We start from the raw sequence: 115,343 nt of genomic DNA, 5'->3' as shown, positions 1-115,343 counted from the left end.
GAACACCGACCAGCCGGTTCTGGTGGCCAGCATCTCAAGTGCCAACGACCCCAGCAGCGAATTGCCGTTATGGTTGAGCCCCGGCGACCACACGGCAACTGAAGCCTTGCCCGGCGCCACCGCCATGATCCCGCCGCCAACGCCGCTCTTGCCGGGCAGGCCGACACGGTAGGCGAAATCGCCCGATCCATCGTAATGGCCACAGGTGAGCATCAGCGCATTGATGCGCCGCGCCCGCTGTTTCGAAACGACCGTGTGACCGGTTAGCGGATTGCGTCCGGATGCGGCGAGAAAAAGTCCGGACTTGGCGAGCTGGGTGCAGGTCATCGCCAGCGCGCAGTGATGGAAATAGACCCCAAGCACATGCTCGACCGGATGAGTGAGCTTGTTGAAAGACCGCATGAAATTGGCGAGCGCGAAATTGCGGAAACCCGTCGCCTGTTCCGATTTCGCCACGTCCGGATCGATCGCGATGGTTTCGTCATCGGCCAGATAACGCACGAAGCGGACGATCTCGCCGATCGCCTCGCGCGGCGTATGGCCGGCCAGGACCAGATCGCTGATGGCAATCGCCCCGGCGTTGATGAAAGGATTGCGCGGCTTGCCTTCCTCGTGCTCCAGCTGGACGATCGAGTTGAAGGCCGAGCCCGACGGCTCGCGGCCGACCCGGTTCCAGGTGGTTTCGCCGTGTTTGCCGAGCGCCAGCGTCAGGGTGAAGACTTTCGAGACGCTCTGGATGGAAAAGGGCACGTCCGCGTCGCCGGCCTTGCAGACCTGGCCGTCGACGCCGATCACGGCGATGCCGAATTTCTTCGGGTCCACATGGGCGAGCTGCGGGATATAGTCGGCGACCTTGCCCTCGCCGAGCCGCGGCGTCAGCTTTTCGTAGATCTCGTCGACGATCGCCTGCAGGTCTGCCATCTTTCAACCTCGAACCTTTGCCCTGACCGGGTCTTACTATTCGAAGGCGCTGCCGGAAAGATGGTTGCTGGCGGAAGCCTTCACCGCGCCGATCTCAGACCACAGGGACGCGATCATCGCCGGATCGACATCCGCCATGATATCGCGCAGCCAGCCTTCATGGGCCGCCGCCATGCGTTCGAAGAGCGCGATGCCCTCCGGCGTCAGGACCGCGACGGTGACGCGGCGATCGCCTTCCGGTGTGATGCGCTGCACATGGCCGTCCGCCTCCAGCCGTTCGACGAGGCCGGTGACATTGCCATTGGTGACCATGGTGCGCTTGGAAAGCTCGCCGAGCCGCAGGCCTTCCTTCTCGCGATAGAGCTGCGCCATAAGGTCGAATTGTGGCAGCGTCGCACGGAACTCGTTGCGCAGGCGCCGGCGGATTTCCGTGGTGATGAGTTTGGTGGTGGACAACATGCGCAGCCAAAGCCGCGTCTCCGGCTTGTTCTTGCCGTGCGGGCCATGAACGATCAGTTCCAGATCAGCGCTCGCCGCTTCCATACCTTACACCCCGAGATATCGATCCTGCAGTTCGGTCGTCAGATCGGCAGGTTTGCCGCTCCAGGCGCTTTTTCCGTTTTCCAGAATGACACAGCGGTCCGCAACCGGCAAAAGCTCCGAAAGCGTCTTGTCCACCACTAGAATCGAAAGTCCTTCGGCCTTCAACTGCCGGATCGCCTTCCAGATGTCCTGGCGGATGACAGGGGCTAGGCCTTCTGTCGCCTCGTCGAGGATGAGAAGACGTGGATTGGTCATCAGCGCCCGGCCGATCGCCAGCATCTGCTGTTCGCCGCCCGAGAGCGAGCGCGCCATCTGGGCGTGCCGTTCCTGGAGGCGCGGGAAAAGAGCGTTGACGCGCTCCAATGTCCACTGACCGGGCCGGGCGGCGGCTACGAGATTTTCTTGCACCGTGAGGTTCGGGAAGCAGCGGCGGCCCTCCGGCACGAGGCCGATGCCGAGTTTTGCGACGTGATGCGGCCGTTTGCCTCTGGTATCGACGCCGCCGATCCTGACCGCGCCGGCGCGCGGCGGGTTCAAGTTGCAGATGGCGCGGATGGTCGTGGTCTTGCCCATGCCGTTGCGGCCCATGAGCGCCACGGCCTCGCCTTCGGCGACTTCGAGATCGACGCCGAAGAGGGCCTGGCTTGCGCCGTAAAATGCCAGAATTCCGGAGACGTCGAGCAGCATCAGGCATGGTCTCCGAGATAGGCGGTGCGCACAGCCGGATCGCGACGGATTTCCTCCACCGGTCCCGTCGCAATGATACGGCCGTAGACGAGCACGGAAATGCGATCGGCGAGCGCGAAGACGGCATCCATATCGTGTTCGACCAACAAGATCGGAGCCTCCCTGCGGAGCCCGTCAAGGAAGCGGGTGAGCGACTTCGAACCCTCCGGCCCCATGCCGGCCATCGGCTCATCGAGCAGGAATGTCCTGGATCGCAGGGCGAGCGCCATGGCGATTTCCAGCTGGCGGCGTTCGCCGTGGGAGAGTTCGGCGGCGGGGACGCGGGCGCGAGCGGTCAGGCCGACGCGCTCCAGCATGGCCATGGCCGTATCGATCAGGCTCTTGTCGCGCATGACCGGCTTGAAGAACCGGAAGCTCGACCCTTCCTTCGCCTGCACGGCCAGCATGACGTTGCGGAGCGCGGAAAATTCCGGCGCGATCGAAGAGACCTGGAAGGTGCGGCCGAGGCCGAGCCTTGCGCGCTCTGCCACCGTCAGGGCGCCGACATCCTGGCCGGCGAACCGTATCGAACCGGAATCCTGTCTGAGCGTGCCGCAGATCTGGTGGATGAGCGTCGACTTGCCGGCGCCGTTCGGGCCGATCAGCGCGTGGATTTCGCCGGGGCGGAGATCGAGCGTAACGCCGTCGGTTGCCCGCAGAGCGCCGAAATTCTTGACGAGATTGGAGATCTGGAGAACCGGCTCAACCATGACTTTATCCATGTCGCGCCTTTCCGGCGAGAACACCCAGCAGGCCGCCGCGGGCAAAAAGAACAACCAGCAACAGGATGAGACCGAGGAAGAACTGCCAGCGTTCTGTCACTCCGCCCAGCGCATATTCGAAGGCGACGTAAAGCGCTGCGCCCGCCAGCGGGCCGAACAGCCGGCCGGTGCCGCCGAGGATGATCAGCACGATCAGTTCGCCGGACATGTGCCAGGAGAGCATGGAGGGACTGACGAAGCGATTGAGATCGGCAAACAGCGCGCCGGCGAGACCTGTGATCATTGCCGAGAGCACGAAGCCGGTCAGGCGGATGCGATAGGGCTGGATGCCGACGGTCGCGACTCGCACCTCGTTCTGTCGCGCCGCCTGAAGCGCGGCACCGAAACGCGAGGCCCGGAGTATCGCAAAGAGGGCGATGCCGAGCAGCAGGATGATGTAGCAGATAAGAAAATAGTTCAGCGGCACCATGGTCATCACGCCGGGGAACTGGTTGCGGACGAGGATGGAGAGCCCGTCCTCACCGCCATAAGCAGGCCAGGAAACCGCGAAGTAATAAACCATCTGCGCGAACGCGAGCGTGATCATGATGAAATAGACGCCCGAGGTGCGCAGGCTGATCACGCCGATGGCGAGGCCGACAAGGCCGGCAAGTGCCACGGCGACGATCCAGATGATCCACATCTGGTTGGTGCCGGAAAAGCCGAACAGCAGCGGATCGCCGGAGAAGTTATGGGCAGCCACAATGCCTGCCACATATCCGCCGATGCCGAAGAAGGCGGCGTGGCCGAAGGAAACGAGGCCACCGACGCCGAGCGCAAGATTGAGGCCGGTCGCGGCGAGCGCGAGGATCGCCACGCGGGTGGCGAGCGTGATGTAGAACGGCTGACCGAGCGCATTGGCGGCGAGCGGCACCGCCAGCAGGCCCAGGGCCAGAATGAGATTGACGAGGTTTTCGCGGGTCAACATGATGACCTCACGCATGCGCCGGCGGGAAGAGGCCGCGCGGCTTGACCGCGAGAATGACCGCCATGACGATATAGATCAGCATCGAAGCGATCGCGCCGCCGATCATGCCGGCTTGAGCAGGCGGCACAAAGAGGAGCATAAGCTTCGGCAACAGGAACCGTCCCATCGTATCGGTGACGCCGACCAGCAGCGCACCGAGAAGCGCGCCCTTGATCGAGCCGATGCCGCCGATGACGATGACCACGAAGGCGAGGATGAGCACCGGCTCGCCCATGCCGACCTGCACCGACTGGATGGCGCCGACCATGGCACCGGCAAAACCGGCAAGGGCCGCACCGAGCGCGAAGACGACCGTATAAAGCGTGCGGATATCGACGCCGAGTGCGCCGATCATTTCGCGGTCGCTCTCGCCGGCGCGGATGCGCATGCCGAGACGGGTGCGGGAGATCAGCATGTAGAGGCCGAACGCCACGAGCGCGCCGGCGGCAATGATCGCCAGCCGGTAGACGGGATATTCCGTGCCGCCGGGAAGGCCGACGGCCCCCTGCAGGAGCGGCGGGATATCGAGATAGAGCGGGAACGAGCCGAAGAGCCAGCGGGTGCCTTCGGAAAACATCAGGATCAGCGCGAAGGTGGCGAGAACCTGATCGAGGTGATCACGATCGTAGAGCCTGCGGATGACGACGAGTTCGACGATCGCGCCGGCCGCCGCGGCCGCAACGAGGCTCGCGACCAGACCGATCCAGAAGGAGCCGGTCCAGGCCGCCACGGTGGCGCAGGCGAATGCGCCGACCATGTAGAGCGAGCCGTGAGCAAGGTTGATGAGGCCCATGACGCCGAAGATCAGCGTCAGCCCGGCGGCCATCAGGAACAACATGACGCCGAGCTGCAGGCCGTTCAGCAACTGCTCCAGAGCAAGTGCAATGGTCACGTGGCGACCTTAGAGCTTGCAGTCTTTGGCGTAGGCATCGCCGTGGTCGGCGAAGATCTTTTCGACCGTCTTGTTGGTCAGCACGCCGTTGTTCTTCACCACTTCCGTCAGATAGATGTCCTGGATCGGATGCTGATTGGTGTTGAACTTGAATTTTCCGCGCGGCGACTGGATGTCGGCCTTCTTCAGCTCGGTGCCGAAAGCGGCCGCATCCTTGACGCTGGCCTTGGAAGCGGCGGCGAGAATGAGCTGGGCGGCGTCATAGGCCTGGACCGCGTAGATCGACGGCAGACGGTTATATTCTTTCTGGAAATCCGCCAGGAACTTCTTGCTCGCGGCATTGTCGAAGTCCGGAGCCCATTGGCCGGAAGCCTTGGCGCCGAGAGCCGCGTCGCCGATGGCCGGCAGAACGTCCTGGCTGAAGGAGAAACCCGGACCCATGACCGGGATCTTTACGCCCGACTGGGCAAACTGCTTCATGAAGGCGATACCCATGCCGCCGGGCAGGAAGACGAAGATGCCGTCGGCGCCGGACGCGCGCATCTGGGCGATTTCGGCGGCGTAGTCCGTCTGGCCGACCTGGGTATAGACCTCGGCGGCGAGCTGGCCCTTGTAATAGCGCTTGAAGCCGGTCAGCGAATCCTTGCCGGCCGGATAGTTCGGGGCGAGGATGAACATCTTCTTGTAGCCCTTGTTGGCATATTCGCCCATGGCTTCATGAAGGTTGTCGTTCTGGTAGGCCGCGTTGAAATAAAGCTTGTTGCAGTTGGCGCCGGCAAGCGCTGCGGGCGCGGCGTTGGTCGAGACGTAGAACTTGCCCTGGGCAACCGCGCTCGGGGCGACCGCCATCAAAAGGTTCGACCAGACGATGCCGGTCAGGATATCCACCTTGTCGGACTGGATCATCTTGTCGGCGATCTGCACGGCGAGTTCCGGCTTCTGCGCATCGTCTTCGGTGACGACGGTGATATCCTTGTTGCCGGCGTTCTTGATCGCCAACATGAAGCCGTCGCGCGTATCGATGCCGAGGCCGGCGCCGCCGCCCGAAAGCGTGGTGATCATGCCGATCTTCAGCGGCTCGGCGAATGCGAGGCCGGAGGCGCTGAGGCTCAGCGCCAGCGAGGCAGCAGCAAGCATTTTCTTCATGTGACGAACTCCCGTTTGTTGTTGTGTTCCCATGACCTTCAGCCGACGTCTCCCGCCCGCTTCCGTCTTTTCTGTCTTCCACATTTGCGCGGAAACTTCCACTCCGCTTGTGCCGCGGAGTTTACCCAAAATCAGGTATGGTTACGCGGACAGCTTCTGCTTCAGCCGGAAGCGCTGGATCTTGCCGGATTCGGTTTTCGGCAGGGCTTCGGTGAAGACGATCGAGCGCGGGTATTTGTAGGGCGCGATGATGCTCTTCACGTGATCCTGGAGAATCTTGACAAGCAACTCGCTCGCCTCGAATCCCTTGGCCAGAACCACATGCGCTTGCACGATCGTGCCGCGGCCGTCATCCGGCGCGCCGATCACGGCACATTCCAGCACGGCCTCGTGTTTCAGAAGAGCGGCTTCGACTTCCGGGCCGGCAATGTTGTAACCGGCGGAGATGATCATGTCGTCGGAGCGGGCGGCGAAGTGGAAATAGCCGTCCTCGTCCTCGACGAAGCTGTCGCCCGTCAGGTTCCAGCCGTTCTTCACATAGTCCTTCTGGCGCTCGTCGGCGAGATAACGGCAGCCGATCGGGCCCTTGACCGCCAGCCGGCCGATCGTGCCGGGCTTTACCGGGTTCATCTCGTCGTCGACGATAATCGCCTCGTAGCCGGTCAGCGGCTTGCCTGTGCAGGCGGGTCTGGAATCGCCGAGCCGGTTGGAGATGAAGATATGCAGCATTTCGGTGGCGCCGATGCCGTCGAGGATCGGCTTGCCGGTCTTTTTCACCCATTCCTCGAAGACGGGGCCGGGCAAAGTCTCGCCGGCGGAAACGGCAATGCGGAGCGAGGAGAGGTCCGCGCCGGCATCCATGGCCGCCAGCATGGCGCGATAGGCGGTCGGCGCGGTGAAGCTGATCGTCGCCTTGTAGGTCTCGATGATCTCGATCATCTTCGGCGGTGTGGCCTGTTCGAGAAGCGTCGCGGCGGCGCCGAAACGCAGCGGGAAGACGGCGAGACCGCCGAGGCCGAAGGTGAAGGCCAGCGGCGGCGAACCGACGAAGATGTCGTCCGGCGTCACGTCCAGCACTTCCTTGGCATAGGCATCTGCGATGATCAGGATATCGCGATGGAAATGCATGGTGGCCTTGGGAATGCCGGTCGAACCCGAGGTGAAGCCGAGCAGGGCAACGTCGTCACGGCCGGTCTTCACCGCCTCGTAGCGCACAGGCTTGTTGAGCGCAGCCCGGTCAAGCTCGGCGTCGTGGTTGGCGGTGCCGTCGAAGCCGATGACCTGCTTGAGGAATGCGCTTTCCTTGGCGCAGGCGACCAATTCGTCCATCAGGCGCGTATCGCAAAGCGCCATGGAGATCTCGGCCTTGTCGATGATCTTGGCGAGTTCGCCGGAGCGCAGCATCGGCATGGTGTTGACGACGACGGCGCCCGCCTTCGTCGCCGCCAGCCAGCAGGCGACCATGGCCGGGTTGTTGGCGGAGCGGATCAGCACGCGGTTGCCGGGCTTCAGGCCGTAATCCTCGGTCAGCGCCCGAGCGATGCGGTTCGTCCAGTCGGCGAGTTCCTTGTAGGTGCGGCGGCGGCCGTTGCCGATCAACGCGGTGTAATCGCCAAAACCCTTTTCGACCATGCGATCGGTCAACTCGACCGCCGCATTCATCCATTCCGGGTATTGGAAGCTGTCCAGCTTGATCTCCGGCCACTGATCGAAGGGCGGAAGATTGTCGCGGGCAAACGTATCCTGATGGCCTGACGGTCCCAGCATTGTCATGTTCCCAGGTCTTTTTTTATCGATGCGGCTTTTTGCCTTTCGTCCAGAAAAGCACTGCTTCCCCTCGGTTGCAAGAGAGAAATTTTAAGTTTGTAATAATTTTCTCCGCAGGCCATTTTCGAGCGCATGCGACTTTCCTGCGGGCGGCGGCGATGACAGTATGCGCCTGCAATCATGCATGCGTCGAGGGAAACAAGAACGATGCGCCATCGGATCAGCGACTGGGACAATGCCTATGCCAACGGCATCAACATTCCTCAGGGCGATCGCTGGCCGGCCGCATGGGTGGAGCCGGCGCGGCATTTTCGCGAGACGCTGGGCGCCGCGGGTCGCGCGAAGCTAGGGCTTGTCTACGGGGAGAAGCCTCGCAACCGCTTCGACCTCTTCATGCCGGAAAGCACGCCGAAAGGCCTTGTTGTCTTCGTGCATGGCGGCTTCTGGATCGGGCTCGACAACAGTTATTGGTCGCATTACGCGCGGGGCGCCGTGGAGCGCGGTCATGCGGTCGCCATGCCGATGTATACGCTGGCACCGGAAAACCGAATTTCCGAAATCACCCTGGAGATCGGCAAGGCGATCGAGGCTGCGGCCAGGAAAGTCCCTGGACCGATCCGGCTGATCGGGCACTCCGCCGGCGGCCATCTGGTGACGCGGATGATCTGCGCGACCTCACCGCTATCGGACGGGGTGCGCAGCCGCATCGCCAATGTCGTCTCGCTCTCCGGCGTTCATGATCTCAGGCCCCTGCTCGCAACGAAGATGAACGAGAAGCAGCGGATAGACCGGGAGGAGGCCCATCGCGAAAGCCCTGCCCTTCTGGAACCGATGCCGAATGCACGGGTGACCTGCTGGGTGGGTGCCGGCGAACGTGCGGAATTCATCCGCCAGAACGCGCTGCTGGCCAATATCTGGAAAGGCCTGGGCGCCGAAACCGAAGTCATCGAGGAGCCGGACCGGCACCATTTCAACGTGCTCGACGGCATGGAAGACCCGGCCCATCCGCTGATGGACGCGCTGCTTTCCTAGAATTGTTTCGCACCTTCGGTGCTGTTTTCCTAAAGCGAGGCAGCCGCACGCGCAGCCTGGTCGTAGTGGCCGGAAAGCGCCCGCAGGCGGGATGCCATTGCCGACAGCGTCTCGCCCGACACCTCGGTGGCCAACACCGATTTGACGAGCAGCGCCTCGCGCACGGCCGCGTATTTCATGCAGGCCTCGGCACCGGCCGGGGTGACCATGACCAGCTTTTCCTTGCCGCGCCGGCCGGACTTGATGAGCTTCAGGCGCTCCAGCTTCTTCAGCGCGTAGGTGACCACGTGCGTGTCCTCGATGTTGAGAACGAGCGCAATGTCGGCCAGTGTCTTCGGCTTGTTGCGGCTGTTGATATTGTGCAGCACGAGGATATCGATCGCCGACAGGTCCGGCACGCCGGCAGCCGCCATGCAGCGCACCATCCAGCGGCTGAAGGCATGGTTCAGCATGATGAGACCGAATTCGATCTCGGACAGGGCCGGCAGGGCGCCCGTGGCCAGGTGGCCGGAGGACACGATCGGGCCGAATTCATTCTTCTCCGATGACATGATTTCTCCTCCCGGGAACGAGTGCGCCGCGACCGACTGGCCGCGACGCTTCTCAAATCACATCTTCTTGTAGGCGTCCAGAATGGCGGCGCCATCGGCACCGGCCTTTTTCGACCAGTCTTCCGTCAGCTTGGCGCCGACATCGGCAAGGCCCTTCTTGAGATCGGCGCTCGGTTCGAGAACCTTCATGCCGTTCTTCTTGAGCGTGTCCATGTAGGCACTGGTCTTTTCGGCGCCGAGCGCCCAGCCGCGAGTCTCTGCAGCGGCGGCGGCATCGGTGACGGCCTTCTGAACCGCCGGATCGAGCGCAGCGAAGGCGGCCTTGTTGACAAAGACGACGTTTTTCGGGATCCAAGCCTGGGTGTCGTAGTAATGCGTGAGCGATTCCCAGATCTTCGAATCGACGCCGGTGGCGCTCGACGTCATCAGGCCGTCGACGACGCCGGTCGCGAGCGCCTGCGGCAATTCGGCCGCCTGGACGGTGACCGGCTGGGCGCCGACGAGATCGGCGATGCGTGCGGTGCCGACGTTATAGGCGCGCCACTTGAGGCCCTTCAGGTCGGCGACGCTGCCGACGTCCTTCTTGGTGAAGATGCCCTGCGGCGGCCATGGCGTCGCATAGAGAAGCTTCAGGCCCTGGGCGTCGAGCGCCTTTTCCATCGCCGGTTTGGAGGCGGCATAAAGTTTCTTCGACTGGTCGAAGCTCGTCGCCAGGAAGGGCACGACGTCGATGCCGAAAACCGGGTTTTCGTTCTCGTGCAGCGAGATCAGCACTTCGCCGGCCTGGGCCTGGCTGGTCTGGACGGCGCGCTTGATATCCGGCGCCTTGAAGAGCGAGGCGCTCGGATGAACGGTGATCTTCAGCTTGCCGCCGGATGCCGTCTCGACCTCCTTGGCGAACTGCATCAGGTTTTCGACGTGATAATTCGCCGGCGGATAGGCGGACGGCAGGACCCAGGCGGTCTGAGCCCAGGCGCCGGTGGCGGCCAGCAAGGCCGCGCCGGCCACGCCGGCACGGACAAGCCCCGCGCGAACGAGGGTGGAGAGCAATTTCCTCATTATCAGTTCCCTTTTCTTTCTCTGGTTAACCCGGGAATGCCATTTTCGGCAGGACCATCACGATTTCCGGGAAGACCGTGATGATGGCGACGGTCGCCACAAGCAGGAAGAAGAACGGCAGCGAGGCTTTCGCGACCGTCAGGCTGTCGCGGCCGCTCATCGTCTGCAGGACGAAGAGATTGAAACCGACCGGCGGCGAGACTTCCGCCATCTCGACGATCAGCACCAGGAAGATGCCGAACCAGATGAGATCGAAACCGGCCTGCTGGATCATCGGCAGCACCACGACCGTGGTCAGCACGATCATGGAGAGACCGTCGAGCGCGGTGCCGAGCAGGATATACATCACCGTCAGCACGGCGATCAGGGCGTAGGGGCTCAGATTGAAGCTGTCGACCCAGGCGGCGAGCGCGTTCGGAATGCCGGTATAACCCATGGCGATCGACATGAAGCCGGCGCCGGTCAGGATCAGCATGATCATGCAGGTGAGCCTTGTGGCGCCCATGACGCTATCCCAGAAGGATTTCCAGGTGAGCGTGCGGGACCAGGCGGCGATGGCGAGAGAGCCGAGCACGCCCCAGGCGGCGCATTCCGTCGCCGTCGCCCAGCCGAGCAGCAAAGTCGCAAAAACAAGAACGATCAGCAGCATGACCGGAATCAGGTTCATGCTTTCCTTGAACTTTTCCCTGAGGCTCATCTTCGGCGGGGCCGGCGGCTGCTTGTCGGGATTCAGCATCGACCAGACGATGATGTAGCCGGAATAGAGCACCATGACGATAAGGCTCGGCAGGAAGCCGGCGAGGAATATCTGGATGATCGAGACGTTGGCGGCCACCGCATAGACGACCATGGTGATCGACGGCGGAATGAGAATGCCGAGCGTGCCGGCGCCGGCAAGGGAGCCGAGGCTGACCATTTCGTCATAGCCGCGCTTCTTCAATTCCGGCAAAGCGATCTTGGCGATCATCGCCGTGGTGGCGGCGGACGACCCGGAAATCGAGCCGAACAGGCCGCAGCCCAGCACGTTGACATGCATGAGCCGGCCCGGCAGCCAGCCGAGCCAGGGCGAGAGGCCGCGGAACATCTCTTCCGAAAGCCGCGTGCGGAACAGGATTTCCCCCATCCAGACGAAAAGCGGCAGTGCGGCGAGCGACCAGGAAGCGCCGCCGCTCCATGAATTGGTGGCCAGCACCGCGCCGACCGGGATGCCCGGCACGAAAAGCATGGCGATAAAGCCGCAGATCAGCAGCGAAATGCCGATCCACACGCCGCCGGCCAACAGGGCGAGCAGGGCGACGAGGACGATGCCCGCGATTTCAACGAGTTCGATCGTTCCCATGCATCAGGCCCCGCTCTGGATGGCGCGTTCGATGACTTCCTCGGCGGTCACCGGCTCGGGCTTTTCGTAGCGCGGCGAACCGCCGAACAGCACGTGCAGGAGTTCATCGACGAAAGCGACGGCGAGGATGATCAGGCCGCCGGAAAAACCGAGCTGCGGGATCCACAGCGGCACGGCGATCACGCCCTGGGAGAGGTCGTTGAAGCGGTAGGACGTCAGCGTCATGTCGAGCGCAAACCAGGCGAAATAGACGAGCGCGACCGTGCCGACGATCAGCGCGATCACCTCGACCACCCGCCTAGCCGGCCCCTTGATACGCTCGACCAGCAGGCCGACGCGGATCATCTCGCCGGAGCGGAATGTATGGGCAAGGCCAAGGAAAGCGCTGGCGGCCATGCACCAGGAGGCGAAATCATCGCCGGCCGGTACGTCTATATCGAGCGGGCGCCCGGCGGACAGCGCCATCATCAAAAGGAAGATGGCGATGAGGAAAAGCCCGGCCATCCAGCCGGAGACGAGATAAAGTCCGTCGAGCGCGCGGCGGAGCCAATCGGGAAATATGCTATGGCGAATATCAGCGGCGGACACGGACTGCCCTCCGCAAAGCAAGGCGGCAAAAAGACATGGTCGGCTCCCCTCGGTTGCCGGTTGCACGGGTGGGAGCTCTCTGAATACCGGCTACCTTTGCCCGTTCTGGTCGGCATGATGCTTAACAGTGATTTTCCTGTCAACTAATCATTGACGTTTTATCGACGAAATGTTTTCGTTATTGCAACTCAAATTTCCGAAAACAGGGGCGGGATATGGCCGGCAACAAGTGGGACTTCTGGATCGACCGCGGCGGTACGTTTACCGATATCGTCGGGAGGAAGCCGGACGGCTCATTGGTTGCCCATAAGGTTCTTTCCGAAAATCCAGAGGCTTACCGGGATGCGGCCGTGCAGGGCATCCGCGAGCTTCTGGGCCTTTCCGCCGGAATGCCGATTCCCGCCGACGCCATCGGCGCGGTGAAGATGGGCACCACCGTCGCCACCAATGCGCTGCTGGAACGCAAGGGCGAGCGCACCCTGCTGGTCACCACACGCGGCTTCCGCGATGCGCTGGCGATCGGCTACCAGGCGCGCGCCGACATTTTTGCCAAGAAGATCATCAAGCCGGAACTGGTTTACAGCGCCGTGGTCGAGGTGGACGAGCGCGTCCGCGCCGACGGCGCCGTCGAGGCGGCACCGGACGAGAAGGCGATCCGTGCCGAGCTGCGGGCGCAGTTCGATGCCGGTTTCCGGGCCATCGCGATCGTCTTCATGCATGCCTACCGTTTCCCGGCGCACGAACAGCTGGTTGCACGGATCGCCCGCGAGATCGGGTTCACCCAGGTTTCCGTCAGCCATGAGGTGTCGCCGCTGATCAAGCTCGTCGGCCGTGGCGATACGACCGTTGTCGATGCCTATCTCTCGCCGATCCTACGCCGCTACGTGGAGCAGGTGGCCGGCGAACTCGGCACGGGGCTCGATGAAGGCCAGAGCGGCGCGCAGCTGATGTTCATGCAATCCTCCGGCGGCCTTACCGCCGCGCGGCTTTTCCAGGGCAAGGACGCGATCCTCTCCGGCCCGGCCGGCGGCGTGGTCGGCGCGGTGGAGACTTCGCGGCTTGCGGGTTTCGAGCGAATGATCGGTTTCGACATGGGCGGCACGTCGACCGATGTTTCGCACTACGACGGCGAGCTTGAACGCTCCTTCGAAACGGAGGTGGCCGGCGTGCGTATGCGCGCGCCGATGATGTCGATCCACACGGTTGCCGCCGGCGGCGGCTCTATTTTGCATTTCGAGAACGGCCGTTTCCGCGTCGGCCCGGATTCTGCCGGTGCCAATCCCGGCCCGAAGGCCTATCGCCGTGGTGGTCCGTTGACCGTCACCGATGCGAACGTCATGCTCGGCAAGCTCTCGCCGAAGCTTTTCCCGGCGATTTTCGGCCCGAACCGCGACCAGCCGCTCGATGCGGACGCGGTGCGCGCAGCTTTCGAAGACATGGCCAAGACGATCGGCGACGGCCGTTCCCCGGAAGAGGTGGCGGACGGTTTCCTCGCCATCGCGGTCGAGAACATGGCGAATGCGGTCAAGAAGATCAGCGTCCAGCGCGGTTACGACGTCACGCATTACGTACTGACCTGTTTCGGCGGCGCCGGCGGCCAGCATGCCTGCCTGACGGCTGACGCGCTCGGCATCTCGACCGTTCTGATCCACCCGTTCTCAGGCATTCTTTCCGCCTATGGCATGGGTCTTGCCGATATTCGCGCCACGCGCCAGCGGACGATTTCGCAGGAGCTTGCCGCGGCACTCGGGACGCTTGGTCCGATCCGTGACGAACTGACCGCAAGCGTCGTCGGGGAAATGGCTTCGCAAGGTGTTACCGAAACCGAAATGGATGTGCTGCATCGCGCTCACCTGCGGTATCAAGGCACGGATACGACCCTGCCGGTGACGGTGACCGATGCCACCGGCATGACGCTGGCTTTCGAGACCGCGCATAAAAAGCAGTTCGGCTTCATCTTCGAGAACCGCGAGATCATTTTCGAGGCCTATGAGGTCGAGGCGATCGGCGGCGGTGCGGATTCGGCCGAGCCGGAATTTGTGCTGGACGGCACCGCGCCAAATGCTGCCGAGCGGACGAAATTTTTCTCCGGCGGGACATGGCGCGAGGCGCCGGTCTACCGCCGTGCGGACATCAAACCGGGCGCGCGTGCGAACGGTCCCTGCCTGATCGTCGAGCCGCACCAGACGATCGTCGTTGAAGATGGCTGGGCCTTCGAGATCACCAGGCTGAACCACGTCGTGCTGAAGCGCGTCGCCGCGCTTTCGCGCGCCAAGCCGATCGGCACGCAGGCCGATCCGGTTCTGCTCGAAGTGTTCAACAACCTGTTCATGTCGATCGCCGAACAGATGGGCGTGACGCTGCAGAACACCGCGTCTTCGGTCAACATCAAGGAACGGCTCGACTTCTCCTGCGCCGTCTTCGATGAGAACGGCGCGCTGGTCGCCAATGCTCCGCATATGCCGGTCCATCTTGGCTCCATGGATCGTTCCGTCGAAAGCGTTATCGCCCAAAACCAGGGCAAGATCCGTCCAGGCGACGTCTTTGCGCTGAACGCGCCTTACAATGGTGGTACGCACCTGCCGGATATCACCGTCGTGACACCGGTATTCGACGAGAAGGGCGAGAATATTCTCTTCTACGTCGCCTCGCGCGGACACCATGCGGATGTCGGTGGCACGGCTCCGGGCTCGATGACGCCGCTTGCGACCACCGTCGATGAAGAAGGCGTGCTGTTCGACAACGTGCTCCTGGTCGATCGCGGCTGGTTCGACGAGGCGGGCATTACCAGGCTTCTCTCCGAGCATCCCTACCCGGCCCGCAACGTCGCCCAGAACGTCGCAGACCTGCGCGCCCAGATCGCCGCCAACGAAAAGGGCGTGCACGAGATGCGCAAGATGATCGCGCAATTCGGTTTGGACGTCGTGCAGGCCTATATGGGTCACGTGCAGGACAATGCGGAAGAAAGCGTACGCCGGGTTCTCGAGAAGCTGAACGACGCTGAGTTCTCCTACGCCACCGATCAGGGCAGCACGATCAAGGTGAAGATCACGGTCGACAAGCAGAAGCGCGAAGCGACCGTCGATTTCACCGGAACCAGTCCGCAGAGACAAAACAATTTCAACGCGCCGGAACCGGTGACGCGCGCTGCGGTGCTTTATGTCTTCCGTGTCATGGTCGAAAGCTCGATCCCGATGAATGCCGGCTGCCTGAGGCCGATCCGCATCGTCGTACCGGAAGGCTCGATGCTGAAGCCGCAATATCCGGCAGCCGTCGTTGCCGGCAACGTGGAGACGTCGCAACACGTCACCAATGCCTTGTTCGGGGCTTTGGGCGCGATGGCGGCGAGCCAGGGCACGATGAACAACCTGACTTTCGGCAACGCGACCTACCAGTATTACGAAACGCTGTGCTCCGGTTCGCCGGCCGGCCGGTTCAACGACGGAATGGGCTTTACCGGCACGGATGCGGTTCACGTCCACATGACGAACTCGCGCCTCACCGATCCGGAAATCCTGGAAACCCGTTATCCGGTCCTCCTGGAGGACTTCCATATCCGCGAAAATTCCGGCGGCAAAGGCAGGTTCTCGGCCGGTAACGGCACGAAGCGGACGATCCGTTTCCTGGAAAAGATGGACTGCGCCATCCTCTCCTCGCACCGGACGATCAAGCCCCACGGGCTTGGCGGCGGCGAAGCGGGCGAGATGGGCCGCACGACGGTGCGCCGTCTTGACGGCACGTTCGAAGAACTCGGCGGCTGCGCCCAGACCACCATCGAGGCGGGCGAGGCGGTGACCGTGATCACCCCGACGGCCGGCGGTTATGGGAAAGCGTGACGCCTTTGCTTGCGGCATGAGAATCCGCAAGTTGCACTTGTGACGACTCGCAGGCGGGATTAACGTCCCGCCTTCTTTCGTTTTCGGAACCTGAGACATGTCCAGCGAAGACAGCCAGTATCGCCTGGGTGTGATCTATGTTGCGCTTTCGGCGCTGGCCTGGTCGCTGTCCGGCATCTTCATGCGGTCGATCTCGGCCGACCTGCCGACGATCATCTTTCTGCGCGGGCTGGTTTCCGGCACGACGACGCTGCTGTTCTTCTTCTATCTGGAACGCGGCCGGGCCTGGCCCATCCTGAAGGCGATCCGCTGGCCGACGATCCTCGCCACCCTCTTCAGCGCCGGCAGCATGATTTCCGGCCTCGGTTCGCTCTATTACACGTCGGTCGCCGACGCGATGGTCATCTATGCGACGGTACCCTTCGTCACCGCCGGGCTCGCCTTTCTTTTCATCGGGGAACGGACCAGCCGTGCAACACTGATCGCCAGCGCCGTCGCCTTCGCGGGTGTCGCGGTCATGCTGACGGATGCAGGCAGCGGCGGTTCGCTGCTCGGCAAGGGCATGGCGGCGATCATGACCCTAACTGTCGCCGCCCTCTCCGTCGTCATGCGGCAGTACCGCGGTGTGCAGATGCTGCCCGCCATGGCTCTTTCGGCCTATCTCTGCTCGTTTTCGACGTTCTGGTTCGCGAGCCCCGGCATGGCGACGATCCAGGATATCGGGCTGATCTTCCTCTTCGGCATCGTGCAGAATGCACTCGGCCTGATCCTCTACACATTCGGAGCCAAGCGTATTCCGGCGGCGGACGCCAGCCTGATCACGGCGCTGGAAGTGCCGCTGACGCCCCTCTGGGTGTGGATCTTCATGGCCGAAGTGCCGCCGCAGGCGACGCTGATCGGCGGGCCGATCGTGCTCCTCGCGCTCTTCGGGCATATCTTCGTGGAAATCCGGCGCAATCGCACGCCGCTTCCCGCAACGACGCAGCCGTGCCCATGAGCAGGAAGATCGCGATCATCGGCGGTGGACCGGCGGGACTCATGGCGGCGGAGGTGCTTTCCGCAAGCGGCCATGCCGTGACCGTCTACGAAGCCATGCCGACCTTCGGGCGGAAATTCCTGCTGGCCGGCAAATCCGGTCTCAACATCACCCATTCTGAGGAGTTTTCGCGCTTTGCGGAGCGTTTCGGCGCCGCATCCGCACGGCTGCGGCCGGCGCTTGACGCGTTTAATCCGGAGGATGTCCGGGAGTGGGCGCTCGGCCTCGGCGCGGAAACCTTCGTCGGCACGTCGGGCCGGGTCTTTCCGACGGTGATGAAGGCTTCACCGCTGCTGCGCGCTTGGCTACGGCGGCTGGAGACGCAGGGCGTTTTGCTCAGGATGCGGCATCGCTGGACCGGATTTGCCGAGGAGGGCCATCGTTTCGCGACCTTGGAAGGCGAAATCGCGGTGCCGGCCGACGCGACCCTTCTGGCGCTTGGCGGCGCCAGCTGGCCGCGGCTCGGATCGGATGCCGCCTGGGTGCCGTGGCTCAGGGAAAAAAGCGTGGCAATCGCCGATTTCCGGCCTGCCAATTGCGGTTTCGACGTCGGCTGGAGCGAGACGTTTCGCGAGCGTTTTGCCGGAGCTCCGCTGAAATCCGTTTCCGCGACATCCGATGCCGGCATCTTCCGAGGCGAGTTCGTGGTCTCCCGGCATGGGATCGAAGGCAGTCTCGTCTATGCCCATTCCGCAGCCTTGCGGGACCGGCTCCTCGCGACCGGCCAGGCGTCGCTCGCCATCGATCTGATGCCCGACCGCACGACGGAGCGCCTAGCCCGCGACCTGTCGCGCCAGGATGTGAAGGCGAGCTTTTCAAACCGGTTGCGCAAGGGCGCCGGACTGGATGGCGTCAAAGCGGCGCTGCTGCGCGAGCTTTCGCCCAATTCCAACCGCATGGCGCCTGAGGCTCTGGCAGGGCTCATCAAGACCCTTCCTGTTCCGCTCCTGCGGCCTCGGCCGATTGCCGAAGCGATCTCCTCCGCCGGAGGAATCGCCTGGGATGGACTCGACCCGAACTATATGCTGAAACCTCTCCCGAACGTCTTCGCCGCCGGCGAAATGCTAGACTGGGAAGCGCCGACCGGCGGTTACCTGCTGACTGCCTGCCTTGCCACGGGACGTGCTGCTGCAAAGGGCATCGAAGCCTGGCTGCAGTCGAAGTAGTCCACTGCCGGATTTGCGATTTCTTTTCAACTTGTCGGGCATTGTTCCAAATCAATGCCGAGGAATTGACCCGCTCGAAACTTGAGGAGGACGGAGCCTCCATGACACGAGACAGACGAAGACGTATCATTCGCAAACGGCGAACCCTGACGGGGCTGGCTCTCGTCGCCGCCATATCCTTCGTGGCGGGCATGACGGATGCTGTGGGCCTGCTTCTTTCCGGTGACTTCGTCTCCTTCATGACGGGCAACACGACCCGTGCGGCTCTTGCCTTTTCAGCTAGCGATTACGCTCACGCGCTCATCCTGTTCGCCGCGCTTTGGGTCTTCATCATCGGCAACGCGCTTGGCATCGTGCTGGCGCATACGGTCTCCGCGCGACGGACCTTTGTCGTGCTCGCAGGCGTTTCGATCGTCCTGGGGCTCGCCTCGACCGTGCCTAGCATCGGCTATCCGAGGCTGCAATTCTATCTTGTGGTCCTATCGATGGGCATGATCAACGCCACCGTCGAGCATATCGAGGGCCTGCCGATCGGCCTCACCTATGTAACGGGCGCGCTCTCCCGCTTCGGCCGCGGCATCGGGCGTTGGCTGATCGGGGACCGAAACCCGGCAGGCTGGGTCATCCAGACCGTTCCTTGGACCGGAATGGCCTGCGGCGCGGTAACCGGCGCTTTTTTGACAAAATACGCTGGCAGCGATGCGCTCTGGGTCGTGTCGATGCTGGCTTTGACGGTGGCTCTGGCAACGGCACTCCTGCCGCGCCCGCTGCAACTTCACTTCCAGCAGCCGATCCTGCCCGCCCGTCGCCGCGCGTGATCCTTTCTGGAAAGATGCATGTTCCTGATTTCGAAGCTCTTCTGGGTTTTCGCCCAGCCGCTTTCCGCCGCCTTCCTGTTCTCGCTCCTCGCCGCATTTCTCGTTTTCGTCGGCTGGCGAAAGCTCGGCGGCTTTTCTGCGCTGCTGGCGGCTCTTATCCTCTTCGTGACGCTCTTCACCACGACGGGAACCGTTGCACTGCAGAAGTTGGAGGCGCGGCTCCCAAGGCCGGCATCAGACCCCGCCGAGATCTCCTGCATGATCGTGCTCGGCGGCGCATTCGACAATGAGATCAACACAGCGCGCGGCGGTATCGAGTTCAACCAGGCGGCGGACCGTTTTGTCGAGGCATTGCGGCTCGCCCGCAATCATCCGGAGGCGCGTATTCTGATCTCGGGCGGTGATGGCTCGATCAGCGGCGGTTATGAGGGCGAGGCGCAGCGGCCGAACGCTTCTTCTCGACTTTCGGCATTCCACCGGAAAGGCTGGTGAAGGAAAACACCTCGCGCACGACCTACGAGAACAGTGTGAACACAGCCGAACTCCTGAAGGCGAAGGGGCTCGAAAACTGCCTGCTGATCACTTCCGCCTTCCATATGCCGCGCTCGATCGGCCTGTTCCGCAGGGCGGGTATTGCCGTGACGCCCTGGCCGGTGGACTACCGGACGAGCGGCGTGGCCGGCCTCTCTTTCGATTTTACCCAGCCGGCGCTGAATGCCCAGATCACCACCACGGCGGCGCGAGAATGGATAAGCCTGACGGCCTACTACCTCGCCGGGCGCATCGATTCGCTCTTTCCGAAGTGAGCCTTCTCGTCTTCTCCCTCGGAATCGTTCTATTTTTTCGACAGGATATTGAAATCAAGGCCGCGCACCCTGACGCGCATTTCACAGGGCACGGCGTCGGTGCGACCGCAGTAGCGGGGATGCATCGTCAAATTGAAAACCATGTTGCCGAAATACTGCACGAAATCATAGCGATAGAGTTTCGCGGTGGCGACCATGACATAGCCGCCCTCCTTGACTTGGACATAGAAATTATAGGGGCAGCCTTCCGCGTTGCAGGCGGGGCCTCTTTTCCCATCACAAACCAGCCTGCTTTGATCCGAAACCAGATCGATGATCCCGTCGTTGTTGATGTCGAACCGCTTGATGAAGTCGGCATCGAACTGCGCGATCTTGCATTCCTCCCGGAAGTGATTCTTTTCATAAATCTCCGGATCGCTGACGATCTGCTGTTGGGCGAGCGCGAAGGCCGGCAGCAGCGCAAGAACAAGCGCTTGGGCAAGAACGATCAAAAGCTTTTTCACGAGCCGGTCTCCGCAAATTCATCTGTTCACGGCGCGCGCCCACGGATGACGCACGCGACAATCGGCGGTTATGTTAACCGCCCGCACTTGTGCGACGCTGGACGTCGCACGACCCAAGGATCTCTATGTCACCGCTGAACGTTCTCGACTATGCCGGTATTGCGCTCTTCGCCGCAACAGGCGCGCTTGCCGCCTCGCGGAAGGAACTCGATCTCGTCGGCTTCCTGTTCTTCGCGGCGGTGACCGGACTCGGCGGCGGCACGCTCAGGGACATCATTCTCGGCCGTACGCCGGTGTTCTGGGTGCTGGATCCGACCTATATCCTCATCTGCGTCATCACCGGTACCTTCGTCTTCTTCACGGCGCACAGGGTCGAATGGCGTTACCGACTGCTTATCTGGCTCGACGCGGTGGGACTTGCCGCCTATAGCGTGCTCGGCGCCGCCAAAGGGCTCGCCGCCACCGGATCGCCGACGATCGCCATCGTCACCGGCGCGCTGACCGCTGCGTTCGGCGGCATCCTGCGCGACCTGCTCGCCCACGAACCCTCGGTGCTTCTCAGGTCGGAGATCTACATTACCGCGGCGCTTTTCGGTGCCATCGCCTTTACCGGCGCGCATGCATTGGAGATGCCGACCTATGTTAGTTCAGGCCTCGGCATGACGGTCGCCTTTGCATTGCGCGGCGGTGCGATCCACTATGGCTGGACGCTGTCGCGCTACAGGCCAAGGCCCGGCCGGCCGCAGGATGAGGCGATCAAGGGACGAAAGGGGCAGGAATAGGGGACGTCAGGACTTCTTCTCGCGCAGGCGAATGACGACGTCCACGTGGGCAATTTCCATGCCTTCCGGCGCTTCCGGAAGATTGCCGATCTCCAGGTTGCTGACCGGGATGTCGAGCACCTCGTTGCGGCCTTCGACAAAGAAATGGTGATGGTCGGAGATATTGGTATCGAAATAGGTTCTCGAACCCTCGACGGCGAGCACCCGGATGAGGCCCGCTTCCGTGAACTGGTGCAGCGTGTTGTAGACGGTCGCCAGAGAGACGGGAACGCCAGCCGTTTCAGCCTCTTCGTGCAGTTCCTCGACGGTCAGATGACGGTCGCCTTTGGCGAACAGAAGGTCGGCAAGGGCCACACGTTGCCGCGTCGGACGCAGGCCACAATGACGCAGTCTCGCCTCGATGTTCGTGATGGCTTCTGCCATATTGCCCGTCAGCTCCCGTCGTTCATGCGCATGTCAGGTATCTTGACTTTCGGATATAACTTTTACAGCCAGCACTTTCAATAGTTTCCGGAGGATACCCGGCGCCGCTTCGGCAAAATCGCGTTATTTCGGCCTTTTACCTCTGGTTTGCGCCCATCGCTTCCTATATGCGGACCTGAACGGCAGGATGTTCCAGCGCCCCAGTGCCATCCCCAGGCGGAGCGTGCGATCATCGTAGTGCTTCAATTCCATCCGATCTTGCAATAAAGCTTCGGAAACAAAAGGTTCAACGGGGGGAACGGAAACTTATGGCCACCAGACAGTCCAGCTTCTCGTATGAGGAACTCCTAACCTGCGCACACGGCGAGCTTTTCGGGCCTGGCAACGCGCAGCTGCCGCTGCCGCCCATGCTGATGGTTCATCGAATCACGGACATCTCCGAGACGGGCGGTGCGTTCGACAAAGGATATCTTCGCGCCGAATACGACGTACGCCCCGACGACTGGTATTTCCCCTGCCATTTCGAAGGCAATCCGATCATGCCGGGCTGCCTCGGTCTCGACGGCATGTGGCAACTGACCGGCTTCTTCCTCGGCTGGCTCGGCGAGGAAGGCCGCGGCATGGCGCTTTCCACAGGGGAAGTGAAGTTCAAGGGCATGGTCCGCCCGCATACGAAGCTGATCGAGTATGGTATCGACTTCAAGCGTGTCATGCGTGGCCGTCTGGTGCTCGGCACGGCGGACGGCTGGCTGAAGGCGGATGGCGAAACCATTTATCAGGCGGCCGACCTGCGGGTCGGTCTGTCGAAAGACAAGACGGCCTGACCGGCACTCTTGTCCAATCTCAATCATCAGAAGGTCCGAGACATGAGACGGGTAGTTGTAACAGGTCTGGGTATCGTATCCTCGATCGGAAGCGATGCCGCGGAAGTCACCGAGTCCCTGCGTCAGGCGAAATCCGGCATTTCCTTTTCGCCCGATTTTGCCGAGCACGGCTTCAAATGCCAGGTCTGGGGCAAGCCGAACCTTGACCCGACCGATCTCGTCGACCGCCGCGCCATGCGCTTCCTGAGCCAGGGCGGCGCCTGGAACCATGTGGCGATGAAGCAGGCGATCGCCGATTCCGGTCTTGAAGACAAGGATATCGGCGAGAACGAGCGCACCGGCATCATCATGGGTTCGGGCGGCCCCTCCACCCGCACGCTGATCGAGGCGGCCGAGATCACCATCAAGAACAACAGCCCGAAGCGCATCGGCCCGTTCGCCGTGCCCAAGGCTATGTCGTCGACGGCATCCGCAACGCTCGCCACCTGGTTCAAGATCCACGGCGTCAACTATTCGATCTCGTCGGCCTGCTCCACCTCGGCGCATTGCATCGGCAATGCCGCGGAGATGATCCAGTGGGGCAAACAGGACGTGATGTTCGCCGGCGGCCACGAGGACCTCGACTGGACGATGTCGAACCTGTTCGACGCCATGGGCGCCATGTCGACCAAGTACAACAATAATCCCGACAAGGCCTCGCGCGCCTATGACGTCGATCGCGACGGCTTCGTCATCGCCGGCGGCGCCGGCGTGCTGGTTCTCGAGGAGCTGGAGCACGCCAAGGCTCGCGGCGCGAAGATCTATGCCGAGATCGTCGGTTATGGCGCAACGTCGGACGGTTACGACATGGTCGCCCCTTCAGGCGAAGGCGCGGTGCGCTGCATGCGCCAGGCGCTTGCGACCGTGAAGGGTGAGGTCGACTACATCAATACCCACGGCACCTCGACGCCCGTGGGAGACTCGAAGGAGATCGGCGCGATCCGCACCGTCTTCGGCGACAGGATGCCCCATATCCAGTCCACCAAGTCGCTGACGGGCCATTCGCTCGGCGGCGCGGGGGTGCAGGAATCGATCTACGGGCTTCTGATGATGCAGGAACGCTTCATCGGCGAAAGCGCCCATATCGAGACCCTCGATCCGGAATTCGAAGGCGTGCCGATCGTCCGCAAGCGGATCGACAACGCCAAGATCGATACGGTTCTTTCCAATTCCTTTGGGTTCGGCGGCACCAACGCCACGCTCGTCTTCCAGCGCTACAACGGATAACTCCATGACGGGAATCATGCAGGGGAAACGCGGCCTGATCATGGGGGTCGCAAACAATCATTCGATTGCCTGGGGAATTTCCAAGGCGGTCGCCGCACAGGGCGCGGAACTCGCCTTCACCTTCCAGGGCGAGGCCCTTGGCAAGCGCGTGAAGCCGCTCGCGGCCGAACTCAATTCGGATTTCGTCGTGCCTTGCGATGTTGAGGACATCGCTTCCGTGGATGCGACCTTCGAGGCCATCAAGGAACGCTGGGGCAAGCTCGACTTCGTCGTGCACGCCATCGGCTTTTCCGATAAGAATGAACTGAAGGGCCTCTACGCCGATACGACACGCGACAATTTCAGCCGCACGATGGTAATTTCCTGCTTTTCCTTTACGGAGATCGCCAAGCGAGCCGCCAACCTGATGACCGATGGCGGTGCGCTGCTGACGCTCACCTATGGCGGCTCGGTGCGCGTCATCCCGAACTACAACGTCATGGGTGTCGCCAAGGCGGCGCTGGAAAGCTCGGTGCGCTACCTGGCCGCCGACTACGGCCCGAAGGATATCCGTGTCAATGCGATTTCCGCAGGCCCGGTCCGGACGCTGGCAGGCGCCGGCATCTCGGACGCCCGTGCCATCTATTCGTGGAACCAGAAGAACGCGCCGCTGCGCCGCACCGCGACGATCGAGGACATCGGCGGCTCCGCGCTCTATTTGCTCTCGGACCTCTCCCGCGGCGTAACCGGCGAGATTCACTATGTGGATGCGGGGTACAACATCACCTCGCTGCCGAGCCTCGACCGGCTGAGGAACGCGGATTCGGAATAATATGCGCATTATAGTGCGCATATTATTTATCTGCGATCGGTGAGCTGTTATCCATGGGCAAGGAGATTAAGCCCGTGGAACGCAACAGCCATAGATCATCGCGCGATTGAAGCGCGAAGGCTTTGAACTCATATCCATCAAGGGCTCGCACCATAAGCTGCGGAAGGGTGCGCAGACGATCATCGTACCGCATCCCAAGAAGGATTTGCCGGTTGGCACCGCTTTGGCGATCGCCAAACAGGCAGGATGAATCCGAGGTGACGTCGATGAAGCATTTCATCGCTTTGGTACACAAGGACTCGGACAGCGCCTTCGGCATCAGCTTTCCGGACCTGCCGTCCGTCTTCTCGGCGGCGGACGCGGAAGACGATCTCACAGCAAACGCGATCGAAGCGCTTCGCCTTTGGGCGGAGGATGAGGCTCTGCCTCATCCTTCCTCCTATGACGATCTGATGGTCAGAGAAGATGTCCGTGCCGAACTTGCCGAGGGCGCCTTCCTTGTGCGCATTCCCTTTATCGAAGACGATACCCGGATCGTCCGGGCCAATGTAACGTTCGAAAAAGGCATGTTGGATGCCCTCGATGCAGCCGCGAAAGAGCGTGGGCTTAGGCGCTCCGCATTTCTCGCCAGTGCGGCCCGAAAAGATATAGAAGCAGCCTGAGCGCTATTTCTTCGCCCATAGAACCTTGAATCGGGCGTTGCGGCAAGTTTCACCATGCTCGCGAAAACCTTCGGCCAGCGCCGGCTCGTAAGGCAGGCCGCGGTTGGCGACGAGCATCAGGCGGCCGCCGTTCTTGATGGCGGAGGCTGCGGCGCGGATCATGGCGCGGCCCAGTTCCGGATCGGCAGCCTGCGCCTCGTGGAAAGGCGGGTTCATGATCACCAGATCGTATTTTTCCTTCACCGGCTCGGCACTCAAATCCTGCCAATAGAATCGGGCGTTGAGGTCGGGGCAGTTGCGGGCCAGGTTCTTCTTGGCGAATTCCAGCGCCTGATGGTCTGCCTCATAAAGATCGATGCGGTTCACGCGCGGCGACTTCTCGGTCAGCATGATCGAGAGATATCCCCAAGCAGCGCCGAAATCGGCGGCATTGCCGTCGAAATCCGTCGGCAGGCGGCTGGCAAGCAGTTCCGAACCCCCATCGACGCGATCGTGGGAAAACATTCCGGGTGCAGCTTCAAAGCGGCCTTCGACCATGACCGGGGATTTCTTAAAGGCTGCGATCGCGTCATCAACGTTCTTCGGACGGGCGAACCATAGGGCGACGCCGTGGTATTTCGGGGTGTAGTCGAGCTGAAGGCCAAGCTTCAGGAGTGCCGTACGCAGCGGCTGGATGCCGTCTTCCTTGCCGCCGGCGATGACGATGAGGCCGCCTGCGCGGACCCGTTCCAGAGCGTCTGCAATGCGATTTTCGTTTTCACCGCGGTGCTTGCCGCAGAGAACCAGCGCAACGTCATAGTCTTGCCCCTCGACTTCCGGGAACGCACCTTCGCGCAGGGTGCGGAACAGCGGGCGGAAAGGCTGAATTGAAATGATCTCGGCCTCAAACCCATCCGGCAGCACGTTGCCGCCCTCTGCGCCGAGGAAAAGCACGCGGTCGCCCGCGGTCGGCATGGACACGGCTTCCGTGGCGAAGGGATGGAAAAGGGTTTTCAGCGCATCGCGGCTCATTTTTGTCCCCTGGACGGATCTCGGAGGGTTGCGGGCTCGAATACAGAAAAGGCGCGGAAGAAGAGCTTCCGCGCCTCGTTTCTTTTGAAGGAGGAAGGAAGCTTATTCGGCGGCTTCGCCTTCTGCCTTCTTTATTTCCTGACCGGTAGCCTGGTCGACGACCTTCATCGACAGGCGAACCTTGCCGCGCTCGTCGAAGCCCATCAGCTTGACCCAGACCTTGTCGCCTTCCTTGACGACGTCCTGGGTCTTGGCAACGCGCTCGGAGGCGAGCTGCGAGATGTGAACGAGGCCGTCGCGGGCGCCGAAGAAGTTCACGAAGGCGCCGAAATCGGCGGTCTTGACGACCGTGCCTTCGTAGATCTGGCCGACTTCCGGCTCGGCGACGATCGAGTGGATCCACTTGCGGGCCGCTTCGATCTCCTTGGCGGAGGACGAGGCGATCTTGACCGTGCCGTCGTCCTCGATGTTGATCTTGGCGCCGGTCTTTTCGACGATTTCGCGGATGACCTTGCCGCCCGAACCGATGACTTCGCGGATCTTGTCGACCGGGATGTTCATCACTTCGATACGCGGCGCGAATTCGCCGAGCTGGCCGCGGCTTTCGGTGATGGCCTTGGCCATCTCGCCGAGGATGTGCTTGCGGCCACCCTGGGCCTGGTTGAGCGCGACCTTCATGATCTCTTCGGTGATACCGGCGATCTTGATGTCCATCTGCAGCGAGGTGATGCCGTTTTCCGTGCCGGCAACCTTGAAGTCCATGTCGCCAAGGTGGTCTTCGTCACCGAGGATGTCGGAGAGAACCGCAAAACGGTCGCCTTCGAGGATCAGACCCATGGCGATGCCGGCAACCGGCTTTGCCAGCGGAACGCCGGCATCCATCAGAGCAAGCGAGGTGCCGCAGACGGTCGCCATGGAGGACGAGCCGTTGGACTCGGTGATCTCGGAAACGACGCGCAGCGTGTACGGGAACTGCTCGGCGGTCGGCAGCATCGGATGGATGGCGCGCCATGCGAGCTTGCCATGGCCGATTTCGCGGCGGCCCGGAGAACCCATGCGGCCGGTTTCACCGACGGAATAGGGCGGGAAGTTGTAGTGGAGCATGAACTGCTCCTTGTACATGCCCGTGAGGCTATCGACATACTGCTCGTCTTCGCCGGTGCCGAGCGTGGCGACGACGATCGCCTGGGTCTCGCCGCGGGTGAAGAGCGCCGAACCGTGGGTGCGCGGCAGGAGGCCGACTTCGGCGACGATCGGACGGACCGTTTCGAGATCGCGGCCGTCGATGCGGCTCTTGGTGTCGAGAATGTTCCAGCGGACGATCTTGGCCTGCAGGTGCTTGAAGATCGCACCGACTTCCTCGGCCGTGTACTTCAGCTCGACGGCGCCTTCCGGCAGGAAGTGCGCCTTGACCTTGGCCTTGACGGCGTCGACTGCGGCGTAGCGGTCGGCCTTCTGGGTGATCTTGTAGGCTTCGCGCAGTTCGGCTTCGAAATGCTGCAGCATTTCGGCTTCAAGTTCGGAATAATCTTCCGGCTGGAAGTCGCGCGGCTCCTTGGCGGCCACTTCGGCGAGCTTGATGATCGCGTCGATGACCGGCTGAAAGCCACGATGGCCGAACATGACGGCGCCGAGCATGACTTCTTCGTTGAGTTCCTTGGCTTCCGATTCAACCATCAGGACGGCATCCGCCGTGCCGGCAACGACGAGGTCGAGGCTCGACTCGTCCATCTCGTCGAGATGCGGGTTCAGGACGTATTCGCCGTTGATGTAACCGACGCGGGCGCCACCGACCGGGCCCATGAACGGGATGCCGGACAGTGTCAGCGCAGCCGAGGTAGCGACCATGGACAGGACGTCCGGATCGTTTTCGAGGTCATGCTGGACGACGGTGACGACGACCTGCGTGTCGTTCTTGTAACCTTCCGGGAAGAGCGGGCGGATCGGGCGGTCGATCAGGCGGGAAACGAGGGTTTCGTTTTCGCTCGGACGGCCTTCGCGCTTGAAATAGCCGCCGGGGATCTTGCCGGCGGCATAGGTCTTTTCCTGGTAGTTGACGGTGAGCGGGAAGAAGTCCTGGCCCGGCTTCGGCGCCTTGGCGGAAACGACGGTGGCGAGAACCACGGTTTCGCCGTAGGTGGCGAGGACGGCGCCGTCAGCCTGGCGGGCAATCTTTCCCGTTTCCAGCTTCAGCGGGCGGCCGGCCCATTCGATTTCGACGGAATGAGTATTGAACATGTCTTGTCCTTCAATACGGAAAACCACGCATCGCCGGTTTCGGCGCAGCGTGAGAGACCGCGATCTGTGACTCAATCATGGGCAAGACAACGGGAGGCTTCTCGAACAAGGTTCTGCTTGGAGAACCTGGCCAAAGCACCTTGGGGTTCCCGCGGGCTCTGGCCTAAAGCATCCGGCAATCCTGCCCCATGACAGGTCGGTGGTTGTTGACGGCTCCGGCCCATCCGGCTCCGTCCAGAGCCGTTCAGCATTTCTTCGAAATGCAAAACTGCTCCATCTCTTTGTCTACCGCAATTCCGAATGCAAAACCGCTCGGCGCTTTTGCTGGAATTGCCATGCACTCCTGCCGCGCCAATCCGGTGCGCCTGAAGCATTGTCATCCGGCACCCCGGGAAAAATCGAGGCCCGAAAAGGCATCCGGCGGCTCTGTTTCCAGACCCGCCGGAAGATTTCTTAGCGGCGGATACCCAGGCCGGTGATCAGCTTGGTGTAACGGCCTTCGTCCTTCTTCTTGAGGTAGTCAAGAAGCGAGCGGCGGCTGGAGACCAGCGTCAGAAGACCACGACGGGAATGGTTGTCCTTCTTGTGGTCCTTGAAATGTTCGGTCAGGTTGTTGATGCGCTCCGTGAGGATCGCGACCTGGACTTCCGGGGAACCGGTGTCGCCTTCGAAGGTGGCATATTCCTTGATCAGCGCGGTCTTGCGCTCGGCAGTGATCGACATCGGACGATCCTTTCTGTTGAAGAGGAGTAAGGGACGCCAAAAGCCGGGATGTCGTCCAGCCTTGGCCGTTAAAAGCAAAAGCAACGCCTAGCGCGGTCCTTCATGCTGGCGCTGCCTATAAACTATTCATATCCGGATTGGAAGAGCCGATATCGACGGCCGCAACGGCATCGCAGACGGCCGTCTTTCGCAAAGCATATCGGCCGAGGTCAAAAAAGCTCGTAGCCCGGCGCAAGCATGCTCAGCGGATCATAACGTCGCTTGGCATCGGAGAAGAAAGACCATCTCGGCCCGAAATGGTCTCTCCAGTCGTCCCGAGACATGGGAAAGGCGCTGACGGGATAGAGAATGCCGCCTGCGCTGCGGATATGCTCGTAGAGCAAGCGGTTCCTGGCGATCAAGTCCGCCGTTTGAGCAGCCTCGTCGGAGGCCGGAATCCGGACCAGATTGAACGGGAAAACAATGCTCTCGTCCGGCAGCCGAAGCAACGGGGTGCGCATCGCCGCGGTGAACACGGGATAATAGGTGATCCGGCCGAAGGGGCCGACATCCGCATCGGTCAATCCATCCAGGATATCGCCGGCGATCCGCTCCGCGCTGGAGCCGGGAAGGAACGTCAGCAGCCATGGGTGCGGATTGAACCATTGACCATTGGACCGGAGCAGCGTTTCAAGACGTGCGAATGCCCTGACATCCTCGATATAGGCCAGATCCGAAACCTCCGCGGCGCGGCGCTGATCCGACAGGCCGGCAACAAGCGATCTTTCGTCCGGAACCGCGGCGCCATCGTAGAAAGCCACACCTTCAAGCTGATAGCGCCATACGCCGGTTCCGCCCGGAAGAATCGCACCCTGCAGGTAGTCGAAACGGCCATCCGCAAGCACGGTCCGCAGATCCACCGTCAAGGAATGCAGATCGGCATAGAAAAGATGGAACCGGCGGACCCGCTCAGGCGCACGCGCCAGGCGCAGCGTGGCTTGCGTCATGATTCCGCATTGGCCCAACCCGGCACGGACGGCATCGAAAAGATCGGAGTTCTCGTTTTCCGAACATGTCAGCTCCCGGCCATCGCCCGTCACGACATCCAGGGAGAGGAGGTTGTCCGTCTGCAGGCCGTACCGGAACGTCGTCCCGCCGATTCCGCCGATCGCAAGCGTGCCGCCGACCGAAAGCTCGAGATAATTGGTCAGCACCGCCGGCGTGAGGCCCCTCACCAGCGCGGCGTCGAGAACCACGTTCCATGTCGCGCCGGCATCGACGACCATCCGGTCCGGCAGAACCTGCCGAACCACATTCAGCGCGCGCATGTCGATGACGATGCCATCTTCCGCCATCGCGCGGCCATAGGTCGAGTGGCCCTGCCCCCGCGCCGCAACCTTCAAGCCTCGGCCTGCTGCCCACCGCATCAGGTCGGCAACGTCACGGGCGGATGCGGGCCTGAACACGGCCTGGGGGCGGCGCCGGACGATATGGCCGAAATCATCCATCACCTCGGCAAGATCATGCGGGCTGCGGCTCAGCAACGTGGAGACTGCAGGATCACGATCCGGCAATGCCCGTTTGTCGGTAGCCATGAGACCTCCCGGTCTTGAGGCCGGCAAAAGCAGGAGCACAGCCACCGCATCGGGCCGGTGGCTGCGTGAGACAATCGGCTTTAAACGGCAAATGGGCCGATTGGATGGCTTTCAATCGCCTGCGGCGTGGTCGGAGCGCGTTCGGCTTAGCCGAAGACCCGCTTGGGGCGGAATTCGCCCTGGCCGATCTCGCCGATGGCGATCAGCTTTCCGCGCGCCGTCGCATAGGCCTCGGCTTCCATCAGCGGCGCGTCGCGACCGCGCAGGATCACCGGGTTGCCCATCTTGAGGCGATGCGCCTGATCGTCGGAGACCGGCAGGTGCGGCAGGTTGGACAGCGCCTCGGCGGTATCGATCAGGAATTCGTCGAGCGCCGCCAGCCGCTCGTCGCGGTCCTCGATCGTCTCGAGCGCCACGAGATCGGCGAGCGGCACCATCTTGTCTTCCGCAAACGGCGCCACGAACGTGCGGCGCAGTTCCGAGACATGGCCGTAGCAGCCGAGATCGCGGCCGAAATCCCGCGCCAGCGCCCGCACATAGGTGCCTTTGCCGCATTCCACCTCGAAATGCGCCTTGTCGGCGGTTACGCCGAGCAAGGTCAGTCGGAAGATCTCCACCTCGCGGGAGGGGATTTCGACCGTCTCGCCGTCACGGGCGAGATCATAGGCGCGCTCGCCGGCGATCTTGATCGCGGAAAACTGCGGCGGGACCTGCGTGATCGTGCCGGTGTAGTTCGGCAGGAGGGCGCGGATCGCCTCTTCGGTCGGGCGCCTGTCGGACCTGACGGTCACCTCGCCTTCGAGATCGTCGGTCGAGCGTTCCTCACCCCAGGTGACCGCGAACTCATAGATCTTGCGGCCGTCCATGACATAAGGAACGGTCTTCGTCGCGTCTCCCAATGCGATCGGCAGCATGCCGGAGGCAAGCGGATCGAGCGTGCCGGCATGGCCGGCCTTCTGGGCGTTGAACAGCCACTTGATCTTTGAGACGGCCTCGGTCGAGCCGAAATCCACCGGCTTGTCGAGGATCAGCCAGCCGGAAACCGGGCGGCCCTTGGGTTTCTTTGGTTTGGACATAGGCAGTCTTGGGCGTACTCTTTGTTATTCGTCGTCTTTGTGATCGGCTTCGATGTCCCGCTGGACTTCGGGAGACCGGAGGAGATCGTCGATCTTCTTGTAGTTGTCGAAGCTCGTATCGTCGCGGAAGCGCACTTCCGGCATGTATTTCATCTGCCTCAGCTGCCCGCCGAGACGGCCGCGGATGAATTTGGCATTGCGATTGAGCGCTTCTATGACCGCCCCGTGGTCGGGCAGGCCGAGCGGCGTCACATAGGCGGTGGCGATCTTCAGATCCGGCGACATGCGCACTTCGGACACGGAGATCACAGTCTTTTCAATGAGGTCGTCGCGCACTTCGCCGCGCTGCAGGACCTGGGTTATGGCGGCGCGGACCTGTTCGCCAACGCGAAGCATGCGCTGGGAGGGCGCCGAGGATGTTGCCTTGGTCATTTCCTGTTTTCTCTTTCAGGGCGCCGCCGGGGTTCGTCCCGCATCGAGCGCCGCATCGGATAAAGGCGGTCCAATGACTGAGACCCGCCCAAAGGTCAAGGCGCCACCCATGATTTATCTTAACGCCGTGCGACGTCGAGAGATCTAGTCGAGCTTCTCGAGATAGGGCAGATCGTGCGGATGCACCTGTCTCGTGACCATGACGATGCGGTCGATCGCCCGCTCGCGCGACACCTGAAGATGGCGCTTCAGCGACCGGGCGGCATCCTCCACCCTGCCCGCCTGCAGGCGCTCGACGATCTCGATATGCTCCGGCAGGAAGGGTTCGGTGCCGAAAAGCCGCGGCATCCACTGGTAAAGAAAGCGGTGCGCCACAAGCAGTGCCTGCGGCAGGCTGATCGCCTGCATGAGCGTGCGGTTGTCGCAATATCCGAGCAGGGTGACGTGCAGCTCTTCTTCCAGCCTGTCGAGGTCGGGTCCTGTCAGTTCGGCTGCGTTCTCGACGGCGGCTTCGAGATTGGCACGCATGGCCGCGACAAACTCCGGCGGGACCTTTGCGGCCGCCTTTTCGAGAACGACCGGCTCCAGGAGCCAGCGAAGCTCGTAAAGTTCGCCTACATGGTCCGGCGTCATGGCGGGTGCGACCCAGCGGGAGCGATCGTCCTTGCGCACGATGCCGCGCTGCTGCAGGCGGCCGACGACGTCGCGCGCCACCGTGCGGCTGACATCGTAGAAACGGGCGAGTTCCGTCTCGTTGACACGCCAGCCCGCGAAGGAACAGCGGGCGGCGATTTCGCTTTCCACCTCGCCGTAGATCTTTTCCCAGCTCGACAACTGGGTCAGGCGCAGCTCGTCGGAGGCTTCGAGTGAAGGGATTGCGGCGTCACCGCCGGAAACGTTGGAGCGCACCGCATAACCGCGGCCGGAGGACTTTTCGAGCAACCCGTGCCGCTCGAGTTCCGTCAGGGCCTGGCGAGCGGGCGCACGGCTGATCTTGAACTGTTCGGCGAGCGAGGATTCGTTCAGGCGCGCACCCGGCGGCAGGTTGCCCTGGGCGATCTGCCCGGCGACGATCTCGAAAACCTGCTGATAGAGGCGCGGAGCAACCCCTCCCGCCACCTTGGGCCGCGGTCGGTCCACATCGGCCGTGCGTCCTGCCGTCATGTCTTCTCCCTGAATTTTCGATGCCACCACCCTTCACAAAGAACGATGCATCATGGCGGAGAAATACCAGCAAGGCCGAGTCCGTTCAATTCGGGCGTTCCGGGGTCCTGGGTCAGCCGTTGTCGGCGTGAAAAAACTCTTGTCAAAAACGGAAATTCGTCTAGTGTACACATTATACGTTATTGTACTCAAAGTTGCCAGATCTTTGGAGGAGCAAGGATGGTCGGTCGACTGGCGCAAAAACGCGCCTTGGTGACGGGAGCTGGCCAAGGCATCGGCCGCGCCATCGCGATAGCCTTTGCCGCCGAGGGTGCGGAAGTGGTGGCGACAAGCCGCTCGGCCGGCAAGATGGCCGATCTTGCGGACCATTCCGCAGCGATCAGAACCGTGTCTCTTTCGCCCGGCCTGGAGGGGCGGATCGAGGCGAGCGACAACCTCGGGGAAATGCGCCGCACCTTCATATCCCGCCAACCGATGGGCCGGCTCGGCACGGTGGAGGAAATGGCTGCGGCGGCCGTTTATCTCGCAAGCGACGAGGCCGCCTTCATGACCGGCCAAATCCTGATCGTCGACGGAGGGCAGACCCTGTGAGCACCATGCAGCCGATCGAGGAAGGCGTCCTCCACGCGTCGATCGAGGATGTGGACCGGTTCTGCCGCGCCGTCTTCCTGGCCGCCGGCGCCGATCAAGCAACCGCCGAAGCCGCAACGCGGGCGATGATGCACGGATCGCGCTTCGGCGTCGACAGCCACGGCGTTCGGCTTCTCGACCACTACATCGCCGCCATGACCGGCGGGCGGGTCAACGCCGCCCCGAAACTCCGGTTCACGCAGACGGCGGGGGCGCTCGGCACGCTCGACGCCGACCATGGCCATGGGGCGCTTGCGGCCTATGAGGCAATGGAAAAGGCGATCGAGCTTGCCGGGCAGTTCGGCATCGGCGCGGTTTCCATCCGCAACAGCTCGCATTTCGGACCGGCGGGCGCCTATGCCCTGCATGCGGCAACGAAGGGTTATATCGGCGCCGCCTTCTGCAATTCCGACAGTTTCGTGCGCCTGCATGACGGCGCGATGCGGTTTCACGGCACCAACCCGATCGCCTTCGCCGTCCCGATCAGCGGCCAGAATCCCTGGTTCCTCGACATGGCGACCAGCGCCATCCCCTACAACCGGGTAAAACTCTACCGCAGCCTCGGCCGGAAGCTTCCCGAAGGGGTCGCGTCGGATGCCGAGGGACTTGATACGCGCGATCCTTCCCTGGTGGAAATGCTGGCCCCTGTGGGCGGCGAGTTCGGGTTCAAGGGCGCGGGGCTGGCGGGCCTCGTGGAGATCCTGAGTGCAGTTCTGTCCGGCATGCGCCTGAGTTTCGACCTCCTGCCCATGAACGGACCGGATTTCTCCACGCCCCGCGCTCTTGGCGCCTTCGTACTGGCGCTGAAGCCGGGCGCCTTCGTTTCCGAAGATGTCTTCCAGACGGGCATGCAACGCTATGTCGAGGTGCTGCGTTCGTCGCCTGCCAGGGAGGGCCTGAAGGTCATGGCGCCGGGCGACCGGGAATGGCTGATCGCCGAGGAACGTAAGACACGCGGCGTTCCGCTCGATCCCGAAACGCAGCAGGCCTTCAAAAAACTCGCGGAACGCTATGGGCCCGAAAGGCCCGCCGCGGCGCCATGACGGCGATCCGGCGGAGGAGCCGGCATCCGGAAGAGCCGGAGACATGAAACGATGTCATGGAAGGCTCGGTGCTGATCGTCATGCTGACGCCGATCTTCATGCCGGGTATCGTTCTCTACATGCCGAACCTGCTGTTCAGCCCCTGAGGCGGATCAGAACAGAGCATCCTCGATATCCTCGTCGGACATGACCGTTGCGACCGCAGCTGCTTCCACAGGCGGCTGGGTTCCCATCACCGCGGCATGCAGCTCGCGTTCGGCCACCATCGTGTAAAGCCGGCCGATGCGGCCGCCGATATCGGCGAGCACCTCTTCGAGGCCGGGCGCTTCGAACACGTCCTCGCCGATTTCCATCTCCCCGGCACAGGTACGCAGCACTTCGCCGAGTTCGGCGTTGAAGTTCAGGCGGGCAAGCGAAATGTCCATCTCGCTGACGGCCGTCTTGCTCTGGTCGCGGAGGCCGGCCATCTGCGCATCCATGCGGTCGCCGACGGCGCGGATGTTCTCCACCGCATGTTCGAGCCGGCTGTCGAGACTTTCCTCGTTCTCCTCGCCCTGCACGCCGACCAGCTTGTTGGCGGCGGTTTCCAGCGTCTGGAGTTGGGCGAGAATCTCTTCCGCCGTCTCGTCGAGCTTGCCCGCGAAGTTGCGGAGCTCGGCGGTCACGACGTTGATCGCCTTGCCTTCCTCGCCGATCTTGCCGCAGCGCAGGTTGGTATTGAGCGCCATGTAATGAATATCGGTGCGGACTGCCCGCACGATGCCGATACCGTCGAGAAGTTCACGCACGATGGTGACGGTGGAATGGCTGAGCGCGCCAGCCTGGCTGGCGACATCCTCGATCTCGCGCACGGCGACGCGGGCGGCCGCCACGCCGTTCTCGAGCTGGCGGATTGCATTGTCGCTTTCGTCGTCGCCCTCGGTCATCGCGCCACGCAGGGCTTCGATCTGCGCGAGATCGGAGCGGAAGCTGGCGACGGTCGCGACGATCTTGGCCGTATCGCGGTCGAAATCGGCAATCGACTGGTTGAGCTGCAGCGACACGAGCTGGCGAATGATCAGCGACAAGCTTTCGCGCTGGCCGGTGTCGAGCGCGCTGCCTGCGGGCGATTCCAGATATTCCGACAGGATCTGCAGGCTGGACTGGCAATGCTCGATGCGCTGACGGGTGATGTCGCCCACCTGCATGGCCGAAAGGGTCGAGGCGAGTTTCGTCTGAATACCGCCGGCAACGCTGCGTACTTTTGCCGCACGCTCGCCAAGCAGCTTGCGATGCTTGCCGATCTCGGCGGCTCCCTTCGACAGGCCGGCGACGATTTGCGGCACCGTCTCGTTATAACTTGCGAGGATCGCCTTGCCCTTGGTCATGACGGGACCGAGGCCATGGCCAAGCGTCGAAAGCTTGCCGGCGAAATCGTTGACCTGCCGGGTTCCTTCCTGGATCCTTTCGAGAATTTCTTCCGCAAAGCCGGAGAAATCGGCAATACCGGCGCCGGTGATCTTGGCGGTGACCGCGAAGGTGCGCAGGTAACGCAGGGTCTCCTGCATCTCCTCGATTTCGGGCTCAAGCTTGCGTTCCGCGCAGGCGATCTCCTGGAATCCGGCCTGGCGTTCGGTTTCGATGCGGGTCAAGCGCGACAGGCGATCCACCGTGCTCGTCAGTTCGGCCATCGTGGCGTTCGCCGTCCCCTCGTCCAGAGAACCGGTCAATTGGTCAAGGGAAGCGATCAGCTTGTTCAGCACGTCGAGAATCGACAGAAGGGCGGCGCCGCCTTCGAGAAAGCGCTCTTCTATACGCGACCGCGCAGTTTCCAGGCGATCGACAACGGGCAGTACGCCCGGAGATCCCTGCGCGATGTCAAAAATGGATGCCCTGACAGCCACTTCGTCTCACCTTTCAGGCCCGATGAGGGCCTCTGCCTGCTAAAATGAACGGCGATAAACTCGCCTGTGTTGTTTTGGGACAGCCTCGCGCCAGCCAGATCGTGGCAAGATCTCGTCCTATGCGAGGGGCAGAGTGCGGGACAGGTGTTAATTCCCGCCGAACAACTCAAGGGTTTTGCGACTTGTAGTTAATTTTCCCAATCTCGCGGGCTGCGAAATACAACCTGTTAATATTGCGTCGCTAGAAATGGCCGTGCGCCATTAATCTCTCGTTAAGGATGTAAGTCCAAATTCGGACAGCTATTTCAGCGTTTTCGGAATTATATTGGGGTCAAAATGACTGCTTCCAATGTTAAAGAGGATTACCTTTGCCTGCCGGACAACCTGACGGTGCGCGCAATCACAACCGTGCAGCAGGAAGTGCTTCGATTCATCGACAAAAACCAGTCCATCGCCATCGAGCTTTCGGACGATTGCCAGGTGGACATCAGCTTCATTCAGCTCATGGAAGCGGCACGAATCTACGCCGGCACAGCCGGTAAACGCATCGCGCTCAAAAAACCTGCCAGCGGCCCGATGCTTGATGTTCTGCAACGCAGCGGTTTCCTTGAGGGACTATCCGCTGAAGACGCGAAATTCTGGCTTCATCAAGGGGGAATTCAATGAGCGCCAGTATCCTCACGGTCGATGATTCGGCGAGTATCCGGCTAACCACACGCGTCGCGCTGAGCAATGCCGGTTATCAGGTGACCGAAGCCGTCGACGGCATGGATGGCATTGCCAAGCTCAACGGCGGCCAATTCGATCTGATCGTGACCGATCTCAACATGCCGAACATGGACGGCCTGACGATGATCCGCGAACTGCGCAAGATGCCGGCCCATATGGGCGTTCCGGTGATCTTCCTGACGACGGAATCCGACAACGACCTCAAGCAGCAGGCCAAGGCCGCCGGCGCGACCGGCTGGCTGACGAAGCCCTTCGATCCGGAGAGCCTGGTCAAGATCGTCAAGAAGGTGCTCGGCAAATGAGCTTTCCCGATCCTATCGCGGTTTTCAGAACGGAAGCGGCCGAGCTTCTCGAACAGATCGAGGCGGGCTTGCTCGACCTCAACGTCAACCTCGGCGACAAGGATCAGGTGGACGCGGTCTTCCGCGGCCTCCACACGCTGAAGGGTTCCGGCGCCATGTTCGGCTTCGAAGCCCTGGCCGCCTTTACCCATCACTGCGAAACGGCCTTCGACCGTGTTCGCAAGGGCGAAGTGCCGGCAACCCAGGAACTGGTCACGGCGGTTCTCGAAGCCAAAGACCATATGCGTGCACTGGTCGAGACGCCGTCAGGCGACCACGGCGCGATGAGCGAGATGCTTCTCGCCAATCTGAGGTCGGCCGTCGAAGCCGCCAAGAATCCTGGCTCGGCGCCGGCCCTCAAGGTCGCTCCGGGCCAGACGCTTTTCAAGATCCGCTTCAGCCTGCCGCAGAATGCCATGGCCAACGGCACAAATCCGCTGCCGCTGCTCGACGAGCTGCGCGAACTCGGCGAATGCAAGATCGTCGCGGATCGCTCGGCCATCCCCTCTCTCGATCTCCTTGCTCCGACCGACCTCTATGTCAGCTGGGACGTCGAACTCCTGACGACCCAGCCGCGCTCGGCGATCGACGACGTCTTCATCTTCGTCATGGACGAGATGCAGCTCGACGTTTCCGCGATCGAGGCTCCGGCGGCCAAGCCGCCCGCCACGGATACGGCAGCGGCGCCAAACGAAGTAGTATCGCCTGCCCCGGCAGTTCCGGCCTCGCGCGCCGCCTCCCCTGCCCCGGCAGCGCCGGCTCCCGTGGACAACAAGGCGAACAAGGCCTCCGAAAACGTCCGTGTGCCGGCGGAAAAGCTCGATGAGCTCATGGACCGCGTCGGAGAACTCGTCATTGCCCAGTCGCGGCTCTCGCAGCTTGCCGGCGGCAGCGGCGACCTGCAGCTGCGCGCCGTCTCGGAAGACGTGGAGCGGCTTTCCGGCGAACTGCGCGACACGATGATGGTGCTGCGCATGGTTCCGGTCGCGCATCTCTTCAGCCGTTTCCGCCGCCTGGTGCACGACCTCGCCCATGAAACCGGCAAGACGATCGAACTCGTTACCGAGGGCGAAACGACGGAAGTCGACAAGAGCGTCATCGAGCGACTTGCCGATCCGCTCGTCCATCTGGTGCGCAATTCCTGCGACCACGGCCTCGAAACTCCGGAAGAACGCCTCGCGGCGGGCAAGTCGGAAGCCGGCCACATCTCGCTCTCCGCCCGCCAGCAGGCCGGCGAAGTCATCATCACCATCAAGGATGACGGACGCGGCATCAACAAGGAACGGGTGCGCGCCAAGGCGGAATCCTCGGGCCTCATCCAGCCGAATGCCAGCCTCACCGACCAGGAAATCTACCAGCTGATCTTCCAGCCGGGCTTCTCGACGGCCCAGACGGTAACCAACCTTTCCGGTCGCGGCGTCGGCATGGACGTGGTCAAGCGGACGATCGACGCGCTCCGCGGCACGATCAACGTCGCCAGCCATTCCGGCAAGGGATCGGAGATCTCTCTGGCGATCCCGCTGACGCTCGCCATCATCGACGGCCTGCTCGTCCGCGTCGGCTCGGGCCGCTACGTCATCCCGCTTTCGGCGGTCGAGGAATGCCTCGAGCTTTCAATCGAGGAAGACATGCGTTCGCGCGGCCGCAGCTTCATCTCGCTGCGGGACAGCCTCGTGCCGTTCCTGCGGCTGCGCGATCTCTTCCGCACCGGCACCAAGCCGGATCCCTTCCAGAAGGTGGTCGTCATTTCCACCGGTTCGGAAAGAGTCGGCCTGGTGGTCGATCAGATCATCGGCGACCATCAGACCGTCATCAAGGCCATGTCGAAGCTGCATCACGACGTCGCGACCTTCTCAGGCGCGACCATCCTCGGTGACGGCGACGTGGCCCTGATCCTCGATGTCGGCCATCTGGTGGCGGAAGGACAACAACAGGAGGCGCATCTGCGCGCGGCGGGATGAACGAGGCAGTCAGAAAGATTTCCGAAAATATCTGGGACGGCCGCGACGAGCTGGAAGTCCTGACATTCGACATCGCCGGCGAGATGTTTGCGCTGGAAGCCTTCATCGTGCAGGAAATCCTCGATCTCCTGCCCGAAACGACGGTGCCCGGCGCCAAGGCCTTCGTCGGCAGCGTCATCAACTTCCGCGGCAAGGTCATTCCGCTCGCAGACATCCGACTGGCATTCGGCATGGAAGCGACAAAACCGACGATAGACAGCCGGATCATCGTCATCGCCCTCGACATAGACGGCGAGCCTGTGCTTGCCGGCATCCGTACCGACAAAGTCCACGAAGTCACGACCCTGATGCGTGCCGCAGGCGAGCCGCCGCCGAGCGTCGGCATGCGGTGGCGGCCGGACTTCATCGATTGCCTGGTAAAACGGGGAACAGAGTTCATCATCATCCCCAATCTCCAGGTGATCTTCTCCGCTCAACACGACCATTCCTCGACCGGGAGCCCCCACGGTTGATCACCCTTTCGATGGAGACGTAAAATGCGTGCCTCAATCAAGCTGAAGCTGGCTTCCGCTTTCGGTTTCGTCATCCTCATGCTCTTGGCGACTGCCGCTTATGGAATTCTGAGCCTCAGCAATCTCAACGATACGCTGGAAGGCGTGTTGCAGGGGCCGGCCATGCGGCTCAAGCTCGCCCAGACCCTGAACAACGAACAGCTTCAGCAGATTCGCCAGCAGAAGAACTTGCTGCTGACCACAGAGCCCAAAGAAATGCAGGGCTATATCTCGAAGTCGGATGAAGCCCGGCGTACCTTCGACGAAACCTTCAAATTGGTTGAAGCGCGAGCAACCGAGCAGGGCAAGGTCCTCTGGGCAAAGCTCGCCGGCTTCACCGCTGAATTCCGCAAGCAGGACGACCGTATCCGCCAGCTGATGCTGGGCGGCGACGCGACCGCGGCTCTGCACATCTCCAACAACGAGGCTCGGGCAGTCACCAACGACATCGATGCCCTCCTTTCGGAGGTGGTCAAGCTCGAAGAAAGCCGCCTCGTCGACGCCGGTACCCAGTCGGAGGCCGATTATGCGCAGACGCGCCTGATCATGATTTCGGTCGCAGTGAGCGCCTTCCTGATTGCCGTGCTGGCCGCCGTCTGGATCGCGCTTTCGATCAACAGAGGCTTGCGCAACGCCGTGAGCGCCGTCCAGAACGTCGCCGAGGGCGACCTGACGCGGTTTGCGACGGTCACTACCAAGGACGAGATCGGCGAACTGCTCGGCTACGTCAACACCATGATCGAGCGCCTGCGCGGCGTGGTCGGCGATGCGCTCGCCGCTTCCGACAACGTTTCTTCCGGTAGCCAGGAACTGTCGGCAAGCTCCGAACAGCTCAGCCAGGGCGCCACCGAGCAGGCTTCGTCCGCCGAAGAGGCCTCTGCCTCGATGGAGCAGATGGCGGCCAACATCAAGCAGAACGCCGACAACGCCGCCCAGACCGAAAAGATCGCACGCCAGTCGTCGCGTGATGCGGAGGCCTCCGGCCAAGCGGTTGGCCGCGCCGTTGGCGCGATGCGCACGATTGCCGAGAAGATCTCGATCGTTCAGGAAATCGCCCGCCAGACCGACCTTCTCGCCCTGAACGCCGCCGTCGAGGCAGCGCGCGCCGGAGAACACGGCAAGGGCTTTGCGGTCGTCGCTTCGGAAGTCCGCAAGCTTGCGGAACGCTCCCAGGCTGCGGCTGCGGAAATCAGCGCGCTTTCCGGCGATACCGTGCAGGTCGCGACCGAAGCCGGCGAGATGCTGAACAGGCTGGTGCCGGACATCCAGAAGACCGCCGAACTGGTATCGGAGATCTCCGCCGCATGCCGCGAACAGGATATCGGCGCCAGCCAAATCAACGAGGCGATCCAGCAGCTCGACAAGGTGACCCAGCAGAATGCCGGCGCTTCCGAAGAAATGTCGGCGACCTCCGAGGAGCTTGCCTCCCAGGCGGAAGAGCTGCAGGCGTCGATCGCCTTCTTCAAGGTCGATCAGTCGGGCGGTCACAAGCCAGTCAGACGCGCACCGGCCGCGGCCGTCCACAAACCGGCCGCCAAGCCGGCCGGCCGGCCTGCCCAGGCCCATCACCCGGTCATGCAGCAGTTCCACAAACAGGATCAATCGGTGCACAGCCAGCAGGCTCGCGCCAAGGGTTTTGCTCTCGACATGTCGATGGGCGGACCGGACGCCGACGACGCGGACTTTCGCGAAAGCGCCTGAGGCGCTCCAAGATCGATGCCGGGCCCCGAGCCCGGCATACCGCCGCCGTGTGTATGCGACGACGTTGGCCGGCAACGGCCGCCAGGGGGTGAATGATCGCCTGTCTGGCTTCACAGCGCTTCCAATCTCGGGAACGCAGGATCACCGCATACGCATCGGGGGATCAATTGATGCGCTTCACTATCAAACTCAAGCTGACATTGGCATTCGGCTTCCTCATCCTGCTGTCAAGCGCCACCGTAATCATCGCGATCATGAACCTGGCATCGCTCAATTTGGCGGTAACGAACATTGTTCAGGGTCCGGCAACGAACCTGCGTATTTCTTCGGACATGTCGACGGCAATCCTGAACGCAATCCGGGATGAAAAGAATGTCGTCATCAGCACCGATCCGCAGCAGATCAATGGCTTTGTGAACTCCGCCAGAAGCAACCTGCAGCAGGCAGATCGGGCACTGGAACTGCTCAAGCAGAGCAAAAATCCTGCTGTGGTCGAAAAAGTGGACCAGCTTTTCCGCCAATTGGCGACTTGGAAGCAGCTGGACGAAAAGGTGCTGGCTTATGGGATGGAAAATACCGAGGAGTCCAACCGCAAGGGTGGCGAACTGTCGATGGGTGAAGGCCGCAAAGCCTTCAACGAAATGCTTGTGAGCTTGAATGCCGTTCGCGAGGCGATCGCGGCGGATATGAAGGCGACAGACCAGGCTACCAGTGACCAATACGAATGGTCCCGCAATCTGTTGATTTCAGCTCTTGCGGTGATTTTCGTACTCTCCGTCGGCGTTGCTTTCTGGATCGCGCTCGGGATCAACAGCGGCCTGAAAAAAGTGAAGTCTGTTGCCGACGCGGTCGCGGTTGGAGATCTCAACCAGGACATTGCCATAAAGACGAATGACGAAATCCGCGACGTCGTGGAGAGCGTCCGCACGATGACCACCAATCTTCGGGAGACCGCCCGCGTTGCGGATCAGATTGCCAATGGCAACCTGACGGTGAACGTCAAGCCGCTGTCGGATAAAGATACGCTCGGCCTAGCGCTCGAAAGCATGGTGGAGCGCCTTCGGGGCGTCGTCGCCGACGCGCTCGCGGCATCCCACAACGTTTCGTCCGGTAGCCAGGAACTGTCGGCAAGCTCCGAACAGCTTTCCCAAGGCGCCACCGAACAGGCTTCTTCCGCCGAAGAGGCCTCTGCCTCGATGGAGCAGATGGCGGCCAACATCAAGCAGAACGCCGACAACGCCGCCCAGACCGAAAAGATCGCCCGCCAGTCGTCCAGGGATGCGGAAGCCTCCGGCCAGGCCGTCAGCCGTGCCGTCGGCGCCATGCGCACGATCGCCGAGAAGATCTCGATCGTTCAGGAAATCGCCCGCCAGACCGACCTTCTCGCCCTGAACGCCGCCGTCGAGGCAGCGCGCGCCGGCGAACACGGCAAGGGTTTTGCGGTCGTCGCCTCCGAAGTCCGCAAGCTTGCGGAACGTTCGCAGGCTGCGGCGGCCGAAATCAGCGCGCTCTCGGGTGAAACCGTGCAGGTCGCGACCGAAGCCGGCGAGATGTTGAACAAACTGGTGCCGGACATCCAGAAGACCGCCGAACTGGTGTCGGAGATCTCCGCTGCCTGCCGCGAGCAGGATATCGGCGCCAGCCAGATCAACGAGGCGATCCAGCAGCTCGACAAGGTGACTCAACAGAATGCCGGCGCCTCCGAGGAGATGTCGTCGACCTCCGAGGAATTGGCCGCCCAGGCGGAAGAGCTGCAGGCGTCGATCGCCTTCTTCAGAGTGGACTCGTCCGCGATGAAGGGCCGCGGCCAGCCTGCCGCCAAGGTTCCGACAGCCGCAAGGCCGGCTCCGAAACCTGCAGCAAAACCGGCATCGCATGCCTCTCATGCCAGACAGACCGGCCACACCGTTGCCGCGCAGCAGGCGCGCGCCAAGGGTTTTGCGCTTGATCTTTCGATCGGGGGTCCGGACGCGGACGACGCAGACTTCCGCGAAAGCGCTTGAGGCCCGCCACGAATATTTCCCGGCCTGAAAAGGCGGGGAAATGGGTTCCCCGCAAGGGGATATTTCAGGACCAGATCATTCAGGAGAGTGGATGCGACCGTCTTCGCTCTCATCGTTTCCCGCTCGGTCGGGAGCTCTACATTTCACTCGTTGCCTGGGGATAAGGCTATGCGGATAACCATCAAACTGAAGCTGGGACTGGCGTTCGGCTTCCTTCTTGCCATGTTGGTCGGAACGGCAGGCTACGGAATATATAGCCTGGGCGCCGCCAACGATGCGATGATTTATGTCACGGAAATCGCGGCACGGAGGCTGGATCAGATCCAGCAGTTGAACAACCTCGCGCTCGACCGCGTCCGTGCCCAGAAGAACATGTTGCTCGCGACCTCGCAGGAGGAGATCGACATGTTCTATTCCCGCGGCGACGAACTGGAACAGAAGTTCAACATTCTGCTTGAAAATCTGGCCAAGACAGCTTCGGCGGACCAGAAACAGTCCTGGGACGCGACGCTTGCGCTGGCCACAGCCAATCACGCCGCGAACGAGAAAGTGGATGCGGCAATCCGGCGCGGCGATACCCGGGAGGCGCTGGCGCTTTCCTCCGGCGAGAGCCGCAAGGCCATCAACGCCCTTCTGCCCAAGCTCGACGAGGCCGTTCAGATCAACCGTGACCGAATGGCCAAGTCGAATGAAGAGGCGGAAGATAGCTATCATTCCATGCGCCTGCTGATGATCACGCTCACCGCGGTCTCCGTCGTTCTGGCGGCGGCCATGGCCTTCTGGATCGCCTTCAGCATCAACGCCGGCTTCCGCAAGATCAAGGCTGCGGCCGATGCGGTCGCCATCGGCGATCTGAATCAGACCATCGAAGTCAAGACGAACGACGAGATCAAGGACCTGGTCGATACGGTCAACGTGATGACCGCCAACCTGCGCGGCACGGCGGCCGTCGCAGACCGCATCGCCCAGGGCGATCTCTCGCTCGACGCAAAGCCGCTCTCCGATAAGGATACGCTCGGGCTTGCCATGCAGAACATGGTTATCAATCTGCGCGGCACGGCGGCCGTCGCAGACCGCATCGCCCAGGGCGACCTTTCGATCGACGCAAAGCCGCTCTCCGACAAGGATACGCTGGGGCTTGCCATGCAGAGCATGGTCGCCAACCTCAGGACCACCGCAAGCGTCGCCGACCAGATTGCCGGCGGCGATCTGACGGTTTCGCCGCAGCCGCTTTCCGACAAAGATATTCTGGGCCTTGCGCTGGAAAGCATGGTCGAACGCCTGCGCGGCGTGGTCGGCGATGCGCTTTCGGCGGCGGACAACGTGTCTTCGGGCAGCCAGGAGCTTTCGGCAAGTTCGGAACAGCTTTCCCAGGGCGCAACGGAACAGGCCTCCGCCGCGGAAGAAGCGTCGTCTTCGATGGAGCAGATGGCGGCCAATATCAAGCAGAACGCCGACAACGCCGCCCAGACGGAAAAGATCGCCCGTCAATCCTCCAAGGACGCCGAGGCATCCGGCCAGGCCGTGGGCCGCGCCGTTTCGGCAATGCGCACGATCGCCGAGAAGATCTCGATCGTCCAGGAAATCGCCCGCCAGACCGACCTTCTCGCCTTGAACGCGGCCGTCGAGGCAGCGCGCGCCGGTGAACACGGCAAGGGTTTTGCCGTCGTCGCTTCGGAAGTCCGAAAGCTCGCGGAACGTTCGCAGGCCGCTGCGGCCGAAATCAGCGCGCTTTCCGGCGATACCGTGCAGGTCGCGACCGAAGCCGGCGAGATGCTCAGCAAGCTTGTTCCGGCAATCCAGAAGACCGCCGAACTGGTCTCGGAAATCTCCGCCGCCTGCCGTGAGCAGGACGTTGGTGCTGGCCAAATCAACGAGGCGATCCAGCAGCTCGACAAGGTGACCCAGCAGAATGCCGGTTCGTCGGAACAGATGTCGGCAACGTCGGAAGAACTGGCCTCCCAGGCAGAAGAGCTGCAGACGTCGATCGCCTTCTTCAGGGTCGAACGCGCCGGCGCCGCCAAAGCCAAGGCGCGCCCGTCGCAGCCCAAGGGAGCAACGCCAGCGAAGGGCGCCGCTTCGCGCCCAACGGCGAAACCTTACGGGGGCCGCGCGGCAGAGAGTTCCGTCAGGGAACAACAGGCCAGGGCCAAGGGGTTTGCGCTCGACATGTCGATGGGTGGACCCGACCACGATGACGAGGACTTTCGGGAAAGCGCCTGACGGCTTCCCCACGAACGAGGCGAAGCCGTTTCGGCGGCCCGCCGCATGAACGTGCAGCGTCGGTGCGATCTCTGACTCCCGCCATGGGTGCGCCCTCGACAGGTATTTTGGGATCGCTGGGACTGGAACAACCTGAGTTTGAAGCAATTTGGGGATTTTGAGATGCGGATTACAATTAAACTGAAACTCGGATTGGCTTTTGCCCTGATGACGCTTCTGTTGGTCGGCATCGCCGTCTACGGCAGCATGAGTCTCGGCGGCCTCAACGACGCGAGCGTCAAGATGATCGACGGGCCGGTCCGCCGTCTCGAACTGGCGCTGACCGCCAACGTGACCTCGGTGGATGCCGTGCGGGCGCAGAAGAACGCACTGCTCGCCACCAATCCGGCGGACGCGACGAAGTTCCACAAGGAAGCCGACGACAATACGGAGCTGATGTTCAAGGCAGCCCAGGAAGGCCTGTCGATCGCATCCGTCGAGGGCAAACCCTATTGGGAGAAGCTGCTGACCATTGGCAAGCAGTTCCAACAGAAGTCCGACGATCTGCAGGCCCTCCAGGCCAAGGGTGACATGACCGGCGCAATGGCGCTGTCCATGGGTGACCTGCGCACCATGACCGCCGATATGGGAGAAGCAATCAAGGTGCTTCTCGACATCCAGCGCAAGGGCATGGCCGCAACGGAGAAGGCCAATGGCGATCTCTTCGACACAACCATGATGGTGCTGACGGTCGCGTCGGTGATGGCGGTCGTGATTGCCATCGGCGCCGCCTTCTGGATCACGGTCGGTATCAGCAAGGGCCTGAAGAAGATCGCATCCGTCGCCGACGCCGTGGCCATCGGCGATCTCAACCAGAAGGTCGAGGTCAAGACCAACGACGAGATCAGGGACCTGATCGACACGGTCAACGTGATGACCGAAAACCTGCGGGCCACCGCAGCGGTCGCAGACCGTATCGCTGAAGGCGACCTCTCGATCGACGCCAAGCCGCTTTCCGACAAGGATACGCTCGGGCTTGCCATGCAGAGCATGGTCACCAACTTGCGCACGACCGCAAGCGTTGCCGACAAGATCGCCAACGGCGACCTGACCATCTCGCCGAAGCCGCTTTCCGACAAGGACATCCTTGGCCTCTCGCTGCAGAGCATGGTGGAGCGCCTGCGCGGCGTCGTCGCCGATGCGCTGGCAGCCTCGACCAATGTGTCCTCCGGCAGCCAGGAACTTTCATCAAGCTCCGAACAGCTTTCCCAGGGCGCCACCGAACAGGCTTCTTCCGCCGAAGAGGCCTCTGCCTCGATGGAGCAGATGGCGGCCAACATCAAGCAGAACGCCGACAACGCCGCCCAGACCGAAAAGATCGCCCGCCAGTCGTCCAGGGATGCGGAAGCCTCCGGCCAGGCCGTCAGCCGTGCCGTCGGCGCCATGCGCACGATCGCCGAGAAGATCTCGATCGTTCAGGAAATCGCCCGCCAGACCGACCTTCTCGCCCTGAACGCCGCCGTCGAGGCAGCGCGCGCCGGCGAACACGGCAAGGGTTTTGCGGTCGTCGCCTCCGAAGTCCGCAAGCTTGCGGAACGTTCGCAGGCTGCGGCGGCCGAAATCAGCGCGCTTTCCGGCGATACCGTGCAGGTCGCGACCGAAGCCGGCGAGATGCTGAACAGGCTGGTGCCGGACATCCAGCGCACTGCGGAGCTCGTCTCGGAAATCTCCGCCGCATGCCGCGAGCAGGATATCGGCGCCAGCCAGATCAACGAGGCAATCCAGCAGCTCGACAAGGTGACCCAGCAGAATGCCGGCGCCTCCGAACAGATGTCTGCAACTTCGGAAGAACTGGCCGCCCAGGCGGAAGAGCTGCAGGCTTCGATCGCCTTCTTCAAGGTCGACCGCGCCGGCAACAAGCAGCGTGCCGTCCAGGCGGCGCCTACGCGACAGGCCCCGGCCAAGTCCTGGCCACAGCAGAGCCAGAAGGCTTATACGGCGCGCCAGCCGGAACACACGGTCGCCGCCCAGCAGGCCCGTGCCAAGGGTTTTGCCCTGGACATGTCGATGGGCGGACCGGACGCAGATGACGACGATTTCAGGGAGACCGCATGATGGCAGGCACATCCTCAGAAGCACAGTTCGTAACCTTCGCCCTCGGTGACGAGGTCTTCGCGGTCCCCGTCGAGGTGGTCCGCGAGATCCTCGACCACGAGGAGCCGTTCAAAATCCCGCATGGCCCGGAATATCTTCTGGGTCTGAGGGACGTGCGCGGTCAGGGCGTGCCGGTGATCGACCTTCGCCTCCGGCTCGGCATGACAAAGACGGTGAAGACCCCGCATACGCGCATCCTGGTGCTCGACGTGCCGGTCGCCGACCGTGTCCTGGCGCTCGGGCTGGTCGCAGACCGGGTCTTCGAGGTTGTGCCGTTCCGCCGCGAACAGGTCGAGACCGCGCCGGACATCGGCGTGCGCTGGCGCTCCGACTATATCGCCGGAGTGGTCCGCCGAGAGAGCGGCTTCGTCGTCATCGTCGATCTTGCCCGGCTGTTTTCGGATTCGGGTCCGGCTCTGGCGGGGATCGAACCTCGGTCTCAGGTCGCCTGAAGTTGCAAAAGGAATTTCGGCCGATTGAGACGTTGTCTGTACGGGGGTGCGCGTGAACATGGCAGTCAGAAGCCAGCCGCTCGATGATCGGCTGAGCAAACGCAATTTCGATCTTTTGGCGAAATACATCTATGATTACAGCGGCATCAAGATGCCGCAGACGAAAATGACGATGCTGGAGGGACGGTTGCGGCGGCGGTTGCGCGTCACCGGCATGTCGACTTTCGACGGCTATTGCGACTACCTGTTCAAGCAAGGCGGAATAGAAGCCGAGTCGATCTTCCTGATCGATGCGGTCACGACCAACAAGACCGACTTCTTTCGCGAGCCGAAGCATTTCGAATACATGGTCCGCACGGCCCTGCCAGACATTTTGCGCAACTACCCGGATCGTCGCCTTCGCGTCTGGAGTTCCGCCTGTTCGACGGGTGCCGAGCCCTACACGATGGCCATGGTGCTCTCCGAACATCTCGCGGCGAATGCGCCGGAGCGGGACTATTTCGTGCTCGCCACCGACCTCTCGACGGATGTCCTGCAGAAGGCTCAGCGCGGCGTCTACCCGAACGAGCTCCTGCAGCCCGTTCCTTCCGAGATGATGCGGAAATATGTCATGCAGGCTTCCGACAAACGGAGGCAGGAAATGCGGATCAGCCCCAAGCTTCGTTCGCGCGTCGGGTTCGCGCGGCTGAACCTGATGGACGACAGTTATCCGGTGGGCGATCCGATGCATCTGATCTTCTGCCGCAATGTACTGATCTACTTCGACAAGCCGACCCAACAGCATGTGCTGACACGGCTTTGCGACAATCTCCTTCCGGGGGGATACATCTTCATCGGCCATTCCGAGACCGTGACGGGCTTCGATCTGCCGGTGAAACAGGTCGCCAACACGGTCTTCAAACGGGTATGAAGCATGACTGGCAAAATCCGTGTCCTGATCATCGATGATTCCGCCAGCGTGCGTCAGACCTTGACGGCCGTGCTTTCGGCAGACCCTGATATCGAAGTCATGGCGGCAGCCAGCGATCCTTTCATGGCGGCGCGCAAGATTCGGGAGGAAATCCCCGACGTCATCACGCTCGACGTGGAAATGCCCCAGATGGACGGCATCACTTTTCTGCGCAAGCTGATGGCTCAGCATCCGATACCCGTCGTGATGTGTTCGTCACTAACCGAAAGCGGCTCGGAAACCTTGATGCAGGCACTGGAGGCCGGCGCCGTCGATATCATCCTGAAGCCGAAGATCGGTGCCGCAGACCATCTCGCCGAATCCGGCGACCGCATCCGCACCGTCGTGAAGGGAGCGGCGCGGGCCCGCGTCGGCAAGTTGCGCGCCTCCCGGCTTGCGGAGGGAAGCACGACGGCGAAACTCACCGCCGACGCCGTGCTGCCGCCTCCCAAGGTCGGAGCCATGGCGAAGACCACTGAAATGGTCGTCTGCGTCGGCGCTTCAACGGGCGGCACCGAGGCGCTCCGCGAACTGCTCGAGGCGCTGCCCGCCAATTCGCCGGGCATAGTCATCGTGCAGCACATGCCGGAAAAATTCACGGCCGCCTTTGCCAAGCGTCTCAACAGCCTCTGCGAGGTGGAGGTGAAGGAGGCGGCCGAGGGCGATCCGGTTCTGCGCGGCCATGTGCTGATCGCCCCCGGCGACAAGCACATGTTGCTCGAACGGCGCGGCGCCCGCTACGAGGTCTCGATCCGCTCCGGCCCGCTGGTCAGCCGGCACCGGCCGTCCGTGGACGTGCTCTTCCGCTCCGCCGCCCGCTCCGCCGGCGCCAACGCCATGGGAGTCATCATGACCGGCATGGGCGACGACGGCGCCCGCGGCATGAACGAGATGCACCAGGCCGGCGCCTATACCGTGGCTCAAGATGAGGCGACTTCGGTCGTGTTCGGCATGCCAAAGGAAGCCATCGCCCATGGCGGCGTCGACAAGGTCGTGCCGCTCGACCATATCGCCCGCGAAATCCTTGCCGCCGACCGTCGGCGGTAAGATCTGCCATAACGGCGTTTACCTGCCGTTAACCATGTTTGGAAAGAATAAGACAACGCATCATGAGGGTGCGGTGAGAGCGATCGAGGCTCGCAGCCGGACAGGGACCCGAAGATGCCAGTCATTACCTTTGCCAACACCAAGGGCGGAGCAGGAAAGACCACTGCCGTTCTCCTTCTTGCCACCGAACTGGTCGAGCAAGGCTATCGCGTCACGATCCTGGATGCGGACCCGCAATACTGGATCTCCCGCTGGCATCAGCTCTCGACCCCGAACGACAAGCTCAACGTCATCTCGCATGTGACGCAGGCCTCCATCGACCGGCACATTTCCGAGAATCGCTACAGGACCGACTATTTCGTCCTCGACCTGCCGGGCGCCCAGAGCCCGCTGCTCGCCAAGGCGATCGGACTTTCCGACCATGTGCTGATCCCGATCCAGGGCTGCGCCATGGACGCCCAGGGTGGCGCCAACGTGCTCGAGCTTTTGCGTTATCTCGAAGAAAAGGCGAACCTGCGCGTGCCGCATTCCGTCGTGCTGACCCGCGTCAACTCGATGGTGACGACCCGGGCGCTGCTCGCCGTCAAGATGCTGCTCGCGGAGCGCAATGTCGACGTGCTCAACACGCCGATCATCGAACGCGCCGCCTTCCGCGACATCTTCGATCTCGGCGGCACGCTTTACACGATGGACGAAAGCCGCATCAGCAATCTCGACAAGGCGCGCCAGAACGCCCGCCTCTTCGCGCTCGAAATGCTGCGTCGCGTACCACTTCAGAAGTCGGCCTCGCCTTCCAGCCGCTTCATCCGCGCCGCGTGATCGGCGGGCTCGAACGTAGGATTTTGGCGAAAACCGCTCACATCTTTAGCCATCGCGCTTAAAGCCTGATCTGCAGTTTCACATCCGACGGGTTGCCGGCCGCAGCCCGTTCGAACGCGGCGATCGAATCCTTGAAATCAAATACGCCGGTGATCAGCGGCTTCAGGTTCACCTTGCCGGACGCGATCAACTCCAGCGCCCGGTCGAAAATATTGGCGTAGCGGAACACGGTCTCGATCCTGACTTCCTTGGAAATCGCGGCCGCAACGTCGAAAGCAACCGGTTCGACCGGCAGGCCGACCAGCACAAAGGCGCCTCCCGGCCTCACAAGACCGAACACGCCCTGATAGGCTCTCGGGCTGCCGCTTGCTTCGAACACGACATCCGCGCCCCAGCCGCCGGTCGCTTCGGCGATCACGTCGGTGAACGGCCGCTCGGTGATGTTGACGGGAATGATGCCGGGATACCGGCCGGCGATCTTGAGCTTGTCAGCGCTGAGATCGGAGATGAAAACACGGGCGCAACCGCCGGCAAGGGCTGCCAGCGCCACCATGATGCCGATCGGCCCGGCGCCGATGACGGCGCCGACATCGCCCGGCTGGATGCGGGCGCGGGTCGCGGCCTGCATGCCGATCGCAAACGGTTCGACCATCGCGCCTTCGGCGAAGGAGACGTTGTCCGGCAGCTTGTAGGTGAAGGCAGCCGGGTGGATGACTTCAGGCGTCAGCACGCCGTGGATCGGCGGCGTCGCCCAGAACCGCACGTCCGGATCGACATTGTACAGACCGAGTTTCGAGGCCCGCGACGAAAGGTTCGGCACCCCGGGCTCCATGCAGACGCGGTCGCCGACCTTGAGGCTCCCGACGTCGGAACCGACCTCGACGACGACACCGGCCGCCTCGTGACCGAGCACCATGGGCTCGCGCAGCACATAGGGACCGATCGCCCCATGGGTGTAATAATGTACGTCGCTGCCGCAGACGCCGACCGTATCGATGGCGATCTTCACGTCGCCCGGGCCGGTTATGGTCGGGAGATCGATCTCCCTCAGGGCAAGAAGGCCTTTCTTTTCAAGAACGAGGGCCTGCGGCATGGGATGTTTCCTTCGATGCTTTTTCTCGGTATGGGCAAATGTTCGCCGAGATTTGCAACGGGATCAAGGCGTCATGTTGAAGCGCGGGATCTACCAGCCGTGACCGACGAACGGCATCTGACTGGCCATGAAGAGCACGTTGGCATCGAGCGACAGGCTGTCTCCGTTGAGGGCCCGTACCGGATTGAAAACGAGGCGCGGCGAAATTTCGAAGCTTCCCGATAATCCGGGTCGGCATAGGGGGCTTCGGCCGCGGTGCGACCCGGAAATTGGGGCAGACCGTATAGGCGGATATTATCTTCCTGCCTGAGGATCAGTCGCTGTGGGCAGAAAACCCCCATTCGGCGAGGAGATTCAATCCGCTCGAAGTCATTCCATCGCAAGCAGTTCGCGCAGCGCCAGCCGTTTGTAGGATTCGACCAACGCATCGCCTTGTCTGCGATCGACCGAGATGGCGAGCCGCATGGTGGACGTGCCGAGATACATGACGAGCATGGCACGGTTGAACAGTTCTTCCGGGTCCGCCTGGGGCTGGACATGCCTGAGCGCCGCAGCAACGATTGCGCCGTTTTCACGGGAGTCGGCAAGATCGATATCCTGCAATGCTTTATCGGCCTGCGTGCCCGACCAGATGTCGCGCATGACCGGCTCTGCCAGAAACAGGCCGTAATAGATATCGATCAGTTGCCGGAAGGCTTCCGAAAAGGCGGTCACGTCCCGCACGGGCTCGAGCGCTTCGCGGATGCAGGCCCGTCCCTCCTCGTTGTAGCGCTCGGCAAGCGTGCGCACCACCGAGCCCTTGTCCGGGAAGAACTGATAGAGCGAGCCGATCGGCACGCCCGCCTTTTCGGCCAGCTCGCCCATCTTCATCGCGTCGCTGCCACCGCGGCCAATCAGTTCCTTCGCGGCCGTCAAAATGCGCTCCACCCGCTCGCGGCTGCGCTTCTGTTGCGGCTGGCGGGGTGTGGATGCAGAAATCTCCATTATTTTTCCATACCTTGATCTATAACGCGAGGAATATTCGCATTTTTTGTTGACGGATGCAATGCGAAGGTTTATCACTTTAAACATGAGGAAAATTCATGTTAAGGGAGAGAAAACATGGAAAACCCAATTCTCATCATCGGCGGCAAAGGCAAGACGGGATCGCGGGTCGCCGATCGCCTGCGGGCAAGAGGCCAGAAAATCCACTTTGCATCGCGTTCCACCGGCTTCGACTGGACGGATCGCTCGACCTGGGCGGCTGCGCTGGATGGCGTCTCGGCCGCCTACATCACCTATTATCCCGACCTCGCCGTGAAGACTGCGCCGGACGATGTCGAGGCGTTCGCGAAGCTGGCGGTCTCGTTGGGCGTCAAGCGGCTGGTGCTGCTCTCGGGCCGCGGCGAGCCGGCGGCGCAGGAAAGCGAGAAGCGGCTGATCGCCTCCGGCGCCGACTGGACGATCGTCCGCGCCAGCTGGTTCAACCAGAATTTCGACGAAGGCCAATTTCAGCCGATGATCCTGGAAGGCGAGATGGCGCTGCCGGTGAGCCACGTGCGCGAGCCCTTCATCGATGCCAATGATATCGCGGACGTTGTTGTCGCGGCGCTTACCGATCCGCGGCATATCGGGGAACTCTACGAAGTGACCGGACCGCAGCTTCTGACCTTTGCCGAGACGATCGCCGAAATCAGCAAGGCGAGCGGGCGGAAGGTCGTATTTCAAACGATTCCGACCGAAGACTTCGTGAAGGGGTTGACGGCGGCCAAAGTGCCGGGCGACGTCGCGGAATTGCTGGTGGAACTCTTCACCGTCGTTCTGGACGGCCGCAACGAATATCTGACCGACGGCATCGAGCGCGCGCTCGGCCGACCGCCGAAGGACTTTGCCGATTATGCAAGAGACGCGGCGGCCCGCGGCGCCTGGAAATGAGGTCAGGCGGGTTTCTTCTTGGTCACGGTCACCGTGCCGGCATCGGCATCGACCACCACCCAGTCGCCGGTTTCGATCACCGAGAGCGGATCCCGATCCAGTTCGGTGATCGCCGGAACGCGGGTGACCACGGCCCCAAGCGCGATCTTGGTCGTCATACGCGTGAAAATCATCGCCTGCGGCTGGACGCCGTTCAATCGCGTCATATGGAAATAGGCGGACCAGCCGGACGAGCCCTTGGCGCCGGGGAAGACAAGTATTTTTCCGGCGAAGGAAACGCCCCGCATCTCGTGCCGGCGTTCGATGACGGTGCCGGTGCGCTCGTTGATGCCGCCCCAGCCGGAGATCGTCTCCGATGTCACCAGCGCCTCGCCTTCGGCGCGGCCGCCCACCACCTTGCGGCCCTTGAATACGATGGTTTCGGGTTTTGCTTCGGTCGCGATATCCATCAGGCCCTCCCGTTCCACTGGCCGGTCAAAGCGGCATCGACGCAATCGCTGACCGAGCCGAACCAGCCCTGTACGCCGGTGATCGCCGGCAGGTAATGCGCCTGCTTGGCGGAATCGGTGGCGATGACGCGCGTACCCTGCGGCAGACGCCTCGAAATGGCGGGACAGGTATCGCTCATGACAACGCCGCCGGCTTCGCGGATGACATCCAGATAACCGTTGCGTTCCGCCACCTGCTTGATGGCGCGCGGCGTATGCACCCAGAGCTGGACGTCCGGATGGATCTTTCTGTCCTCCAGCAGATGGGCGATCAGCGCCACCTGATCGATCGAATTGTGGGGACAGCCGAGCATGATGAAATCGACCTTTTTCTCGGTCGCGCTCTGCAGCTTCTCATAGGTCTCGCGCCGCTCGGCCGCGCCGTAGCGGAACATACCCTTCATCTTGCGGCCGCCGAAAGCCTCCTCGATCGTATCCGCTTCCGGCGTGATGCCCGGAATATGGTACATCTCGACGCCGCCCGACGAAGCCGCCGCCGCGCCAAAATGCTTGAGCTTGACGAGGTCGGGCTGACGGCTCGTTCCCTTCAGCACCGGAATGTCCTCGCCGATCACCTCGCCGATGTAATAACCGAGCAGGCCCCAGTCCATCATGTCGTCGACTTCGATATCGAGCTCGACCAGATGCGTGCCGCGGCGGTTTTCGGTAATGTGGAAACCCCAATAGGGAATGCGGCCGGTGAGTGCCGCGGCGCCGGTGCTTTCCTTGCCCTCGACATTGGTGCGGGCGCCGAGAACCGAATTGCAGTAGATGACCGCGGAGGATTCCATCCAGGCGCAGTGCTCGCCCTTCACCGGCACGTTGCCCACCTGATAGGGCGTGCAGGTGGCGAACATGTTGACGCCGCGGCGGCCGAGGAATTTCTCGTTCTCCCGCTGCATGTCGACCAGCGACTTGTCGACGCCCTGCAGCTCCCAATTGTCGTTGTCGATGCCGGTGATCAGCTGGCAGGTATGCGCCACCATATGCGGCACGTCCACCACCTCGTCGCTGTCGAGGTTGAGCTCGGAATAGACATGTTCCATGCCCTTCTGTGCGATCGGCTGCACAGAAGGGGTCGAGGCGTTGAAGGCGCCTGCGACATTGTTGGTCTCGACCAGCCGCTCGGCGCCGAGTGCTTCACCATAACGCAGGAGCAGATCCATGGCGCGCGCCTTGGCGCGGCCGTACTCGCCGTCATACATAGCCTTTTCATAATCCGTCAGCTTCATCGCGTCCTCCTCACGATGCGGCACGCATCTCTTCGTCCGTCCATCGATAATGCTTCTTTTCGACGTTATCGGAAACCCGTTCCCGCAATGCCGCGAGATCGATCTGGTGCACGCTGCCGGTGCCGGCAAGGTCGAGCGCGTTGGCGGCGGCCATGCCCATGGCGATGCAAGGACCCATGACGCGGATGCTCGAAAGCGCCGCGGAATCGGCATCGACGCAGCGGCCGGCGGCGGCAATGTTGTCGCACTCGTCCGGCGTCAGGCTGCCGAGCGGGATGTAATGGGCATGTTCCTTGTCGAAGGTGATCCAGTGATGGCCGTCGCCGTGATCGTGCAGCTCGATCGGCCAGGCGGTGCGGGCGACCGCGTCGTCGAACTTGGTGCCGGCCCGGATCTCGTCCACCGTCAGATGGTGGCTGCCGGCGATCCAGCGCGTCTGGCGGATGCCGGGCAGGCCGAAGGAGCGGATGCGGGCGTTGCCGAAACATTCCGGGAACTCGGCCTTCAGGAATTCCACCGCGCGTGACGCCTGATCCTTGCCTTCGAGCGCCTTCCTCGACGCCTCGACGGGATCGAGCGGCGTTTCCACATGGGTCATGTTCATGGCGGCGATGCCGCGGCCGGGGATGGTGAAACCGAGGCCTTCGCGGCGCAGCAGGCCGTAATCGGTCGCCTTTTCCTTCATGCGGTCGGCGATTTCGTAACGGGTCGGCTGCTTCGCCTCGTCGATGTTTTCCAGCACCACCATCTGAGTGCCGAAGACGCCGCCCTTCTCCGGTTGGCGGCAGGCAAAGCCCGCCTGCCAGACGAGGGCGGCATCGCCGCTTGCCTCCACCCAGCCGGTCGCCTCGATCGACACGCCGCCGTAGCGGGTCATGAAATCCGTCTGGACGACGCGGCGGCCTTCTACATGTACATCCAGAATCTGCGCGCCGAGCACCACTTCGATGCCGGCTTCCAGCACGCTTTGCTCCATCCAGCGGCCAAGAACCACTTCGTCGTAATAGACGACGACGGTGTTCGGCCCGTGGCGGTAATAGATCGACCGGTCCTGGCTTTCGAGGTGGGCAAGTAGCCTGTCCGCGACGCCATAGGTGAACTGGTAGCCGTGTGTGCCGTTGGAAAAGAGGCCGCAGAAGGTGGCGATGATCGAATTGACGGCCTGGCCGCCGAGTGCTGCCTGACCATCGACGATGACGACCTTCTTGCCGAGACGGGCGGCTTCAAGTGCTGCGGAAATGCCGGCGATGCCGGCACCGACCACGCAGATATCCGCTTTCAGCCTGCGGAAGGGCGTGCCCTTTTCGCGGCGCACGATGCGCGTTTCCCTGCTCAGCGTTTCCGCCATCGGACCCTCCCTTGCGAATGCCTGCACCCTCCCGGGCCGCATGGACGAGGATCGTAACCTAAGCAGCCAGGCCTTGAACCCGGCAAGTGAGGCGATCAGCTTTCTTGTTTTGCGAAAGCTCAGTCCCGCCTTAGGGTGTCACCTCGCCTCAGAAAGATGGGATGACCTGCTCCGGCACACCTTCGGAAAAGCGTTTCTGCAGATAGGCGACGAATTCCGAAACAACATTCTTGTTCATCTTGATGCGCGGCACGGATGCCTTGATCCAGAGCGGCTCCACCGGAAATTCCGGCATGACCTCTTCCAGCGCGCCGCTGTCGAGATCCGATTGAGCGAGAAAACGCGGCAGGATCGCAAGGCCGAGCCCCTGCCGGGCGGCAGCCAGCAGGATACGGCTGTCGTTTGCCGTGAAATTCGAGGTGATCTCCACATTGAGCGCGCTGGTTTCCATCTGGAAAGTCCAGGTCGTGCCGATCGTGTGAAAGGTGATGCATTCATGGCCGACGAGTTCCGTCGGCGTTTTCGGCCGCTTGCGGTTTTCGAGATAACCCGGGGCGGCGCAGAGTATGCGCGGATAGGGGCAGAGCGGGTGGTCAATGACATAGGCGTAGGATTGCGGCAGCGCCCCGATCGCCACGTCGAAGCCTTCTTCCAACGGATTGACGGAGCGGTCGATCAGCACGATCTCCATCTTCACCCGGGGATTGGCCGCCTGGAAGGCGGCGCAGATATCTCCGAAGAACATCGAAGTCAGCGTCGTCGGCGCCTTGATGCGCAAGGAACCGGTCAACCCCAGTTCATGCGTATGGGTCGCGGCAAGCGTATCCTCGATCTCCCCGACCAGGAGTTGCAGGCGCGGACGCAACCGCTCGCCGTCCACCGTCAGCGCCAGACGCCGCGTGGTGCGCACGAAAAGCTGGGTGTTCAGGTGCTCCTCCAGCCGCTTGACCCGCTTGGTGATGACGGATGTCGCGACGCCCAGATCGCGGCCGGCGGCGGAAAAACTGCCCGCCCGGGCGGTCGCCAGAAATGCGCCTATATCGAGAAGTATGTTCACTGTCTTTCTCGTTTCGAGAAAATGGAGGCGCACATCAGGCGCATATTTTCAGCGCTTTAGCAACTCCTGCAGCGATCCATAGCCTGCAGTTATTTAGTCGAGAGCGTCGCCCCCTTTTCCAGCGGCGTCACCGTGCTGCCGTAGAGATTGAGCCAGCCCTTTTCGGCCGAAAGCGGCTTCTGCACGAAGGCCTCGCGCCGGGCTGCAAGCTCCGCCTCCGGTACATGCAGTTCGATCGAGCGGCTGTCGATATCGATGGTGATACGATCGCCATCTTCCACGAGCCCCAGCGGGCCGCCGGTGAAGGCTTCCGGCTTCACCTCGCCGATGACAAGGCCGACATTGACGAGGCCGCTCAGCTGGCCGTCCGTCACCACCGCCACTTCCGGGCCGAGGCCGGTGCCGTCGAGTGCGAAGACGAGGCGGGAAGCGCCGCCCATGCCAGGGCCGCCCTTGACACCCATACCGCGCAGGACCAGCACTTCGCCAGGTTTTACGGCACCTTCCCTGAGGGCCGCTTCGGCAGACGGCGAATTGTCGAAGACGCGTGCCGGACCATCGAAGCTCATAGGACGGCCGGCACCGCGCAGACCCACCTTGGCGATCGCGCCGTCCGGCGCCAGCGAGCCGCGCAGGAGAACGATGCCGGGCTTTACCGCGAACGGCTTGTCGAGCGGGCGGATCACCTCGGGATCGGCGACCTCGATGTTCTCCAGTTCCTCACCCCAGGTTTTGCCGGTAACGGTCACGGCCGAAAGATCGGCGATCGGCTCCAACCGCTTCATGATGGCGCGGGCACCGCCGGCATCCTCGAATTCCTCGATCGAATTCGCGCCGATCGGCCGCACGGCGGCGAGGATCGGCACCCGGCTGCTCAGTTCCTCGAAGATCTTGTAGACGTCTATGTCGAGACCCGCCTCCACGGCGATGGCCTGCAAGTGCTTGATAGTGTTGATCGAACCCGAAACGGCCAGCACCGTCGCCGCAGCGTTGCGGAAGGCGCCGGCGGTCAGGATCGTCCGCGGCCGCAGGTCTTCCCAGACCATATCGACGATGCGACGGCCGGACTGGTCGACACAGTCCATCATCTTGTCGCTCATCGCCCGCACCGGTCCGCCGCCCGGCAGCGACATGCCGAGCGCCTCGCAGACCGAGTGCATGGAATTGGCCGTCCCCATGCCGGAACAGACGCCGGGGCTGCGGATGGCGTTTTCGCTCATCTCCTTCAGCTCTTCGAAGCTGATCCTGCCGGCGGCATGATGGCCGGCATGGAGAAAGACTTCCTCGATATCCATATGATGGTTTCGGTACCGGCCGCTCGCCTGATAGCCGCAGAGCACGACGATGGTCGGCAGGTCGATGCGTGCCGCAGCCATGATCTGGCCGGGCGTCGTCTTGTCGCAGGAGGCAAGACAGACCATGCCGTCGAGCTGGGCGCCCTCGACCGCCACTTCGATATCGTTGGTGATGAGATCGCGGCTCGGCAGGATATAGGTCGCGGCTCGACCGGCGCTGATGATGAAATCGCTCGGCGCGATGGTGCGGATTTCGAACGGAATGCCGCCGGCAGCCCGCACCGCCTGCTTCACCCGGGCCGAGACCTGGTCGAGATGGCTGAAACAGATGGAAAGCTCCGAAGACGTGTTGACGATCGCGATCTTCGGTTTTTCCATATCCTCGTCGGTAAGGCCAAGCGCCCGCCATTGCGCCCGGCGCACCGCCCAGCGCGACGTGCCCGGCTCGAAATTGCTGCGCAGCTGTCTTTTCGTCATCGTCCGATCTCCTCCCGATACCTTCCTCGACGGAAAAGCTAGCAACTCCAGGATCCGGGGAGAATGCACGGAACGGTCCGCTCTCCTTTCGCAAAACGCGAAGGATCGCCGCCGTCGAGATCAGGCACAACGCGCGCTATGAAATGCAAACTGCGCGGCGAGACCGGCCACGGCATTCGTTTCCGAGAGCCGAAGCGCCATCCAGACGGAAACCACCGACCAGGCGGCGCGCATATAGGCATCGGCGCGATAGAGGGCGCCATCCGGATCGTCGTCCCGCATCGAAATCATCCCTGCGCTCAGCCGTTCGAACTCGTCGAGCGCAGCCAGCGCCGCCTCCGAAGCGCCGGGATGCTCGGTTGCATAGGCATCGATCTCGTCGCGCGCCTTCTGCAGAAAGATCGCCAACCCCCTGCCTTCGTCGCGCCAGAGCCGGCGGGTCAGGAAATCGAGCGCCTGCATACCGGTCGTACCCTCGTAGATGGTCATGATCCGGGCATCGCGCAGATATTGCTCCAGCGGCCAGTCACGGGTGTAACCGACGCCGCCGAGCACCTGGATCGCCGCGCCGGCCACGTTGAAGCCGGTCTCGGCGCCGAAGTTCTTGATCAGCGGCAACATCCAGCCTGTGAAATCGTCGAGGCCGGATTGCGGCTCCAGCCGGGCGATATCCATGGTGGTCGCAAGCTCCAGAATGGCAGCCCGCAGGATTTCGGTCGTGCTGCGGAGCTCATGAAGCTGCCGCGCGACATCCGGATGGCTTGAGATCGGCACCGGCGGCTGGTCGGGACGGCCGCCCTGGCGGCGTTCCCGTGCATAGTCCTCGGCGACGTCGGCAGCAGCGGAGGCGAGCCCCAGTCCCTGGCAACCCGTGAGCAGGCGCATCAGCTCGATCATCGTGAAGAGATGCGGCAGGCCGCGACCTTCCTTGCCGAGCAGGATGCCCCTGGCGCCATCAAAGCGCATGGCGCAGGTGGGCGACCCGTGCAGGCCCATCTTCTCCTCGATACGATCGACGGAAACGCCATTGGAACGGCCATCGATCTCGTTCGGAACGAGGAAAAGGCTGATGCCGCGCGTGCCGGGCTGATCGTTGGTGCGGGCGAGCAGGCAATGGCCGATGCGGCTTGTCATGTCGTGGTCGCCGAAGGAGATCCAGATTTTCTGGCCGGTGACGACCCATTCGCCATCGCGCTGCTCTGCCCTGGTTCGCAGCCGCCCGACATCCGACCCGGCTTCCGGCTCGGAAATGCAGATCGTCGCAGCCCATTCGCCGGTCGCGAGCTTCGGCACCCATTCATTCGCGGTGTCCTGATCGGCAACCTCGGCCAGAAGATGCGCCGCAGCGCGGGTCGAACCCGCGGCCATCATCAGCGCCACGCAGCCCCGTTCGAAAAGCGGCGCGCAGGCGGCGTGCAGGGTAAGCGGCACGGCCTGGCCGCCGAATTTTTCCGGCACGTCCATGCCGAGCCAGCCGGCCTCGGCATATTGACGGAAAGCATCGGCAAAGCCCTGCGGCGTCTTCACGCGGCCTTCGACGACCCGGGCGCCGAGCCGATCGCCTACCGGATTGAGAGGAGCCAGTACGCCTTCGGCGAAATTGGCAGCCTCGAGGACGATCGCCGCGACCGTTTCGTCATCGCAATCCGGCCGCAGGTCGCGCAGGCGGTGCCAGCCAGGCGTCAGCGCCAGGATTTCCAGTGTCCGATCCGCCTGATCCGCAAAAGACATGAAACTACCGCGGCTGCATGCGAAGCGCCCCGTCCAGCCGGATTACTTCGCCGTTGACATACTGGTTCTCGATCAGGAAGCGCACCGCATCGGCGAATTCGCCCGGATCTCCGAGACGGGAAGGATAGGGGATCGCGGCGGCAAGGCTTTGCTGTGCTTCCTCGGGCAGTTCGTAAAGCAGCGGCGTCAGGAAGATACCGGGAGCCACGGTGTTGACGCGGATGCCGAAGCGGGAAAATTCGCGCGCCGCCGGCAGGGCCAGCGAAACGATGCCGCCCTTAGAGGCCGCGTAGGCCGCCTGGCCGACCTGTCCTTCGAAGGCCGCGACCGAAGCCGTGTTGACGATCACGCCACGGGCCTTGTCCTCCCCTTCCGGCGTCTTCGCCATCCGGTCGGCCGCCAGCCGCATCATGTTGAAGGTGCCGATCAGGTTGATGCGGATGACCTTTTCGAAATCCCCGAGCGGCATCGGGCCTTGTCTGCCGACGATGCGCCCCGCCGTGCCTATGCCGGCGCAATTGACGAGGATACGCAGGCCGTCACCCGCCTTGGCGGCGACATCCAATGCACGCGATGCATCCTCTTCGCTCGTCACGTCGCCGGCAAGTGGCACGCCGCCGATGTCCCTGGCGACCTTTGCCGCTGCCTCACCGTTGCGGTCGAAGACATGAACCACGGCTCCAAGTCCGGCGAGCATGCGGGCGGTCGCCTCGCCGAGCCCCGACCCGCCGCCGGTGACAAAAGCGCTCGAACCCTCGATCCTCATGCCGCCAGCTCCTTGCCGACCCGGATCACCCCTTGTGCATCCGTATAAAGTTCCTCGACCAGGTCGCCGCGATGGGCGAGCACGGCGCGCTGGTTGATCGAGCCCTTGTCGGTGACCTCGCCCTTTTCGAAACGCAGCGGCTGGGTCATCAGCATCATGCGCATCACGCGCGTGGCCGAACCGCTCGCCTGTTTCTGGTGGTCTTTCAGGCGTTCGGCGATAGCCGCCCTCACCTTGGGATGCGCGACGACCGCTTCGTCGGACAGGCCTTCGCCACCGCCGACCAGTTCTCTCAGCGCCGGCATGAAGGGCACGGCAAGCGCACCGAGCTCCGCCCGGTTTTCGCCGGTGATGACCGCGTCGCGGATAAGCCCGCCGAACTGGTTGACGAGTTGTGCACGCAACACGCCGACGGCCACCCAGGTGCCGGTCTGCAGCTTGAAGTTTTCCGCGGTGCGGCCATCGAAATAGAAACCCTTGCGCGGATCGCCGGGAACGGCGAACTTCACCGCATCGCCGATCCGGTAGAATCCTTCCTCATCGAAGGCTTCCCTGGTGAGCTTTTCGTTGCGCCAATAACCGGGCGTAACGTTCGGTCCCTTGAAGCGCAGCTCGTATTTGTCGTCGATCGGCACCAGCTTGACGACGACACCCTGGCCGGGCACGCCGATATTGCCGGGCTTCTCCTGCGGGTCGGTGCAGAAGATCGCGAAGGGCGCAGTCTCGGTGGAGCCGATGCCGGTGCCGAGCGGCACGCGTTCGCCAATCGTCATTTCGGACAGTTCGATCAGCGCATCCCAAGTGTGCTGCGCCATGCCGGCACCGGCATACATCAGCAGTTTCAGGTCCTTGAAGAAGGTCTTGCGAAGCGCCTCGTCCTCGCGCATCGCCTGGATCAGCATTTCGTAACCGGCCGGCACATTGAAATACCAGGTCGGCGAGATTTCCCGAAGATTGGCGATCGTCTGCCCCATCAGCGCCGGCGAGGGCTTGCCGCGATCGATATAATAGGTGCCGCCGTTATAGATGGCGATGTTGAAGACCTTGTTGCCGCTCGCCGTATGGTTCCACGGCGCCCAGTCAACCAGGATCGGCGGCTCATCGCGGAAATAGGAATAGCAGTCCGCCACCATTTCCTGATTGGAGCACAACATGCGCTGCGTCTGGATGACGGCCTTGGGCGAGCCGGTCGTGCCCGAGGTAAACAGGAATTTCGCGACCGTGTCCGGACCCACCGTGTCGAAAGCCTTGTCCACGGCTTCCGTCGGCTCGGTTTTGAGGATCGTATCGAAGAGATAGGTGTTCGGCCGGCCTTCCGGCAGGTTGCGCATTGCCGCAAACGGGATTTCGGCGCCGAAGGCGGTATCGACGGCCTTGCGGAAAGCGCTCCCGTCGTCGGCGAAAATCAGGCCCGGCGTAATCTGTTTTGCGATGTCATGCAGCTTGCCGAAGTCGGAAGAAATCGTCGCATAGGCGGGCGCGATTGCCGCGGAAGGGATTCCCACATGCTGGGCGCCAAGCGCCATGAGCGCATGTTCGATGGAATTTTCGGACAGGATGACAAGCGGATTTTCCGCCGAGAGATCGAGATCCAGCAGGAACTGGCCGATACGGCGCACCTGGTCGAGCGCTTGCGAATAAGTCACCTCGCGCCACTGTCCCGTCCCCTCCCGGTCCGCCATCCAGGTGCGATCCGGCGCGACATTCGCCCAATGGACCAGCCGTTCGTTGATCTTGTCGGGGTAAGGTCCGAGCGGATCTTCCCGCCAGACCACGAATTCGCCGTTCGGCCGCTCTTCCCAGCCGACCACAGGCGACCACAGCTTCACATCACGCACAGCTTTGTCGGCCATGACCTTCCTCCCAGATGTCAGCAATCCTTAAACTCCCAAAATTTGTTTACAAAGAAACAATCTCCCTGTAAACGATCAAAAACTCAAGGCGGGCGGAGGAGCGTCCGCCGGCAGAATTTAGAGCGGAATTTTGGCCGAAAACCGCTTATGCCTTTCGGCGCCCGCTCTATCGGAGGAGAATGCAGAAAATGGCCGACCAGACGGCAACCAGCTTCGTGACCTACGAGCTCAGGGGTAATATTGCCCATATTGGCCTGAACCGCCCCGAAAAGCGCAATGCGGTCAGCGACCGTTTCGTCGAAATGATTGCGGAAACCGTGGCGCGCGCCGAAAGCGAGGCCAAGGCCGTCGTGCTCTTCGGCCACGGCGATCATTTCTGCGCCGGCCTCGACCTTGCCGAACACGTCAAGAAGACGCCGATCCAGGGTGTTCACGGCTCGCGCCGCTGGCACGCGGTCTTCGCCGGCATCGAACACGGCACGATCCCCTGGATTTCCGCCCTGCATGGCGCCGTCGTCGGCGGCGGCCTGGAACTGGCGGCATCCACCCATATCCGCGTCGCGGACAAATCCGCCTTCTTCGCGCTGCCGGAAGGCCAGCGCGGCATCTTTGTCGGCGGCGGCGGTTCGGTACGCGCCGCCCGCCTGATGGGGGTCGCCCGGATGACCGACATGATGCTGACCGGCCGCGTGGCTTCTGCGGAGGAGGCGGAGCGCTGGAACCTCGCGCAATACGTCGTCGAAAAAGGCCAGGCTCGCGAAAAGGCGCATCAGCTTGCGGAAGCGGCTGCCGGCAACGCGGAAATCTCCAACTACGCCGTCATCAACGCTCTGCCGCGCATCCAGGACATGGCGAAGGAAGACGGGCTGTTCGTCGAATCCTTCATCGCCTCCTTCACCGCCACCAGCCCGGAGGCGGAAGAGCGGCTGCGCGCCTTTCTGGAAAAGCGCGCCGCGCGTCTGAAGGCGCCGGGTTCGGCCTGAGAGGATATCGTCCATGGATATGCCGATCCGCACGACCGACGAGGTAGATCTCGACCGTCTCAATACGGCGCTCGGCTTCCTGGTGCGGCTTGCGCAGATCAAGGTCTACGAGCATTTCTTCGAGGAATGCGGCGAACGTGGCCTGAAACCCGGCGAATTCTCGGTTCTCTGGGTCATTCTCCACAATCCCGGCATTCGCCAGAGCGTGCTCGGCCAGCGGCTGATGATCAAGCGCGCGCACATGACGAAGCTGATCCGTGCGCTGGAGGACCAGGGACTCGTTTCGCGCCGCATTCCCGACGACGATCGCCGGGCCGTCGAGATCACTCTGACGCCGTCCGCCGTGACCATGGTGCAGCAGGCGGCCGACTGGTTCTTCGCTTATGAAGGTTCGATCGGCTCCAATCTCACTGCCGCGGAACGGCAGCAACTGACGGCCCTGTTGCGGAAATTCATCGGGCTGGACTGAGACAAGGACGGGGAGGAGCGCACCATGAACGTCGACGAATTGCTCGCCATCGATATCCACACCCATGCGGAGGAACCCTGCTGCGGGCCTCGCGACGACGGCTATGACGAATTCCAGGCCGGCATGGCGAAATATTTCAAGAACCCGGCCGGCCACAAGGGCATGCTGCCGACGGTGAACGAAACCGCCGTCTATTACCGCGAGCGCAAGATCGGCTGCGTGATCTTTCCGGTGGATGCGGAACGCGAGACCGGCTTCCGGCGCTACAACAATGAAGAAGTGGCGATGATCGCCGCCGAAAACAGCGACGTCATGATCCCGTTCGCCTCGATCGACCCGGCCAAGGGCAAGATGGGTGCCCGTGAGGCGCGCCGGCTGGTGCGCGAATTCGGCGTCAAGGGCTTCAAGTTCCACCCGACCATGCAAGCCTTCTATCCGAACGATCGGATGGCCTATCCGCTCTACGAGGCGATTGCCGAGGAGGGCGCGATCACGCTGTTCCATACCGGCCAGACGGGCGTCGGCGCCGGCATGCGCGGCGGCATGAACATGCGGCTCAAATATTCCAATCCGATCTACCTGGACGACGTGGCGGCGGATTTTCCCGACATGCCGATCATCCTGGCGCATCCCTCCTTCCCGTGGCAGGAGGAGGCGCTGTCGGTCGCAACCCACAAGCCGAACGTCTATATCGACATGTCCGGCTGGTCGCCGAAGTACTTTCCGCCGATCCTCGTCCAGTACGCCAATTCGCTGCTGAAGCACAAAATGCTGTTCGGCTCGGACTGGCCGGCGATCACGCCGGATCGCTGGATGGCGGATTTCGCCGCCATCCCGATCAAGGACGAAGTGCGGCCGCTGATCCTCAAGGAAAACGCCCGCAGGCTTTTGAAGATCTGATATCTGGGCTTTCCAAGCTCAATATCGCGGTTCGCCTACATGCAGCTTCAGGGCAGAATCTTGGATACGTTCTTAGACATGCGTTAACCATGCTAATTTAAGGTTGCATCCGCATGAGATCATAGATTGATGAGCGAGACGCGTGCTCACGCCCGGTCGTGCTCCAAGTGCGAGAGGCGGATCATGACTTCGATTTCTTCGGTCGGACAATCGGCGGCATTGACGATTTTAAGAAGTATTGCGACGCCCGCATCGGCAACCTCCAGCCATCCCGTCAATCCGGTGGATATAGTCACGACAGCCACACCTTATGCCGCGCTGGAAGCGATCGTAGATATTATCGTTCTGAGCGGAAAAACCTTCGAGGGAGGCGAAGGGGATGACCACGTACTCGCTCATTCGGGAACCGTCATCGATGCAGGCGATGGAAACAATACAGTGTTGGCAAGTTTCAACAGCCAGGTCAGGTCCGGAAGCGGCAAAGATACGGTCTGGGCCAATGCTTACAATTCCGTCCAGACAGGTAATGGCGACGACGTCATCCTTTTAAACAGCAGCAATTCCATTGACGCTGGAGAAGGTGATGACCGCATCGCCGCCAACGCCGAAAACTCCATCAGAGGCAGCGGAGGTAACGATGCGATCCTGGTCAATCACGGAAATTCCGTCGATGGAGGCGATGGCAACAACACAATCTCCGCCAATGCCTACAACACGATTATTACCGGTGCCGGAAATGATCTGATCAACGTTCATGTTCGCAACACTGTCGATGCTGGTGACGGCGACAACCAAATATTCGGCAGCTTTGAGAACCAGATCAAAACAGGGCGCGGCAGCGACTGGATCCAGAGCGGAGACTCGGTGATCGACTCAGGCGCCGGCGATGATCGCATCGTCGCTTTCAGCAGCGTCATCGAGGCCGGGGAAGGAAACGATGTCATTGACGCACGCCGGGATCGAAACCAGATCCACGGCGGCCGAGGCGACGACAAGATCAATATCAACGGAAGCGCCATCATGCGCTATGGCATAGGTCACGGAATGGACAGCATCGCCATTCGCGGATCGGCTTTGCTGGCGTTCGAACCCGAGATTACATCCGGTAAGACCAAGATCGAATATGATGGTGCGATAGCAACGATCAGCTTTACCGACAACGAGAGCGACCGTATTACCGTTGACCTGACGAAGGGTGAGCTTAGTCTTTCCTTTGCGGATGGGACCAGCATCGATCTGATTCCGATCGAGGTCAGGTCAGTGGTAAGCGCCTACCAAGCACATTGAGCGGTCCTGCTTCGTTCAGAAGGCGCATCTACCTCTCAAAATGAGCCGATCTCAGGCCGGCACAAAGCTCTTCCGCACGACCAGTTCGGGAATGACCCGCTCGTAACCCGGCGCCGCGTCCGGGTTTTCCAGCCGCCGTTCCAGAAGCTCGACGGCGCTTGCCGCCATGATCGCCGGATCCTGGCGGAAGGTGGTGAGATCGTAGCTCAGCCAGGCCGCTTCCGGCACGTCGTCGAAGCCGATCACCGCCACGTCTTCCGGAACGCGCAGGCCGAGTTCGGCGCGGACGAAATCCATCACGCCGAAGGCGATCTGGTCGTTGGCGCAGAAGACCGCATCCGGCCTTTCGCCGGCCAGGAACAGTTCGCGGGCGGCGGCGATGCCGCCGTCATAATCGGAATCCGGCCCTCTGGCCGCCATTGCCTCGGCGCCAAGCGCACGAGCCGCCGAGAGGAAGGCACTTTCGCGCTCCGCGATGCTCGGCGTGCCGGATTGCGAACCGACGGCGGCCAACCGGCGGCGACCGGCGGCGAAGAAGGCGTTGGCCGCATTGCGCGAAGCCTCGGAATTGCCGGCGCGGACATGGTCGGCATCCGGTTCCGAACGGCCGATCACCACCAGCGGCTGGCCGTTGCGCTGCGCAAGCTCGAAGAAGCTGGCCGGCGGCGAGCCGGAGAGGATGATCGTCGCCTCGGCGCGGTGGCCGATCAGCATCTTCTGTGCCGCGAGCAGCTCGTCTTCCGTCTGGCCGGTATTGATGAGGATCGGGATGCTGCCGCGCCGGATCAGCGCCTTGGCGAGTGCCGCGGTCAGATGGGCGCGAAAGCCCAGTTCCGGCTTGGTGGCGACGATGCCGACCAGCCTGCTCTGGTTGGCGAGCACGCCGCGGGCAAGGTCGTTGACGTGATAACCCAGTTCTTCAGCCGCCTTCAGGACCTTTTCGCGCGTTGCAGGCGCAACGCTGGCGCCCGGCGTGAAGGTCCGCGAGACGGCCGAGCGGGAAACGCCGGCGAGCCGGGCGACCTGTTCGGCGCTGACGAAGCGCATTCTCTTTTCGTCCTTCATGCTCTCCCTCAATGCCCCACGCGCGAAAGGACGTCCGCCTTCAGGAATCGCTCCACCATCAACATGAAGACCAAGGATGGTACGAGGAGCAAGAGGGCAGTGATCGATGCGATCTGATAATTGCCGCCGGCACCGGCGGTATAAAGCAGCAGCGGCAGCATGTTCACGTCGGGCGCGCCGACGAAATAGCTGCCGGTGAACTCGTCCAGCGATTCCAGGAAAACGAAGATGGCGCTCGCCATCAGGCCGGGGGCTGCGAGCGGCAGGGTCACGTCCCGGAAGGTGCGCAGTGGCCCCGCGCCGATATTGCGCGCCGCCTGTTCGAGCTCCACGTCGATCGCCGAAAAGGCGGCGGTGGCGATCCAGACCGCATAGACCAGCCCATGCGAGACGTGCACCAGAACCACGCCGGGGATCGTCCCGTTGAGGCCGATCTCGTAAAAGATGCGGGCGATGTTGACGTAGACGGTGAGGTTCGGAAACGCCTGCGGAATGAGGAAGGCGAGCAGGATGACACTGCGGAGCGGCAGTTTCAGCCGCGCCAGCGCATAACCCGCCGGGATCGCCAGGGCCAGCGACACAACGACCGTCAGCAGCGCGACGATCAGCGAGTTGACGAGGGATTCGACGGCGCCGCCACGTGGAGCGAACACCTTCGCCCAGGAACTGAAGCCGTATTCCAGCGGAAAACTGTAGGGAAAATACCACTTCTCCGCGACCGTCCAGAGCAGCATGTTGAACAGCGGGCCGAAGATGAAAAAGGCCATCAGCCCGAAGATGATGCCGCGTGGCACCCACCAGAGAGCGGCCAGAGGATTGCGAGGCCCGGTCATGCGCGCTCCTTGAGGCTGATGCGGAGATAGATCCACGCGACGGAGGAGGCAAGCACCAGCGAGATCAGGCCGAGTGCGTTGGCGACGCCATAATCGCCGTAGGAATTGACCCGGAAGGCGATGTCGGCGGTCAGCATGGTCGGCGACTGGGCGTTGATCATCAGCGGCACCGACAGCACCGACATCATGGTGACGAAGGAGAGGATGAGACCGACCGTCAGGGTGACGGCCACCTGCGGCACGACGATCTCCAGCAGGACGCGGAGCTTGGAAGCCCCGAGATTGCGGGCCGCCTCGATCGTGTCGCGGTTGATCGAGGCCATGGCGCCGGCGACGAGCAGCGCCACGAAGGGCGTCTGCTTCCATACGAAGGCGATGACGATGCCGCGCCAGTCGAGAAAGCTCTGGGCATCCAGAGGCGTCATCAGGCCGAGACTGACGAATGTATTGTTCATCATGCCGTTCTTGGCGAGGAAAGTGCGCAGGATCTGGCCGACGACGATGAAGGGTATGAACATCGGCCAGCGGTAAAGCCAGCGAAGGATGGCGACGGCCACCGGATGTTCGCCGAGCGTCAGGTAACCGCCGATGGCGATCGAAGCGATACCGATCAGCACGGTCGAGAGCACGATGATGACGACGGTGAACAAGATGTCCTTCGTATAGAGATCGAAGGTCTTGATGAAATTGCCCCAGCCGAAAGCCCCTTCCACCTGGAAGGCGCCGACCGCCGACATGATCAGCGGCAGGATGAAGAGGGAGGCGATCACTGCGAGTGCGGGAAAGACAAGGGCGAGGCCGAGGAGTCGTCTGGACATGGGTTCGTTCGAACTTGAGGCGGCGGCTGGCGCTGGAGTTTCTTCTCCCCATCGGGGAGAAGATGTCCGATAGGACAGATGAGGGGGCCTGTCCGCCGCACACCCCCTCATCCGGCCCTTCGGGCCACCTTCTCCCCGATGGGGAGAAGGGGAGTATCGAGCTTACTTCACAGACTTCTCGTAAGCTTCCAGGATCGCGTTGTTGTAAGGCGCGATCGGGAAAGGCTTGCCCTTGGCGGCGAGGTCGGCCGGGGAGATGTCGACGAAGAGCTTGTTCCAGGTGGCATCGTCGAGTTCGGCCTTCACCTTGTCGGCGTCGATGCCCGGATACCAGTTGAAGCGCTTGACGATGCCTTCGGCCTGAACCTTGGGGCTGGTGGCGAGAGCGATGAACTTCTCCGCCAGGTCCTTCTGGGCGGCCTTTTCCGGAACGACATAGTGCATCGGCTGGCCCGGCATGCCCGGGGCCGGCAGGACGAGCTTCATGGTCGGCGGCAGCTGGCCGTTGGCCTGCCAGGAATAGAACATGTCGACCCAGACGGGGCCCATGGCGATTTCGCCGCGCGACAGGAGATCGAGCGTACCGGCATTGCCGGGGGTCAGCGTGGCGTTGGTGGTGAAGTCGGCGAGGCTCTTGAAGGCCGCATCCCACTTCTTGGTTTCCTCTTCCTTGAACGGGCCGTTCATCAGCGTGTTGGCATCGCCGCCACCGAAGGCGTAGATCCAGCCCATGACGAAGGAGACGCCCGAAGCGCCGCCCTTGATGCCGTTGTAGCCGAACTGCTTGGGATGAGCCTTGGCCCAGGCAGCGAGTTCGCTATAGGACTTCGGCGGGTTCGGGACGAGCGCCGGGTTGTAGGCGATCGCAGTCTGGCTGTTGAACATCGGCATGACGTAACCTTCGACATTGGTGCCGAGAGCCATCTTGGCATTGTTACGGGTGACGAGCTTGCCGGTTTCGATATCGCCGCGGTACTTGTCGAGATAGTTCTTGGTAACCATCGGGCCAACGAACTTCTCGTGGACGACGGCGACGTCGACGTCCCACTTTTCAGACTTGGCGGCAGCCTGTGCATCGAAACGCTCGAGGATCTTCTGCGAGCCGGCGTCGCCGGGACCGGTGCCGACGGCGCGGACCGTGTTGCCCGGATAGGTCTTTTCGAACAGCGGGCCGAGATACTGATTGATGTAGTCGACCATGTTCTGGTCGCCGGCGGTTGCAACCGTCAGCTCCGCGGCATGGGCCGGAAGGACAGCAAAAACGGCAGCGAAAGCCGCGTAAGACATTCTCTTCATGGGTGTTCTCCGTGAGTTGAAAAGTCGAATTTCAAAAGGTCAGGCGTGAACTTTCCCGGAGGTCGCCCGGGAAATGGAGGATGCCGGCTGAGGGGCCGACGAGTTGAAAAGGAAAAGCGCGTCCGCCGGCACATGGACGCCGACGCGGCTGCCCGGTTCGAAGGCGCGTTCCGCATCGGCCATGATCTCCGTCTCGCCGAGCCGCACGACATGGCGCCAATGGCCGCCGGGATAGCTGACGGCAGCGACCTCGCCACGGAACGTGATTCCGGAGCCGATCAAGGCGACCTCGTCGGTGGAAAACAACCTGGTCGCTTCGGGCCGGAAGCGGGCTTCCACGGTCCCCGCAGCAAGCGGACGGCCTGCAAGTGGCACGCTGCCCGCCGCGTTGACCGGGCCGGCCTCGATCGCGAACTCGTCCCCCGATGGCGTTCCGGCGAGCGAAAGCACGTTTTCCGCGCCCATGAAGGCTGCCACGAAAGCGGAGGCCGGACGATTGTAGACATCTTCCGGCGTGCCGGCCTGGGCGATGCGGCCCTTGTCGAGGATGACGATGCGATCGGCCATCACCATGGCCTCTTCACGGTCATGAGTGACGTGGATCGCGGTGATGCCGAGCCGCTTCTGCAGCGCGCGCAGTTCGTGCCGGACGCTCAGGCGGATGCGGGCATCGAGGTTGGACAACGGCTCGTCGAGCAGCAGGATTTCCGGATCGATGGCGAGCGCCCGGCCAAGCGCGACGCGCTGGCGCTGGCCGCCGGAAAGCGCCGCCGGCTTGCGCGCCTCCAACCCATCCAGCCCGAGCAGGGACTGCATGGCGGCGACGCGGGCGGCGATCTCGGCACGGGGAACACCTTTCAGCTTCAGCCCGTAACCGATGTTCTGCGCGACGGTCATGTGCGGCCAGAGCGCATAGGACTGAAAGACGAGCGCCATGCCGCGTTTGTCCGGCGGCAGGTGGGTCACGTCGCGATGGCGCACCCGCACCTCACCTGCCGACGGGCTGATAAAACCGGCGAGCACACGCAAAAGCGTGGTCTTGCCGCAGCCGGACGAGCCGAGCAGGGCGACGAACTCGCCTTTGGCGATCGAAAGATCGATATCGGTCAAAACCTGCGTCGAGCCATAACGGCTGGCGACACCGGATAATGACAAGAATCCGTTCCGCTCCATCAATTCCTCCTGTTGCACAGCCGTGCAACATTGCTGAGCGTTTCTTATGTCCCGTTTTTTACAGGCGAATGACACCTTTCACTTTTATCCGAGATTTATAGCACGCACTATAAGCACATGCGGGAAGGATCAGGCTTCCGCGACCTGTGCTGCCTGAAGGCTTGCGAGCGCTTCCCCCAACTCCCGGGCACCGGTCGCCACCAGAACCGCACCTGCTTCTTCAAGTATCCGGGCACGTCCGGGCCGCGGATCTGCGGGATCGACGAAGCCGATCGCCCGCATTCCTGCGGCCCTGGCGCCTGTGATACCATGGGCGCTGTCATCGATCACCACGCAATCTGCAGGATCGGCGGAGAAGGTTTCAGTGCAGAAATGGAAGAGATCGGGCGCCGGCTTCGGCCGCGCGACCCGATCGGCGCTGAAGACGAACGGCGCGAAGTCGTGCCAGAGGGAAAGCAGGCCGAGGCTTTTCGAAAGCCGTTCGGTGGTGCTGTTGGAAGCCACGCATTTCCTCTGCGGCAGTGATCGCACCAGTTTTTCAATGCCCGGCATCGGCTCCAGCGAACGGGCGAATTCCGGAAAAATGTCCTCGTGCCAGGCGGAAAAGACGGAGTCGAGGTCCTCGACCCCGTATTCCTCCGTACAGATGCGGCGGATGGCGCTTTCCGAATTGCCGGTGAAGCGGACCAGGACCTCCTCCGCCGTCACCGTGGCCCCTGCATCCTGCAGCGCCTTGGCGAGCGTGCGGCTGGCAATCGGCTCGCTGTTGATCAGCACGCCGTCGCAATCGAAAATCAGGAGGTCAATCTGCATGGGAATCCAATGTCAATGAGGCGTCACAACCGGTTGACGCCGGCAATGCCGTCGGAGACGGCGAAACTCTGGAAGACGGAGGCAGGCGAATTCCGCTGCTTGCGGTCGGCGACGCCGATGAAATCCACCTCGGCCGACCGGTCGTTCAGGCGCATGATCGCATAACCATGCTTGTCCGAAGCAAACCTGAGATGCGGGTTCTCCGCGAGCGCGGCCGCAAGGCTTGCTTCCGACGGAGAATCCGAGGTGATCGAACCACCGACGAATTCGGTGGCGATCGGAGCGGCCTTTTCATCGGAAAAGTCGCGCTTTACATCCGCGGCATAGAAGGCATGCAGGTCGCCGCCGATGACAATCGGATTGGCGGCTTTCGAAATCTGCACGGCATCCAGCAGGCGGGACCGGGCGGCGCGATAACCGTCCCAGCCGTCGAGATTGTAACCCGTCGCCGGTCCGGCTCTGGTGTCGCGCTCGGAAAGCAGCGTCTGCTGGGCGATGATATTCCATTTCGCCTGCGACGCGCCGAGTGTCCTGGCCAGCCATTCCTCCTGCGCCGGGCCGAGCATGGTCCGCTCCGGCCGGTCGTCCGAAGCCGAGGTTTCGAGCTGCGGCGAACGGTATTGCCGCGTATCCAACAGCGTCAAACCGAGCAGGCTGCCGAAGCGATGGTGACCAAAGATCCGCAACGCATCGAAGCCGGCGGCGAGGTCCGGATGAACCGGCATGTGCTCGAACCAGGCCTGATAGGCGGCGCGGCGACGGGCAAGGAACTCCGCGGGGTTCGGGGCATCCGGCGCGCGGTCGGTCGCGTAATTGTTGGTGACTTCGTGGTCGTCCCAGGCTGCGAGCCAGGGAAATGCTGCGTGCGCCGCCTGAAGCTCGGGATCGGACTTGTAGAGCGCGTAGCGATCCCGGAACTCGTAGAGCATGGAGGGCACGCCTGCGCCGTGCCTGCGAACCAGGCCGGCGCCGTAAGTCCGTTCGTAGATATAATCCCCCAGATGAACGACGAGATCGAGATCCTTCTTCGCCATATCCCCATAGGCGCTGTAAAAACCCTGTTCGTATTGCTGGCATGAGGCGAAGGCAAACCGGAAACCGTCGACTCCTTCCGGCGCGGTGCGGGTGCGGCCGATGGGGCTTTGCGCATTGCCGGAGCGGAAGCGGTAGAAATACCAGCGGCCGGGCTGCAGGCCCTTCACCTCCACATGCAGCGAATGGGCGAATTCCGGCACCGCCCGATAAAGCCCCGACCGGACAGGCTTCGAAAAAGCCTCATCCTCCGCGACCATCCATTCCACATCGATCGGGCCGGCCACCTGTTTCGGTACCGGCGCGAAGGGATCGGCCGAGGTTGCCGCCGATGCATCATCGAGGATCAGCCGGGTCCAGAGCACGACGCTGTCCGCCTTCGGTGAACCCGAACCGACGCCAAGCGAGAATGGATCGGTCCTGAAATTTTCCGCGCGTGCGGAACCGAGCGGCCGCCAGATGGCTGCCGCCGCAAGCCCGCTCGTCAGAAAACTTCGCCGGTCAATGCGCGGCATCGAACAGTCCTTCGCGGGCCTTCACCGCCAGGTCCGGCCGGTCGGTGGTGATCTGGCGGAGCGGCCGCTTCAGCCAGACGGAGAGATCATCGGCCTCGTTCGGTACCCAGACACCGAGCTTTTCGGCGGGAATCAGCGCCGACAGCAGTTCCCATTCATCAAAGAGCAGCGCCTTTTCGACGGCAAGCACGTCGGAGACCCGCAACATGGTTTCGACCGATTGCCGCAGACCCTTCGGCTGGACCGATTTGAGGTTCAGCGAAGAGAGCCGGCGGATATGCGGCGCCACTTCGCCGACCGTCTTCAGCACATCGCCGTTGAAGCTCGTGAGGAAGGAGCGGCCGGCAAGGCCGAAACGGTCCAGCATGGCCGCTGCCCTGGCTTCCAGGCCTTCATAGGGCCTGGAGTCGGCATCGGCCTTCAGCTCCACATGCAGTTCGAGGCCGGTCGGCGCGTAGATCTCCAGTACCTCCTCCAAGGTCGGGATGCGCTCGTCCGTGCCTTTGAGGATGACGGAACGATATTCGCCGGCGGAAAGATCGCTGATCCGGCCGGTGCGCTCCGTCGTGCGGTCAAGCGTGGCGTCATGGATGACGAGAAGCTCGCCGGCGCTGCTCAGATGCACGTCGAATTCGACGGCCTCCACCTTCAGGCCGAGAAGGTTGCGAAAACCTGCAAGACTGTTCTCGGCCCAGAGATTGCGGGCGCCGCGATGGCCGACGATGATCGGGTTGGTCATTGGAAATACCTCTTATTTGCTGGAATCCACCAGGCCCTTGGTGAACCAGCGTTGCATCAGGAGAATGACGATTGCAGGCGGCGCCATGACGAAGAAGGCGGCGGCCATGGCGATGTTCCATGCCGGCCGGGCGTCGGCCACCGGAATCAGGTCCTTGAGCCCGATCATCGCGGTATACATGCCCTTCTCGGTGGTGAAGAGCAGCGGCCAGAGATACTGATTCCAGCCATAGAGGAAGAGGATGATCGAGAGGGCGGCGATATTCGCCCGCGACAGCGGCAGCAGCACGTCCCAGAAGAATTTCATCGGACCGGCACCATCGAGCTTGGCGGCTTCGCAGAGCTCGTCCGGGATCGTCAGGAAGAACTGGCGGAACAGGAAGGTCGCTGAGGCCGAAGCGATCAGCGGCAGGATCAGCCCGCTGTAAGTATTGACCATGTTCCATTGCAGCGCGGCGTCCAGCCGATAACCGGTGGTGTTCGCAAGCAAGCCCGTCAGGCCGATCGCTTCGAAGAAGGAGCGGAGCGGACCGCCGGCATCGGCCACGGCCTCATAAGTCGGAATGATGCGCACCTCGACCGGCAGCATCAGCGAGATGAAGATCAGCCAGAAGGCCGTCATGCGGAAGGGGAAGCGGAAATAGGTGACCGCAAAGCCGGCGATGATGGACACGACCAGCTTGCCGACCACGATGCCCACCGTAACGATGATCGAGTTGATGTAGAGCTGGCCGAAATCCCCCTCGTTCCACGCGGTGACGATATTTTGCACGAAATGATCGCGCGGCAGGAGCGGGAACGGCACCTGCTGCACGTCTTCAACCGTCAGCGAACCAGCGACGAAGGCGAAATAGAGCGGCATGCAGACCGCGGCGGCGCCGACCAGCAGAACCACATGGCAGAAGACGGAAAGCCAGACATGCCGTTCGACCATCATCACACCTGATAATTCACTTTGCGCTCGACTGCGCGGAACTGCAGGACGGTGAAGAGCACCGCGATCGCCATCAGCACCACGGACTGGGCAGCGGACGAGCCGAGATCGAGCAGCCGGAAACCGTCCTGGTAGACCTTGTAGACCAGCGTGTTGGTGCTGCCGGCCGGACCGCCATGGGTGATCGTGTCGATAATGCCGAAAGTCTCGAACAGGCCGTAGACGAAGTTCATGACGACCAGGAAAAAGACGGTCGGCGCGGCCATCGGCAGGGTGACGGTCAGGAATCGCCGGACCGGCCGGGCGCCGTCGATCGCCGCAGCCTCGATGACCGAGGCCGGCACGGCAAGAAATGCCGCGACGAGGAAGATGTAATCGTAGCAGACATGTTTCCAGATCGCCGCGACGGAGACCAGGAGCAGCGCATCGAACGGCCGGCGGTTCGGGTCCCAGGCATAACCCAGGTCGTGCAGCATATGGGCGAGCGGTCCGACGGTCGGGTTGAAGAGGAAAGCCCAGAGCACGCCCGAGATCGCCGGCGCGATGGCGTAAGGCAGCAGGATAACGCCCTTGTAGATCGCCCGGCCGCGGATGACGACGTCTGTGGCGAAAGCCAGCAGGGCGGCGATGAACAGAGTGACGACGCACTGCACCAGCGTGAACCAGAGCGTCAGGATGGCGCTGTCGCGGTATTCCGGGCTCGAAAACAGTGTGGTGAAATTGTCCAGGCCGACGAAGATCGACGTGCCGCCGAAAGGATCCACCTGCACGAAGGCAAGCGAGAGCGCCTTGTAGGTCGGGATAAAGAAAAAGAAGAGCAGGATCAGCAGCTGCGGCGCAAGAAGCCCGGCCGCCAGCCAGGGCCGCCGGAAGTGGGCGGCCTTGAGCCCCACCTCCGACGACCCGAGAGCCAGGCCCAGGCTCCGCCGCAACGGGAAACGGAGGCGCGTCGCCGCGCCCCCGCTCAATCTCATGGCATCACTTGCCGGCATGGAGCTTCTCGTACTGGCGCAGGATCTCATTGCCGCGCTTGACGGATGAGTCGAGCGCCTCCTGCGGGGTCTTCCTGCCGGTCCAGACGGCCTGCATTTCCTCGATCAGGATGGCGGTCGACTGGTTGTGGTTGCCGAAGCGGAAGCCGCGGGAATTGTCGGTCGGTTCGCCGCGCGACAGCTGTTCGATGGCGATTTCGCGGGTGGGATGATCCTTGAAATAACCTTCCTGCTTCATCTTGACATAGGCGGCGTTGGTCACCGGAACGTAGCCGGTCGACTTGCTCCACCATTCCTGCACGGCCGGCTGGGCGACGTAGTTGAAGAAGGCCGCGACGCCGGCCTGCACCTCTTCCGACTTGCCCTTGACGGCCCAGAGCGACGCACCGCCGATCGTGCCGTTCTTCGGCTGGACGCCTTCCTCATGCGGCATGACGGCTGCACTCCACTTGAACTTGGCATCCGCCTCCACCGCCGAATGGCTGGCCGTAGAATTGATGATGGTGGCGCAGGTGCCGGATGTGTAGAGGCTGATCGGCGCCACGCCCTGACCGGCGATCTTCAGCACGCCGTCATCGACCCATTTCTTCAGCCGCGCGACCTGACCGACGACGCCCGTCTTGTTGTAGACGAATTCCGTGTCGAGGCCGGCGTAACCGTTGGCTTTCGTGCCGAAGGGATAGTTGTTGATCGCCGAATAGTTTTCGATCAGGCTCCACTGGAAGTCGCCGGCGAGCGCCATCGGGCAATCGGTGACCTTCTTTTCCTTCAGCGCGTAGAGCTGCTTTTCGAGGCCCTGCCAGGTGTTCGACGGCGCGTCGAAACCTGCGGCCTTGAAGGCGTCGGCATTGTACCAGAGGATCGGCGTCGAGGAGTTGAAGGGCAGTGCCGCCGGCTTGCCATTGACGATGTAGAAACCGGCGACGGGCTTGATGAAATCGTTCCAATCGACCTTGTAGCCCTGTTTCGCCATCAGCTGGTCGACCGGAATGATCGCGCCGGAATTCAGCATGGTCATGAAACCGCGCTCGGCGGACTGAAGGATGGCCGGCTGCTGGTTGACGCGGTAGGCGGCGACCATGGCCGCCATCGTCTCCTCGTAATTGCCCTTGAACGTGCCGACGACCTCGTACTTGTCCTGCGACTTGTTGAAGTCGGCGATGAGCTGCTGGACGGTCTCGCCGAGCTTGCCGGAAATCGCGTACCACCATTCGATCTTGACGCGTTCGGCGGCCGAAGCACCCGTCGCGCCGAAGAACAGCGCGCCTGCGGCGAGAAGGCCGGTTATCGATTTCACATATGTCGAAGCCATGTTTCGATCCCTTGGTAACCGGGTCGTGAGATGACCCGCCCTGTTTCGGTTCTGGCTATCTCCATCGGTCTGGGTTAGCCATGACATGACGGGGTTAAGTTACATATGTTACGTCAGTGTGACAAATGATATCGGGTGGCTGAAAAATGGAACATCGTGAATTGATGGTGCGGGCGGCGTGGCTCTATCACGTGGAAGGCCTGACGCAGCAGCAGATCGCCGAGCGGATGAACATCACCCGGCGGCGGGTGAACGAAATCCTGTCTGAAGCGCTGGAAACGGGCGTGGTGAGGGTCAGCTTCGAGTCCCCACTTGCCGAAAGCGTCGAGCTGGAAGCGAAGCTGCGCGACCGGTTCGGCCTCCTGGATGCGGTCGTGGTCCCGAGCCCGAACGATCCGGCCCTGCTTCATTCGGTGATGGGCCGCGGCGCCGCCGGCTTTCTCGGGCGGATGATCCAGACACAGAAACCGGCTTCGATCGGCGTCGGCTGGGGCTCGACGCTGCGCGAGACGATCCAGCACATGCCCTCGCTCAACGAACCCCAGATCAAGGTGCGCTCGATGATGGGCGGGCTGACGCATGGCTCGGAGATCAATACGTTCGAGATCGTCCGCGGCTTCGCGCAGGTGCTGAACGCCCAATGCCGGTATTTTGCGGCACCGATCTATGCGGAAAGCCCCGAATCGCGGGATGCGATCATCTCCCAGGCGGTATTCCAGCACACGTTCCGGCAAATCTGCGAGGTGGATGTCGCTTATTTGAGCGTCGGCGACGTGTCGCAGCAGTCGCTGCAGGTACGCTACGGCCTGCCGCATGGCATGAACGAGCAGATCCTTCAGAAGGCAGGCGCCGTCGGCGACCTGATGGGCCGCTATCTCGATCTTTCCGGCAAGGAGATAGACCATCCGCTGAACCGGCAGGTCCTGTCGCCGGAGATGGAGGATTTCCGAAAGATCGGCTGCCGCATCGTCGCTTCCGGCGGCGCCCACAAGCACAGGATTCTCCAGGCGGTCGTCCGAAGCGGCCTCGTCAACGTCCTGATCACCGATGCCGACAGCGCGCGTGCGGTTCTGAGGGTGTCGTGATTTGCCTGTGACCTTTGAGGCATTTGCCGGCGGCGGCGGAAGACACACGCCGCCGGACGTCCTCTAGATATTCCTTCGCTTGCCTTCGAGGATGTCGATGATGGAGTTGGCGGCGTCCAGCACATTGGTGCCGGGGCCGAACACGGCCGCCACGCCGTTTTCCATCAGGTAATCGTAGTCCTGCCGCGGAATGACGCCGCCCACCACGACGACGATATTGCCGGCTCCCTTCGCCTTCAACGCCTCGACGAGCTGCGGGGCGAGCGTCCTGTGGCCGGCGGCGAGCGAGGATATGCCGACCACTTGGACCCTTTCCTTGATCGCAAGGTCGGCCGCCTCGTCCGGCGTCTGGAAGAGCGGGCCGGCCAGAACGTCGAAGCCGATATCGCCGAAGGCGGACGCGATCACCTTGGCGCCACGGTCGTGCCCGTCCTGGCCGAGCTTGGCCACCATGATCTTCGGCCTGCCGGATTTCTCGGCATAACCGGATAAGCGGCTGACGATCGTCCTGTATTCCGGATCGTCCTCATAAGCAGGGCCATAGATATCGCCGACCACCTCCGGCACCGCCGAATGACCCCCGAAGGCCTGGCGCATCGCGTCGGATATCTCGCCGACGGTGGCACGGGCGCGGGCGGCTTCGATCGCCACTTCCAGCAGGTTGCCCTCGCCGGTTTCAGCGGCTTCCTCCAGAACCGCGAGGGCGGCCGCGACCCGCTTCGGATCGCGCTGCCGTCGCACCTCCTCCAGCCGCTTGATCTGGCCGTTGCGGACGGCGGTGTTGTCGATCGCGAGGATTTCGAGTTCGTCCTCGTTTTCGAGCCGGTATTTGTTGACGCCGACGATGATCTCCTCGCCGCGGTCGACCTTGACCTGTCGGAGCGTCGCGGCCTCCTCGATCAACCGTTTCGGCAGGCCCTCGGCAACCGCCCTGGTCATGCCGCCCATGGCCTCGACCTCCTCGATCAGGCTCCAGGCCTTTTCCGCCAATTCGTTGGTGAGGCTTTCGACGTAATAGGAGCCGGCCAGCGGATCGACGACCTTCGTCACGCCGGTCTCGTGCTGCAGGATGAGCTGCGTGTTGCGGGCGATGCGGGCGGAAAAATCGGTGGGCAGCGCCATCGCCTCGTCGAGCGCATTGGTGTGCAGCGACTGCGTCCCGCCGAGCACCGCCGACAGCGCCTCGTAGGCGGTGCGGATGACGTTGTTGTACGGATCCTGCTCCTGCAGCGAGACGCCCGACGTCTGGCAATGGGTGCGCAGCATCAGCGACGACGCCTTCTTCGGCTCGAATTCCTCCATGATCCGCGACCAGAGCAGGCGGGCGGCACGCAGCTTCGCCGCCTCCATGAAGAAATTCATGCCGATCGCGAAGAAGAACGAAAGCCGTCCGGCGAAGTCGTCGACATTCAAGCCCTTGGCGAGCGCCGCGCGCACATATTCGCGCCCGTCGGCCAGCGTGAAGGCGAGTTCCTGGACGAGCGTCGCGCCCGCCTCCTGCATATGATAGCCGGATATCGAAATCGAATTGAACTTCGGCATTTCCTTCGCCGTGTATTCGATGATGTCGGCGACGATCCGCATCGAAGGTTCGGGCGGATAGATATAGGTGTTGCGAACCATGAACTCCTTGAGGATGTCGTTCTGGATCGTCCCGGAAAGCTCCGCCCGCGAACAGCCCTGTTCTTCGCCGGCGACGATGAAGGAGGCGAGGATCGGAATGACCGCCCCGTTCATGGTCATCGAGACCGACATCTCCTTCAGCGGGATGCCGTCGAACAGGATCTTCATATCCTCGACCGAGTCGATCGCCACGCCCGCCTTGCCGACATCGCCTTCGACACGGGGATGGTCGCTGTCGTAGCCGCGATGGGTGGCGAGGTCGAAGGCGACCGAGAGGCCCTTCTGGCCGCCGGCGAGATTGCGGCGGTAGAAGGCGTTCGACGCCTCGGCCGTCGAGAAACCGGCATATTGGCGGATGGTCCAGGGCCTTCCGGCATACATGGTGGCGCGCGGGCCGCGCACGAAGGGTTTCACGCCCGGCAGCGAATCGAGATGATCGATCCCCGCCAGATCCTCGGCCGTATAAAGCGGCTTGACGTCGATACCCTCGGCCGTGTGCCAGACAAGCGTTTCCGGCGAGGCTTTCAGCTCCTTCTCGGCCAGTTTCTCCCAATCTGCCTTTCGGGTCTTGACGGTCTTATCGGACATCGGTCTCTCCCTTTGTCAGATCATATTGTTCAACGCTCATCCGGATAGCCTCGATGAGTGCTTCGCCTGTCGCCATCGCGGCCCTGATCTCGAGGCGCAGCCTGGCATTGGCGGCCCGCACACCATCCGAACGCGGACTGGCCGGCATCGGCGGCTGACCGCCGAATGATCCGGGCCATGTTGGCGGCAGAAAGTATTTTCCTGATCTCACGTTTCGTTTCTCCTTCGGCGGGACGGAGTCCGCCCTTGGCGATCCTCGGTTTTCGCTTCGCTCTCCCGAGGATGACGAAGCATGTGGCGGACGGGGCGCTGAAAGCTGCCTCTTGTATTTTAAGTATAGGTGACACCTCTCAGCGCCCCGTTCGGCGGTTTATGCCCGCAGCCTGATCGGCTGGAAATGGACGACACCGGCTCGACCCGATGCCTCGTCCGACGGCTCCCGCGCGGCTTTGTCGACGCAGTTTCCGACGGGTTTTAAAGGACGGCGGTGTTTCACCCGCCGCCGCACATTTCCATGGGCCGAAACCCAGGCCAAGGAGATCCCTCGATGGCCGCGATCCTTTCGCGGACCCGGACGATGAGGTTCTGCGTCCTACCCTCAACGCCCGCGCCGGCCCCGCCTCGCCGGAACGCCTTCCGGTGTATCCGATGCGGGACGGACACAGCATGGCATGCAAAACGATCGCGGGGACGATGAGGGCCGAAATTTCGAGCAAGTCCTTGATTCATATCACGAGACATCCCGACTTCGTCCCCGTTTCCTGCCCTCGTCCGCCTGCGTCCTGCGGCAGATCCTCACTCGAACTCCATGATCAGTTCGTCCACCGCGAGGCTCTGGCCGACCACCGCAGCGACGCGCTTCACCATGCCCTTGCGCTCCGCCTTCAGCACGTTTTCCATCTTCATCGCCTCGACCGTCGCCAGCGTCTGGCCCGCCTCCACCGCATCGCCCGCCTTGACCGCGACCCCCGTGATGACGCCGGGCATGGGGCAGAGCAGCAATTTCGACGTATCGGGCGGCAGTTTGACCGGCATCAGCCTCGAAAGCTCGGCGACGCGCGGCGAACGGACCCGGGCCGTCACATCCATGCCGCGCCAGCGCAGCCGGATGGCGGAACCGATCAGGTTCACCTTCACACCCATGACTTCGCTCGCCTTTTCCGGACCGCCCAGGCGGAAGGCCGCGTGGCTCTGCCCCGGCAGCCAGGCGCTTGCGACGGACAGCCGGGTGCCGTCGGCAAAAACGACGGAAGCGCCGTCAGAGGACATTTCAAGCCTAACCGCCTCCTCGAAACCTGCGAGCGTCGCGACCCAGTCTTTCCCGACCGTGCGGCGGTGGTTGCCGATCGTGCCGGAAATCTGCACCGCCCGTTCCTGAATCGCCTGGTTGACCAGCACCGCAATGGCGGCGAGCTTCCGGGCGGCAGCCTTATCCGGCTGCACACCGGCAAAACCTTCGGGAAATTCCTCGGCAATATAGGCGGTGGTGAGCTTGCCGGAGCGGAAGCGCTCCTGCTGCATCACTGCTGAGAGGAAGGGCAGGTTATGGCCGATGCCTTCCACCTCGAAATCGTCGAGCGCCGCGCCCATGGCCTCAATGGCTTTTTCCCGATCCGGCGCCCAGGTGCAGAGCTTGGCGATCATCGGGTCGTAATACATGGAAATCTCCCCGCCTTCGAAAACGCCGGTGTCGTTGCGGACCACGGTGCCGTCGTCCTTCGTTCCTTCGGCGGGGGGGCGATAGCGGGTGAGCCGGCCGATTGAAGGCAGGAAATTGCGGTAGGGGTCTTCGGCGTATAGCCGGCTTTCGATCGCCCAGCCATGGAGCTTCACGTCGTCCTGACCGAACGACAGCGCCTCCCCGGCTGCGACACGGATCATCTGCTCGACGAGATCAATACCGGTGACCAGTTCGGTGACCGGATGTTCCACCTGCAGGCGGGTGTTCATCTCGAGGAAATAGAAGTTGCGGCTGCCATCGACGATGAACTCGACCGTGCCGGCCGAGACATAACCGACCGCCTTCGCCAGCGCGACCGCCTGCTCGCCCATCGCCTTCCGGGTCTCGTCATCGAGGAAGGAGGACGGGGCCTCCTCGATGACCTTCTGGTTGCGCCGCTGGATGGAGCATTCGCGCTCGCCGAGATAAAGCGTGTTGCCGTGCCGGTCGCCCAGCACCTGTATTTCGATATGGCGCGGCTGATCGACGAACTTCTCGATGAAGATCCGGTCGTCGCCGAAGGAGTTCTTCGCCTCGTTGCGGGAGGACTGGAAACCTTCGCGGGCTTCCCGATCGTTCCAGGCAATCCGCATGCCCTTGCCGCCGCCGCCGGCCGATGCCTTGATCATGACCGGATAACCGATCGAGGCCGAGATCTTCACCGCCTCGTCGGCGTCCTCGATCAGGCCCATGTGGCCGGGCACCGTGTTGACGCCGGCTTCCGCCGCGATCTTCTTCGAGGTGATCTTGTCGCCCATCGCTTCGATGGCTCCGACCGGCGGACCGATGAAGGCGACGCCTACCTTTTCCAAGGCGGCCGCGAAGGCGGCGTTTTCGGAGAGAAAACCATAGCCGGGATGTACCGCATCCGCGCCGGTCTGCCTGATCGCATCCAGAATCTTGTCGATGACGATATAGGACTGGCTCGACGGGGCAGGACCGATATGCACCGCCTCGTCCGCCATCCGTACATGCAGCGCCTCGCGGTCGGCGTCGGAATAGACCGCGACCGTCGCGATGCCCATCTTCTTCGCCGTCTTGATGACCCGGCAGGCGATTTCGCCGCGATTGGCGACCAGGATTTTCTTGAACATCACATCAGTTTCCCGAATCGCGATCGTCTTCGTCGTCGCGGTATTTCTTTTCATAAGGCAGGGTGAGGATCGCGGAGGCGGCGGCCGCCCCGGCAAAGATCGAGGCGAAGGGAACGATCACAAGCAGAACCGGAAGAACCGGATTGGCGGCACGCAAGACCTGGGAACCAAGCCCGCCGATATCGAGCAGGATGAGGGCGACACCCACGCTCGCGCCGATCAGGGCGCCCGCAAGCGCATGGAAAGCCATGAACCGCAGCATCTGCCAATGATCGCGGCGGGCCTCCTCCGGCGTCAGCCTGGGCTTGCGGTGATTTGGTCGGAAAGCCGTGCTCCCTCTTTGCCTCTCCAGCTTTTTCCGGAGCCAGCGCTCCAGATCGGAAAGCCGGCTCATCTTCATAGGGAGAGGAAGAGAAAAAGCGGCCGCGACCTTCTCAAACATTGCCTAGACCTCCATCACGTCTTCGAAGGATTCCGGAAAGTTCTGGCGGGCGACCTTCTCATCGATCACCAGCAGCGCCTCGTAGGAGGTCGGATCGAAATCCTTTTCCGCAGCGACCACCTCGCGGCCGAAGAGCAGGTTCAGCCGGGCGGCATCCAGATTGCCGCGTTCGAAAGGCTCGAGCCCGAAATGATGCCAGAGCGCGTGCAGGAAGGCCGCATCCACCAGATGTTCCTGGGATCCCGGACGGGCGCGGCGGGGCAGCGCCTTGATCGGCGTCACGCCTTTCGGGTTGGCGCGGCGGATGGTGAACTGTATCCCGGTGCCGGGCATGCCGGACGGGAAACCGCGATGTTTCGTCATGTCGGGAAGATTGGCCATGGTCGTTGCTCACTCCCTCTAGAGCGGGATCGTGTCGTGCTTCTTCCAATGCGACGTCACCTTTTTGTTGCGCAAGGAGGCGAAGGCGCGGGCGATGCGGCGGCGCGACGAATGCGGCATGATCACCTCGTCGATGAAGCCGCGTTCGGCCGCCACGAAGGGATTGGCGAAGCGCTCCTCATATTCCCTGGTGCGGGCGGCGATCTTTTCCGGATCTCCGAGTTCGGAACGGTAAAGGATCTCGGCAGCGCCCTTGGCACCCATCACGGCGATCTCGGCCGTCGGCCAGGCATAGTTGAAATCGGCGCCGATATGTTTCGAGGCCATCACGTCATAGGCGCCGCCATAGGCCTTGCGGGTGATCAACGTCACCATCGGCACGGTCGCTTCGGAATAGGCGAAGAGCAGCTTGGCGCCGTGCTTGATGACGCCGCCATATTCCTGTGCGGTGCCGGGGAGGAAGCCGGGAACGTCGACAAGCGTCAGGATCGGGATCGAGAAGGCGTCGCAGAAACGCACGAAGCGCGCTGCCTTGCGTGAACTGTCGATGTCGAGGCAGCCGGCCAAGACCATCGGCTGGTTGGCGACGACGCCGACCGTCTGGCCTTCGAGCCGGATGAAACCGGTGATGATGTTGCGGGCATAAGCTTCCTGGATCTCGAAGAAATCGCCCTCGTCGGCAATCGCGAGAATGAGTTCCTTCATATCGTAGGGCTTGGCCGGGCTATCGGGGATGAGGCTGTCGAGGCGGTTTTCGATACGGGCCGGATCGTCGTGGAAGGGCCGGACCGGCACCTTGTCGCGGTTGTTCAGCGGCAGGAAATCGAAAAGCTGGCGGACGGCCTCCAAGGCCTCGATGTCGTTCTCGAAGGCGGCATCGGCGACGGACGACTTCTGAGTATGGGTCCTCGCGCCGCCGAGTTCTTCCGCCGTGACGATCTCGTTGGTCACCGTCTTCACCACGTCCGGGCCGGTGACGAACATGTAGGAACTGTCCCGCACCATGAAGATGAAATCGGTCATGGCCGGAGAATAGACCGCACCGCCGGCGCAGGGACCCATGATCACCGAGATCTGCGGAATGACGCCCGACACTTCCGCATTGCGGCGGAAGACTTCCGCATAGCCGGCGAGCGAGGCGACGCCTTCCTGGATCCGCGCGCCGCCCGAATCGTTCAATCCGATCACCGGCGCACCGACCCGCGCCGCCATGTCCATGATCTTACAAATCTTCTGCGCATGGGTTTCGGAGAGCGAGCCGCCGAGAACCGTGAAATCCTGAGAGAAGACATAGACCTGGCGGCCGTTGATCGTGCCCCAGCCGGTCACCACGCCATCGCCGGCCACCTTCTGTTCGGCCATGCCGAAATCGACCGCGCGATGGGTGACGTACATGTCGAACTCCTCGAAGGAGCCCTCGTCGAGCAGAACCTCGATGCGTTCGCGCGCCGTCAGCTTGCCCTTGGCATGCTGTGCGTCGATACGCCTTTCACCTCCGCCGAGCCTTGCTTCCGCACGGCGTCTTTCAACCTCACCCAGAACTGCGCGCATGATCACTCCCGGTATTTTCCTGCAATATCTAGCGCCTCGCGGGGCATGAGGAAACCGGGGAACGCACCTCTAGACGAATTGATAAGATGAAAGGCCGATCTCCATATGCGCCGCCCCGGCCTGCTGCTTCCGAAGCCGGTTGCCGGCGGATTGATGAACGTCAATGATCGAAGCTCTTCGCCGGCCGATCCTGCCGGGGTTGCAATGCGGCTCGGAGAATACCGACGAGCGGCCAGAACCTGGAGCACCTTCGATGACGACGACCTCCCCGCGGCCATCCGACGATCGTCGCGACGAGGGGGAACGGCAAGGGCTCACGGACCTGCAGGCTGCGGAGCGCCTGGCGCGACATGGCCTCAACCTGCTTCCGGAACCGCAGGCACCTTCGCCGCTTTTCATATTCCTGCGGCAGTTCCGCAGCCCTCTCATCTACATCCTGCTGCTTGCGGCCGCCGTGTCGCTGATGGTCAGCGAACCGGAAGACGCAGCCTTCATCGGCATCGTATTGCTCCTGAACGGCGTGATCGGCTCGATGCAGGAATATTCGGCGGGCCGCGCCGCCGCCGCACTCCGCAAACTGGAGCAGCTGCACGCGACGACCATCCGCGAGGGGCGGGTGCAGGACATCGAGGCGCGATACCTCGTGCCGGACGATCTCGTCATGCTGGAGGCAGGAGGCCGGGTTCCGGCCGACATGATGCTGATCGAGACGACCGATCTTCTGTGCGACGAATCGCTGCTGACCGGGGAATCCCTGCCGGTGCGCAAGGCGGCGCCCATTCCCGGCGCTCCGCAGGAAGATCGCAAGGCGGCGATGGCCTTTGCCGGCGCGCTCGTCACGCGTGGCCGCGGAAAAGGCATCGTGACCGCAACCGGGCCGACGACGGAGATCGGCCGCATCGCGTCGGAGATCGGCAAGGCGGCCATCTCGCAGCCACCCTTGATGATCCGGCTCGCGCATTTCTCGAATGTCATCGCCTGGATCGTCGGCGCCGCGTCGCTTCTGCTCGTCGCGGTCGGTTTCCTCCGGGGCATCGCGTGGAACGATCTCTTCCTGATGTCGGTCGGGCTTGCCGTGAGCGCCATTCCGGAAGGACTGCCGATCGCCATCTCGATCGCGCTGGCGATCAGCATGCGGCGCATGGCCAGGAGAAATGTCATCGTGCGCCGCATGCCGGCGGTCGAATCGCTCGGCTCTTGCACGATGATCGCCACCGACAAGACGGGCACATTGACGCTGAACGAACTGACGGTCACCGATATCCGCCTTCCGGACGGCACGGACCTCGCCCTCGACGCGCACGCGGACCTCGATGCCTGCGAGATCCGAGGAACGGGCATGAGCCCGGCGCAGGCGCGCGAGCGCGCAGCGCGGCTGCTTCGGGCCGCCTCGCTGCCGAACGAAGGCTCGCTGATACGCGGGAACGACGGCTGGAAAGGCATCGGCGACACGGTGGACATCGCGCTGCTGACCGCCGCCCGCAAGGCCGGCCTCGCCCAGGACACGGTCGCGAACGACTATCCGCTGATCGCGCGGATCCCCTACGAGCCCGATCTCAAATACGCCGCCTCCTTCCATCGCCGCGGCGATCGCGTCCGCATCTTCGTGAAAGGCTCCGCCGAGACGCTCATCGACATGGCCGACCGCATGGATGCCGGCGACCGCGCGGTGGCGATCGACCGGGATGCGATGCTCGCCCACAAGGAGGAAATGGCGGAGCGCGGGCTCAGGGTGCTCGCCTTTGCCGAAGGGGAGATCCGCAACGCTCCGGACGAGACCTTCGGTTACCATCATCTCGTCGACCTCACCTTCCTCGGCCTTGCGGGCATGCAGGATCCGATCCGGCCCGAGGTACCCGCGGCAATCCGCGATTGCCGCGCCGCCGGCGTCGAAGTGGCGATGGTGACGGGCGACGATCCGAAGACTGCCGCCGCCATCGCCGCAAAAGCCGGGCTCGAATTCCGCCCGGATCAGATCGCCACCGGCGATGGCGTTCGCGAGGCGGAAGAGGCGGGTCCGGAAGAACTCGACAAGCTTACGCGGCGCGCCCGCATCTATGCCCGCGTCGCACCCGCCCAAAAACTGGCGATCGTGCTTTCGCTCGCCCGCAACGGCCATTTCGTGGCGGTGACCGGCGACGGCGTCAACGACGCTCCGGCCCTCAAACATGCCCATGTCGGCGTGGCAATGGGGCGCAAGGGTACGGAGGTCGCCAAGGAGAGCGCCGACATCGTGGTGACCGACGACAATTTCGCCTCCATCGTCAGCGGCATCCGGGAGGGCCGCACGGCCTATTCGAACATCCGCAAGGTCACCCTGATGCTGATGGCCACGGGTGCTGCGGAAATGCTGCTCTTCCTGCTGGCGATCCCGCTCGGCCTGCCCATGCCGCTGCTTCCGGTGCAGCTCCTCTGGCTCAATCTGGTCACCAACGGCATCCAGGACGTGGCGCTGGCCGGGGAGAAGCCCGAAGGCGACGAACTGGCGCGACCGCCGCGGCGCCCACAGGAGCCGATCTTCGATCGGCTGATGATCCGCCGCGTCATCCAGTCGACGCTGGTCATCGGCGGCGGCGGATTTGCCGTCTTCTACTGGCTGCTGCAACAGGGTTACGAGGTCGCCCAGGCACGCAACCTGCTGCTCCTGCTCTTCGTCATGTTCGAGAACGTGCAGACCTTCACCAGCCGCTCGGAACACCGCTCGGTCCTTTCGCTCGGCTTCTTCGGCAATCCGCTGCTGCTTCTCGCCGTCTTCTCGGCGCAGGCCCTGCATATCGCGGCAATGTACGTTCCCTGGCTGCGGGATACGCTACAGCTTGCGCCGCCCTCGCTCATGGAATGGGCATCGATGCTGCTCGCCGCCGCCTCCATCCTGCTGGTGACCGAACTGGACAAATGGCGCTGCCGCAGGCGTCCTCTTTGAAGAACCGCCGCCAAACAAACCGCCCCGGCTCCGTTTTCCGCGGAACCGGGGCGGGTTGGCTTAGAGCATTTCCGGCGAAAACGGAGTCGCCTCCAATGCTCCATCTCTTTGTTTTCACGCAATTCCGGACGCAAAACCGGTTCCCACTTTTGCCGGAATTGCTCTGCCTGCCGCAGGCATTATCGCGCGAGGAAGACCGGCACTGCGCAATCCTTCAGGATCGAAGCGGTGACACCGCCGAAAATCCGTTCGCGAAGCCGCGAATGACCATAGGCGCCCATGACGATCATATCGCAACCGCTTTCCAGCGCGTGCCGCTGCAGGACATCCTCGATCGGCCGTCCGCCGCTTGCCAACTGCTCGACGACGACATTAACACCGTGGCGCGCGAGATGAACGGCGACATCCGCACCCGGCTCGCCGCCATTCTCCCAATAGGAACTGTCCGGATCGACAATCACGATGTTGACCGTTCCGGCGGAGACAAGCACGTCAAGTGCTTCCCGGGCCGCACGGGCCGCTTCCACGCGCGAATTCCAGGCAAGCAGGACGCGCTGCGGCCTGAGGCTCGCATTGCCCTTTTCCGGCGCGACAAGAAGCGGCCGGCGTGCATCGAAGACGCTTCCATCGAGAACCGCCCTCGTCAGTTCGCGATCGCCGCGCACTCCACCGGCAATGAAGACGAGATCCGCGTACAAAGCTCGCCGGAATATCTCGCCGCTCAAAATGCCTGCCTCGGTATAGAGTTCATCGACATCGAACGACAGGCCGCTTGCCGCGCAGGCGGTCTCCGCCTTCCGCTTTGTGTCATCGAGGATCTTCAGGTCCTCATAACGTTGGTCCAGCCAGACGGTAGAGGGAAAATCGCCGGCGCTGGGTGGCAGGGCAAGGCCCGCGACGATGATGGAAAGATGCGCTTCCTGCTCCGCGGCCAGTTCTATGGCCTTGCCGATGTCGGCGTCCGCATCCGTGGCGCCGACGATTGCAAGTACTGTTTTGAATTGCATGACACGCTCCCTGTCGAATGGACCTTGATCGGTCCGATGAAAAGGAGCCTATTCCCCAGGAAGCGGGCAGCGATGATCTTTGTCAAACAACAGTCGCATCCGCTCGATGCCGGGGGCAGGCCGGAATGTCGGCAACAGGAGCGTGACCGATGCCGAAACGCAGCGCGGGCCTTCTCATATTCCGATATGCCGACGGGGAGCCGGAGGTGCTCCTCGTGCATCCCGGCGGCCCGTTCTGGAAGAACAAGGACGAGGCGGCATGGTCGATCCCCAAGGGCCTCGTGGAAAAGGGCGAAGACGAACTCTCCGCCGCCATACGGGAGACCGCGGAGGAAATCGGAAATACCCTCGACGGGCCGTTCGAATGGCTCGGGGAATACCGGCAACCGGGTGGAAAGCAGGTGCTTGTCTGGACGGTGGAGGCAAATCCCGCGGTCGACCAGGGTCATGTCGCCAGCAACATGTTCTCGCTGGAATGGCCGCCCCATTCCGGACGATTCCAGGAATTTCCCGAGGTGGATCGGGCAGAATGGTTTCGCTTCGACAAGGCGGACCGGAAGATATTGAAGGGTCAGGCGCCGATCCTCGCCGATTTCGCCAAGCGATCGGGAAACGGCGGAAGGAGAAATGAGCGATGATCACGACCGGCTTGACCTTGCGGCGGCATCGTTGATCCTTATCAATGTTGGCGGGCGCCTTGCAGGGCAATCAAGATCGGGTCGCCGAGAGATGCGACGGGGAATATCGGCAGGCCCACAACCCATACTTCAGATTTTTGCCTTCCGGACTGAACAGCAACCGATCCGCAATTGGAGCAGCAAGTGAATCGCATCGGAAAAATCGCCGCGGTCCTCGCGGTTGCCGTCGCCGGGGGCGCTCTGGGCTGGAAATATGTGAAGGACTGGAATGCCGAGCAGGCCATGCAGGGCATTGCCAGCGGCAACGGGCGCATCGAAGCAACGGAAATCGATATTGCGGCGCGCACCGCCGGACGCCTGTCCGACGTCCTCGCGAGAGAGGGCGATTTCGTCGAGATCGGTCAGGTCGTCGCCCGTATCGATATCGAGCAGCTGACCGCCCAGAAACGCGAGGCGGAGGCACAGTTCGCCCGCGCAAGGATCGGCATCGATACGGCAAGGAGCCTGGTCAATCAGCGGCGGGCCGAAAAAGAGGCGGCAGCAGCCACCGTCTCCCAAAATGAAGTCGCGCTTCAATCGGCTCAGAGGAGGCTCGCGCGGAGCGAGCAGCTTTCCCGCAGCGGTTCGGTGTCGGATCAGGCCCTCGATGACGACCGCAGCCGCGTCGAAACCGCCAAGGCGACCGTCTCCGCCGCCAAAGCCCAGCTTGCGGCCACCGATGCGGCGATCGGTGCCGCCCAATCGCAGGTGATCGACGCGGAAGCGTCCGTCGAGGCGGCACAGGCGACGATCGCGAGGATCGAAGCCGACTTGCGCGACTGCGAGCTCAAGGCACCGCGTAGCGGCCGTATCCAATATCTGGTCGCAAGACCGGGCGAGGTCGTCGCAGCCGGAGGACGCGTCCTGAACATGCTGGACATCAGCGATGTCTACATGACCTTCTTCCTCCCGACGGCGGATGCGGGCCGCATCGCGATCGGCAGCGAGGCGCGGATCGTGCTGGACGCAGCCCCGCAATATGTCATTCCAGCCCGGATATCCTTCGTTTCGGACGTCGCCCAGTTCACGCCGAAGACCGTCGAGACGGAAGAAGAGCGCCAGAAGCTGATGTTCCGGCTTCGCGCCCAGGTGCCGCGGGAACTGCTGCAGAAATATGTGGCCCAGGTGAAGACGGGGCTTCCCGGTCGTGCCTATGTGAGGGTCGACCCCGATGCTCAATGGCCTGCGGCACTCTCGCAACCGCTGACCCCATAGGGAGCATGCTGCCATGGCCGATGCGGCGGAGACGACCCATGTGGCGCGATTGAAAAGCCTGGTCCATTCCTATGGCAAGAGGATCGCACTCGACGACGTGTCGCTGGACATTCCCGAAGGCCGGATGGTCGGGCTCATCGGTCCGGACGGCGTCGGCAAATCGACCCTTCTTTCGCTGGTCGCCGGCGCGCGCTCCATCCAGAAAGGCGAGGTTCAGGTGCTCGGCGGCGACATGCGCGGCAGCGGACACCGCAGCCGCGTCTGCCCGGCGATCGCCTACATGCCGCAGGGGCTCGGCCGCAATCTCTATCCGACGCTTTCGGTGTTCGAGAACGCCGATTTCTTCGGAAGCCTCTTCGGACAGCGGAGCGACGAAAGGCAGGCCCGCATTCGCTCGCTCCTGAAGCGGACGGGGCTCGCCGGTTTTGAGGATCGGCCGGCCGGCAAGCTGTCCGGCGGGATGAAGCAGAAGCTCGGCCTCTGCTGCGCTCTTCTCCACGACCCGAACCTTCTGATCCTCGACGAACCCACCACGGGGGTCGATCCGCTGTCGCGCCGGCAATTCTGGAACCTCATCGACGATATCCGCGCCGAACGACCGCAGCTCAGCGTCATGGTCGCCACCGCCTATATGGAGGAAGCGGCGCGTTTCGACTGGCTGGCCGCCATGGATGCCGGAAAGATACTCGCCACCGGCTCGCCGGACGAGATCCTGGCGAAAACGGGCGCTTCGACGCTGGACGATGCCTTCATCGCGCTCATGCCGGCAGAAAAGCGGGCGGCACATCACGCCGTTCGGCTCCCCCCACCCGTCTTCGACGATTCGGATTTTGCCATCGAGGCGGACGGCCTCACCATGCGCTTCGGCGATTTCACGGCCGTGGACAATGTGAGTTTCCGCATACGCCGCGGAGAAATTTTCGGCTTCCTCGGCTCCAACGGCTGCGGCAAGACCACGACGATGAAGATGCTGACGGGGCTTCTGCCGGCAAGCGGCGGCACCGCCAGGCTGTTCGGCAGGCAGGTCGATCCGCGCGACATGGATGTCCGAAGGCGCGTCGGCTACATGTCGCAGGCCTTCTCCCTCTACACGGAGCTCACGGTCCGGCAGAACCTCGACCTGCATGCCCGGCTGTTCCGGCTGCCGCCGGACGCCATTCCGGCCCGGATCGAGGAGATGGGCCGGCGTTTCCGGCTTCTCGACGTCATGGACTGGCTGCCCGACGCCCTGCCGCTCGGTGTCCGCCAGCGGCTTTCGCTCGCCGTGGCCCTCGTCCATTCTCCCGAGGTTCTGATCCTCGACGAACCGACCTCCGGCGTCGATCCCGTCGCCAGGGACCAGCTCTGGGAGATGCTGGTCGAGCTCTCCCGCAAGGACAGAGTGACGATCTTCATCTCCACCCATTTCATGAACGAGTCGGAACGTTGCGACCGCATTTCGCTGATGCATGCGGGCCGGGTTCTGGTGAGCGATACGCCGGCCGCAATCCGCGACGGGCGACGGGCCGCGACGCTGGAAGAAGCGTTCATCGGTTATCTCGAGGGCGCAATCCGCGAACCGGCACCCTCGCCCGGGCAACAGGACGAGCCGGCCATGCCGACCGTTCCTGCGAGCCGCAGGCACCGGCGCAACTTCGATCCGCGCCGCCTCTGGAGCTACAGTCGCCGGGAGGCGCTGGAGTTGCGCCGCGATCCGATCCGCGCCACGCTTGCCCTGATCGGCAGCGTCATCCTGATGTTCGTCGTCGGTTACGGCATCAACATGGACGTGCAGAACCTGAGTTTTGCCGTCCTCGACCGCGACGATACGGTGACCAGCCGCGACTATGTCGCCGACATCGCCGGATCCCGCTATTTCATCGAACAGCCGCCGCTTCGGAACTATGACGATCTCGACAACCGCATGCGCGACGGCTCGTTGAAGCTCGCGATCGAGATCCCGCCGGGCTTTGCCGAACGCGTCGCGCGCGGCAGCGATGTGGAGATCGGCGCCTGGATCGACGGCGCCATGCCGCAGCGGGCGGAAACCATCCGCGGTTATGTCCAGGGCATGCATGCAGGCTGGATTGCCCGGCATGCCCGCGAGATCTACGGAGATGCCGCCGCGGGTTCCTTCTCCATCGAAACGCGCTTTCGCTACAATCCGGGAATAGAAAGCCTCGTCGCCATGGTGCCGGCGGTCATCCCTCTGCTTCTATTGCTGATCCCGGCCATGCTGGCCGCCCTTTCGGTGGTTCGGGAAAAGGAGCTCGGCTCCATCGTCAACTTCTACGTGACGCCGGTCACGAGGCTCGAATTCCTCCTCGGCAAACAGGCCCCCTACCTGGCGCTCGGCATCGCAAATGCCGTGCTGCTCTGGCTGTTTGCCGTCTTTGTCTTCCAGGTCCCCTTCACCGGCAGCCTCTCCGCATTCGCATTGGCCGCCGTCCTCTACGTGGCGTTCTCGACCGCCTTCGGCCTGCTGGTCTCCAGTTTCCTGTCGAGCCAGATCGCGGCGATCTTCGGCACGACGCTGATGACCATCATTCCCGCCGTCCAGTTCTCGGGCATGATCGATCCCGTCTCCTCGCTGCAGGGTTTCGGCGCCCTGATCGGGGAGATCTATCCAACGACCTATTTCAACATCATCTCGCGCGGCACGTTTTCGAAAGGACTTTCCCTCGAAGACCTCGGCAGCGCGTTTCTGCCGCTGGTGGCCGCTGCGCCGCTGCTCATCGCGGCCGCGGCCGTCTTCCTCAAGAAGCAGGCAGGCTGACCATGAGACCCGGCACCATCCTTCACCTCGGGATCAAGGAACTGCGCGGCCTGATGCGCGACCCGGCCCTCATCGGCTTCATCATCTATGCCTTCACCATTGCCGTCTATACGGAGGCAAAGGCGGTTCCGGAGACGCTCAACAACGCCCCGATCGCGATCGTCGACGAGGACAACTCGCCGCTGTCACGGCGCATCGGCGATTCCTTCCTGGCACCCTATTTCAAACGGCCGGTCATGATCACGGCGAAAGATATGGACGACCGGATGGATGCGGGCGTCGACACCTTCGCGCTCGACATCCCGCCGAATTTCCAGAGCGACCTGATTGCCGGTGGAGCGCCCGTCATACAGCTCAACGTCGATGCAACCCGCATGACCCAGGCCTTTTCCGGGTCCGGCTACGTACAGAGCATCGTGACCGCCGAGGTCTCGGATTTCGCACGGACCAGTACGGCCGGCGACACCCCGGACGTGGACCTCGCGCTCCGTTCCCGCTTCAATCCGGAACTCAACCAGATGTGGTTCGCATCGGTGATGAACGTCATCAACAATGTAACGATGCTGTCGATCATCCTGACCGGAACCGCCTTGATCCGCGAGCGAGAGCACGGCACGATCGAACATCTCCTGGTCATGCCGGTCAGTCCGGCGGAGATCATGCTCGCCAAGGTCTGGTCGATGGGCCTTGTCGTCTTCTGCGCCACGCTGTTTTCGCTGGTGATCATGGTGCAGGGCCTGCTCCAGGTCCCGATCGAGGGATCGCTGGTGCTCTTCATGGCGGGCGCGGTGCTGCATCTTCTTGCCACGACCGCGATGGGGATCGCGCTTGCCACGGTGGCCGGTTCGATGCCGCAGTTCGGCCTGCTGCTGATGCTGGTCCTGCTGCCGCTGCAGATTCTTTCGGGCGCGACGACGCCGCGCGAAAGCATGCCGGAGGTGATCCAGACGATCATGTTTGCGGCCCCGAACACGCATTTCATCCTGATGGCGCAGGGTATACTTTACCGGGGTGGTGGTTTTTCGGTTGTATGGCCGCAGTTTCTGTGGCTTGGGGTGATCGCCGCGGTGTTCTTCGGTTTCTCGCTTGGTGGTTTCCGAAGATCGCTGAGATGAATGGCTTGAACTGTCGCCGGCGTTGGCGGCAGCCGCGATCGGAGAGATGCCGGTCTTATTGATGGCGCATTTGTCTGTCGCGAGCAGCGTGATGATCGGGCGCCTCCTGCCCTCACACATGGCGTGAAATTTGGAGTTCAATCCACCTTTGGGTCGCCCGATACGACGTGGGGAACATTCCCTTTCCAAGCAATCTTGCTGCGTCCGGTGCGCTTTCGAACGGGTAGTATCGATCATGATACGGCCGGCACCGGACCTTTGCCGGCCAATGCCGCAAAAAATGCGATCGAAGCACCTGGCCTGCTCCAGCGGATGAACCGGTTATAGAGCGTCTTGTGCGGCCCCCAATCCTTCGGCGCATCCTTCCAATGGAGGCTGGACGACGTAATCATCGGCATCAAGATTTTCCAATCGGGCGACCGCCCATTGACAACCGCGTGTCCGGCCCTAGCTGATGCCTGCGGCATTCCCGCCGCTTTAACCATAGGTGGTGATATGAAACATGACGCTTCTCTCGCCAACGTGCGCGTAGCATTCACAAATACCGATTTCGCTGATGCCGGCAATGTGCACATTGCCAATAAGAGCCCGGCGTTCGACATCGGCGATTTTGTCGACGATGGTAAAGTGCATATTGCCAACAAGAGCCCTGCTTTCGACATTGCCGATTTTATCGATGACGGCAGGGTCCATATCGCGAACAAGAGCCCGGCGTTCGACGTTATTTCGATGGACGAAGCAGCCTAACGGGACAATCCAGCCATGCGCAGCTCAGACGTAGCCAAGTCAGGCACTGACGTGGGTGTTACTTTTCTGCGCATGGTTCCCTCGGCGGTGAGGCCGATTCCTGCAGATTCATCCGCATCCGGCACCTTGCCCGTGCGCGCATACAGATATTGCGAACCTGTAAGGCTTGCCTCTCAGCTGGGGTGGTATGTTTTTCCGCCTCTCGACTTCCGCGTCATGTGGGACGGCAAGGTGATCTTCTTCAAATGCGCCGGGATCGACGACTGGATCCAGGCGGACACCCTGCAGTTTCCAAAGTTCAAGGACCAGTTCAACGCCTCCGCCCCGGCGGACGTGCAGGGATATTCTCCGCCGTTCATCTCCTCGGTGCCGGAGCCAGGTTCATTTCAGCTATGGAGCGGACTGGTCCTGAAGACCACGCCCGGCATTTTCGCCTATGTCCGCCCTCCCATAAACTATCAGCAGAACCACCACACCTTTACATATGAAGGTATCATCGAGACGGACGAGTGGTTCGGCCCGCTCTTCACCAATATCAAGATTCTGAAGACCGACACGGAAGTCATATTCCACCGGAACGAGCCGATATTGCAGATTTACCCCGTGGATGTTCGTTTCTTGACCCTTGGGGGCGTCAGGGATTTCGAATTCGTCGAATCCCTCGATGCTTTCCAGGAGGACGATTGGACCGCGTACAAACGCACGATCGTGGATCGCGTCGGCCCGAAGAGGGAAAAAGGCAGCTACGCACGGCGATCACGGAAGACCAGAAAGAATGACTGAAGCGGAACCGAACCGAAGGCTTTTCCTATCGGTCCTATCGGCCGCGTCATCCTACACGGCAGACATATCGATTTTCCCGATCGTCCTCGCGAGCCTTTCGAAGAATTTCGAGCTCAATTCGGAAAACAGCGTTCTTCTGGCATACGCCTACAACATTGCCCTCGTGGCAGGAATCATCCCCTCCTACTTCGCCAAGAATCCCCGCGTTCTGCTGGCGCTGTTTCGCGCGGGGCTGGTGATGTTTTCCCTCGGCGCGGTCCTGCTGGTGACGTTGAACGCCTTCCACGGCCTGCTCTTCGCCAGGGTTCTCATGGGTTTGGGAGCTGGCGTTTTTTCGCCCCTTATTCCTTCCATCATCTCCGTTACGTTCAAAGACAAGACCAGATATCTTTCCTATTGGGCGACCACCACAGGTGCGGTTTGCGTGATCGCGCCGTTGTTCCTGATCATTGTGGCCCAGTTTTCCGCTCTTCGCAGTTCGGTGGCCTTGATCCTGGGACTGTCGGTCCTGGCATTTTCCCTGATCGCGACCGCCCCCGCCACCGCCTCCGGTGCGCAAGCCTCTCCGCAGGCTGTTGCTTCGAGCGGAAACTCGTTGGTAGGGTTGCTGTCAGTCCTCGGCATCGTATTCATCGTTTACGGCCAACTGACCTGGCTCATGTACGCCGTCCCTCTCAGGGCGATCCGTGAAGGGTATTCCGATACCCAAATGGCGCTTCTGGGAGCCTCTCCGTGGATCGCGTTCACTGCGTTATCCTTTGCGATGCGCAAGGTCGACAGTGTTCACTTTCCCCGATGCCTCGTCTTCGCCGCGATCCTGGCCGGCTGCGGACTTGTCGTTTTTGTCCAGCTTCCGTCCAACTCGGCCGCGGGGGCTTTCGGCATAATGTTTACGGTGGGCATTGCCATGGCGATGGCGAACATCCCCTCGACCGCCCTTGCATTTTCCTTTGTCGATTCCTCGAAATTCGGACTGATCTCCTGCCTCGATATCCTTGCGGCGCGGCTGGGCGGCGCTTTTTATCTTTATCAGTTCGATTGGAGCTCGCAGAGCTTCGAAATCGCGCGCTCTTCGGCGCCGCTGATACTGCTCCTATGGTGTATTTCGATACCTCAGCGCAAGGCCGGGTGATATGCAAGACACACGCCGGAGCTTGGCAAGAATTCTCAATTCAGCAAGGGTTGCAGCCTCACGCCCGATGGCGGCGCAATCATCGACGGCGCGCGGCGAGCCTGAAGCAAAGGGGCGCAGCGCGAGGTTGCGCCCTTCGTTCCGTTCTCAGGATTCAGTTCTCCATAAGTGCGCTATGAAAGCAGCACCATTTGGCAGCGCAAACCGTCCGGGGTTTCGGATCTGGAATGGTGCGGCACAGACTACCACCGGGGCACTCGTCGCTCGTAGCCCGGATCAAACCGCCTCATGTAAGCGGTGTCGTCACGCTCCTTCACACCCGCCTGCTCGTAGAAGCCCGCCAATTCGGCAAGCCTCCGGCGATCGAGGGTAACACCGAGACCCGGCCCATCCGGCACCGCCAAGGCGCCGTTGCGGAAAATGAACGGCGTACCTTCGATCACATCGACACCGGTCCAGGGATAATGCGTGTCACAGTCGTAACCCAGGTTCGGCGTCGCCGCCGCCACGTGAAGCATGGCCGCAAGCGTGATGCCGAGATGCGAATTCGAATGCATGGAGACGCCAAGCCCCAAGGCCTCGCATATCTTGCCGAGATGCGTGGAAGCCCGCAGGCCACCCCAGTAATGGTGGTCGGAGAGCACGATCCGCACCGCCTTCTTTCGGAAGGCTTCGGCGATCTGGTCGAATTCCAGCACGATCATGTTGGTGGCAAGCGGGATCGAGGTGGCGGCAGCGACTTCCGCCATCTGATCCATGCCGATCACCGGATCCTCCAGATATTCGAGGACATTCTCCAGCTTGCGGGCAATATGAATCGCCGTTTCGACGGTCCAGCCGCCATTGGGATCGATCCGCAGCGGGTGATCGGGAAAGGCCTCCCGCAGCTTCAACATCGTCTCGATCTCAAGATCGGGATGCAGCACGCCGCCCTTGAGCTTGAGCGAGCGGAATCCGTGGGTCTCGACCATGGTCCGTGCTTCGGCAACCATCTGGTCGGGAGTGAGCACCTCGCCCCACTCGTCCTGTGTCTGGCCGATATGGGCCCCGAATTTGTAGAAAAGATAGGCACTGAAGGAGATGCTGCCGCGGACCGGCCCGCCGAGCAGATCGACCACCGGGCGGCCGAGCAGCTTCCCCTGGATGTCAAGGCAGGGAACCTCGAAGGCGGAGGTTACCACATCCGTCAGCTTGTGATCGGCCACGGCGGACTTCGCGTTGATGCCGCCGCCTTCGGGCAGCGCCGTCATGACGCGCAATTTCAGCTCGTGAAGATGGAACGGGTCGAGCCCGATCAAGGCGGGCGCCGCGCGCCGCAAGCCCTCCAGCGCCTTGATGCTTCCGTAGCTTTCGCCCAATCCGACCGTCCCGTCATCACAAATGACCTCGATGACGGTGCGCAATGCATAGGGCTGGTGGACGCCCTTGCAATTCAGCAAGGGTTTGTCGGGAATCGCGACGGGCGTGAGGTGGACTTCGGCTATGCGCATCAGAGAACTCCTTGTCGCCACCATGTGCGCGCCGCCCTCAATGCATCTTCCAGAGGCGGCAATTCAGGATGCCAGTGGCGTTCCCATTCCAGGCTGATTGGGAGGCGGCACGCGTTCGACCGGAGAAGCGAGACCAGCCTTGCTATCGGGAAATCACCCTGCCCCGGCAGCACATAACGTCGGCGCCCACTGCCATCAGGCGCACTATCCTTGACGTGCAGATGAACGACGTTTCCTGCGATGCGTCGCCAGAGGGCTTCGATGTCGGTCCCTCTCGCCCATGTATGATGGGTATCCCACAAGATCCGCGCCGTCGGCACCCGTTCAACGAATGCAACGAGCTGATCAAAATCCGCCAGCGCGTCGTGGGTCTCGATCATCAGGTCGACATTCAGGCGTCGCGAACGCCGCATCGCCTGCCAGGCATCCAGCATGTCTGCAGCTTGCTCCAGATCGGCTTCGCTCAATCTGTTGCCGCCATCGAAGACACGAAGATATCCGGCGCCGGCCGCCTCGGCCCAGGAAATGAACGGCTCGATCCCGGACAGATCGGCCGCCTCGAACAGACGGATGGACGTGTTGAGTGCAGCGACCCTTACCTTTTGACGGGACAGGAAAGTCGCCAAGCCGGAAGGCTCCCCGAACTCCGCAGCAAGTGCCGTCGGCAGATCGAGCGTTGCGGACAGCGCACGCAGTTCCACGGCCTCGATGCCGTGTCGTTCCGCGAGATCGGCGACCTCGTGCAAGCTCAATTCCGAGCAGCCGAGCGTGGAGAAGCAATATTCGAACTCGTTCATGCGATGCGCTCCAGATCGCGACTGTGCACAGGGTGGAGCGGCGCAAGACCGCCGACGAACCGTTCGATCTCGGTAATGGCAAGGTCGGAAAGCGCCCTCAACTCATTGCCCAAGGCGCCGGCGATATGCGGGGTCAGCACGACATTGGGAAGATCGTAGAACGGACTATCGGCAGGCAATGGTTCGGGGTCCGGCGTATCGATCAGAATACGCAGCCGCCCCGACCGGGCTTCGGCCAGCAGCGCGTCATGATCGACAAGCCAGCCTCGCGCCGTGTTGATCAGCACCGCATGATCCGCCATCAGTGCCAATTCGCGGGCGCCGATCATATGGCGGGTCTCGGGCAAGATCGGCGCATGGAGCGAAACCGTATCGGACCATGCGAGCAGATCGTGGAGATCCATCTTCATCGCACCAAGCGCTGCGGCTTCGTCCGCCGTCAGGAACGGATCATAGACCGCGATCTCGAATTTGCTGTGCGCAAGCATCCCCATGACCAGACGGCCGATCCGCGAGGCACCGACGATCCCGACCCGACGAGAATGATTGCCGAGATAGGGTAGGTTCAGGCCGCGCCTGCTGCCGAAGCCGCCTGCCCCGCGTTCTGCGCGATGGTCGTCGCGCAGCCGAAAGACATCCTTGCCGCACATGATGATTGCCGCAAAGGTGAACTCGGCGACGGGAATGGCCATGGCCGCCGCGGCCGTGGTGACGAGGATATCGGACGCCTCCCAGAATTCGGCGGGCGCGACGGTGCGCACCGACGCCGCCGCGTAAGCGACCATCCTGAGCCGGGGCGCACGCCGGAGGCGCTCCTTCGTCAATGAGGGCGTCCCCCATGCCGCCAGAAGAATGTCCGCCTCGGCCAGAGCTTCGGCACCGGCCGGCGCGTCGAAATCCGTATAGGGAAAACCGGAAACGATATCCGTCGCCGCCTTCAATCTTGCCCATTCGCACGGCCCGAAGAAACCTTCAGGCAGCTCGTCGCGCATGGCGATGAGAAGTCTTGGTTTGTTGTGGTTTCCCCTCATGCGCGCACGGGGCTCGGAACAGGCCGAACATCGATGCGGGCAATGTCGATTTCGATCGGCATCGCATCCGCACGCAAGATCACGTCGAGATAAAGTTCGGGCGCCTTCGTACCGGGCTTGAGCTTCAGCGGCGGCGTCCTCAACGCACCGCGCCAGGACGTGCCCGGGAACGGAGAAAGCGAGCCGTCATCGGCGTAAAGCGGTGCGAGCGCAAGTGCCTCCTGCCCATCGTCCGCAACATCCTTCAGCCGAAGCGATATGCCGAGGACACCCTCATGGGCGGGCACTTCCACGTCGCAGATCGCCTCTACCCAGGCACCCACTCCGGGATGGGCCATCTCTCCGCCCAGACGATGGCTTGCTTTCCCTCTCTCCGTCACTGTCCGTGCAGACAGCCTCGATGCCAGATTGCCGAGAGGGTTGTTCGCCGGATCGAAGCGATCGTCCCTCGAAAGCGTGCGGGCCGGTGCATATGGCACGATGTTTTCGAGATACCGCGCCAGAAGGCCGCCGACCGCAAAACCGCCAAGCACGGAAAAATGCGTCCCGTCATTGGAATAGCCCGGATGCGGTTCGCCGAAATCGCTCTCGGTATCGACCCAGGCGGCATTCCAATCGAAGACATGGCAATTGGCGTGATTGGCCGCAAAATCGATGCCGTGCCGGTTGATCCAATGCGCTTTCGCCCGCTCCGCGCCGCCTGCCGGCCACTTCTGGACGCCGCGCGCCAGGATCGGAAGCAGGATGACCGTCTTGCCGGCTTCGAGCAGCGCCGAAGCGATCCGCGCGCGCGTCTGCGCGATGGTTTGGCGTGTCTCCACCATCATATCGTTGGTGCCGGCATCAACGATGATCAGGTCGAAATCGGATGCGAGCAGCCGCGGCAGGCGGCGCTCGATCTCGATTGCCTTCTGCCCCGAAACCCCGAAATTGAGGCCCGAGAAGAAACGGCTGACGCCTTCGCGATTGCTGGGCTCCCAGCCAGGCACGACACTTGGATCGTGATGGACGGGACAGACAAGCCTGCCGTGCGATAACACCTCGGCCCAGCTCATCCAGCCGCGTGCCGAGGTGGCAAGCGACGTCGCATCGCCGACATGGTTCTGCTGGACGAGCGAGGTGCCGAGGATGGCAATCCGACCTGCCCTTGGGAGAGACACCGACATTGGGTTTACCAGCGCCTCACGAGAACAGGACGCCGCCGTTGATGTCATAGCAGGCACCGGTGATATAGGCGGCATCGTCCGAGGCGAGGAAGGCCACCAGCGCAGCGACGTCCTCGCTTGCTCCTTCCCGCTTCATCAATGCAGCGCCGGCCACCCGCTCGCGAACTTCGGGCTTGGTGAAGGTATCGTGAAAGGTCGTTGCAATCATGCCGGGGCAGACCGCATTGACACGGATATCGGGGCCGACTTCCTTTGCAAGACCGCGGGTGAACGTCATGACCGCGCCTTTCGACGTGGCATAGGCGATGGCGCCCGGCCCGCCGCCGTCGCGGCCCGCCTGGGAGGAGAAGGTCACGATCGCGCCACCCTTTGCCATCCTCGGAAGGACGGCCTTTGCCGTCAGGAACAGCGAGGTCAGGTTCACGTCAAGGACCTGGTGCCAGAAGGTTTCGTCCATTTCCGCCATCGTCTTGCGGGCGACCATGCCGCCGGCGACATGGACAAGGCCATGGATGATGCCGAACCTTTCGGCGGCAACGGCAATCGCCGCTTCGGCCTCGGCCCCATCGGTCAGATCGGCCTTGATTGCGACTGCCGAACGACCGAGCTTCTCGATCTCGGCAACCGCCATGGCCGCCCCGTCCGCGGCGCCGTTATAGGTGAGGACGACATTGGCGCCCTCCTCGGCGAAACGAATGGCGCAGGCACGCCCGATATCCCGCCCGGCACCGGCCACGATGACAGTCTTGTTGGTGAAACGCTGCATTTGGAAACCTCACATGCACTAGAATTGCTTGGGAATGGAAAGCTTGAAACGCTGGTCATCGACATCGGTGAAATAGATGTCGGTGGAGAAGCCCTGATCGTCGGTGAAGCTGAAGATGCGCTTCGGTTCCTTGAGGCTGTAGGGAACGAGAAGGGTCACAAGGCGGTGGCTCGTTGCCGGCGGTATCGTGGCACAGACATGATGATGCATATCGAGCCCTTCGAATTCCGTCGGATCGATCCCCGGGAAGCCTTCGACGGCTGTGATGTGCGGCGTGCCGGCGGAGGAGAACACGAACTGGCCGTAAAAACCGGCCTTACGGCCGTTGTAGCGAAAACCCGAGCGGCCAGTCTGCGGCGCCCCCGTCATATGGCAAAGCCACTGCAGATCCTGGGGTTCGGAGCATTCGACGTGGTCGACGATCACGAAATAGCTGTCATTGACGAAGTGGATTTCGCGCTCGGCCTTTTGAACCAGCGGGTTGGCGACCTGATAGGCAGCCGTCGCATCGCCGACCATACGCACATGACCCGGTTTTTCCTCGACATTCACGATGCGGCCGGCAGCGCGACGGGCAAGCGCCTTGTCCTTCTCCGCATATTGGCCCTTGCCGCCAATCAGCACCGCGTTCTTCGACCGGGTCTGACGCCGCCAGTGAAGGTGCATGCTGGAATTGAAGGCGATGTAATAGCCTGACTGGATCGCGAGATCTTCGCCATAGGCATACAGGACGAACGCGTTCTGATCGCCATGGCTGTGGCTCAAAGACCCGTAAGGACTCGATTTGAAGACGAACTGCAGGTGCCGGTCGGGATCGTTCATATGTTTCTGGATTGCCGCCCAGCCGATATCATGGAAGACGGCAAGTGCGGGAAGATCGGCAGGCGAGGTCGCAGCCACTTCGCGATAATCGTGGCGATAGACCAGGTCGTCGAAATTCAGGTCCCACCAACCGTAATTGTAGAAGGCGGCCTCCGTGCCGGCCGCATCCGCCTTGATACGATCGAAATACCACTGATAGTGGCCGTTGCCGGTGACGCCGGCGAATTGACGCACGTTATGGCCCACCTTCAGGCCCGGCAGATCGCCCATGGTCGAATCATCGCCAAAACCGGCACGCCGGGTTCCGGGCGCCTTGGTGTAGAGGGGAAACCTGCCGGTATTCTGGAAAAACGGCCGCCGATAGAGATCGAAGCCGATATAGGACCGGATGAGGTTGGCCGCCTCCACGAGATAGGCCATGCCGGTCATCCAGTAGTGGGGACCTTCGGCCCATCCGCCATCCGTTCCCGCCCAGGGGGAGTAGAGAGTGGCCAGGAATTCGACGGTATAGTCGAGCCATTCGACCGCCTCGTCGCTTTCGCCGCAAAGCGCAATGCAGGCCGGCGTCAACACCGCCGAAAGCGAACGCACGGCGTGGCTGTCGTAAGGAAATACATGAATGCGCGCATGGGCGATGACATGATCGGCCACTTCGCGCGTCCGGCGCAGAAGAACGGACCGCACGGCGCCGCGCTGCTCTTCGCTCAAGTGGTCATGGAGCCAGTCATACCCCCAAGCCAATGCGACGACGACACGGAAAGCCGCTTCATCATTATAGGCGCGCGAGGTCGGCCCGTTCGGGTCCCATGCCGCAACGGCGAGCAGCCAGTCGCGGGAGGCATCCAGCAGATCGTCGCGCCTAAGGACACGGCCAGCGATGGCAAGATGCCGGATCGCATAGATGACTTCCTGGCAATCGATATACATCTGCCGCCAGAGTGTCGCGACACGGACATTGTCGGGATAGGGCCTGGGCTCCTCCATGATCGGCCGTTCAAGCCAGGGTTTCACGGACTTCTCGAAGAAATCCGACCAGCCGCAGTGGTCAGGATCCTTTGCAACGGCTGCAGCGAATGATTTGAGCTGGTCGGGATTGAGCCACAGCCGCGGATGGCTCGTCTGTGAGGCGGCATGCCGGGCGGTCCGGCCGGGCAGCGGGGTCTGCGGCAGTGTTTCGAGGATCTCGAAACTGCGCACGGCACTCCAGTTGGAACTGCACGCTGCGGTTTCTTGGTCCCAGAGCGCGTAGGACCAATGATACCGGCCTTCCGGCAGCGTTTCATCCGGCGTGAAAAAATTCCAGGCGAGGTCCGGAAAAGTTCGTGTCTTGTCATCGGCGAAACCAGGATCGGTCGAGATACGCAGGACGTATCGCGCGCCGTCGTCGATATCGGGCAACCAGGAGAAGCGAGGCGGGTTTTCTTTGGGAGGGTTCTGCTCGCTCGGCACGTAGCCGATGGTCAATGAACCCGGCCGGGGTTCATCGAGGCGAGTTTGTCTGACTATGGCCGGCGCAGAGTGACGCATCGCGGCTCGAACTCCTGTAAAAAGCGGTAAAAGAGGATGGCAGCGGCCAGCGCCGCCATCCCAATCGAGGAAGGCTTATTGCGCCACCTTGTACTGGCGGTCGTAGGCAGCCTGCATGGTCTCGATGACCTTGTCATAGCCGAGGTCGGTCAGGCGCTTCTTGTAAGCACCCCAGCCGGTGTTGATGTCCTGGGCACCAAGCACCCATGTCTGCTGCATCTCAGTCATGTATGTGAGAATGCTCGGCCAGTAGCGGTCGAAGACGGCCTTTTCCTCGGCATTGAGCGACACGCCCATGAATTCGTCCTTGAGGCAGTTGCACTTTTCGTACATGTCGATGCCTTCAAGCGCGATCTTGTTGGTCCACTGGCGCTCGTATTCGTAGGTCATCCAGAAACCGCGCGGGACCTGGGCGCCAATGGCCCAGAGCTGCGCATTCACGGGGTCCTTGCTTTCCAGAACCTCCTTTTTGAACTGCGGTTTGCCATCGACCATTTCGTAGGTCAGGCCTTCAACGCCGAAGTTCGACAGGATGCGACCCTGCTCGGAGAACCAGAAATCGAAATACTTGATCGTCTCGACCGGGTGCTCGTTGGTCGCCGAAATCGCCCATCCCACCGGTTGGACCCGCAGTCGGCGGGCATCCTCAAACCGGTCCCCGGAAGCCGTTTTGGGCGGCAGCATCGGCTTTAGGGCAAACCCTTTGATCTTCGGCGACAACGCGTCATTGTAGGTCGAGGTGCTGGCGAACCAGTCATGCGTCATGCCGCCGAGATTGTTGCCCAGGAGATATTCCCGCGAGCGGGCGCCGCGGGTGAATATTTCCTTGTCGATCAGCCCTTCCTTGTACCACTGCGCGACGTGCGAAATCCCGGTCTTGTAGTTTTCCTCAGCCCAGGGATGCCGCAGCTTTCCGTCGTAGACCGCAAAGTCGCCATAGCGCTCGGAACCCGACACGCGGGCGTCCCAGAGGTTGATCAACCGGACGGCATCGACTTCCTCGCGGGCAAAATAAGGCACTTCGTCCTTGACGCCGTTGCCGTTGGGGTCCTTGTCCCGGAAGGCCTTGAGGACTTCATGGATCTCTTCCGGCGTTTCGGGTCGCTTCAGCCCGAGCTTGTCGAGCCAATCCTGGCGAATGAACCAGCCGCGCGAAAATTTCCCGTCCGGCACATAGGGAATGAAATAGAACTTGCCGTCCGGTCCGGAAATCGCGTTGCGGATTTCAGGGTGGCTGTCGAAGAACGCCTTCAGATGAGGTGCGTGTTTCTCGATCAGATCACCCAGCGGGATGAACGCGCCTTCCAGCCCGTAGCGAATGAAATCTTCCTTCAGCCCTCCCGTCGCATCGCCGCCGACGATATCGGGAAGATCACCCGAGGCGATCAGGAGGTTGAACGCATCGCGGCTGCTGGTGGTCGCAAGCGATGCCACGTTGCGGACATGGATATTGGTGATTTCGGCCGCCTTCCGCTCCACCGGCCACTTTTCCGAATAGACATATTTGTCGCGGAAGTGGAAATGGATCGTCAGCTCCAGCGGCTCCTTGGTTATCCTGCCCGTATCCTGAGCCAGGCCAGGCGACGCGATCATGACGGCCGTCATCAGCGCCAGCAGGGGCGCTCCTTTGTGCAGTGCTTTCACAGGTTCTCCTCCCTTGTGTTGCTACTCTTTGACCCCGCCCAGCAGAATTCCCTTCGTGAAATATTTCTGCGCATAGGGATAAATGATGAGGACGGGGATGATGGAGGCGATCATGATCGCCGAGGTGACTGTCTCGAACGAGTACCGGGCCGTCAGCAGGCTCGAGGCGAACTCGTCGTTCGAATTGAGATCGACGATCACGCGCTTCAGGTAGACCTGCAGCGGGATTTTCTCCTCCCCGCGCAAGAGAACCATCGCCCAGAAGTAACCGTTCCAGCGCGAGACGATGCAGAAGAGCGCGACGGTGACGATCGCCGGCTTGGAGAGCGGAATGAAGACCTTCCAAAGGAGCTGCAATTCGCTCGCGCCATCCATCTTTGCCGCCTCCTCGAAGGATTTCGGCACGGCTTCGAAGAAGTTGCGCAGCAGGATGACGTTGAAGGCATTCGCGGCAAAGCCGATGATGATGCCGAAACGGCTGTCCAGAAGCCCGAGGTCCCGCATGTTCAGGAAGAACGGGATCATGCCGGCATGGAACCAGAGCGTGAAGGCGATCGCGAGATTGAAGAAGGTGCGGCCGCGCAGGCGTTTGCGCGACAGCGCATAGGCCCCGGGTATCATGATCGCCAGGCTCATCAGCGTGCCGCCGAAGGTGTAGATGAAGGTGTTGCCGTAGGCGATCCAGAACATCCTGTCCGAAAGCACCCGATCGTAAGCGGCGAGCGTTATATCGACCGGCCACAGCGTCACACGGCCTGCCGTGACGGCTGCACCGGAGGAGACCGAAACCGCCAGGACATAGATGAAGGGATAGAGCGTCGAAAGGACGAACAGGCCCAGCAGGACGGCGTTGGTCCAGCCGAAGATCCTGTCGCCGCGGGAATAGAGGTTGAAACTTGCCATCTTCGGCTCCTCACCAAAGCGATGTCGAAGAGACTTTTCGGCTGATGCGATTGGCCGAATAGACGAGGACGAAAGCGATGACCGCGTTGAACAGGCCGGCGGCGGTGGCCAGATCGTACTGGGTTCCCTGCAGACCGGTCCGGTATATGAAGGTCGAGACGACGTCGGCCGTTTCATAGGTCGACGGGCGATAGAGCAGGATGATGTATTCGAAACCGACTTCGACCAGGTTGCCGATGCGGATGATCAGCATGATGATGATGGTCGGCAGGATGCAGGGTAGCGTGATGCGCCACATCATCTGCCAGCGCGACGCGCCGTCCACCCGCGCGGACTCATAAAGCGTCGGGCTCACGCCGGCGATCGCCGCAAGATAGACGATCGATTCGAACCCCGCTTCCTTCCAGATCGACGAACCGATGAAGACGGGCCGGAACCACTCAGGCTGGGTCAGAAAATAGACCGGCTCGAAGCCAAGGCCCTTCAGGAGAAGATTGACGACGCCGGTAGACGGCGACAGGAAATTGATGACGATGCCCGCAACGATCACGACAGAGATGAAGTGCGGCAGATAGACCACCGTCTGGGCCCAGCGGCGTGCCGCCGCGCTCTGGACTTCGTTGAACATCAGCGCCAGGATGATGGGCACCGGAAACGCGAAGATCAGCCCGAGGCCGCTGATGGTGATCGTGTTCCAGAAGGCCCTGACGAACATGTCGTTCTGAAAGAGTTCCGCGAAGTTCGCAAAACCCACCCAGGCGCTTCCTTCGATGCCGCGGAAAATCGAAAAATCCTTGAACGCGATCAGAAGCCCGTACATGGGCTTGTAAAGAAACAGCGCAAACCAGATGACCGTCGGCGCCAGCAGCAGATAAAGCTGCCAATCCCGGCGCAGGTCCTCCCAAAAATCGTGCAGGCTTTCGCGGAGATTGTGCTTCATGGCCGCAATCCGCCGCCTGCCTGGAGAGAACGGCCGGTTGCCGCATCGAAGACATGGATGCGCGCCGTATCGATCCCGAGCCGTGCCACGCCATTCAGTTCATGATGGGAATAAAGCGTTTCCGCCTTGGCGATGAAGGAATGTCCATCTGCCTTGCCGTGAAGCAAAGCCTCGGCACCCAATGGCTCCACGAGCTCAATGGCGCAATCCAGAGTTTCGCGCCCGTCGCCGGTCCGCACCGACATGATCTCCGGCCGCAGTCCCAGCTTGATCGGCTGGCCTTCCGTTGCGGCCTTCGCAAAGGCGTCCGGAATGCTGAGACTTTGGCCGGCATCACCCGTGAGGACGGCCTTTACCCCGCCGTCGCGCTTGGCAATCACGGCGTCCAGAAGGTTCATCGGCGGCGAGCCGATAAAGCCGGCAACGAAGGTGTTCGCCGGCTCGAGAAACACCTCCATCGGCGAGCCGACCTGTTCGATCTTGCCACCGTTCATGATGACGATGCGGTCTGCCAGGGTCATCGCCTCGACCTGATCATGCGTCACATAGATGCTGGTTGCCTGCATGCGCTTGTGCAGCTGCTTGATCTCGGCGCGCATGTGGGTGCGCAGCTTGGCGTCGAGGTTCGAGAGCGGCTCGTCGAACAGGAAAACCTTCGGCCTGCGAACGATGGCCCGACCCATGGCGACACGCTGGCGCTGGCCGCCGGAGAGATCGGCAGGTTTGCGGGCCAGATAATCCGTCAACCCCAAGATTTGCGCGGCCTCCGCGACCGCCTTGTCGATCACGTCGCGCTTCTCGCCCCTGACGCGAAGGCCGAAGGCGATATTCTCCGCGACGTTCAGGTGGGGATAGAGCGCGTAGTTCTGGAACACCATCGCGACGTCCCGGTCCTTGGGCGCGACCTTGTTGACCACCCGCCCGCCGATCGAAACCGTACCGTCGGAGATATCCTCCAACCCCGCGACCATACGCAACGTCGTCGACTTGCCGCATCCCGACGGCCCGACCAGGACCACGAATTCCCGGGGCTGGATCGCCAGATTGATGCCATGGACGACTTCGAGAGCGCCATATCGCTTGACGACATCGTTGATTTGAACTGCAGACATGAAAGGCCCCTCCTCAAAAGCCTTGGATGTTCAGGCAGGCAATTTGGAGCCCCTTGAGACGCGCTTCTTGGTGACGCGCGTATTGACCTGTTCGATATAGGTCCAGATTTTCGGATCCTTGGAGAGTTCGGCGATCTTGGATTCGAGCGATCCGAGATGAAGCTGGACCGCCTCGCGCGCCCGCTCGATATCGCCGGACTCGATGGCGGCGACGATGTTCTCGTGCTCCTCGATCACTTTTTCGGTCCGCCGAACCGCAAATACGCGCTTCAGATGCCGCATCCGGTCCATCTCGCCCTTTGCCTGGTTGACGACACTCCAGGCGCCGGGAAGACGGGCCGCGGCAAAGATCGTGCGATGGAACTCCTCGTCCAGCAGGAAGAAATCGGCGAATTGCTCGTCTTCGGCCGCGGTGCGCTGCTGGGCAAGGCAGGTCTTCAGGCGTGCGACATCTTCCAGCGAATGCCGTTTGGCGGCCTCGATAACCGCCCCCTCCTCCAGCTTGAAGCGGATGAAGCAGGCCTCCATGTAGCGCTGCACGTCGATCGGCGCGATATAAGTGCCACCCTGCGGGACGACGGTGACAAAACCTTCCTCCGCAAGCCTGATGATGGCTTCCCGAACGGGCGTCTTGCTCACGTGAAGCAGCGCCGCGATCTCCTTTTCGGACAGCGCGCGGCCCGGCAACAGCTTCACCTCGACGATCAGCTTGCGCAACAGCGCGTGGATACGGTTGGTCATATTGCCGCCGGCGGGCAAATCCTGCGGAGAGACCAGATCGGAAAGGGGCAACGATGTGAACTCGACCGTATTCAACATATCAATTCTACAACTAAGATATCAGTTACGACATTGACATATCTCTCCCTCCTGTCCCTGTCAACGCCTTCGATTGCTGCGAACCAGGGGACAGGCATTGAGAGCGGAAAACGGTTCAGAGTCGCCGGATAGGCTGCGCGATCTTGTGCGCAGCTTTATAATGAAAGCGACGGGCGGTCCGAACGGGAAGTTCGGCGACCTGCGGAAACAGCGTGACGAGATCGAGGCCTCTCTTGCCAGCTCGACCCGCGAACATCGCGGCGAGCCCAAGGCGCGTTCATCACCAACCCCTCCATGTACGCGGCAGCCATCGGCACGCTGACGGTGATCGTCCGCGCCGGTGCGAGCGAACAGGTGACGTCCAGCGTCATTTCGACTTCCTCAGGGAGCTGATCCGGAAGGTCGTCGTTGCGCCGTCGGCCGATCGCAAATCAGCTGACCTCACGATCCATGGCCGTCTTGCCGGGATGCTCGCCTCGATGCTGACGTTCCGAGACTACAGCGGCGGCTTGCGCACGCGGCATCCAAACGAATACGCCCGCCGGATTAGGGCGGGCGCGTTCAATGATCGGGCTGGCTTATCTGAAGCGGTTCCGCGCTGTCCTTGCCGAGGAGGAGGAGGCGAGATGGCGACGGTTACAGTTTCAGTGGTTGCGGGAGGGGGTATTTTCCGGGATTCGCTTCGAGCCTGATGGGCTCTTAAATTTTGGTTGCGGGGGCAGGATTTGAACCTGCGGCCTTCAGGTTATGAGCCTGACGAGCTACCGGGCTGCTCCACCCCGCGCCATCTGGGTAAGCCGCTGTGCGGCTTATCCGGTTTGCGCAAACCTCTATGAGGTTTGTCGCGACTGCGTCACAGCTGCGCTGTGATGCATACTGCCGGAGCAAATTGCCGGAGGCGATTTGTCTCCTGTAAGGGGCGCACCGGCGATAGGAAGGTGCGTTTGCCTTGCATTTCAGATGTCCTGCAAACAGCGAAGGGCCGCATGAGCGGCCCAATCGAAGTTCGGCTTGGGCCGAGAATGTGATCGAGAAGATTGTGTTGCGTTTTGCAGACCTGGCAGCGACCTACTCTCCCGCGTCTTGAGACGAAGTACCATTGGCGCAGGGGTGTTTCACGGCCGTGTTCGGAATGGGAACGGGTGCAGCCACCCCGCAATGACCAC

97 protein-coding genes, 1 tRNA gene, 1 rRNA gene and 4 pseudogenes (1 of these 103 running past the window's edge) are annotated in these 115,343 nt (G+C 62.2%); 41 read left to right on the top strand and 62 right to left on the bottom strand.

The genetic code is table 11. The features are described 5' to 3' along the window. The 8 genes from DMO26_RS14465 to DMO26_RS14430 form a co-directional block, all read right to left on the bottom strand. Nucleotides 1-921: the 5' portion of a glutaminase gene (locus DMO26_RS14465; protein ID WP_117192861.1), read on the bottom strand. It extends 9 nt beyond the left edge of the window; only the first 921 of its 930 coding nucleotides appear in the window; the start codon lies at nt 919-921; its stop codon lies beyond the left edge, outside the window. 36 nt (nt 922-957) lie between these two features. After that, nucleotides 958-1,464, bottom strand: coding sequence for a MarR family winged helix-turn-helix transcriptional regulator (locus DMO26_RS14460; RefSeq protein WP_117192860.1), 507 nt, complete (start codon nt 1,462-1,464; stop codon nt 958-960). Between the two features lie 3 nt (nt 1,465-1,467). Continuing rightward, nucleotides 1,468-2,151, bottom strand: coding sequence for an ABC transporter ATP-binding protein (locus DMO26_RS14455; protein ID WP_117192859.1), 684 nt, complete (start codon nt 2,149-2,151; stop codon nt 1,468-1,470). Beyond that, complete coding sequence (locus tag DMO26_RS14450) at nt 2,151-2,900, bottom strand: ABC transporter ATP-binding protein (RefSeq protein ID WP_117192858.1); 750 nt, start codon at nt 2,898-2,900, stop codon at nt 2,151-2,153. The genes DMO26_RS14455 and DMO26_RS14450 overlap by 1 nt, the downstream gene beginning before the upstream one ends. A 4-nt stretch (nt 2,901-2,904) precedes the next feature. Then, nucleotides 2,905-3,879, bottom strand: a complete 975-nt coding sequence (locus DMO26_RS14445) for a branched-chain amino acid ABC transporter permease (RefSeq protein ID WP_226951300.1) — start codon at nt 3,877-3,879, stop codon at nt 2,905-2,907. A 7-nt stretch (nt 3,880-3,886) separates the two neighbouring features. After that, a complete protein-coding gene (locus tag DMO26_RS14440) occupies nt 3,887-4,810 on the bottom strand; it encodes a branched-chain amino acid ABC transporter permease (RefSeq protein WP_117192856.1) in 924 nt (307 codons plus the stop codon). Between the two features lie 9 nt (nt 4,811-4,819). Further along, the gene (locus tag DMO26_RS14435; protein ID WP_117192855.1) at nt 4,820-5,956 is read right to left on the bottom strand and encodes an ABC transporter substrate-binding protein; all 1,137 of its coding nucleotides are present in this window, start codon (nt 5,954-5,956) and stop codon (nt 4,820-4,822) included. Nucleotides 5,957-6,097: 141 nt separating this feature from the next. Further along, nucleotides 6,098-7,723, bottom strand: a complete 1,626-nt coding sequence (locus DMO26_RS14430; protein ID WP_117192854.1) for an AMP-binding protein — start codon at nt 7,721-7,723, stop codon at nt 6,098-6,100. Between the two features lie 207 nt (nt 7,724-7,930). Between DMO26_RS14430 and DMO26_RS14425 the strand changes: the two genes are divergently transcribed. After that, nucleotides 7,931-8,755 carry an alpha/beta hydrolase gene (locus tag DMO26_RS14425; protein ID WP_117192853.1) on the top strand — a complete coding sequence of 275 codons (825 nt, stop codon included), beginning with the start codon at nt 7,931-7,933 and terminating at the stop codon, nt 8,753-8,755. A gap of 29 nt (nt 8,756-8,784) precedes the next feature. Here the strand turns inward: DMO26_RS14425 and DMO26_RS14420 are convergent, their stop codons facing one another. The 4 genes from DMO26_RS14420 to DMO26_RS14405 are packed head-to-tail and all read right to left on the bottom strand — an operon-like array spanning nt 8,785 to nt 12,292. Continuing rightward, complete coding sequence (locus DMO26_RS14420) at nt 8,785-9,306, bottom strand: winged helix DNA-binding protein (RefSeq protein WP_117192852.1); 522 nt, start codon at nt 9,304-9,306, stop codon at nt 8,785-8,787. A gap of 57 nt (nt 9,307-9,363) precedes the next feature. Continuing rightward, a complete protein-coding gene (locus DMO26_RS14415) occupies nt 9,364-10,365 on the bottom strand; it encodes a TRAP transporter substrate-binding protein (protein WP_117192851.1) in 1,002 nt (333 codons plus the stop codon). A gap of 25 nt (nt 10,366-10,390) precedes the next feature. Then, on the bottom strand, nt 10,391-11,704 hold the full coding sequence (locus DMO26_RS14410; protein WP_117192850.1) for a TRAP transporter large permease: 1,314 nt from the start codon (nt 11,702-11,704) through the stop codon (nt 10,391-10,393). Nucleotides 11,705-11,707: 3 nt separating this feature from the next. Next, a complete protein-coding gene (locus DMO26_RS14405; protein ID WP_226951299.1) occupies nt 11,708-12,292 on the bottom strand; it encodes a TRAP transporter small permease in 585 nt (194 codons plus the stop codon). A 215-nt stretch (nt 12,293-12,507) separates the two neighbouring features. Between DMO26_RS14405 and DMO26_RS14400 the strand changes: the two genes are divergently transcribed. From DMO26_RS14400 to DMO26_RS14380, 5 genes and pseudogenes are all read left to right on the top strand, one after another. Further along, entirely contained in the window at nt 12,508-16,128 is a 3,621-nt protein-coding gene (locus DMO26_RS14400; protein ID WP_117192849.1) for a hydantoinase B/oxoprolinase family protein, read from the top strand. Between the two features lie 97 nt (nt 16,129-16,225). Beyond that, complete coding sequence (locus DMO26_RS14395; protein ID WP_117192848.1) at nt 16,226-17,125, top strand: DMT family transporter; 900 nt, start codon at nt 16,226-16,228, stop codon at nt 17,123-17,125. Then, nucleotides 17,122-18,330: a TIGR03862 family flavoprotein gene (locus tag DMO26_RS14390; RefSeq protein WP_117192847.1), complete on the top strand. Its 1,209-nt coding sequence runs from the start codon at nt 17,122-17,124 to the stop codon at nt 18,328-18,330. The genes DMO26_RS14395 and DMO26_RS14390 overlap by 4 nt, the downstream gene beginning before the upstream one ends. 101 nt (nt 18,331-18,431) lie before the next feature. Beyond that, on the top strand, nt 18,432-19,148 hold the full coding sequence (locus DMO26_RS14385; protein WP_117192846.1) for a YoaK family protein: 717 nt from the start codon (nt 18,432-18,434) through the stop codon (nt 19,146-19,148). A gap of 18 nt (nt 19,149-19,166) precedes the next feature. Then, nucleotides 19,167-19,954 (top strand): annotated as a pseudogene (locus DMO26_RS14380) (YdcF family protein). Between the two features lie 29 nt (nt 19,955-19,983). Here the strand turns inward: DMO26_RS14380 and DMO26_RS14375 are convergent. Continuing rightward, entirely contained in the window at nt 19,984-20,457 is a 474-nt protein-coding gene (locus tag DMO26_RS14375; protein ID WP_117192845.1) for a hypothetical protein, read from the bottom strand. Nucleotides 20,458-20,582: 125 nt separating this feature from the next. Here DMO26_RS14375 and DMO26_RS14370 point away from each other — a divergent pair, with 125 nt between their 5' ends. Further along, a complete protein-coding gene (locus DMO26_RS14370) occupies nt 20,583-21,239 on the top strand; it encodes a trimeric intracellular cation channel family protein (RefSeq protein WP_117192844.1) in 657 nt (218 codons plus the stop codon). Between the two features lie 6 nt (nt 21,240-21,245). On the opposite strand, the gene irrA is transcribed toward DMO26_RS14370, so the two are convergent. Beyond that, nucleotides 21,246-21,662, bottom strand: a complete 417-nt coding sequence (irrA, locus tag DMO26_RS14365) for an iron response transcriptional regulator IrrA (protein ID WP_117192843.1) — start codon at nt 21,660-21,662, stop codon at nt 21,246-21,248. 308 nt (nt 21,663-21,970) lie between these two features. On the opposite strand from irrA, the gene fabA reads away from it, so the two are divergent. The 5 genes and pseudogenes from fabA (at nt 21,971) to DMO26_RS14340 (ending at nt 25,225) form a co-directional block, all read left to right on the top strand. Continuing rightward, nucleotides 21,971-22,486, top strand: a complete 516-nt coding sequence (gene fabA / locus DMO26_RS14360) for a 3-hydroxyacyl-[acyl-carrier-protein] dehydratase FabA (protein ID WP_117192842.1) — start codon at nt 21,971-21,973, stop codon at nt 22,484-22,486. A 42-nt stretch (nt 22,487-22,528) separates the two neighbouring features. Next, nucleotides 22,529-23,752: a beta-ketoacyl-ACP synthase I gene (gene fabB / locus DMO26_RS14355; protein WP_117193098.1), complete on the top strand. Its 1,224-nt coding sequence runs from the start codon at nt 22,529-22,531 to the stop codon at nt 23,750-23,752. A 4-nt stretch (nt 23,753-23,756) separates the two neighbouring features. Beyond that, on the top strand, nt 23,757-24,563 hold the full coding sequence (gene fabI, locus DMO26_RS14350; RefSeq protein WP_117192841.1) for an enoyl-ACP reductase FabI: 807 nt from the start codon (nt 23,757-23,759) through the stop codon (nt 24,561-24,563). A 74-nt stretch (nt 24,564-24,637) separates the two neighbouring features. Then, nucleotides 24,638-24,813 (top strand): annotated as a pseudogene (locus tag DMO26_RS14345) (type II toxin-antitoxin system HicA family toxin). 16 nt (nt 24,814-24,829) lie between these two features. Beyond that, the gene (locus DMO26_RS14340) at nt 24,830-25,225 is read left to right on the top strand and encodes a type II toxin-antitoxin system HicB family antitoxin (protein ID WP_117192839.1); all 396 of its coding nucleotides are present in this window, start codon (nt 24,830-24,832) and stop codon (nt 25,223-25,225) included. Between the two features lie 3 nt (nt 25,226-25,228). On the opposite strand, the gene DMO26_RS14335 is transcribed toward DMO26_RS14340, so the two are convergent. The 7 genes from DMO26_RS14335 to DMO26_RS14305 form a co-directional block, all read right to left on the bottom strand. After that, complete coding sequence (locus DMO26_RS14335) at nt 25,229-26,236, bottom strand: class I SAM-dependent methyltransferase (protein WP_117192838.1); 1,008 nt, start codon at nt 26,234-26,236, stop codon at nt 25,229-25,231. A gap of 102 nt (nt 26,237-26,338) precedes the next feature. Next, nucleotides 26,339-28,474: a polyribonucleotide nucleotidyltransferase gene (gene pnp, locus DMO26_RS14330; RefSeq protein WP_117192837.1), complete on the bottom strand. Its 2,136-nt coding sequence runs from the start codon at nt 28,472-28,474 to the stop codon at nt 26,339-26,341. A 453-nt stretch (nt 28,475-28,927) separates the two neighbouring features. Then, complete coding sequence (gene rpsO / locus DMO26_RS14325; RefSeq protein WP_117192836.1) at nt 28,928-29,197, bottom strand: 30S ribosomal protein S15; 270 nt, start codon at nt 29,195-29,197, stop codon at nt 28,928-28,930. 209 nt (nt 29,198-29,406) lie between these two features. Beyond that, entirely contained in the window at nt 29,407-30,771 is a 1,365-nt protein-coding gene (locus tag DMO26_RS14320; protein WP_117192835.1) for an FAD-binding protein, read from the bottom strand. A gap of 146 nt (nt 30,772-30,917) precedes the next feature. Next, the gene (gene truB, locus DMO26_RS14315) at nt 30,918-31,847 is read right to left on the bottom strand and encodes a tRNA pseudouridine(55) synthase TruB (protein ID WP_117192834.1); all 930 of its coding nucleotides are present in this window, start codon (nt 31,845-31,847) and stop codon (nt 30,918-30,920) included. 24 nt (nt 31,848-31,871) lie between these two features. Beyond that, on the bottom strand, nt 31,872-32,279 hold the full coding sequence (rbfA, locus tag DMO26_RS14310; RefSeq protein WP_117192833.1) for a 30S ribosome-binding factor RbfA: 408 nt from the start codon (nt 32,277-32,279) through the stop codon (nt 31,872-31,874). Nucleotides 32,280-32,423: 144 nt separating this feature from the next. Continuing rightward, nucleotides 32,424-33,443, bottom strand: coding sequence for a GntR family transcriptional regulator (locus tag DMO26_RS14305; RefSeq protein WP_117192832.1), 1,020 nt, complete (start codon nt 33,441-33,443; stop codon nt 32,424-32,426). 219 nt (nt 33,444-33,662) lie between these two features. On the opposite strand from DMO26_RS14305, the gene DMO26_RS14300 reads away from it, so the two are divergent. Both DMO26_RS14300 and DMO26_RS14295 read left to right on the top strand, forming a co-directional pair. Next, entirely contained in the window at nt 33,663-34,034 is a 372-nt protein-coding gene (locus tag DMO26_RS14300) for an SDR family oxidoreductase (protein WP_117192831.1), read from the top strand. A 5-nt stretch (nt 34,035-34,039) separates the two neighbouring features. Next, entirely contained in the window at nt 34,040-35,116 is a 1,077-nt protein-coding gene (locus DMO26_RS14295) for an Ldh family oxidoreductase (RefSeq protein ID WP_117193097.1), read from the top strand. Nucleotides 35,117-35,268: 152 nt separating this feature from the next. On the opposite strand, the gene DMO26_RS14290 is transcribed toward DMO26_RS14295, so the two are convergent. Next, on the bottom strand, nt 35,269-36,999 hold the full coding sequence (locus DMO26_RS14290) for a methyl-accepting chemotaxis sensory transducer (RefSeq protein WP_117192830.1): 1,731 nt from the start codon (nt 36,997-36,999) through the stop codon (nt 35,269-35,271). Between the two features lie 336 nt (nt 37,000-37,335). Between DMO26_RS14290 and DMO26_RS14285 the strand changes: the two genes are divergently transcribed. The 13 genes and pseudogenes from DMO26_RS14285 to DMO26_RS14230 all read left to right on the top strand — a co-directional run bounded on the left by DMO26_RS14285 (nt 37,336) and on the right by DMO26_RS14230 (nt 51,908). After that, nucleotides 37,336-37,665, top strand: coding sequence for an STAS domain-containing protein (locus DMO26_RS14285; RefSeq protein ID WP_117192829.1), 330 nt, complete (start codon nt 37,336-37,338; stop codon nt 37,663-37,665). After that, nucleotides 37,662-38,030, top strand: a complete 369-nt coding sequence (locus DMO26_RS14280; RefSeq protein WP_117192828.1) for a response regulator — start codon at nt 37,662-37,664, stop codon at nt 38,028-38,030. The genes DMO26_RS14285 and DMO26_RS14280 overlap by 4 nt, the downstream gene beginning before the upstream one ends. Continuing rightward, nucleotides 38,027-40,030, top strand: coding sequence for a chemotaxis protein CheA (locus DMO26_RS14275; protein WP_117192827.1), 2,004 nt, complete (start codon nt 38,027-38,029; stop codon nt 40,028-40,030). Before DMO26_RS14280 ends, DMO26_RS14275 begins: the two co-directional genes overlap by 4 nt. Beyond that, entirely contained in the window at nt 40,027-40,542 is a 516-nt protein-coding gene (locus DMO26_RS14270) for a chemotaxis protein CheW (RefSeq protein WP_117192826.1), read from the top strand. The genes DMO26_RS14275 and DMO26_RS14270 overlap by 4 nt, the downstream gene beginning before the upstream one ends. Before the next feature lie 24 nt (nt 40,543-40,566). Continuing rightward, nucleotides 40,567-42,282: a methyl-accepting chemotaxis protein gene (locus DMO26_RS14265; protein WP_117192825.1), complete on the top strand. Its 1,716-nt coding sequence runs from the start codon at nt 40,567-40,569 to the stop codon at nt 42,280-42,282. 170 nt (nt 42,283-42,452) lie between these two features. Beyond that, nucleotides 42,453-44,285: a methyl-accepting chemotaxis protein gene (locus DMO26_RS14260; RefSeq protein WP_117192824.1), complete on the top strand. Its 1,833-nt coding sequence runs from the start codon at nt 42,453-42,455 to the stop codon at nt 44,283-44,285. Between the two features lie 168 nt (nt 44,286-44,453). Continuing rightward, nucleotides 44,454-45,209 (top strand): annotated as a pseudogene (locus tag DMO26_RS35090) (MCP four helix bundle domain-containing protein); the annotation flags it as partial. Nucleotides 45,210-45,329: 120 nt separating this feature from the next. After that, nucleotides 45,330-46,508, top strand: a pseudogene (locus DMO26_RS35085) (methyl-accepting chemotaxis protein); the annotation flags it as partial. A 162-nt stretch (nt 46,509-46,670) separates the two neighbouring features. Next, nucleotides 46,671-48,602, top strand: coding sequence for a methyl-accepting chemotaxis protein (locus DMO26_RS14250; protein WP_117192822.1), 1,932 nt, complete (start codon nt 46,671-46,673; stop codon nt 48,600-48,602). Next, the gene (locus DMO26_RS14245) at nt 48,602-49,093 is read left to right on the top strand and encodes a chemotaxis protein CheW (RefSeq protein ID WP_117192821.1); all 492 of its coding nucleotides are present in this window, start codon (nt 48,602-48,604) and stop codon (nt 49,091-49,093) included. The genes DMO26_RS14250 and DMO26_RS14245 overlap by 1 nt, the downstream gene beginning before the upstream one ends. 46 nt (nt 49,094-49,139) lie before the next feature. Continuing rightward, nucleotides 49,140-50,003: a CheR family methyltransferase gene (locus DMO26_RS14240; protein WP_404947054.1), complete on the top strand. Its 864-nt coding sequence runs from the start codon at nt 49,140-49,142 to the stop codon at nt 50,001-50,003. A 3-nt stretch (nt 50,004-50,006) separates the two neighbouring features. Beyond that, a complete protein-coding gene (locus DMO26_RS14235) occupies nt 50,007-51,089 on the top strand; it encodes a protein-glutamate methylesterase/protein-glutamine glutaminase (protein ID WP_117192819.1) in 1,083 nt (360 codons plus the stop codon). A gap of 114 nt (nt 51,090-51,203) precedes the next feature. Further along, entirely contained in the window at nt 51,204-51,908 is a 705-nt protein-coding gene (locus tag DMO26_RS14230) for a ParA family protein (RefSeq protein ID WP_117192818.1), read from the top strand. Nucleotides 51,909-51,966: 58 nt separating this feature from the next. On the opposite strand, the gene DMO26_RS14225 is transcribed toward DMO26_RS14230, so the two are convergent. Both DMO26_RS14225 and DMO26_RS14220 read right to left on the bottom strand, forming a co-directional pair. Next, a complete protein-coding gene (locus DMO26_RS14225; RefSeq protein WP_117192817.1) occupies nt 51,967-53,001 on the bottom strand; it encodes an NAD(P)-dependent alcohol dehydrogenase in 1,035 nt (344 codons plus the stop codon). A gap of 369 nt (nt 53,002-53,370) precedes the next feature. After that, the gene (locus DMO26_RS14220) at nt 53,371-53,985 is read right to left on the bottom strand and encodes a TetR/AcrR family transcriptional regulator (RefSeq protein ID WP_117192816.1); all 615 of its coding nucleotides are present in this window, start codon (nt 53,983-53,985) and stop codon (nt 53,371-53,373) included. A 117-nt stretch (nt 53,986-54,102) separates the two neighbouring features. On the opposite strand from DMO26_RS14220, the gene DMO26_RS14215 reads away from it, so the two are divergent. Further along, nucleotides 54,103-54,915 carry an NmrA family NAD(P)-binding protein gene (locus tag DMO26_RS14215; protein ID WP_117192815.1) on the top strand — a complete coding sequence of 271 codons (813 nt, stop codon included), beginning with the start codon at nt 54,103-54,105 and terminating at the stop codon, nt 54,913-54,915. A gap of 2 nt (nt 54,916-54,917) precedes the next feature. Here the strand turns inward: DMO26_RS14215 and DMO26_RS14210 are convergent, their stop codons facing one another. From DMO26_RS14210 to DMO26_RS14175, 8 genes are all read right to left on the bottom strand, one after another. Further along, nucleotides 54,918-55,364 (bottom strand): aconitase X swivel domain-containing protein, encoded by a 447-nt coding sequence (locus tag DMO26_RS14210; protein WP_117192814.1) that lies wholly within the window; start codon nt 55,362-55,364, stop codon nt 54,918-54,920. Next, complete coding sequence (locus tag DMO26_RS14205) at nt 55,364-56,635, bottom strand: aconitase X (RefSeq protein WP_117192813.1); 1,272 nt, start codon at nt 56,633-56,635, stop codon at nt 55,364-55,366. The genes DMO26_RS14210 and DMO26_RS14205 overlap by 1 nt, the downstream gene beginning before the upstream one ends. Before the next feature lie 10 nt (nt 56,636-56,645). Continuing rightward, nucleotides 56,646-57,983: an FAD-dependent oxidoreductase gene (locus DMO26_RS14200; RefSeq protein WP_117192812.1), complete on the bottom strand. Its 1,338-nt coding sequence runs from the start codon at nt 57,981-57,983 to the stop codon at nt 56,646-56,648. 148 nt (nt 57,984-58,131) lie between these two features. Beyond that, nucleotides 58,132-59,040 (bottom strand): LysR family transcriptional regulator, encoded by a 909-nt coding sequence (locus DMO26_RS14195; protein WP_117193096.1) that lies wholly within the window; start codon nt 59,038-59,040, stop codon nt 58,132-58,134. Nucleotides 59,041-59,129: 89 nt separating this feature from the next. Beyond that, nucleotides 59,130-60,812, bottom strand: a complete 1,683-nt coding sequence (gene ilvD / locus DMO26_RS14190) for a dihydroxy-acid dehydratase (protein WP_117192811.1) — start codon at nt 60,810-60,812, stop codon at nt 59,130-59,132. A gap of 120 nt (nt 60,813-60,932) precedes the next feature. Then, on the bottom strand, nt 60,933-62,543 hold the full coding sequence (locus tag DMO26_RS14185; protein WP_117192810.1) for an acyl-CoA dehydrogenase family protein: 1,611 nt from the start codon (nt 62,541-62,543) through the stop codon (nt 60,933-60,935). 4 nt (nt 62,544-62,547) lie between these two features. Beyond that, on the bottom strand, nt 62,548-63,309 hold the full coding sequence (locus DMO26_RS14180; RefSeq protein WP_117192809.1) for an SDR family NAD(P)-dependent oxidoreductase: 762 nt from the start codon (nt 63,307-63,309) through the stop codon (nt 62,548-62,550). After that, a complete protein-coding gene (locus DMO26_RS14175; RefSeq protein WP_117192808.1) occupies nt 63,306-65,162 on the bottom strand; it encodes a feruloyl-CoA synthase in 1,857 nt (618 codons plus the stop codon). Before DMO26_RS14175 ends, DMO26_RS14180 begins: the two co-directional genes overlap by 4 nt. A 188-nt stretch (nt 65,163-65,350) precedes the next feature. Between DMO26_RS14175 and DMO26_RS14170 the strand changes: the two genes are divergently transcribed. From DMO26_RS14170 to DMO26_RS14155, 4 genes are all read left to right on the top strand, one after another. Beyond that, a complete protein-coding gene (locus tag DMO26_RS14170) occupies nt 65,351-66,145 on the top strand; it encodes a crotonase/enoyl-CoA hydratase family protein (protein ID WP_117192807.1) in 795 nt (264 codons plus the stop codon). 13 nt (nt 66,146-66,158) lie between these two features. Then, nucleotides 66,159-66,614, top strand: a complete 456-nt coding sequence (locus DMO26_RS14165) for a MarR family winged helix-turn-helix transcriptional regulator (protein WP_117192806.1) — start codon at nt 66,159-66,161, stop codon at nt 66,612-66,614. A gap of 24 nt (nt 66,615-66,638) precedes the next feature. Next, the gene (locus DMO26_RS14160; protein WP_117192805.1) at nt 66,639-67,514 is read left to right on the top strand and encodes an amidohydrolase family protein; all 876 of its coding nucleotides are present in this window, start codon (nt 66,639-66,641) and stop codon (nt 67,512-67,514) included. A 183-nt stretch (nt 67,515-67,697) separates the two neighbouring features. Beyond that, nucleotides 67,698-68,801 (top strand): hypothetical protein, encoded by a 1,104-nt coding sequence (locus DMO26_RS14155; RefSeq protein ID WP_117192804.1) that lies wholly within the window; start codon nt 67,698-67,700, stop codon nt 68,799-68,801. A gap of 51 nt (nt 68,802-68,852) precedes the next feature. Here DMO26_RS14155 and DMO26_RS14150 read toward each other — a convergent pair whose 3' ends face one another. The 11 genes from DMO26_RS14150 to DMO26_RS14100 all read right to left on the bottom strand — a co-directional run bounded on the left by DMO26_RS14150 (nt 68,853) and on the right by DMO26_RS14100 (nt 80,322). Further along, entirely contained in the window at nt 68,853-69,866 is a 1,014-nt protein-coding gene (locus DMO26_RS14150; RefSeq protein ID WP_117192803.1) for a LacI family DNA-binding transcriptional regulator, read from the bottom strand. A gap of 8 nt (nt 69,867-69,874) precedes the next feature. Further along, nucleotides 69,875-70,699, bottom strand: coding sequence for an ABC transporter permease (locus DMO26_RS14145; protein WP_117192802.1), 825 nt, complete (start codon nt 70,697-70,699; stop codon nt 69,875-69,877). After that, nucleotides 70,696-71,517 carry an ABC transporter permease gene (locus DMO26_RS14140; RefSeq protein ID WP_117192801.1) on the bottom strand — a complete coding sequence of 274 codons (822 nt, stop codon included), beginning with the start codon at nt 71,515-71,517 and terminating at the stop codon, nt 70,696-70,698. Before DMO26_RS14140 ends, DMO26_RS14145 begins: the two co-directional genes overlap by 4 nt. A 162-nt stretch (nt 71,518-71,679) precedes the next feature. Then, complete coding sequence (locus DMO26_RS14135; RefSeq protein WP_117192800.1) at nt 71,680-72,813, bottom strand: ABC transporter substrate-binding protein; 1,134 nt, start codon at nt 72,811-72,813, stop codon at nt 71,680-71,682. Between the two features lie 39 nt (nt 72,814-72,852). After that, nucleotides 72,853-73,986, bottom strand: a complete 1,134-nt coding sequence (locus DMO26_RS14130; protein WP_117192799.1) for an ABC transporter ATP-binding protein — start codon at nt 73,984-73,986, stop codon at nt 72,853-72,855. Nucleotides 73,987-74,115: 129 nt separating this feature from the next. Next, the gene (locus DMO26_RS14125; protein WP_117192798.1) at nt 74,116-74,799 is read right to left on the bottom strand and encodes an HAD family hydrolase; all 684 of its coding nucleotides are present in this window, start codon (nt 74,797-74,799) and stop codon (nt 74,116-74,118) included. Between the two features lie 23 nt (nt 74,800-74,822). Beyond that, nucleotides 74,823-76,346, bottom strand: coding sequence for an alkaline phosphatase D family protein (locus DMO26_RS14120; RefSeq protein ID WP_117192797.1), 1,524 nt, complete (start codon nt 76,344-76,346; stop codon nt 74,823-74,825). Next, nucleotides 76,333-77,085: a glycerophosphodiester phosphodiesterase family protein gene (locus DMO26_RS14115; protein WP_117192796.1), complete on the bottom strand. Its 753-nt coding sequence runs from the start codon at nt 77,083-77,085 to the stop codon at nt 76,333-76,335. The genes DMO26_RS14120 and DMO26_RS14115 overlap by 14 nt, the downstream gene beginning before the upstream one ends. A gap of 12 nt (nt 77,086-77,097) precedes the next feature. Continuing rightward, nucleotides 77,098-78,018: an ABC transporter permease subunit gene (locus DMO26_RS14110; protein ID WP_117193095.1), complete on the bottom strand. Its 921-nt coding sequence runs from the start codon at nt 78,016-78,018 to the stop codon at nt 77,098-77,100. A gap of 2 nt (nt 78,019-78,020) precedes the next feature. Further along, the gene (locus DMO26_RS14105) at nt 78,021-79,010 is read right to left on the bottom strand and encodes an ABC transporter permease (protein ID WP_117192795.1); all 990 of its coding nucleotides are present in this window, start codon (nt 79,008-79,010) and stop codon (nt 78,021-78,023) included. After that, the gene (locus DMO26_RS14100) at nt 78,997-80,322 is read right to left on the bottom strand and encodes an extracellular solute-binding protein (protein ID WP_205421217.1); all 1,326 of its coding nucleotides are present in this window, start codon (nt 80,320-80,322) and stop codon (nt 78,997-78,999) included. The genes DMO26_RS14105 and DMO26_RS14100 overlap by 14 nt, the downstream gene beginning before the upstream one ends. A gap of 146 nt (nt 80,323-80,468) precedes the next feature. Between DMO26_RS14100 and DMO26_RS14095 the strand changes: the two genes are divergently transcribed. Next, nucleotides 80,469-81,407 (top strand): sugar-binding transcriptional regulator, encoded by a 939-nt coding sequence (locus DMO26_RS14095; RefSeq protein WP_117192794.1) that lies wholly within the window; start codon nt 80,469-80,471, stop codon nt 81,405-81,407. A gap of 63 nt (nt 81,408-81,470) precedes the next feature. Here the strand turns inward: DMO26_RS14095 and scpA are convergent, their stop codons facing one another. The 5 genes from scpA to DMO26_RS14070 all read right to left on the bottom strand — a co-directional run bounded on the left by scpA (nt 81,471) and on the right by DMO26_RS14070 (nt 88,806). After that, the gene (gene scpA, locus DMO26_RS14090) at nt 81,471-83,618 is read right to left on the bottom strand and encodes a methylmalonyl-CoA mutase (RefSeq protein WP_117192793.1); all 2,148 of its coding nucleotides are present in this window, start codon (nt 83,616-83,618) and stop codon (nt 81,471-81,473) included. A 795-nt stretch (nt 83,619-84,413) separates the two neighbouring features. After that, a complete protein-coding gene (locus DMO26_RS14085; RefSeq protein ID WP_117192792.1) occupies nt 84,414-86,432 on the bottom strand; it encodes an acetyl-CoA carboxylase biotin carboxylase subunit in 2,019 nt (672 codons plus the stop codon). A 4-nt stretch (nt 86,433-86,436) separates the two neighbouring features. Continuing rightward, nucleotides 86,437-86,874, bottom strand: coding sequence for a hypothetical protein (locus DMO26_RS14080; RefSeq protein WP_226951298.1), 438 nt, complete (start codon nt 86,872-86,874; stop codon nt 86,437-86,439). 3 nt (nt 86,875-86,877) lie between these two features. Next, nucleotides 86,878-87,255 carry a hypothetical protein gene (locus DMO26_RS14075; protein WP_117192791.1) on the bottom strand — a complete coding sequence of 126 codons (378 nt, stop codon included), beginning with the start codon at nt 87,253-87,255 and terminating at the stop codon, nt 86,878-86,880. A gap of 18 nt (nt 87,256-87,273) precedes the next feature. Continuing rightward, nucleotides 87,274-88,806 carry an acyl-CoA carboxylase subunit beta gene (locus tag DMO26_RS14070; protein WP_117193092.1) on the bottom strand — a complete coding sequence of 511 codons (1,533 nt, stop codon included), beginning with the start codon at nt 88,804-88,806 and terminating at the stop codon, nt 87,274-87,276. 253 nt (nt 88,807-89,059) lie between these two features. Here DMO26_RS14070 and DMO26_RS14065 point away from each other — a divergent pair, with 253 nt between their 5' ends. Then, a complete protein-coding gene (locus DMO26_RS14065) occupies nt 89,060-91,729 on the top strand; it encodes a cation-translocating P-type ATPase (RefSeq protein WP_117192790.1) in 2,670 nt (889 codons plus the stop codon). A 179-nt stretch (nt 91,730-91,908) separates the two neighbouring features. On the opposite strand, the gene DMO26_RS14060 is transcribed toward DMO26_RS14065, so the two are convergent. Beyond that, nucleotides 91,909-92,736: a universal stress protein gene (locus DMO26_RS14060; protein ID WP_117192789.1), complete on the bottom strand. Its 828-nt coding sequence runs from the start codon at nt 92,734-92,736 to the stop codon at nt 91,909-91,911. A 149-nt stretch (nt 92,737-92,885) separates the two neighbouring features. Here DMO26_RS14060 and DMO26_RS14055 point away from each other — a divergent pair, with 149 nt between their 5' ends. The 7 genes from DMO26_RS14055 to DMO26_RS14025 all read left to right on the top strand — a co-directional run bounded on the left by DMO26_RS14055 (nt 92,886) and on the right by DMO26_RS14025 (nt 101,160). Beyond that, entirely contained in the window at nt 92,886-93,374 is a 489-nt protein-coding gene (locus DMO26_RS14055) for an NUDIX domain-containing protein (protein ID WP_117192788.1), read from the top strand. A gap of 183 nt (nt 93,375-93,557) precedes the next feature. Next, nucleotides 93,558-94,628 (top strand): HlyD family secretion protein, encoded by a 1,071-nt coding sequence (locus tag DMO26_RS14050; protein WP_404947053.1) that lies wholly within the window; start codon nt 93,558-93,560, stop codon nt 94,626-94,628. Between the two features lie 13 nt (nt 94,629-94,641). Further along, the gene (gene rbbA / locus DMO26_RS14045) at nt 94,642-97,383 is read left to right on the top strand and encodes a ribosome-associated ATPase/putative transporter RbbA (protein WP_117192787.1); all 2,742 of its coding nucleotides are present in this window, start codon (nt 94,642-94,644) and stop codon (nt 97,381-97,383) included. Between the two features lie 2 nt (nt 97,384-97,385). Continuing rightward, complete coding sequence (locus tag DMO26_RS14040) at nt 97,386-98,498, top strand: ABC transporter permease (protein ID WP_117192786.1); 1,113 nt, start codon at nt 97,386-97,388, stop codon at nt 98,496-98,498. Nucleotides 98,499-98,831: 333 nt separating this feature from the next. Further along, nucleotides 98,832-99,245: a hypothetical protein gene (locus tag DMO26_RS33690; protein WP_162894898.1), complete on the top strand. Its 414-nt coding sequence runs from the start codon at nt 98,832-98,834 to the stop codon at nt 99,243-99,245. 15 nt (nt 99,246-99,260) lie between these two features. Next, nucleotides 99,261-100,028: a DUF6065 family protein gene (locus DMO26_RS14030; protein WP_162894896.1), complete on the top strand. Its 768-nt coding sequence runs from the start codon at nt 99,261-99,263 to the stop codon at nt 100,026-100,028. Continuing rightward, the gene (locus tag DMO26_RS14025; protein ID WP_117192783.1) at nt 99,910-101,160 is read left to right on the top strand and encodes an MFS transporter; all 1,251 of its coding nucleotides are present in this window, start codon (nt 99,910-99,912) and stop codon (nt 101,158-101,160) included. Before DMO26_RS14030 ends, DMO26_RS14025 begins: the two co-directional genes overlap by 119 nt. Before the next feature lie 242 nt (nt 101,161-101,402). Here the strand turns inward: DMO26_RS14025 and DMO26_RS14020 are convergent, their stop codons facing one another. The 13 genes from DMO26_RS14020 to rrf form a co-directional block, all read right to left on the bottom strand. Continuing rightward, complete coding sequence (locus tag DMO26_RS14020) at nt 101,403-102,650, bottom strand: glucarate dehydratase family protein (protein WP_117192782.1); 1,248 nt, start codon at nt 102,648-102,650, stop codon at nt 101,403-101,405. Then, nucleotides 102,650-103,396, bottom strand: a complete 747-nt coding sequence (locus DMO26_RS14015; protein WP_226951297.1) for a sugar phosphate isomerase/epimerase family protein — start codon at nt 103,394-103,396, stop codon at nt 102,650-102,652. The genes DMO26_RS14020 and DMO26_RS14015 overlap by 1 nt, the downstream gene beginning before the upstream one ends. Before the next feature lie 47 nt (nt 103,397-103,443). Continuing rightward, nucleotides 103,444-104,478: a hydroxyacid dehydrogenase gene (locus DMO26_RS14010; RefSeq protein WP_162894894.1), complete on the bottom strand. Its 1,035-nt coding sequence runs from the start codon at nt 104,476-104,478 to the stop codon at nt 103,444-103,446. Then, nucleotides 104,475-105,644, bottom strand: a complete 1,170-nt coding sequence (locus DMO26_RS14005) for an SGNH/GDSL hydrolase family protein (RefSeq protein WP_117192779.1) — start codon at nt 105,642-105,644, stop codon at nt 104,475-104,477. The genes DMO26_RS14010 and DMO26_RS14005 overlap by 4 nt, the downstream gene beginning before the upstream one ends. A gap of 16 nt (nt 105,645-105,660) precedes the next feature. Beyond that, a complete protein-coding gene (locus DMO26_RS14000) occupies nt 105,661-106,410 on the bottom strand; it encodes an SDR family NAD(P)-dependent oxidoreductase (protein WP_117192778.1) in 750 nt (249 codons plus the stop codon). Nucleotides 106,411-106,428: 18 nt separating this feature from the next. Beyond that, a complete protein-coding gene (locus DMO26_RS13995) occupies nt 106,429-108,759 on the bottom strand; it encodes an alginate lyase (protein ID WP_117192777.1) in 2,331 nt (776 codons plus the stop codon). 75 nt (nt 108,760-108,834) lie between these two features. Further along, complete coding sequence (locus DMO26_RS13990) at nt 108,835-110,364, bottom strand: extracellular solute-binding protein (RefSeq protein ID WP_117193090.1); 1,530 nt, start codon at nt 110,362-110,364, stop codon at nt 108,835-108,837. Nucleotides 110,365-110,424: 60 nt separating this feature from the next. Further along, nucleotides 110,425-111,306 (bottom strand): carbohydrate ABC transporter permease, encoded by an 882-nt coding sequence (locus DMO26_RS13985; RefSeq protein ID WP_117192776.1) that lies wholly within the window; start codon nt 111,304-111,306, stop codon nt 110,425-110,427. A gap of 10 nt (nt 111,307-111,316) precedes the next feature. After that, a complete protein-coding gene (locus DMO26_RS13980) occupies nt 111,317-112,246 on the bottom strand; it encodes an ABC transporter permease (RefSeq protein WP_117192775.1) in 930 nt (309 codons plus the stop codon). Next, nucleotides 112,243-113,358 carry an ABC transporter ATP-binding protein gene (locus DMO26_RS13975; RefSeq protein ID WP_117192774.1) on the bottom strand — a complete coding sequence of 372 codons (1,116 nt, stop codon included), beginning with the start codon at nt 113,356-113,358 and terminating at the stop codon, nt 112,243-112,245. The genes DMO26_RS13980 and DMO26_RS13975 overlap by 4 nt, the downstream gene beginning before the upstream one ends. Before the next feature lie 30 nt (nt 113,359-113,388). Further along, nucleotides 113,389-114,099, bottom strand: a complete 711-nt coding sequence (locus DMO26_RS13970) for a GntR family transcriptional regulator (RefSeq protein WP_117193089.1) — start codon at nt 114,097-114,099, stop codon at nt 113,389-113,391. Between the two features lie 785 nt (nt 114,100-114,884). After that, nucleotides 114,885-114,961, bottom strand: a tRNA-Met gene (locus tag DMO26_RS13965). Nucleotides 114,962-115,232: 271 nt separating this feature from the next. Beyond that, nucleotides 115,233-115,343 (bottom strand): 5S ribosomal RNA (gene rrf / locus DMO26_RS13960); the annotation flags it as partial.

The organism is Rhizobium terrae (assembly GCF_003425685.1).
GTDB classification, from domain to species: Bacteria; Pseudomonadota; Alphaproteobacteria; order Rhizobiales; family Rhizobiaceae; genus Neorhizobium; species Neorhizobium terrae.
The sequence above is the reverse complement of the archived record's forward strand: the minus strand, read 5'-3'. Positions and strand labels throughout refer to the sequence as shown.

Coding starts and splice junctions, on each gene's coding strand:
- DMO26_RS14460 (WP_117192860.1), bottom strand. CDS start 1,464: ATGGAAGCGGCGAGCGCTGATCTGGAACTGATCGTTCATGGCCCGCAC.
- DMO26_RS14455 (WP_117192859.1), bottom strand. CDS start 2,151: ATGCTGCTCGACGTCTCCGGAATTCTGGCATTTTACGGCGCAAGCCAG.
- DMO26_RS14450 (WP_117192858.1), bottom strand. CDS start 2,900: ATGGTTGAGCCGGTTCTCCAGATCTCCAATCTCGTCAAGAATTTCGGC.
- DMO26_RS14445 (WP_226951300.1), bottom strand. CDS start 3,879: ATGTTGACCCGCGAAAACCTCGTCAATCTCATTCTGGCCCTGGGCCTG.
- DMO26_RS14435 (WP_117192855.1), bottom strand. CDS start 5,956: ATGAAGAAAATGCTTGCTGCTGCCTCGCTGGCGCTGAGCCTCAGCGCC.
- DMO26_RS14430 (WP_117192854.1), bottom strand. CDS start 7,723: ATGCTGGGACCGTCAGGCCATCAGGATACGTTTGCCCGCGACAATCTT.
- DMO26_RS14425 (WP_117192853.1), top strand. CDS start 7,931: ATGCGCCATCGGATCAGCGACTGGGACAATGCCTATGCCAACGGCATC.
- DMO26_RS14420 (WP_117192852.1), bottom strand. CDS start 9,306: ATGTCATCGGAGAAGAATGAATTCGGCCCGATCGTGTCCTCCGGCCAC.
- DMO26_RS14415 (WP_117192851.1), bottom strand. CDS start 10,365: ATGAGGAAATTGCTCTCCACCCTCGTTCGCGCGGGGCTTGTCCGTGCC.
- DMO26_RS14410 (WP_117192850.1), bottom strand. CDS start 11,704: ATGGGAACGATCGAACTCGTTGAAATCGCGGGCATCGTCCTCGTCGCC.
- DMO26_RS14400 (WP_117192849.1), top strand. CDS start 12,508: ATGGCCGGCAACAAGTGGGACTTCTGGATCGACCGCGGCGGTACGTTT.
- DMO26_RS14395 (WP_117192848.1), top strand. CDS start 16,226: ATGTCCAGCGAAGACAGCCAGTATCGCCTGGGTGTGATCTATGTTGCG.
- DMO26_RS14390 (WP_117192847.1), top strand. CDS start 17,122: ATGAGCAGGAAGATCGCGATCATCGGCGGTGGACCGGCGGGACTCATG.
- DMO26_RS14385 (WP_117192846.1), top strand. CDS start 18,432: ATGACACGAGACAGACGAAGACGTATCATTCGCAAACGGCGAACCCTG.
- DMO26_RS14370 (WP_117192844.1), top strand. CDS start 20,583: ATGTCACCGCTGAACGTTCTCGACTATGCCGGTATTGCGCTCTTCGCC.
- irrA (WP_117192843.1), bottom strand. CDS start 21,662: ATGGCAGAAGCCATCACGAACATCGAGGCGAGACTGCGTCATTGTGGC.
- fabA (WP_117192842.1), top strand. CDS start 21,971: ATGGCCACCAGACAGTCCAGCTTCTCGTATGAGGAACTCCTAACCTGC.
- fabB (WP_117193098.1), top strand. CDS start 22,529: ATGAGACGGGTAGTTGTAACAGGTCTGGGTATCGTATCCTCGATCGGA.
- fabI (WP_117192841.1), top strand. CDS start 23,757: ATGACGGGAATCATGCAGGGGAAACGCGGCCTGATCATGGGGGTCGCA.
- DMO26_RS14340 (WP_117192839.1), top strand. CDS start 24,830: ATGAAGCATTTCATCGCTTTGGTACACAAGGACTCGGACAGCGCCTTC.
- DMO26_RS14335 (WP_117192838.1), bottom strand. CDS start 26,236: ATGAGCCGCGATGCGCTGAAAACCCTTTTCCATCCCTTCGCCACGGAA.
- pnp (WP_117192837.1), bottom strand. CDS start 28,474: ATGTTCAATACTCATTCCGTCGAAATCGAATGGGCCGGCCGCCCGCTG.
- rpsO (WP_117192836.1), bottom strand. CDS start 29,197: ATGTCGATCACTGCCGAGCGCAAGACCGCGCTGATCAAGGAATATGCC.
- DMO26_RS14320 (WP_117192835.1), bottom strand. CDS start 30,771: ATGGCTACCGACAAACGGGCATTGCCGGATCGTGATCCTGCAGTCTCC.
- truB (WP_117192834.1), bottom strand. CDS start 31,847: ATGTCCAAACCAAAGAAACCCAAGGGCCGCCCGGTTTCCGGCTGGCTG.
- rbfA (WP_117192833.1), bottom strand. CDS start 32,279: ATGACCAAGGCAACATCCTCGGCGCCCTCCCAGCGCATGCTTCGCGTT.
- DMO26_RS14305 (WP_117192832.1), bottom strand. CDS start 33,443: ATGACGGCAGGACGCACGGCCGATGTGGACCGACCGCGGCCCAAGGTG.
- DMO26_RS14300 (WP_117192831.1), top strand. CDS start 33,663: ATGGTCGGTCGACTGGCGCAAAAACGCGCCTTGGTGACGGGAGCTGGC.
- DMO26_RS14295 (WP_117193097.1), top strand. CDS start 34,040: ATGCAGCCGATCGAGGAAGGCGTCCTCCACGCGTCGATCGAGGATGTG.
- DMO26_RS14285 (WP_117192829.1), top strand. CDS start 37,336: ATGACTGCTTCCAATGTTAAAGAGGATTACCTTTGCCTGCCGGACAAC.
- DMO26_RS14280 (WP_117192828.1), top strand. CDS start 37,662: ATGAGCGCCAGTATCCTCACGGTCGATGATTCGGCGAGTATCCGGCTA.
- DMO26_RS14275 (WP_117192827.1), top strand. CDS start 38,027: ATGAGCTTTCCCGATCCTATCGCGGTTTTCAGAACGGAAGCGGCCGAG.
- DMO26_RS14270 (WP_117192826.1), top strand. CDS start 40,027: ATGAACGAGGCAGTCAGAAAGATTTCCGAAAATATCTGGGACGGCCGC.
- DMO26_RS14265 (WP_117192825.1), top strand. CDS start 40,567: ATGCGTGCCTCAATCAAGCTGAAGCTGGCTTCCGCTTTCGGTTTCGTC.
- DMO26_RS14260 (WP_117192824.1), top strand. CDS start 42,453: ATGCGCTTCACTATCAAACTCAAGCTGACATTGGCATTCGGCTTCCTC.
- DMO26_RS14250 (WP_117192822.1), top strand. CDS start 46,671: ATGCGGATTACAATTAAACTGAAACTCGGATTGGCTTTTGCCCTGATG.
- DMO26_RS14245 (WP_117192821.1), top strand. CDS start 48,602: ATGGCAGGCACATCCTCAGAAGCACAGTTCGTAACCTTCGCCCTCGGT.
- DMO26_RS14235 (WP_117192819.1), top strand. CDS start 50,007: ATGACTGGCAAAATCCGTGTCCTGATCATCGATGATTCCGCCAGCGTG.
- DMO26_RS14230 (WP_117192818.1), top strand. CDS start 51,204: ATGCCAGTCATTACCTTTGCCAACACCAAGGGCGGAGCAGGAAAGACC.
- DMO26_RS14225 (WP_117192817.1), bottom strand. CDS start 53,001: ATGCCGCAGGCCCTCGTTCTTGAAAAGAAAGGCCTTCTTGCCCTGAGG.
- DMO26_RS14220 (WP_117192816.1), bottom strand. CDS start 53,985: ATGGAGATTTCTGCATCCACACCCCGCCAGCCGCAACAGAAGCGCAGC.
- DMO26_RS14215 (WP_117192815.1), top strand. CDS start 54,103: ATGGAAAACCCAATTCTCATCATCGGCGGCAAAGGCAAGACGGGATCG.
- DMO26_RS14210 (WP_117192814.1), bottom strand. CDS start 55,364: ATGGATATCGCGACCGAAGCAAAACCCGAAACCATCGTATTCAAGGGC.
- DMO26_RS14205 (WP_117192813.1), bottom strand. CDS start 56,635: ATGAAGCTGACGGATTATGAAAAGGCTATGTATGACGGCGAGTACGGC.
- DMO26_RS14200 (WP_117192812.1), bottom strand. CDS start 57,983: ATGGCGGAAACGCTGAGCAGGGAAACGCGCATCGTGCGCCGCGAAAAG.
- ilvD (WP_117192811.1), bottom strand. CDS start 60,812: ATGACGAAAAGACAGCTGCGCAGCAATTTCGAGCCGGGCACGTCGCGC.
- DMO26_RS14185 (WP_117192810.1), bottom strand. CDS start 62,543: ATGTCTTTTGCGGATCAGGCGGATCGGACACTGGAAATCCTGGCGCTG.
- DMO26_RS14180 (WP_117192809.1), bottom strand. CDS start 63,309: ATGAGGATCGAGGGTTCGAGCGCTTTTGTCACCGGCGGCGGGTCGGGG.
- DMO26_RS14175 (WP_117192808.1), bottom strand. CDS start 65,162: ATGGCCGACAAAGCTGTGCGTGATGTGAAGCTGTGGTCGCCTGTGGTC.
- DMO26_RS14170 (WP_117192807.1), top strand. CDS start 65,351: ATGGCCGACCAGACGGCAACCAGCTTCGTGACCTACGAGCTCAGGGGT.
- DMO26_RS14165 (WP_117192806.1), top strand. CDS start 66,159: ATGGATATGCCGATCCGCACGACCGACGAGGTAGATCTCGACCGTCTC.
- DMO26_RS14160 (WP_117192805.1), top strand. CDS start 66,639: ATGAACGTCGACGAATTGCTCGCCATCGATATCCACACCCATGCGGAG.
- DMO26_RS14155 (WP_117192804.1), top strand. CDS start 67,698: ATGACTTCGATTTCTTCGGTCGGACAATCGGCGGCATTGACGATTTTA.
- DMO26_RS14150 (WP_117192803.1), bottom strand. CDS start 69,866: ATGAAGGACGAAAAGAGAATGCGCTTCGTCAGCGCCGAACAGGTCGCC.
- DMO26_RS14145 (WP_117192802.1), bottom strand. CDS start 70,699: ATGACCGGGCCTCGCAATCCTCTGGCCGCTCTCTGGTGGGTGCCACGC.
- DMO26_RS14140 (WP_117192801.1), bottom strand. CDS start 71,517: ATGTCCAGACGACTCCTCGGCCTCGCCCTTGTCTTTCCCGCACTCGCA.
- DMO26_RS14135 (WP_117192800.1), bottom strand. CDS start 72,813: ATGAAGAGAATGTCTTACGCGGCTTTCGCTGCCGTTTTTGCTGTCCTT.
- DMO26_RS14130 (WP_117192799.1), bottom strand. CDS start 73,986: ATGGAGCGGAACGGATTCTTGTCATTATCCGGTGTCGCCAGCCGTTAT.
- DMO26_RS14125 (WP_117192798.1), bottom strand. CDS start 74,799: ATGCAGATTGACCTCCTGATTTTCGATTGCGACGGCGTGCTGATCAAC.
- DMO26_RS14120 (WP_117192797.1), bottom strand. CDS start 76,346: ATGCCGCGCATTGACCGGCGAAGTTTTCTGACGAGCGGGCTTGCGGCG.
- DMO26_RS14115 (WP_117192796.1), bottom strand. CDS start 77,085: ATGACCAACCCGATCATCGTCGGCCATCGCGGCGCCCGCAATCTCTGG.
- DMO26_RS14110 (WP_117193095.1), bottom strand. CDS start 78,018: ATGGTCGAACGGCATGTCTGGCTTTCCGTCTTCTGCCATGTGGTTCTG.
- DMO26_RS14105 (WP_117192795.1), bottom strand. CDS start 79,010: ATGCCGGCAAGTGATGCCATGAGATTGAGCGGGGGCGCGGCGACGCGC.
- DMO26_RS14100 (WP_205421217.1), bottom strand. CDS start 80,322: ATGGCTTCGACATATGTGAAATCGATAACCGGCCTTCTCGCCGCAGGC.
- DMO26_RS14095 (WP_117192794.1), top strand. CDS start 80,469: ATGGAACATCGTGAATTGATGGTGCGGGCGGCGTGGCTCTATCACGTG.
- scpA (WP_117192793.1), bottom strand. CDS start 83,618: ATGTCCGATAAGACCGTCAAGACCCGAAAGGCAGATTGGGAGAAACTG.
- DMO26_RS14085 (WP_117192792.1), bottom strand. CDS start 86,432: ATGTTCAAGAAAATCCTGGTCGCCAATCGCGGCGAAATCGCCTGCCGG.
- DMO26_RS14080 (WP_226951298.1), bottom strand. CDS start 86,874: ATGTTTGAGAAGGTCGCGGCCGCTTTTTCTCTTCCTCTCCCTATGAAG.
- DMO26_RS14075 (WP_117192791.1), bottom strand. CDS start 87,255: ATGGCCAATCTTCCCGACATGACGAAACATCGCGGTTTCCCGTCCGGC.
- DMO26_RS14070 (WP_117193092.1), bottom strand. CDS start 88,806: ATGCGCGCAGTTCTGGGTGAGGTTGAAAGACGCCGTGCGGAAGCAAGG.
- DMO26_RS14065 (WP_117192790.1), top strand. CDS start 89,060: ATGACGACGACCTCCCCGCGGCCATCCGACGATCGTCGCGACGAGGGG.
- DMO26_RS14060 (WP_117192789.1), bottom strand. CDS start 92,736: ATGCAATTCAAAACAGTACTTGCAATCGTCGGCGCCACGGATGCGGAC.
- DMO26_RS14055 (WP_117192788.1), top strand. CDS start 92,886: ATGCCGAAACGCAGCGCGGGCCTTCTCATATTCCGATATGCCGACGGG.
- rbbA (WP_117192787.1), top strand. CDS start 94,642: ATGGCCGATGCGGCGGAGACGACCCATGTGGCGCGATTGAAAAGCCTG.
- DMO26_RS14040 (WP_117192786.1), top strand. CDS start 97,386: ATGAGACCCGGCACCATCCTTCACCTCGGGATCAAGGAACTGCGCGGC.
- DMO26_RS14030 (WP_162894896.1), top strand. CDS start 99,261: ATGCGCAGCTCAGACGTAGCCAAGTCAGGCACTGACGTGGGTGTTACT.
- DMO26_RS14025 (WP_117192783.1), top strand. CDS start 99,910: ATGCTTTCCAGGAGGACGATTGGACCGCGTACAAACGCACGATCGTGG.
- DMO26_RS14020 (WP_117192782.1), bottom strand. CDS start 102,650: ATGCGCATAGCCGAAGTCCACCTCACGCCCGTCGCGATTCCCGACAAA.
- DMO26_RS14010 (WP_162894894.1), bottom strand. CDS start 104,478: ATGAGGGGAAACCACAACAAACCAAGACTTCTCATCGCCATGCGCGAC.
- DMO26_RS14005 (WP_117192779.1), bottom strand. CDS start 105,644: ATGTCGGTGTCTCTCCCAAGGGCAGGTCGGATTGCCATCCTCGGCACC.
- DMO26_RS14000 (WP_117192778.1), bottom strand. CDS start 106,410: ATGCAGCGTTTCACCAACAAGACTGTCATCGTGGCCGGTGCCGGGCGG.
- DMO26_RS13995 (WP_117192777.1), bottom strand. CDS start 108,759: ATGCGTCACTCTGCGCCGGCCATAGTCAGACAAACTCGCCTCGATGAA.
- DMO26_RS13990 (WP_117193090.1), bottom strand. CDS start 110,364: ATGACGGCCGTCATGATCGCGTCGCCTGGCCTGGCTCAGGATACGGGC.
- DMO26_RS13985 (WP_117192776.1), bottom strand. CDS start 111,306: ATGGCAAGTTTCAACCTCTATTCCCGCGGCGACAGGATCTTCGGCTGG.
- DMO26_RS13980 (WP_117192775.1), bottom strand. CDS start 112,246: ATGAAGCACAATCTCCGCGAAAGCCTGCACGATTTTTGGGAGGACCTG.
- DMO26_RS13975 (WP_117192774.1), bottom strand. CDS start 113,358: ATGTCTGCAGTTCAAATCAACGATGTCGTCAAGCGATATGGCGCTCTC.
- DMO26_RS13970 (WP_117193089.1), bottom strand. CDS start 114,099: ATGACCAACCGTATCCACGCGCTGTTGCGCAAGCTGATCGTCGAGGTG.